Origin of the sequence: Amycolatopsis sp. NPDC049159 (genome assembly GCF_040648295.1) — a bacterium.
GTDB lineage: Bacteria > Actinomycetota > Actinomycetes > Mycobacteriales > Pseudonocardiaceae > Amycolatopsis > Amycolatopsis pretoriensis_A.
This window is the reverse complement of the sequence record NZ_JBEZDL010000012.1, coordinates 132,134-243,221: the sequence shown is the minus strand read 5'-3', so window position 1 is coordinate 243,221 and position 111,088 is coordinate 132,134. Positions and strand designations below refer to the sequence as shown.

Here is a 111,088-nt window from a genome sequence, read left to right as displayed (position 1 = left end):
GAGCTCAAGGGTGACGCCGTCACGGCCCAGCCGGCGCGTGGTGCGCAGCCGGGTGCGGGTCTGCGCCCACGGCAGCCGGTGCGTGCCACCCAGCGTGCGGGCCACCAAGCCCTCGGCATCGGCCGCCAGCCGCGGCCGGACGAGCGTGGCGTGGGTCGCGAACGCGCCGACGGCCACGGCCGCCAGCACGAACAGCACCAGCCCACCGCGGTCGCCCGACAGCGCGTCGACAACCACGCCGGCCAGCAGCAGTGCCGTGACCGCCCAAGCCGATACCACAACGGCCTGCCGGGGCGCCCATGAGGTGGGGTAGTTATCCACAGGGGTTATCCACACTGGGGATGAGTCACACCGGTGTAATTCGGCGTCAAGCCGCCGTTCGGAGTAATAATCAACGCCAGCGCATGGTCATCAGCAGACCCGCGATCATCAGCGCGAAACCGCCGGCGAAGTTCCAGTTGCCCAGATCGGCCATCCAGGAAATCTTGTCACCGGCGATGTAGTTCACCAGCAGCCACACCAGGCCCACGAGCATCAGCCCGAACATGGGGATCTTCCAGGCGAGGCCGGTCGGGCCGACGGCCCGCACCTTCACCGGCGTGCGCCGGTCGGCAGGCGGGGTGTAAGCGGTCTTCTTGCGGACCTTGGACTTGGGCATCGTGTGTTCCTCGCGGTGCTCTTCGGGCTCGTCTGGTGGCGATGTCCCGCTGAGGGTGCGCAACCAGCGCCACGTGCACACGTTAACGTAAACGACCGCAGGAAAGCAGCGGCCGGAGTGGTCGGATTTTCCCGCACCGTGACAACGGCGTCACCCAGGGTTCGGCGCGGCTTGAGAGGAGCTTGCGTGGAGATGCGCGAAGGACCGGATGACGACCGGCGCAGACACCCAGGACAGCGGCCGGTGCCGCCGCGTCGTCCGGCCACGCCCCCTCGCGGCCAGGTGCCGCCCCGGCCGCCCCAGCGCGGGCCGCAGGGGCAGCAGCCGCCCCGGCGTTCGTCCGCCCCGGCGCCCCGCCGGTACGCGAGCCCGCCGCCGGCGGGTGCGAACGAGGAGACCATCGTCTTCGCCCCGGTCGGGAAGGGCGGCGCCGCGACCAAGGAGAAGCCCGCCCCGGCCCCGCTGGGCAAGGGCGGCGTCGCGATCCGGACGGCCGGCGAAGTCCTCATCACGCTGGGCCTGGTCGTGCTGCTGTTCATGGTCTACGAGCTGTACGTGACCGACCTGTTCTCGGCGGGCAAGCAGTCCGAGGCGAGCGACCAGCTCGACGGCGAGTGGGCGCACGACCGGACGCTGCACCCCGAGCTGATCGACGGCAAGGCGTTCGCCCGGATCCACATCCCGACGTTCGGCGTCGACTACAACTTCACCATCCAGGAAGGCACCGACGAGACCGCGCTCGAGGTCGGCCCGGGCCACTACAAGGGCACGTCGCTGCCCGGCGAGCCCGGCAACTTCGCCGTGGCCGGCCACCGCGTCGGCAAAGGTGCCCCGTTCAACGACCTGGACAACCTCTCGTCTTGTGACCAGATCGTGATCGAGACCTCGACCGACTTCTACATCTACAAGGTCCTGCCCTATGACGACGAGATCGAGAACTGGGCGGGCACCAAGGGCGCCGACCCGAAGTGCAAGGGCGTCTCGACGCTGCGCGACCCCAACGCCGAAGACGGCGGGGCGTACAGCGAGACGTTCGGCCGCAAGGTCGTGCTGCCCAGCCAGGGCACCGCGGTGAACCCGGTCCCGTACAAGGACGCCGAGACGCTCCCGAAGGCCCAGCAGGCGGCGCTGCTCACGCTCACGACGTGCCACCCGCAGTTCTCCGCCCGCGAGCGGCTCATCATCACGTCGGTGCTGACCCAGCAGGTGCCGAAGAACCAGGTCAAGGACTACGGCGACCTGCTTTCGAAGATCGGGGAGGCCTGATGTACGCCTGGCTCTGGCGGAAGTTCCCCGGCCCCTTCGCGGTCAAGCTGACGATCGCGGTGGTCCTCGTGCTCGGCGTGGTCGCGCTGCTGATGTTCGTGATCTTCCCGTGGCTGGAGCCGCGGCTGTGGTTCAACGAGGTCGCGGTCAACTGAAGACGCGGCGGAAGGACCGGGACGACCTCGTGCTGAGCCTGTACCAGCGCGAAGGGCACGGGCCGCCGCCCGGCGTCGAACACCACCTCGCCGAGATGCCGGACGGGCCGTTGAGCGAGGCGCAGATCGCCGGCGCCGAGCGGTTCGCGGTGCTGGCCGCCGAGGCCGTGCGCGCGGGCCGGCCGACGTTCGCGCGCTGCCACGCCGGGCTCAACCGGTCGGGACTGGTCGTCGCGCAGGCGCTGCACAACGAGCTGTTCGTGCAGCACCTCGAGAGCGGGCGGCCGACCGCGCGCCTGCTGGTCGGGCTCGGCCCTTGAGGTTCGGGGTCTTCCTGGTCAGCGGCCGGTTCCCCGGGCAACGCGACTCCGACGTCCTGCGCCGGTCCGTCCGCGCGGCCGAGCTGGCCGAAGAAGCCGGCTTCGACGACGTCTGGTTCGCCGAGCACCACTTCGTTCCCTACGGCGTCTGCCCGTCCGCCATCACGCTGGCCGCGCACGTGCTCGGGCGGACGTCGCGGATCGGCGTCGGGACCGCGGTGAGCGTCCTGTCGACGACGCACCCGGTGGCGCTGGCCGAGCAGTGGGCCCTGCTCGACGCCGTCTCCGGCGGCCGGCTGCGGCTCGGCGTGGGGCGCGGTGGCCCCTGGCAGGACCTCGAAGTCTTCGGCACCGGGCTGGACCGCTACGAGACCGGCTTCGAGGAGACCCTCGACGTCTTCCTCCGCGCCACCACCGGCCGGGCGCACGCCGGGGGCCGGCACTTCGCGTTCCGGGAGGTGCCCGTCGTGCCGTCGCCGGAGCGGCGGCCGGACGTCGTCGTGGCCTGCGGCGGGCCGAAGTCGGACGCCGTGCGCCAGGCCGCGGACCGGAACCTGCCGCTGCTGCTCGGGCTGCACGCCGACGACGAGGAGAAGGCGGCCACCGTCGCGGCCTACGGGAAGCCGGCGGACCACGTCTCGACCGTGCTCTGCCAGGTCGGCGACGAAGCCGTCGTCCGCGAAGCGCTCCCCGCGTGGCTGAAGGACGGTTTGGGGGCGCACGTCACGGTCGACGGGCGGCCGGGGCCGTCGCGGGACCCGCGGGAGTACACCGAACGGCTCTGCGCGATCCACCCCGTGGGGACCGCGGACCACTGCGTGCGGACCCTGGGAACGAGCCTCCGGCGCACCGGCGTCTCCCACGTGCTGATGCTCGTGGAAGCGTCGGGTACGCCGGAGGGGACCTACGCGAACATCACGCGGATCGGCACCGAGGTGCTGCCCGCGCTGCGGGCTAGCAGTCCCGCAGTTCCGGGCTCTGGTTGAGCAGCTGGCCGCGCGGCGAGACGAACGCGCGGTAGCGGTCACCGTCCACTTCGGTCTTCTTGAACACGGCGACCCGGTGGCAGTTCTGGAACGCGAGCTTGACGCCGAAGTGCCGCTCGAGGCCGCCGCGGATCGCGTCCGAGGCCAGCGCCCGCAGCAGCTGCCCGCGGGCGACCTCGCTCGGCGGGGGAGTCTCGTTGTCGGCGAAGCCGTCCGCGGCGCCCTCGGCGTCGGCGATGACGCCGGTGATGACTTCCCAGGCGTACGGCAGGGATTCCTTGACGCAGGTGACGAACTCGGCGTCGGTGACCTCCCCGCGCTCGGCCTTCTCCAGCAGCGCGGGTGACACGTCCAGGGACATCGAACCTCCAGTTTGAGCAGGGCCACCCTCTTGGCTACCGGCCGGGTGGCCTGGCCACAAGAGAAAACGATGATCATCACCAATATGGCGGAAGGCCTGGTCACTCCCAGCGGAAGAGCTTCGCCGCCAGCGCGGTCCCGGCCACCGCGAAGGCGGCGAGCACGACCAGTTGCAGCGGCTGCACCCCGGTGCCGACCCAGGCGTCCTGCAGCGGCTGCGAACCCGGCGGCACGTAGTCGCCGATCCGGCGGACGACCTCCGGCAGCAGCGGCCGCGGCAGGTACACGCCGCCGAAGAACATCGTCGGCAGGAACGCGACCATCGCGACGCCGTTCGCGGCCTTCGAAGTGCGGGCGACCGCGGCCGCGACCAGGCCCAGCGCGAACATCGAGACGACGCCGAGCAGCAGCGTCAGCGCGAACGAGAGCGGGTGCTTCGGCAGCGGGACGTCGTAGACGGCGTTGCCCAGCCCCAGCACCAGCGCGATGCCCGCGAGCGCGACCACGACGTGGATGAGCAGCTGCGCGCCCAGCAGGTTCGCCGGGTGCACCGGCGTCGTGGCCAGCCGGCGCAGCACCCCTTGCTCGCGGTAGGCGGTGACCGCGGCGGGGATCGACTGCAGCGCGAGCATCGCGAGGCTCACGACGATCAGTGACGGCACCCACGCGTCGATGAACCGGAACCCGCCGGTCTTTTCGCTGGGTTCGGTCATGCCGGGGATGGCGCCGATCGCGAGCAGCAGGATCGACGGCAGCAGGACGCCCGCGACCGCCATGAACGGCGAGCGGAGGAAGAGCTTCGTTTCGGTGGTGGTGATCTTGGCGAAGGTGTTCACAGCGCACTCCTGGTCAGCGAGACGAAAGCGTCGTCCAAAGTGGACGCGTTGACGGATTGGCGGAGCTCGGCCGGGGTGCCCGTGGCGACCACGCGCCCGGCGTCGAAGATCGCGACGCGGTCGCAGAGGCGCTCGGCTTCGTCCATGAAGTGGGTGACGAGCAGGACCGTGACGCCGGTGTCGCGCACGCCCTCGACCAGCTGCCAGGTTTCGCGGCGGGCGTGCGGGTCGAGCCCGGTGGTGAGCTCGTCGAGGATCGCCAGCTCGGGGCGGCCGACGAGGGCCAGCGCGATCGACACGCGCTGCTTCTGGCCGCCGGAGAGCTTTCCGAACGCGCTGCGGGCGTGGTCGCGCAGGTCGAGCTGGTCGAGCAGGACGTCGATGTCCGCCGGGTCCGGGTAGAAGGAGGCGAACAGCTCCAGCGCCTCGCGCACCCGCAGCTTCGCGGGCAGCTGGCTTTCCTGCAGCTGGACGCCGACGCGGCGGGTCAGCGCCGCGCGGTCGGTCGCCGGGTCGAGGCCGAGCACGGAGAGCGTGCCGCCGTCGGCCCGACGCAGGCCCTGGAGGCATTCGACGGTGGTGGTCTTCCCGGCGCCGTTCGTGCCGAGGATGCCGAAGATTTCGCCGCGCTCGACGGTGAACGAAACGCCGTCGACCGCGACCCGGGTGCCGTAGCGCTTGCGGAGTTCGGTGACTTCGATGAGGGGCATGCCGACAAAGCTACGAATCGGCCTGCCTGCGCGGAATGACGCTGAAACCCCAGCTCAGGTAGCGTTTTGCTGAAGCGGGGGTGGGGCTGGGCCCACCCCGTTCGTGGGGCTTCGCGGATCGCGGCCGCGATGGCGGTCCGGCGAAGATTCCGGGGGAAGGAGGTGCCGGGATGACGTACCCGCGTGCCCTCGGCCGGGCGCTGGCGCTGGCCGCGCGTTCGCTGCTGAGCTGGTTCGACGTGCTGGTCGAGCTGATCGCGTTCGCGCTGCTCTGCGCCGGGCTGGTGTTCTTCCTCGGCCCCGCGGTCGAATGGGCCCGCGGCCGCTCGACGACGGCCCGGGCGCTGGCCGGGCGCTGGTGCGGCGTCGAGGTCGAAGCGCCGTACCAGCCCGAGCCGCCGGAGCCCGTGCGCGAGCGCGACGGCTGGTACCGCGACGGGAACACGCTCTACAAGCGGGCGTTCTGGATCCGCTGGCAGCACCGGCTCACCTGGGCGCTGGAGGACCCGGCGGCCGAGCGCGAGTTCGCGTGGCAGCTGGTGAACCCGCTGGTCACGCTGTTCCTCCCGGTCGCCGTGCTGGTCGGCGGGCCGTCGGTGCTGCGCGGCTACGGCCGGTGGACGCGCTGGTGGCTCGGCCCGCGGCCGGTGGTCGAACGCCGCGGGAACCGGCTGCAGCGGCACCTGGAATCGCTGGGGCACCAGATCGGCATCCTCGTGCTTTCCCTGGTGCAGTTCGTCTTTTCGGCGTGGCAGCTGGTCGTCATCGCCGTTGCCACGCCGGTGGCGGCCCCCGTCGTGCTGTGGAGCCGGACCATCACCGACACGCTGCGCCGCGAAACCGGGAACTGGACCGGGGTGCGGATCGCCCGCCCGTACCTGCCGCCGCCCGGCCTGCCGGTGCCGCGACCGGACGGGCTCTACCAGGTCGGCAAGCAGCTCTACGACGAGCCGTTCTGGCCGGTGCAGCACGCCCGCAGGCGGTGGATCCTGCGCGACCGGGCCACCTGGCGCGACCTCGCCGGCGGCGGCCTGATCCCGCTCGTCTCGCTGGCGCTGACCCTGCCGACGGTCGCGTTGCTCGGCTGGGGGCTCGTCGGCCTGGTGACGCTGTGGGGGTGGCGGCCGTTCGTGAGCTCCCCGGTCCGCTGGCTGGTCCTGCCCGAGGTGTCGACGCACCTGGGTGCGCTCGCGCAGACCCCGCTGGCGCTGGCGATGATCGTCGCCGGCCTGGTCCCGACCACCTGGCTCGCCCGCCAGCAGGCCCGCTTCGTCAAGGTGTGGCTCGGGCCGACCGAGTCGTCCCGGCTCGCCCGGCGCGTCGAACGGCTCAAGCAGACGCGCACCGACGTCACGGTCGCGCAGGCGGCGGAGCTGCGCCGGATCGAGCGCGACCTGCACGACGGCATCCAGTCCCGGCTGGTCGCGATGGGCATGAAGCTCGGCGCGGTCGAGGCGCTGGTGGACGCCGACCCGGCCGCGGCGAAACGGCTCGCGGCCGAGCTGCGCGCGTCGTCGTCGGAGGCGCTCACCGAGCTGCGGGTGCTGATCCGCGGCATCCACCCGCCGGTGCTCTCCGAACGCGGGCTGCTGGACGCCATCCGCGCGCTGGCACTGGACAGCCCGCTGAAGGTGCCGGTCACCGGCTCGCTGCCGGACCGGCTCGAGGAGCCGGCGGAGGCGTGCGCGTACTTCACCGTGTCGGAGCTGCTCGGCAACGCGGCGAAGCACGGCGCGAAACGGGCGTCGATCGAGGTTTCCTTCGACGAGGACCTGCTGACGCTGGTGGTGACCGACGAAGGCCCGGGCGGCGCGAACCCGGCCCGCGGGTCGGGACTCCGCGGAATCGAACGCAGGCTGGGCGCCTTCGACGGTAGGTTGACGCTGACCAGCCCGATCGGCGGGCCGACCAGGGCGACCGTGGAGCTCCCGTGTCAGATCTACCCAGAACCGTCGTCGCCGAGGACCAGTACCTCCTCCGAGACGGTCTGACGCACCTCCTGGCGGCGCACGGCTTCGACGTCGTCGCGGCGGTCGGCAGCGGTCCCGAACTGGCGGACGCGCTGCGGGAACACCGGCCCGAGGTGTCCATTGTGGACGTCCGGATGCCGCCGACGAACACCGACGAAGGCCTCCAGGTCGCGCTGGCCGCCCGCCGCGAGGTCCCGGGACTGCCGATCCTCGTGCTGTCCCAGCACGTCGAGCAGCTGTACGCACGCGAACTGCTGGCCGACGGCACGGGCGCGATCGGCTACCTGTTGAAGGACCGAGTGTTCAACGCTGACCAGTTCATCGACGCGGTCCGCCGGGTCGCCGCCGGCGGCACGGTGATGGATCCCGAGGTGATCGCGAAACTGGTGGCGGGCAACGCCACCGACCCGCTGGCCGCGTTGACGGCCCGCGAACGCGAGGTGCTCGGCCTGATGGCCGAAGGCTGCTCGAACGCGGCGATCGCGGCGAAGCTGCACTTCAGCGAAGGGGCGGTCGGCAAGCACACGGCGAACATCTTCGCGAAGCTCGAGATCACGGCTTCGGACGACACGAACCGCCGCGTGCTGGCCGTTCTCGCCTACCTCGGCGCGGACGCCTAGCCGCGCGAAACCCGCGTCATCTCCTCGCGCTCGACGACCTTGATCCGCTCCCGGCCCGCCGCCGAACCGAGCGACTTCTCGTGCGCGTCCAAGCGGCCCCAGCCGTCCCACGTCGTGAACGGGATCCCGCGCGCGGCCAGGAAGTCCAGGATCGCGTCGGGCGAGGAGAACTTCGGCGCCGTCAACGTGTCCGCGTCCGCCAGCAGGCTCGCGACGGTCTCCGCCGCGTCGCCCTTCGTGTGGCCGATCAGGCCGACCGGGCCGCGCTTGATCCAGCCCGTCACGTACACGCCGGGGAGCTGGTTTTCGTCCAGGTCCAGCACACGGCCGGCCTGGTTCGGGACGACACCCGCCGAGTGGTCGAACGGGATCTCCGGCAGGTGCGAGGACAGGTAGCCGACCGCGCGGTAGACCGCCTGGACGTCCCAGTCGTGGAATTCGCCGGTGCCGCGGACGTTCCCGTCGCCGGTGAGCTCGGTGCGTTCGGTGCGCAGCCCGGTGACGCGGCCGGCGGTGCCGACGATCTCCGCGGGGGAGTGGAAGAAGTGCAGGTGCAGCCGCCGCGGCCGGGTACCGGGCTCGCGGATCGCCCACTCCTGCAACGTCTTCACGACCATGTCGATCTGCTTCGACGCCCGCAGCGCCGCGATGCTGCCCTCGTCGAACTCGATGTCCTCGGGGTACACGATGACCTCGACGTTCGGCGAGTGGTCGAGCTCGCGCAGCTCCAGCGGCGTGAACTTCGCCTGCGCCGGCCCGCGGCGGCCGAACACGTGCACGTCGGTCACCGGGCTGGCCTTGAGGCCCTGGTAGACGTTCTCCGGGATGTCCGTGGTCAGCAGCTCGTCCGCCGTCTTCGCCAGGACGCGCGCGACGTCGAGAGCGACGTTGCCGACGCCGAGGACCGCGACCGAAGACGCCGTCAGCGGCCAGGTCCGCGGCACGTCCGGGTGCCCGTCGTACCAGGACACGAAGTCGGCGGCGCCGTAGCTGCCGTCGAGGTCGGCGCCCGGGATGTCGAGCGCGCGGTCGGCCGACGCACCGGTCGAGAAGATCACCGCGTCGTAGAACTCGCGCAGCTCGTCGAGCTTGATGTCGGTGCCGTAGTCGATGTTGCCCAGCAGCCGGACGTTCGGCTTCGACAGCACCTTCTCCAGCGCGGTCACGATGCCCTTGATGCGCGGGTGGTCGGGGGCGACGCCGTAGCGGATCAGCCCGAACGGCGCCGGCATGCGCTCGAACAGGTCGATCTGCACATCGGCGTCGGACTTGTCGAGGATGTCGGCGGCGTAGATCCCGGCGGGACCGGCGCCCACCACGGCTACGCGAAGAGTTCGGCTCACACGTTCCACCGTAAGTTAGGGTCACCTAACTTGGAATGTGATCTCGCGTACGGTCCACCTGGTGGGAGGGGCCGGGTTGCGCAGTGTCGTGGGCAAGTCATGCCTCACCGGGTCGAAATGGCTTGGCATGCTGTTGTCCGACGTTTCCGGCGTGGGTTGTTCGTGGCGTCGCAGTGATGATTCCGGGCGCCGACCCACGACCCGGCGCGGTTCGAACATCGTTCGCTGGTACCACGGCATCACCCTCACCCGCGGGGCCGACGCCTGGACGCCGATCGCCTCCGGCGACTGCCTGTCCTTCGCGGAAAAGGGTGCGGGCGTCGGCGAGTCCGCCGGGAACGGCAGCGACGACCCGGCCCGCTTTTGGTCGAACGGAAATTGCACCGGGATCACCGGCCGTGGGGAGCCGGTAAGCTCGGCGCCATGCGCGTCCTCGTCGTCGACAACTACGACAGCTTCGTCTACAACCTGGTCCAGTACCTGGCCCAGCTCGGCGCCGACTGCACGGTCTGGCGCAACGACGTCGTGGACCTCGACCGCGTGCCCGAGTTCGACGCCGTGCTGGTCTCGCCCGGCCCCGGGACGCCCGAACGCGCTGGTCAGAGCATGGACGTCGTCCGCAAGTGCGCCGAGACGCGCACGCCGATGCTCGGTGTCTGCCTCGGGCACCAGGCGCTCGGCGTCGTCTACGGCGCCACCGTCGACCGCGCGCCCGAGCTGCTCCACGGCAAGACGAGCCAGGTGCGCCACACCGGCGCCGGCATCCTCAAGGACCTGCCGGCGGAGTTCACGGCCACCCGGTACCACTCGCTGACCGTGCTGCCCGAGACGATCGCGGAAGACGTCTTCGAGGTCACCGGGCGCACCGAGTCCGGCATCGTGATGGGCATGCGCCACCGCGAGCTGCCGCTGGAAGGCGTGCAGTTCCACCCGGAGTCCGTGCTCACCGAGGGCGGCCACCGGATGCTGGCGAACTGGCTGGCCACGGCCGGGCACCCCGTCGACCCGGTCCGGGTGGACGAACTCGAGCGCGCGACCCAGGCGCTCCAGAAGGCCGCTGTTGCGTGATCCGGCTCGAGGGGGTCGGCAAGCGGTACGGGCGAGGTGACTTCGTTCTCCGCGACGTCGACCTGAGCGTCGAGCCCGGGCACGTCGTCGGCGTCCTCGGCAGCAACGGCTCCGGGAAGTCGACGCTGCTGCGGATCATGGCCGGTGTCTCGCACCCGACCACCGGCTCCCTCACCGGCACCCCGCGGATCGGCTACCTGCCGGACCGCTTCCCGGCCGGTCAGCGGATGGGCGCGCGGGCGTACCTGCGGCATATGGCCCGCATCCACGGGCTCACCGACCTCTCGATGATCGACCCGCTGCTCGAGCGGCTCGCGCTGGTCGGCGGCCCGGCCGCGCCGCTGCGCACGCTGTCCAAGGGCAACGCGCAGAAGGTCGGGCTCGCCCAGGCCGTCATGGTGCGCCCCGACCTGCTGGTCCTCGACGAGCCGTGGTCCGGGCTCGACGTCGGCACGCACGCGATCCTCGGCGAGCTCGTCGCCGAGACGCGGGCGCGCGGGGCGAGCGTCGTGTTCACCGACCACCGCCCGCAGGTCGTGCACGACCACGCCGACGTCGTCCACCTCATCGACGAAGGCAGGCTCACGGCGGAAAGCACCGAGCCGACCACCCGGATCGTCCTGCGCGGCGGCGGTACCGGCTGGGCTGGCGAGCCCGGCGTCCGGCACGCCGTCGTCGAAGGCGCGCAGGTGGTGCTCACCGTCGAGGTCGCCGCGGTGGACGCGGTGCTGCTGCGGGCGTTGAAGGACGGCTGGTCGGTGCGGGAGGTGGCGCCGTGCTCGCCATGACCCGCTACTACTTCGTGCTGCTCGGCCATTCTCAGCGGTACCTGCCCGCGCTCCTGGCCTACCTCGCGCTCTGCGTGATCCTCTACGCCGACCCGAATTCGCCGCCGCTGCCGCTGTTCGGCGTGAGCGCCGGCGGCTTGCTGGTCGTCTCGTGCTGGCTGACGATCGCCCTGCTCGACATCGAAGACCCGGTCCAGCGCCTGGTGACCCTCAGCCACGCCCGCCAGTGGCGGCGGATGATCACCGGCGCGGTGCTCGCGGTGCTGGCGTGTTCGCTCGTCCTCACGGTGATCACCGAGGTGTGGTCGGCGCTCAAGTCGTTCAAGGTCCAGCCGTCCGCGCTGGGCATCGGGCTGCTCGCCCACCTCGCGTGCGCGCTGCTGGGCATCGCGATCGCCCTCCCGTGCTCGCGGTTGCTCGTGGACCGGATCGGCTGGACGGTGCTCGCCGCCGTCATCACGCTGGTCGTCGTGCTGCTGGCGAAGATCCCGCTGGTCCACCCGCTGCTGCACGCCCTGACCGACGAAGAACCGGTGGCCGGCCCGCTGGCGCTCGCGCTCGGGACGTCGGTGGTCCTGCTGGCCGCCAGCTTCTCCGGCGTCTCGGCTCTCGTTCGCCGCCGCTCGTGATGGCAACTTGCAGAATTCAATTTCCGCACCGGGCTTCCTGTGGGAGCCCGCGGCCGACTAAGGTTCGGGGCCTCTCCGGTTCTGGGTGAAGGGAGCACGGGTGACGGCTGGGATCGTCGCGATCACCGTGCCGGATTCCGGCGGCGAGCTCCCGGAGCTCGCCGCCTGGCTGCGCGGGGAAGACGAACTCCGGGGCCGCGTCCAGCTCTTCGACGCCGTCGTGGTCGGCGTGACGAGCAACTCCGCCGGCGTCTTCTGCAGCTCGCTCTTCGCGTGGCTGCACCGCTGCCGCGAATCCCGCGTCTCCCTGAAGGTGAAGCGCTCCGGCGCGGCCGAGGAACTCGAACTCGACTGCGGCCCTTCGAGCGACGCCGAACAGGTGCTCGGCGCCGTCCGGGGATTCCTCGACAAAGCCTGACGAACGAAAAGGCCCGCACGGCGAACCGTGCGGGCCTTTTCGCTGTCCTCCGCTAACGCGAGCTGGTCGGCGGGGTGAACGTGAAGCTCGGGATCCCGCTGCCTTCCGACACGTTCACCGTGATGTTCGCGTCCTTGCTGATCTGCGTGCCCGGCTGCTGGCTCTGGCCGGTGATCGTGCCTTCCGGCGCGTTGCTGTTCCGGTCGGCCTTCTCGTTCAGCTTCCCGGTCCAGCCCATGCTCCGCAGCTTTTCCTCCGCCTGGTCGGTGGTCATCCCGACCAGCGTCGGCATCTGGATCTGGTCGGTGTTCTCCGGGCCGGTCGACACAGTCAGCGTGATCGTCGCCCCCACGGCCAGCGAACCGCCGTTCGGGTTCTGCGTGATGACGCTGTCCTTCGGGACCGTGTCCGAAGCCTGCTCGAGCTTCTTGGTCTTGAAGCCGAGCGCGCGCAGCGCCGAGTCGGCCTGCGAGTACGGCTTGCCGGTGAAGTCCTGGACCGACTTGAGTTCCTTGGACTTCGCGACCGTGATCTGCACGCTGGTGCCCTCGTCGACCTCAGACGACGCCGTCGGTGTCTGGTTCTGCACCAGGCCGGCCTGGTTCGGGTCGTCGACCTCGACTTCCTGGACGTCCGGGTTCAGCGTCAGCTTCGCGTCCGTCAGCGCCTTTTCGGCCTGGTCGCGCGTCTTGCCCTTGAGGTCCGGCACGCTGGCCTTGCCCGGGGCGACCCCGACGTAGAGGGTGATCTTCGCGTCCGTGCTGACCGGGGTCCCGACGTTCGGGTCGATCTTGACGACGTTGTTGATGTCGTCCTGCGTGCACGTCGGGCTGCCGTCGGTCGGCTGCACGCCGCAGGTGACGTTCTTCGTGTCGAACGTCTTGAAGCCCTTGCCGATCAACGTTTCCTTGGCCTGCGGCACCCGCTGGTGCAGCACGTCCGGGATCGCCACCGTCGTGGATTCGTTGCTCTTGAACGAACCCGACAGCCACATGATCAGCAGCACCGCGCCGAGCACGAACACCGCGGCGAGCGCGGCCAGGATCGTCCGGCGGCGGCGCTTGGCCTTCGGGTCCTCGTCGTCCGGTTCGCTGTACTCCTCGTAGCGCTGCGGCTGGCGCCGGTCGGAGTTCATCACCTGGGTGCGCTCGTCCTCGGACATCACCATCGGCGCCGCCGGGCGCTGGCCCGAGAGCGTGCGCACCAGGTCCGAGCGCATCTCCGCCGCCGACTGGTAGCGGTTCGCCGGGCCCTTGGCCAGTGCCTTAAGCACGACGGCGTCGAGCTCGGGCGCCACCGCCGGGTTCACCGACGACGGCGGGCTCGGGTCTTCACGGACGTGCTGGTAGGCGACCGCGACCGGGGAATCACCGGTGAACGGCGGCTCGCCGGTGATGAGTTCGTAGAGCACGCAACCGGCGGCGTAGACGTCGGACCGGGCGTCGACGGACTCGCCGCGCGCCTGCTCCGGTGACAGGTACTGCGCCGTGCCGATCACCGCGGCGGTCTGGGTCATGGCGGACTGGCCGTCGTGCATCGCGCGCGCGATGCCGAAGTCCATCACCTTGACCGCGCCGTTCTTCGTGATCATCACGTTGGCCGGCTTGACGTCGCGGTGCACGATGCCGTGCCGGTGGGAGAAGTCCAGCGCCGCGCAGACGTCGGCCATGACCTCCATGGCCCGCTTCTGCGACATCGGGCCTTCGGTCTTGACGATGTCGCGCAGCGTCCGGCCTTCGACGTACTCCATGACGATGTACGGCAGCGGCCCGAACTCGGCGTTGGCCTCACCCGTGTCGTAGACCGCGACGATCGCCGGGTGGTTCAGCGCGGCGGCGTTCTGCGCTTCACGGCGGAAGCGCTCCAGGAACTGCGGGTCCCTGGCGAGATCGGCACGGAGGATCTTGATCGCGACTTCCCGGCCCAGGCGCACGTCGTGGCCGTGATGGACCTCGGACATGCCTCCGTAGCCGAGCGTTTCGCCCAGCTCGTACCGGTTGGAGAGCAGTCTGGGTGTGCTCATCTCTGGGTGCCGTTCCATTCCGTCCAAGGTGTGGTCATGATGCCTTGCTGGCCATCGTCGGTCGTGCCGGGAGACTCCGCCGGTAGGACACTCGTAGCGGGCGGCTCTTCCGTGGGCGGCTGTCTGCCCGGGACCACCTGGCTCGTCGTCTGGCCGGTGTGCGGCGGCGAGCCGGAGCTGCCGATCATCTTCGCGATCAGCACGATCCCCGCCACCAGGACAACGAGCAGGATCGCCGCGAGGAGCGCCCACCAGCCCCATTGGGACTTCTTCTTCGGGACCGGCATCATGACCGGCCGCACCGCGGGGCGGGACGGCGGGCCGATGACGACCATCGGGTTCACCGCGGGCGACGGCGGACCGACCGGCATGTGCTGCTGCTGCGGCGGGACCGGCTGCTGCGGAACCTGCTGCGGCGGCGGCGGTTGCTGCTGCGGCTGCTGCCCGGTCGCGTAGGCGGCGTTGACCAGACCGGACGGGGCCGGCAGCGGCAGCCCCGCGCGGACCGCGGCGACGGCGGCCGCGAACTCGCCGCCGTTGTTGTAGCGCTGCCGCGGGTCCTTGACCAGCGTCGCCTCGATCACCGCGCGCGCCGCGGGCGGCACGTCGGGTGGCAGTGGCGGCGCGATGTCGCGGATGTGCATCATCGCGACCGTGACGGCGTTCTCGGAAAGGAACGGCCGGTGCCCGGCGAGGCATTCGTACCCGCACACCGCGAGCGAGTAGACGTCGGACGCCGGCTCGGCCGGGGATCCGAGCGCCTGCTCCGGCGCGATGTAGTGCGCGGTGCCCATGACCATGCCGGACCGGGTGACCGGAGCCGCGTCCGCGGCCTTCGCCACCCCGAAGTCGGTGATCTTCACCTGGCCCGCCGACGTCACCAGGATGTTGCCCGGCTTGACGTCGCGGTGGACCAGGCCCTGTTCGTGCGCGGCCTGCAGCGCGTTGCCCGCCTGCTCGAGCATGTCGAGCGTGAACTCCGCCGACAGCCGCCCGTGCTTGGCCAGCAGGCCGGCCAGCGGGTCGCCGTCGACGAGCTCCATCACCAGGTACGCGATCGACAGGTCGCCGTCGAACAGGGTCTCGCCGTAGTCGTGCACCGCGGCGATGCCGGGGTGGTTGAGCGACGCCGTCATCCGCGCTTCGGTCCGGAAGCGGTGGAGGAACTCGGCGTCACCGGAGAGTTCGGCCTTGAGGATCTTGACAGCCACGGTCCGGTCCAGGCGGGTGTCGCTGGCCTGCCAGACCTCGCCCATCCCGCCGACGGCGATCCGGCTCGTCAGCTTGTACCTCTCGGCCAGCAGCTGGCCCGAGGACAGCATCCGCTATCCACCCCCGAGCTTGGCGTTGATCGCCGCGCGGCCGATTTCCGCCGCGACGGTACCGCCGGTGGCCGCGAGCCCGCGGTTGCCGCCGTCTTCGACGATGACGGCGACCGCGATCTGCGGGTCGTTCGCCGGGGCGAAACCGGTGTACCAGGCGTGCGGTGCGGTGTTCTTGGAGTCCGTGCCGTGTTCGGCGGTGCCGGTCTTCGACGCGATCTGGATGTCCGGGCGCTTGCCGCCGCCCTTGGTGAAGCCCTCGGAAGCGATCATCATGTCCTTGAGGATCGCGGCGTTCGACGACGAAAGTGCCGCCGTGCCGGTGAGCTCGGTGGGGCTGTAGTCCTCGATGGTCGACAGGTCCGGCGCCAGCACCGACTGCACGAGCTGCGGCTTCATCGCCATCCCGCCGTTGGCCACGGTGGCCGCGAGCAGGCAGTCCTGCAGTGGCGTGAGCCGGACGTCGCGCTGGCCGATGCCGCTCTGGTAGAGCGCGCCCTGCGAGTCGAGCGGGCCGACCGTCGACGGCGCGACCTTCATCGGCACGGTCAGGTCGGTCTGCCCGATGCCGAAGTTCGCCGCCGTCTTCTTCATCTTGTCCGCGCCGAGCTGGCCGGCGAACTGCGCGAACGGCACGTTGCAGGAGTGCGCGAGCGCGTCCTTGAACGTGGTGCCCGGGCACGCGGCGCCGGCGTAGTTCTCCAGCGTCACGCTGGTGCCCGGGAGCTTCGTGTTCGGCGCCGGGTCGACCGGGGTGTCCGGGCCCTTGCCGTCTTCGAGCACGGCCGCCGCGGTGACCAGCTTGAACGTCGAACCCGGCGGGTAGGTCTCGGAGATCGCCCGGTTCAGCATGGGCTTCTTCGGGTCCTTGTTGTTCGCGTTCCAGGCGTCGGTCTGCGCCTTCGACGTGTGCGAAGCCAGCTTGTTCGGGTCGTACGACGGCGTCGAGACCATCGCCAGGATCCGGCCGGTCTTGGGCTCCAGCGCGACGACGGAACCGGTGTAGCCCTTCTGCGTCATCAGGTCGTACGCGGCCTTCTGCACGGCCGGGTCGATGGTCAGCCGGACGTTGCCGCCGCTGGGGTCGCGGCCGGTGACCATGTCCGAGAGCCGCCGCACGAACAGCCGCGGGTCGGAGCCGTTCAGGACGTCGTCCTCGGAGCGCTCGAGGCCGCCGGCGCCGTAGTTGATCGAGTAGTAGCCGGTGACCGGCGCGTACATCGGGCCGTCGGCGTAGGTCCGGATGTACTTGTACTTGTCGTTGGACGGGTCGACGCTGGCCAGCACCTCGCCGTTGGCCTGCGACACGATCTTGCCGCGCTGGCGGGCGAACTCGTCGTAGAGCACGCGCGCGTTGCGCGAGTCGGTGCGGTAGTCGTCGGCCTTCACCACCTGGATGTAGGTGGCGTTGGCCAGCAGCAGGACGACCATGACGAGCATCGCCATGCCGACCTTGCGGAGCGGGGTGTTCATGCCTGCGCGCCCCCGTCCGCCGGCGGGCGCTGCACGAGCACGGTGTGCGCTTCCGCGATCGGCGCCTGGGGCTGCTGCTGCGGCTTCGGGCGGGCGGCCGGCTTGCGGGCGGCGTCGGAGATCCGGAGCAGCAGCGCGACCAGGATGTAGTTCGCGAGCAGCGACGAGCCGCCCTTGGACAGGAAGGGCGCGGTGATACCGGTCTCCGGGATGAGTTTCGTGACCCCGCCGACGACGACGAAGATCTGCATGACCATGGTGAACGCGAGCCCGCCGCCGAGCAGCTTGCCGAACGTGTCGCGCACCGCGAGCGCGCTGCGCATGCCGCGCATCGCGACCAGCAAGTACAGCATCAGGACGGCGGCCAGCCCGATGAAGCCGAGCTCTTCGCCGATCGACGCGGTGATGAAGTCGGTGTTGGCCTCGGGCACCATGTCCGGCCGGCCGGCGCCGAGCCCGGTGCCGCCGACGCCGCCGGTGCCGAGCCCGAACAGGCCTTGGGCGAGCTGGTAACCGCCGCCCGCCTCGTCGTAGGTGGCCAGCGGGTCCAGCCAGTTCGCGACGCGCTGCTGCACGTGCCCGAAGAGGTTGTAGGCGATGACGCAGCCGACCGCGAAGAAGCTCAGGCCGAGGACGACCCAGATGGCCCGCTCGGTCGCGACGTACAGCATCACCAGGATGACGCTGAAGAACAGCAGCGAGGTGCCGAGGTCCTTCTCGAACACCAGGATGCCGATGCAGACGAACGCGGCGATGAGGATCGGGCCGAGGTCGCGGGCACGCGGCAGCTCGACGCCGACGAGCCGCTTTCCCGCCACCATGAACAGGTCCCGCTTCGACACCAGGAACGAAGCGAAGAAGACCATCAGCAGGATCTTCGCGAACTCGCCCGGCTGGATCGAGAAGAACGGCAGCTTCAGCCACACCTTGGCGCCGTTGACCTCGGAGAGGCTCGACGGCAGCAGCGCGGGCAGCGCCAGCGCGACGATCCCGACCAGGCCCGCGGTGTAGCCGTAGCGGGTCAGGGTGCGGTGGTCGTTGACCACGACCAGCACGGCGACGAAGAACACCAGCGAGATCACCGTGAACAGGACCTGCGCGGTGACGGCGGGCGTGTAGTCCTTGCCGTTCTGCAGGGCCCGCTCGGCCAGCGCCAGGTCGATCCGGTGGATCATCACCAGGCCGATGCCGTTGAGCAGCGCGACGCAGGGGAGCAGCACCGGATCCGCGTACGGCGCCCACTTGCGGACGGCGAGGTGCGCGGCGGCGAAGATGCCGAGGTAGGCCAGCCCGAGCCAGAGGATCGAGGCGGTGAGCTCCTGCTCCTGGTTCGCCTCGACGAGCACCAGCGCGATCGTGACGATGAACGCCGCGAAGCCCAGCAGGACGAGCTCGGTGTTGCGCCGGGTCGGGACCTCGCGCGGCGGGTTCGTCTGGAACTGCGCGGCGAGCGGTTCGGCGGAACGCGCGACGGGCTGGCCCATCAGTTACCGCCTCCCGTCGTCGGTGCCGTCGAACTCGGCGTCGAGCAGTCCCTCCCCGCTGGCTGGTTCGCCGACGATGGAGCGGTGGAACCGGCCGGTGCCGTCGGAGTCGTCGTCGGCGAGACCGGGTTGGTCGGCGTCGGCGAGGTCTGACCGCCCGTCGGCGCGCAGTTGTTCAGGCGCTTGTGCAGCTGCAGGAAGTCGTCGATGTACTTCCGGGCGTCGTCGAGGCTGTCCTTCTTGACGCCGTTCTGCACCGCCAACCGCGCGTCCTCCTGGAGCTGGTCGACGCGCAGCTTGTCCGTGCACACCTGGTTGGGCGGGCAGGAGCCCTGCTCGTAGGTGTGCAGGTCGATGCCGAGGATGCTGCCGGGGACGCCGCGGTAGATCACGACTTCCTCGTCCGCACCTTCGCCGACATAGTACTGACTCAGCACGAAGTACCGGGTGGCGATGGCGGCCGCGGCGAGCACCACCAGGACCACCAGTGCGCCGGCGAGCCAGCGGAACCGCTTCCGGCGCTTGGCTTTCGGGTCTTCGGTCGGCTGCGGGAGCTCCGGGCGCTGCTGCGGCGGCGGCTGGGTCAGCGCCCTGGCCCGCGCCGCGGGCGAATCGCCCTGGTGCAGCTCGTCGCTGCCGTCCCCGGCGGCGCCGCCCACGATGGGCGCGTCCTCGCCGAAGTCGACGTCGACCACGTCGGCGATGATCACGGTCACGTTGTCCGTGCCGCCGCCCTTGAGCGCCAGCTCGATCATCCGGTCCGCGCACTGCTGCGGGTCCGGGATCTGCACGGCTTCGGTGAGCGTCTCGTCGCTGACCATGCCGGACAGGCCGTCCGAGCAGATCAGGTACCGGTCGCCGGCGCGGGCTTCGCGCACGGTCAGGCTCGGTTCCACCTCGTGCCCGGTGAGCGCCTTGAGCAGCAGCGACCGCTGCGGGTGCACCGCCGCCTCTTCCGGCGTGATGCGGCCCTGTTCGAGGAGTTCGTTGACGAAGCTGTCGTCGCGCGTGATCTGCGCGAACTGACCGCCACGGAGCAGGTACGCCCGCGAGTCGCCGACGTGCACCAGGCCCAGGCGCGTGCCCGCGAAGAGCACCGCGGTGAGCGTCGTGCCCATGCCGTCGAGATCGGGGTCCTGCGAGACGAGTTCGGCGATGGCGGCGTTGCCGTTGGCCACCGCCTCCCGGAGCTGGGCGAGGAGGTCGTCGCGCGGTTCGTCGTCGTCGAGGGGAGCGAGGGAGGCGATGACGACCTTGCTGGCCACTTCACCCGCCGCGTGGCCACCCATCCCGTCGGCGAGCGCGAGCAGGCGAGGGCCGGCGTACACGGAGTCCTGGTTGCTCGAACGCACCAGGCCCCGGTCGCTGCGGGCTGCGTAGCGGAGGACGAGAGTCATGGGCGAAGCTCGATCACCGTCTTGCCGATCCGGATGGGGACTCCGAGCGGGACCCGGAGGGGTGCAGTGACCTTAGCCCGGTCGAGATACGTCCCGTTCGTCGAGCCCAGATCTTCCACGTACCAGTCCTCACCGCGCTGGGCGATCCGCGCGTGCCGGGTCGACGCGTAGTCGTCGTCGAGCACCAACGTGGAGTCGTCGGCCCGGCCGATCAGGATCGGCCGGCCGTCCAGCGCGATGCGCGTCCCCGCCAGTGCGCCGTGGGTGACCAGCAGCTGCTGCGGGGACTTGCTGTTGCGCGGCTTCTTCTCCTTCTTGCGCCCGAAGGTCGGAACCTGGACGCGCATGCCCGATGCCGCGTAGAGGTCCGAGCGGACGACTCTGAGCGCGGCGAACACGAAGAGCCAGAGCAGCACGAGGAAGCCCACCCTGGTGAGTTGTACGACCAGCTCTGGCACTTGGTGTGTCCGCTCCCGACTCGTCCGTGCAGCCGCGGCGCGGGTACGCCGCGGTCCCCCCGCACGTCAATTCTGCGGGAACAGTATTCCGTGCCCCGAGTCAGCCCTGTGTACGGAACACGAGGGACGAATGGCCCACCCGGATGACGTCGCCGTCGGCGAGCTGCCAGGTCTGGACCGGAGTCCCGTTCACGGTCGTGCCGTTGGTCGAACCGATGTCGGCGAGCGTCGCGCTCTGGCCGTCCCAGGTGATCTCCAGGTGCCGGCGGGAGACACCGGTGTCCGGGAGGCGGAAGTCCGCGTCCTGGCCGCGGCCCACGACGTTCCCGCCCTGCTTCAGCGAGTACGTGCGGTTCGAGCCGTCGTCCAGCTGCAGGCTCGCCGCGAGCTGACGGCCCGCCGCGGGCGGGGCGTAGCCGCCCTGCTGCTGCGCGTACGGGTCGGCGGCCGGCTGGCCGTACGCCTGCTGCTGGCCGTACTGGTCGTATCCGGCCTGCTGCTGGCCGCCGTACTGGTCGTACCCGCCCTGCTGCTGGCCGCCGTACTGGTCGTAGCCACCCTGCTGGGGCTGGGCGTAGCCGCCCTGGTCGTAACCGCCCTGCTGGGGCTGGGCGTAGCCGCCCTGGTCGTAGCCCGGCTGCTGCTGGCCGCCGTACTGGTCGTAGCCACCCTGCTGGGGCTGGGCGTAGCCGCCCTGGTCGTAACCGGCCTGCTGCTGCTGGCCGTACTGGTCGTAACCACCACCCGGCTGCTGCTGGCCGTACTGGTCGTAGCCGCCCTGCTGCTGGCCATAACCCTGGTCGTACCCGGGCTGCTGGCCACCCTGCTGTCCGTAGCCGTACTGGCCCTGCTGGCCGTACGGGTCACCCTGGTCGTATTGGCCGTAGCCGGGGGGCTGGCTCATTGCTGGGTCTCCTGCGTTGCTGGGTCGTGCCGACCGCGGTGAACCGGCGGCCGCGGGGCGGGCGTCGGGATCGACGGACGAACGGGTCTTGAACTGTCCAGTATGCAGCGCCTCGTTGCGCTCGAGTGATACGACGACGTCACCATAGGTGTCCAGGCCCTCGGCGGCGAGGTGTTCCGCCACCGCCTCGGCCAGCACCTGGGTGACCCGCTGCTCGTCACCGGCCATGCGCTCGTGGTCAGCCGTCCCCAAGGACACGATGTAGTGATTCGGGGCGAGCTGCCGACCGCCTGCCAGCTCACGAACGTTCTCCTCACTCTCCCGCTCCAGGGCGATCGCCACTTCCTGCGTGACGACGTTGCCACCGAACATGCGCGCGAAAGTGTTCCCCACCAGGTTCTCGAGTCGCCTGTCGAATCTCTCGGCGCGGCCCACCGGGGAAAACCTCCTTCACGCTCGTGCTTCCGCATCGATCCTATCCGGGTGAGCGAGCCTCTACACGGCCCCCGGTGAAACCCGTTCAAACCACCTGCTAGTCTTCTCCTCGCTGTCAGAGAAGCACTCGGGCGAGTGGCGGAATGGCAGACGCGCACGGTTCAGGTCCGTGTGTCCGAAAGGACGTGAGGGTTCAACTCCCTCCTCGCCCACGCTGTTCAAGGGGCCGGTCGCTTGCGCGACCGGCCCCTTTCCCGTTGGCCCGATCTCTCCCGGGGGGCCGAGCCCCCCGGACCCCCCACGGTGCGGCACGCGCGGCTTCCGGCGTGGTCGGTGGGGAATGTCACGGGTTTTGTGGCTTGTTCGCCCTGGGCGAAGTTACGCCGTGTGGGTGGCTATCCAGTCCGCTATCACGTCCGCTCGGCTCGTCGTTTCGATGCCCGCGTGGGGGCAGCCCGGGCCCGTTGCCTCCAAGGCGACCAGTTTGCCGCCCGTGAAGTACGGGGCTCCCGAGTCGTACGTGCACGCGCTCGTCGTGATCTCCGGGGCCGCGCCGCGGACACCCAGCGTGGCCGGGTCCACCTTCGCCACCGCCACCGTGCCCTGCTGCATGCGGATCGCCGGCTTGGGGTCGGTGCCCGTCAGGCTGCCCCAGCCGGCCAGGGTCAGCTGCTGGCCGACCTTCGGGACCGCGCGGCTCACCGCCAGCGGGGGCACCGTCGTCACCGGGGTGTCCAGGCGGATCAGCGCGACGTCGTTCTCCTTCGCCTGGAGGACCTCGGTCGCCTTGCGGGCCACGCCCGATTCGACCGCTTCGTCGACCAGGCCCAGCGTCACCGTCGTCGGGTACGGGACCTTGCCCGCGACGCGGTTGCGGTTGGCGTCGTGGAAGCAGTGCCCGGTCGTCAGCACCCAGGCCGGTGCGATCAGCGCGCCGGTGCAATAACTGCTGTACGTGGAGCCGTCCGGGCGCGGGATCTTCGTCATCGAAAGCTTCGCGACGTTCCCGAACTGCCCCGGTGGGACGTCGGTGCCGTGGGCGACGGCCCAGGCCGTCGGTGCGGTGGTGATGGTCAGGACAGCAGCGGCGAGCAGGGCGCGCAGGCGCATTCTTCCCCTTCGTCGAGTCGACATCGACGTTCGACGTTAGGGCCGCCGCGGCCCGCGGGGAATTCCCTGGCCGGGCGTCACCCGATGTCGTACCCGGGTGACGCCCGGACGGTGGTCAGCCGAGGTGCGAAGCGATCCAGTCCGCTACGACGTCCACCCGGGAGGTCGTCTCGAGCTGGTTGTGGGGGCAGTCCGGGCCGGTCGACTCGACGGACACCAGCTGCCCGCCGGTGCCGCCCGCGACGAAGTACGGCGCGCCCGAGTCGTACACGCACGCGCTCGTGGTCGTCGTCGGGGCGACGCCCTGCACGCCGAGCGTCGAGGTGGCCACCTGGCCGACCTTCACCGTGCCCTGCTGCAGCTTCGTCGACGGCGCCGGGTTGGTGGCGGTGAGGCTGCCCCAGCCGGCGAGCGTGAGCAGCTGCCCGACCGACGGCGTGACGCGGTTGACCGTCAGCGGCGTGATGCCGGTGACGTCCGCGTCGAGGGTCGCGATCGCGATGTCGTTGGCGCTCGCCTGGTACACGGTGACGACGTTGCGGGTCACGCCCGGCGTGCTCTGGTTGACCGTGCCCAGCAGCACCGACGTCGGGTACGGCACCGGGCCGGAGACGCGGTTGCGGTTGGCGTCGTGGAAGCAGTGCCCGGCGGTGATGATCCACTTCGCCGCGATCAGCGCGCCGGAGCACGCGCTGTTGTACTTCGTCCCGTCGGGCTTCGGGATGTTCGTCATGGTCAGCTTCGCGGCGAACTTGAACGTCCCCGCGGGGACGTCGGAACCGTTCGCCACGGCCGAAGCCGGCCCCGCCGTGGCGAGGCCGGCGGCCAGCGTCAAAAGGACAGCAGAGAACACAGCGCGTACGCGCATCGGTGGATCCCCCTTGTCACGCACCGGCGGTCGAAGGCCGGTGATCACTTTCGAGGGTAGTGACGCCGAGGCGCGGGAAAAGACGCCGTTCAGCCCAAGTGCGAAGCGATCCAGTCCGCCACGACGTCGACGCGCGCGGTGGTTTCGGCCTGGTCGTGCGGGCAGTCCGGTCCGTCGCTTTCGATGGAAACCAGGCGGCCGCCGTTCTTGCCCGCCGGGACGAAGTACGGCGCACCGGAGTCGTAGGTGCAGGCGCTCGTCGTCGACGTCGGGGCGAAACCCTTCACGCCGACGTACTGCGGGTCGACCGTGGCCACCTTCATCAGGCCCTGCTGGAGCTTCGTGCCCGGCGTCGGGTCGACGGCGGTGAGGCTGCCCCAGCCCGCCAGCACGACCTTCTGGTCCACCACCGGCGTCCTGCGGTTGATCGTCAGCGGCTCGATGCCGGACACGGCCTTGTCGAGCTCCGCGATCGCGATGTCGTTGCTCGGCGACTGGTACACCGTCACGACGTTGCGGGTGACGCCCGCCTTGTCCACGGTGGTGGTACCCAGCAGCACGGACGTCGGGTACGGCACCGGGCCGGAGACCGGGTTGCGGGCCGCGTCGTGGAAGCAGTGGCCGGCGGTGATGATCCACTTCTTGGCGATCAGGGAACCCGAGCAGGCGCTGTTGTACTTGCTGCCGTCGGGCTTCGGGATGTCGGTCATGGTGAGCTTCGCGGCGAACTTGAACGTCCCCTGCGGGACGTCGGCGCCGTTGGCCACGGCCGAAGCCGGTGCCGCGGTCACGACCGCCGCGGCGAGCGCGAAGAAGGTTGCGGAAAGGAGTGCGCGAGCGCGCATCGGATCCCCCTGTGCGGGTCGGCGGTGGCGAGCTCTTCCCGCCACCGCCGGACAACCTAGTTCACACCGACCAGGTCGACGACGAAGATCAAGGTCTCGCCGGGCTTGATGACGCCGCCCGCGCCGCGGTCGCCGTAGGCCAGGTGCGGCGGGATGACGAGCTTGCGCCGTCCGCCGATCTTCATGCCCGCGACACCCTGGTCCCAGCCGGCGATGACCTGGCCGGCGCCCAGGCCGAAGCGCAGCGGCTCGCCGCGGTCCCACGAGGCGTCGAACTGCGCGCCCGTGGCGTGCGAAACACCGACGTAGTGCACGGTGACGGTGGTGCCGGCCGTGGCTTCGGCGCCGTCACCGACGGTGATGTCGGTGATCTCGAGGTCGGCCGGCGCAGGGCCGTCCGGGCGGTCGATTTGGGGCTTTTCCAAGGTCATGGGCCTCACCGTACCCACGCGTGAGGGGCTGCGCCGATCGGCCTACGCCCAAGGAGGGAAAAACGCGAAAACTCTTCACACTTGTCCTACTGCTCGGTAGCGTGCGCTTCGTCACTCTTCTGAGCTGAGGGGAGCCCGGTATGCGACGAGGCATCCGAGCCTTGACCTTCACGGCGCTGGGGGCCCTCGTGGCCGGGCTGACCCAAGTCGCCGTCACCGCGCCGGCCGCGCAGGCGGCCGCGTCGCCCGACGACTACTGCGGCGGGCAGTGCAGCGACATCCTGCCGCCCGGCGAACAGGGCAGCGCCACCCTCGCGGAAATCCTGGCGCACAAGGTGCTCGGTACCCGTCCGGCGCACTCGGCCGACCAGCTCGGGAAGTACTCCTCCCTGGCCAACGGCTACCAGACGCTGACCACCGGCGCGATCAACCAGTACTTCAACGACTCGTCGTTCGGCGTCGCCGCCGACCAGGTCGCGAGCACGACCAAGCCGCGCTCCGACGTGACGATCGTGCGGGACAAGGCCCTCGGCGTCCCGCACATCACCGGCACCACCCGGTCCGGCACCGAGTTCGGCGCCGGGTACGCCGCCGCGCAGGACCGGCTGTGGCTGATGGACGTCCTGCGCCACGCCGCGCGCGGGCAGGTCACCCCGTTCGCCGGCGGCGCGGAGGCCAACCGCGAGCTGGAGCAGCAGTTCTTCTCGAACGCGCCGTACACCGAAGCCGAGCTGCAGCAGCAGATCGACCGCGTGGCGAGCAACGGCCCGCGCGGCGCGCAGGGCCTCGCCGACGCGCAGGCTTACGTCGACGGCATCAACAAGTACATCAGCGACTCCTACAGCGGCCGGTACTTCCCGGGCGAGTACGTGCTCACCGGGCACGTCGACGCGATCACCAACGCCGGGTCGATCGACCCGTTCAAGCTGACCGACCTGGTCGCGCTCGCCTCGCTGGTCGGCGCCGAGTTCGGCGCGGGCGGCGGCGGCGAGGTGCAGAACGCCATCGCGAAGCTCGCGATGCAGGAGAAGTACGGCGTCGTCCAGGGCGAGAAGGTGTGGCAGAGCCTCCGTTCAGAGGACGACCCCGAAGCCGTCAAGACACTGCACGACGGCCAGACCTTCCCGTACGGCAAGACGCCGGCCAACGCGGCCGGCCGGGCGATGCCGGACAAGGGTTCGGTGACCGGGCAGCAGCTCGTGTTCGACAAGACCGGCTCGGCCTCGACCGCGACACCGTCCACTGTGGACGTCGCCGCGCCCGCCGACCAGGAGCCCGCCCGCGGCATGTTCGAAGGCGGCGTGCTGCCGGGCAACATGCTCAGCGAGAAGCACGGCATGTCCAACGCGCTGCTCGTCTCCGGCGCGAAGACCGCCAGCGGTCACCCGGTCGCCGTGTTCGGCCCGCAGACCGGCTACTTCGCCCCGCAGCTGCTGCTGTTGCAGGAACTGCAGGGCCCGGGCATCAGCTCGCGCGGCGCGGCCTTCGCCGGCCTGAGCATGTACACGCTCCTCGGGCGCGGGCAGGACTACTCGTGGAGCGCGACGACGTCGGCGCAGGACATCATCGACACCTACGCGCTGACGCTGTGCGACCCGAGCGGCAAGGCGCCGACGAAGGACTCGAACTACTACACCTGGCAAGGCCAGTGCATCCCGATGGAGACCGTCGAGGTCAAGAACGCCTGGAAGCCGACGGTGGCCGACGGGACCGCGGCGGGTTCGTACACCTTGCGCAGCTACCGGACGAAGTACGGGCCGGTGCAGAGCCGGGCGACCGTCGGCGGCAAGCCGGTGGCCTACGCGGCGCTGCGCTCGTCGTACTTCCACGAGGTCGACTCGCTGATCGGCTTCCAGGAGCTGAACGACCCGGGCTTCGTCAAGTCCGCGGCGGACTTCCAGAAGGCCGCGGCCGACATCAACTACACGTTCAACTGGTTCTACGCCGACTCGAAGGACATCGCGTACTTCAACTCGGGGAGCAACCCGTCGCGGCAGTCCAATGTGGACCCGAACATGCCGGTGTGGGGCGACCAGGGCCACGACTGGAACGGCTGGAACCCGGCGGGCAACGTCGCGACCTACACGCCGGCGTCGCAGCACCCGCAGTCGGTCAACCAGGACTACTACGTCAGCTGGAACAACGCGCAGGCCAACGGCTACGCGGCCGCCGGCGCGGACAAGTCCGCCGTGCACCGCGTCGACCTGCTCGACACGCGCGTGAAGACGATGATCCTCACCGGCACCAAGGTCACCCGGGTCAACCTGACCCAGGCGATGGAGGACGCCGCGCTGGCCGACCTGCGCGCCGAGCGCGTCCTGCCGCTGCTGCTGCAGGTGCTCGACAAGACGCCGACCACCGGGGCGGCCGCGGACGCCGAGGCGAAGCTCAAAGCGTGGCTGGTCAACGGCCACAAGCGCACGGAGACTTCGCCGGGCAGCAAGGCGTACGCGGACGCCGACGCGATCCGCATCTTCGACGCCTGGTGGCCGCTGCTCGTCCAGGCCGAGTTCAAGCCGGGCATGGGCGACGACGCCTACAACGCGATGACCGGCGTGATCGGCATCAACGAAAGCCCGTCCGGCTGGCAGAACGGCAACGGGCAGCACACCGGCCAGCCGCACAAGGGCTCGTCGTTCCAGGTCGGCTGGTGGGGCTACGTCAGCAAGGACATCCGGCAGATGCTCGGCCAGCCGGTGGCCGGCCCGCTCGGCCAGACGTTCTGCGGCGGCGGCAACGTCACGACGTGCCGCCAGGCGCTGGTCGACTCGCTGACCACCGCCGCCGGCCAGGCCGCGAACACCGTCTACCCCGGTGACGCGTCCTGCTCGGCCGGTGACCAGTGGTGCGCCGACACGATCGTCCACAACCCGCTGGGCGGCATCACGCAGGACAAGATCAGCTGGCAGAACCGCCCGACGTTCCAGCAGGTCGTCGAGTACACCGCGCACCGCGGCGACAACATCGCCAACCTCGCGCCGGGGAAGACGGTCAGCGCCACCAGCGCCGAGACCGGCCTCTACAACTCGCCGGCGTCGAACGCGATCGACGGCAACGCCTCGACCCGCTGGGCCAGCGACTGGAGCGACGACCAGGCGATCACCGTCGACCTCGGGTCGGTCCAGCCGGTCAGCCGGGTGCTGCTGAGCTGGGAGAAGGCGTACGGGAAGAGCTACCGGATCCAGCTCTCCCCGGACGCGGTGAACTGGACGGACGCGGCTTCGGTGACCGACGGCGACGGCGGGCAGGACAACGTCTCGTTCGCCGCGACCCAGGCCCGGTTCGTCAAGCTGCAGGGCGTCCAGCGCGGCACGAAGTACGGCTACTCGCTCTACGAGTTCGAGGTGTACGCCCACTGAGACCAGGCCGGGCCGCTCGCGGACGCGCGGGCGGCCCGGCCTCCCCACCCGGGCGCCGGGTTACCGTGATCGCATGGACGACTGGACGCCCCGCACCAAGGCCATCGCGGCCGGCCGCCCGCACGGCCCCGGCGAACCGCTGAACACCCCGCTCGTCGCCACCAGCACGTACCAGGCCGGTGGCGATTTCGTGTACGCGCGCGGGGACGGCACGCCGACCTGGCTGGCCCTCGAAGAAGCCGTCGGGGCGCTGGAAGGCGGGTACGCGACGGCGTTCGCGTCCGGCGTCGCCACCCTCTCCGCCGTACTGGACCTGCTGCCGGTCGGGTCGCGGGTCGTCGTGCCGACGTTCAGCTACGCCGTGACGCGCGGGGTGCTGACCCACGCGCAGAAGCTCGGCAAGCTCGCCGTCACCGAGCTCGAGCCGACCGACACCGACGCCTGGGTCGCCGAGGCCGCGACCGCCGACCTGGTCTGGCTCGAGTCGCCGACCAACCCCACCCTCGACGTGATGGCGATCGAGACCATCGCCGCCGCCGCGCGCGGGCGGGTCGTCGTCGACAACACCTTCGCGACGCCGTTGCTGCAGCGGCCGCTCGAACTCGGCGCCGACGTCGTCGTGCACAGCGCGACCAAGGCCATCGGCGGGCACAGCGACCTGCTGCTCGGCATCACCGTGGCCAAGGACCCGGCGGTCGCCGAGGAGCTGAAGGGCGCGCGGACCCGCGTCGGGTCGACGCCGGGCGCGCTGGAGGCGTGGCTCGCCCTGCGCGGCCTGCGGACCATGCCGGTCCGGCTGGCGGAGCAGTCCCGCACCGCCGCGCTGCTGGCCGGGCGCCTCGCCGGGCACCCCGCCGTCCGGCGCGTGCGGTACCCGGGCTTCGGGATGATGGTCGCGTTCGACCTGGCCGACGCCGAGACGGCCGACGCCTTCTGCGCGGGCGTCCGGCTGATCCGGTCGGCGACCAGCCTCGGCGGCGTCGAAAGCCTGGTCGAACGGCGGGCCTGGCTCGCCGGCGAGGAACGCGTGCCGCCCGGGCTCATCAGGTTCAGCGTCGGTTTGGAGGACCCCGAGGACCTTTGGCGGGATCTGCGGTTCGCCCTCCCGGAGTAACGCGGACGGGTGATGCCTCGATAGTCCGGCATCGCAGTCCTCGCCGTTGGGAGTCCGTCGTGGGTAGAACGCTGAGCCGGGTCGCGGGCATCGTGTCCGCGGGTGCGCTGATCACCGCCGCCACCGCACCGGCCGCACTGGCCCAGACGGACACCACGGCACCGGAAACGACCACGACGACGTCGTCCGAAACGACGACCACCACCGCGCCGAGCACGACCGAGACCACCACGACGACGGCACCGTCCACGTCGGAGACGACCGGGACCACCACGACGCCGTCGGTGACCGGCCCGGTGAAGACCGACGCCCCCGACACGACCACCACGACGGCGACGAGCGAGCCGCCCAAGGACGACTACCAGGACAACGTCGGGCACGGGTTCGTCGGCCTCGGCGGCGAAGGCGTCCTGGTCATCGCCTGCGCGGCCGGGCGCCCGGGCGACGTCGCGACCCAGTACCTGAGCGTCACCGGCGGCCCGGACCAGGACGAGGCCGACGGCCGCTACTGGAACTACTCCGTGCGCGTGGTCGACGCCCCGGCCGGCACCACGACCGCGAAGTTCAGCTGGACCTGCGCCGGCGTCGAGGGCAACGGCGTGGTCGAGTTCGAGCAGGAGCAGCCGCCGGGCACCAGCACTTCGTCGTCGAGCACCGTGCCGTCCAGCACCGCCCCGGTCACCACGGCGACGTCCGCCACGACGACGTCGGCCGCGCCGGGCAACAGCGCCCCGAAGGCCCAGGTCAAGGTCGCGCCCAAGGGCGGGGTCGAGACGGGCTTCGGCGGCACGGCCTGGTGAGCGCCCGGCGGGCGGGTGCCGCACTCGCCCTCGTGCTGGCGCTCGCCGCCTGCAGCACCCCGGAGCAGCCGAAAGCCGCCGCCCCGGTGCCCCCTTCGGCGCCGGTGACGGTGCCGTTCAAGGGACTCCGGCCGACGTCGGTGAAGATCCCCAAGATCGGCGCGGAGTCCAGCCTGCTCGCGGTGGCGGTCAAGCCCGACGGCGCGATCTCCGTCCCGTCGGTGCACACGCCGATGCAGGCGGCCTGGTACAAGCTCTCGCCGGTGCCCGGGGACGTCGGCCCGGCGATCGTGCTCGGCCACGTCGACGGCGACAAGAAGCCCGGAATCTTCTTCAAGCTCAAGGACCTCGTGCCGGGCGACGAAGTGGACGTCGACCGCAGCGACGGCAAGAAGCTGAAGTTCGTCGTCGACCGCGTCACGCAGGTCCCGAAGGACACGTTCCCCCGCGAAGCCGTGTACGGCAACAGCGACAAGCCCGAGCTGCGGCTGATCACGTGCGGTGGCGCGTTCGACCACGCCGAACACTCCTACCGGGACAACATCGTCGTCTACGCGAACCTAGCCGACGCCTGAACCCGGGTACGGGAACTCCGGCTTCAGCGTGGTTCCCGGGCAGACCCAGCGCCGCATGCCGGCGTCGCACACCGCGTAACCCCAGTTGATCAGGTGGTCCTGCGTCTGCTCCGGCATCCTGGTGAGCCGCGTCTTCGTCACGGCCAGCGCGCGAGTCTGCTCGACCGGCGCCGGCAGCGCGTCGGGCAGGTCGAAGTGCGAGATGTCGCTGTAGGTCGCCCAGTACGTCCCGGCGAACCGCTTGTCCTGGTAGGACTTCAGCAGTGAGCCGGTGCGCAGCTCGCGGACCTGGTTGTCCATCACGGTCAGCACGCGGAACATCTGCATCGGCCAGTTGTGGCTCGGCTTTTCCTCGTGCTTCATCTTCTTGCCCGCGTCGCTGACCAGCACGGTCTCGCGCTGGTTCTCGATCGGGTCGAGGCCGAGGTTGTCGTACACCCCGGCGTCGCTGAGCACGATCTTGCGGTCCGGCTGGTGCGGGTCCGGGATCACGACCGGCGAAAGCAGCGGCGGGAACGCCGACGACGCGGCCACCGCCGTCGCGAGCGGGATCTGCCCGTGCGGCCCGGCTTGGCGGAAGAACCACCACAGCGAGCCGTCCTGCAGGCTGGTCGCGGTGAAGACGAAGTTCGGGCCGGCCGGGTCGAGGTCCGCGAGGCGGCAGTCGCCGAAGAGGTGCTTCGCGTACCGGCTTGCGAGCTCTTCGCCCGCGCTGCGCCACGGCATGAGCATGGCCTTCAGCGTCACGGGGACGTCGAGGTTCGTGCGGGCCAGTTTCCGCAGCGGCTGCACGACTTCCTTGCCGAAGTTCTCCGCGACGCCGTCTTCGCCGAAGTACAGCTTGTGCCACGCGTGCGCCAGCACCCCGGCCGCGATCGACCCGCCGGAAACGCTGGAAACGGTGGTCAGCTTCGGCAGCCAGCCGAGTTCGTTGAGGCGCCAGAGCGCGCCGGCGTGGAAGAGCATCGCCCGGTAACCACCCCCGGAAAGCGCGAGCCCGACACCGTCCCGTTTCGCCGCGTCCACCCGGCCGAGTCTAGGACCGCAGCAACGGCGCCAGCAGCGGGCGTTGCGGAGCGGGCACGTATTCGGCGTAGTTGTCGTACAACGCCTGCTTGGCCAGGTGCGCCGCACCGGCGCCGTCGGCGGACCGGATCGCGTCGAGCACCTCGGCGTGGTGCGCGAGCCAGGTGCGCATCAGCGACGTCCGGTCGCTGGCGTGCTCGAGCTTGTCCTCGATCAGTTCCAGCACGACCCCGCGGACGACTTCTTCGCTGACCACCAGCAGGGGGTTGCGCGAGATCCGCGCGATGACCTCGTGGAAAGCGACGTCCGCGCGGCTGAACTCCGCATACCCGCGCGAGACGCCTTCGCGCATGGACTCCAGCGCCGTGTCGAGGCCGGCCAGGTCGTCTTCCGTGCGCAGCTCGGCCGCGAGCAGGTGGGCCGAGCCGTCGAGGATCATCCGGAACTGCAGGAGTTCCGCGAGCCCGACGTGGTTCGCCCGCGCGAGCCGGTGCATCGAGCGGTGCAACGCGGCGGGGGACGCGGCCAGCACCTCCGGGCCGCGCGGGTCACCGGGCCGCGAGCGGATCATTTCGGCGGCCTGCAGCACGCGCAGGGCCTCCCGGATCGTCGAGCGGCCGACGCCGAACTGCGTCATCAGCTCGCGCTCGCTCGGCAGCCGTTCGCCCGGTTTGAGCTCGCCGCTGATCACGGCCTGCTCGATCTGCTCGACGACCCGCTCGTACGCGCGGACCGGAGCCACCGGTTCGAACCGCATCCTTGACCTCGTCGTCCCCGCAATGTCAGGCTACTGGTCAGACCAGTGTACTGACCTGGAGGCCGAATGAAAGCCCGACTTCACGTGCTGGCAGCGGCGCTGCTGCTCGTGGTGTCCGGCTGCTCGGCCGGCTCGTCGGCGAGCGTTTCCGCCGGTCCGGACACGCTTTCCGTCGGCTTCACGGCGGAGCCGGCGAACTTCGACTTCACGCGCACGGACGGCGCCGCTATCCCGCAGGCGCTGCTCTACAACGTCTACGAAGGCCTGGTGAAGCTCGACTCACAGGGCCGGGTGGTGCCGTTGCTCGCGAAGTCGTGGACGATCAGCCCGGACCGCAAGACCTACGACTTCCAGCTGCAGCCCGGCGTCAAGTTCAGCAACGGCGCGCCCTTCACCGCCGAAGACGTCAAGTTCTCGCTGCTGCGCGTGAAGACCGACTGGACGATCTCGATCAAGTCCACGATGGACGTCGTCGACCACGTCGACGTCGTGGCGCCGGACCACGCGCGGGTCGTGCTCTCGAAGCCGTCCAACGGCTGGCTGTTCAGCCTCACCAGCCGGCTCGGCGCGATGTTCAGCCCGACCGGCGTCGCCGATCTGGCGACCAAGCCGGTCGGCACCGGGCCGTACGTCGTGGCGGCGCGCAAGCGCGGCGACTCCGTGGTGCTGAAGGCGAACCCCGCGTACTGGGGCCGGAAACCGGCGTACTCGACCGTCGTCCTCAAGTACATCAAGGACCCGACCGCGCTGAACAACGCGTTGTCCAGCAACGGCATCGACGTCATCTCGGCGATCACCGCGCCCGATTCGATCCCGCAGTTCCAGGCCGACGACCGGTTCCAGGTCGTCCAGGGCACCTCGAACTCCGAGGTCACGCTGGCCATGAACGGCGCGCGGCCGCCGCTGAACGACGTCCGCGTGCGCCAGGCCCTGACGTACGCGATCGACCGGAAGGCGCTGCTCGACACGGCGTGGGCCGGGCGCGGCACGCTGATCGGCAGCATGGTCCCGCCGACCGATCCCTGGTACGAGGACCTGTCGAAGGTCTACCCGTTCGATCCCGGGCGCGCGAAGGCGATGCTGACCGAAGCCGGTGCGACGAACCTGAACCTGCGCCTGCGGATCCCGAACCTGCCCTACGCGGTGTCGGCCGCGCAGGTCGTCCAGTCGCAGCTCGCCGACGTCGGCGTCCGGACCACGATCGAGCCGCTCGACTTCCCGGCGGTGTGGCTGAAGCAGGTGTTCACCGACCACGACTACGACCTGTCGATCATCCAGCACGTCGAAGCCCGCGACATCACGACGTTCGGGAAACCGAAGTACTACTGGGGTTACGACAGCAAGCGCGTCCGGCAGCTGCTCGCCGAGGCCGACAGCGGGACGCCGGAGCAGCAGGTCGCGGACATGAAGCAGGTGGCGCGGCAGCTGAACACCGACGCCGCCGCGGACTGGCTGTTCCTGTTCCCCAACGTCATCGTGGCGAAGGCCAAGGTCGGCGGGTTCGTCCGGAACCAGGTGAGCGAGTCGTTCGACCTCACCGGACTGGCCCCGCGATGACCGCCAAGGTGCTGCGCCGGGTGGCGATCTTCGTGGTCAGCGTGCTGGTCGCGTCGATCGTGGTGTTCCTGTTCATGGCCGTGCTGCCGGGCGATCCGGCGCAGGTCGCGCTCGGCGTCAACGCGACGCCGGAGCTGCTCGCCAAGACCCGCGCGGAGTTCGGCATCGACCGGCCGCTGGTCACGCAGTACTTCGACTGGATCTCCCGTGTGCTGCGCGGCGACTTCGGCCGCTCGTACGTCACGCGCGACTCCATCGGCCCGCAGCTGCTCGACCGCCTCGGCGTCACGCTCTGGCTGGTCGGCGCGGGCATGCTGGTGGCGCTGGTGATCGCGGTCCCCGCGGGCACGTTCGCCGCGGTGAAGCACCGGAAAGCGTCCGGTGCGGGCGTTTCCGGGCTGTCGCAGATCGGCGTCGCGATCCCCGCGTTCCTCGCCGGGATCATCCTCGTGCAGATCTTCGCCGTGCAGCTGCGCTGGCTGCCGTCGGGCGGCTGGACACCGCCCAACCAGAACGCGGGCGAGTTCGTCCGCGGGCTGATCCTCCCCGCGTTGTCGCTCGGTCTGGTGCAGGGCGCGGTGCTCACGCGCTATGTGCGCTCGGCCGTGCTCGACACGCTCGGCCAGGACTACCTGCGCACCGCGCGGTCCAAGGGCTTGCGGCCGGGGCAAGCGCTGGTGCGGCACGGCTTGCGCAACGCCTCCGTGCCCGTGGTGACCGTGCTCGGCCTGCAGCTGGCGACGCTGCTGATCGGTGCGGTCGTCGTCGAGCGCGTGTTCGTCCTGCCCGGCCTGGGTTCGATGCTGCTCGACGCCGTCGCCTCCCGCGATCTGCTGACCGTGCAGGGGATCGTGCTCGTGCTGGTGGTCGGCGTGCTGCTGGTCAACTTCGTCGTCGACCTCCTCTACACCGTGCTCGATCCGCGATTGCGGGGTTCGTGATGCGCAATCTCGTCCTCGGCGGGGTGCTCGTCGGCCTGGTCGTGCTGGCCGCGCTGCTGTCGTTCGTGTGGACGCCGTTCGACCCGGTGAAGGTGGACGCGGCGAGCCGGCTGCTCGACGCGAGCGCGGCCCACTGGTTCGGCACCGACAAGTTCGGGCGCGACCTGCTGAGCCAGCTCATGGTCGGCGCCCGCACCACGCTGTACGTCGGTGTCGTCGCCGTCGGCATCGCCGCGGTGATCGGCACGCCGCTGGGCATCCTCGCCGGGATGTCCCCGCGGTGGCTCGGCGAGTTCGTCATGCGGGTCAACGACCTCGTGCTCGCGTTCCCCGCGCTGCTGCTGGCGATCATGTTCGGCGCGGTGTTCGGGGCGGACACGCTGACCGCGATGGTCGCGATCGGCATCGCCACGATCCCGTCGTTCGCGCGGATCGCGCGCTCCGGAACGCTGCAGGTGATGAGCACCGAGTTCGTGCTCGCCGCGCGGGCCGGCGGCCGGTCGCGGCTCACCATCGCCGTGCGGCACGTGCTGCCGAACATCTCCGGCCTGCTGATCGTGCAGGCGTCGGTGTCGTTCGCGATCGCCGTGCTCGCCGAAGCGGCGTTGTCGTTCCTGGGCTTCGGCACGCGGCCGCCGACGCCGTCGTGGGGCCGGATGCTGCAGGAGTCTCAGGAACTGCTGACCGTGCACCCGCGGCTGGCGCTGGTCCCTGGCATCGCGATCGCCGTCGCCGTGCTCGGGTTCAACCTCCTCGGCGACGGCCTGCGCGACCGCCTGGACCCCCGATTGGCGGCGCGGGTATGACGCTTTCGGTGCGGGGCCTCGGCGTCGGCGACCTCGTTCGCGACGTCTCCTTCGAGATCGGCGCGGGTGAGCGCGTCGGGCTGATCGGCGAGTCCGGCTCGGGGAAGTCGTTGACGGCGTTGTCGATCATGGGCCTGCTGCCCGAAGAGCTGCGCGCGTCGGGCTCGGTCCGGCTGGGCGATCGCGAGCTGCTCGGAATGTCCGAAAAGGACCTCTCCCGGCTGCGCGGCGACGAGCTGGCCATGGTGTTCCAGGAGCCGATGACGGCGTTGAACCCGGCCATGCGCGTCGGCCGCCAGGTCACCGAGCCCGGGCGGATCCACGGCCGCCGCCGGTCCGCGGACGAACTCCTCGATGCGGTCGGGCTGGCGGGCACCGCTCGCGCGTACCCGCACCAGCTGTCCGGCGGGCAGCGGCAGCGGGTCGTGCTGGCGATGGCGCTGGCCAACGAGCCGTCGCTGCTGATCTGCGACGAGCCGACGACCGCGCTCGACGTCACCGTGCAGGCCCAGATCCTCTCGCTCATCAAAGCCGCACTTTCACGTGAAAGTGCGCTCCTCTTCATCAGCCACGACCTCGCGGTGGTGGCGTCGGTGTGCGAGCGCGTGCTCGTGATGCTGGACGGCGAGATCGTCGAAGCGGGCTCCACGCGCGAAGTGCTGACCTCGCCTTCGCATGCCTACACGCGGAAGCTCCTGGATGCTTCGGACCTGGAGGGCCGCCGATGAGCATCATCGAAGTCCGTGACCTCGAACGCCGGTACGCGCGGCGGGACGTCCACGCGCTGCGCGGCGTCAGCTTCGACGTCGAGGCCGGACAGCGCTTCGGCATCGTCGGGGAGTCCGGCTCCGGCAAGTCCACGCTGGTCCGGCTGCTGGCCGCGCTCGACAAGCCGACGGCCGGCACCGTCACGTTCCAAGGCCGCCGGATCGACGACCTGCCCGAACGCCAACTCGGCTTCCTGCGGTCGGAACTGCAGATCGTCTTCCAGGACCCGATGGGTTCGCTCGACCCCCGCATGCGCGTGCGGGACATCATTTCCGAACCGCTGGGCCGCCGCGAACCCGACCGCGTCGCCGAGCTGCTCGCCGCCGTCGGCCTGCCCGTCGACGCCGCCCAGCGCTACCCGCACCAGTTCTCCGGCGGCCAGCGGCAGCGCATCTCCATCGCCCGCGCGCTCGCGCCCCACCCGAGCGTCCTGATCGCCGACGAGCCGGTCAGCGCGCTCGACGTCTCCGTGCGCGGCCAGATCCTCGATCTCCTGGCCCAGCTGGTGGAGCAGTTCGCGCTGACGCTGATCTTCGTCTCGCACGACCTCGGCGTCGTCCGGCACGTCTGCGACCGCGTGGCCGTGATGCGCCGCGGCGAGATCGTCGAACTCGGCGACGTCGGCCAGGTCTACGAGGCGCCGCGGCACGAGTACACGCGGGAACTGCTGGCCGCCGCGCCGAACCTGCGCGCCGAGCTGGCCCGGCTGAGCGGAGGCGACGATGGCTGAGTACCCCGGCGGCCTGCCGGTCGGAGCGGGCTGGATGTCCACTGTGGACGTTGAAGAAATCGTTTTCCCCTACGACGGGAGCGTCGTCGGCACCGCGCCGGTCGGCACGCCCGAGCTGGCCCGGCAGGCAGTCGACGAAGCTGTCGCCGTCGCGCGCGAAGTGGCTTCGCTGCCTTCACGGGTCCGGCGTTCGCTGCTCAACGACGTCGCTTCGGCGGTGCGGGAGCGACGTGCGGAGTTCGAAGACCTGCTCGTGCTGGAGACCGGGAAGCCGCTGGTCGACTGCCGCGTCGAGGTCGCGCGCACGATCGTCACGTGGGAAGCCGCCGCCGAAGAGGTGTCGCGGCTGCACGGCGAGACCGTGCCGCTGGACTTGTTGCCCGCCGGCGACGGACTGGTCGGGTTCTGGAAGCGCAAGCCGATCGGCGTCGTCGTCGGCATCGCGGGCTTCAACTACCCGCTGCTGCTGGCGTCGCACAAGATCGCCCCGGCGATCGCCGCGGGCTGCCCGGTGATCGTCAAGCCCGCGCCCCAGACGCCGTTGGCCACCCTGTGGCTGGTGCACCTGGTCCGGACGCTCGCGCCGCTTCCCGCCATGGTCCAGCTGGTCACCGGCGACGCCGGGGTGGGTGCCGCGCTGACGACCGACCGCCGGATCGGCGCGGTCTCGTTCACCGGCTCGGCCGCGGTCGGCCACCGCATCGCCCGCGACGCGGCCCCGACGAAAACGCTGCTGGAGCTGGGTTCGAACGCGGCGCTCGTCGTCGCGGCGGACGCGGACCTCGAAGCCGCGGTGAACGCCGTGCTGCGCGGCGGGTTCTACGCGTCCGGCCAGGCCTGCATCTCGGTGCAGCGCGTGCTCGTCGTCGCGCCGGTCGCCGAGGAGTTCACCGAACGGCTGCTGGCGCGGCTCGGCGAAGTCGTCGTCGGCGATCCGCGGGACGAGCGGACGCGGGTGTCCGCGCTGATCGACCCCGCGTCCACCGACCGCGTCGCCGCCTGGATCGAAAAGGCCGGCGGCCGCCGGTTCGGCGGGGGTGTCGACGGCACAGTGCTGCGGCCGGCGGTCCTGCTCGACGTCCCGGACGGCGTCGAAGCCTGGGACGAGGAGATCTTCGGCCCGGTCGTCTGCGTGCGCACGGTGTCCGATGTGGACGAAGCCTTCGCCGCGGTCAACGCGTCCCGCTACGGCCTCCACGCAAGCGTCTACAGCAAGTCCTTGAACACGGCGTTCCGCGCGCTCGACGAGCTGGAGGTCGGCGGCGTCGTCGTCAACGAGGTGCCCGGGTTCCGCTCGGACACCATGCCCTACGGCGGGGTGAAGGACTCCGGCATCGGCCGCGAAGGGCCGCGGTTCGCCGTCGAAGAGCTGACCGTGACGAGGATGGCGGTGCTGCGCCCGTGAACTACTCGACGTTGTTCCGCTTGGACGGCCGCCGCGCGCTCGTGCTCGGCGCCGGTGGCATCGGCCGCGAAGCCGCTCGCGCGCTGGCCGCGCACGGCGCCGACGTGGTGTGCGCGGACCGCGACCTCCAAGCCGCGCGCGAGGCGGGCGTCGGCGAGGCGTACGAAATCGACCTGCTCGCGCCCCGTGCCGTGGACAAGGCGGCGAGCGAGCTCGGCCCGCTCGACGTCGTCGTGCTGACCGCCGCGACGAACGTCCGCAAGCGGCTGCTGGACTACACGCGCGAGGAGTTCGACCGCGTCATCGCGCTGAACCTCGGTGTGTCGTTCGAGGTCGTGCGCGTCTTCGGTGCCGACATGGTCGCGCGCGGGCGGGGCAGCATCATCGGCTTCTCGTCGATCCGCGGCACGACCGTCGAGCCCGGCCAAGGTCCGTACGCGGCCACGAAAGCCGGGCTGGTCCAGCTGTTCCGGACGGCGGCGGCGGAGTTCGGCCCGGCCGGCGTGCGGGTCAACGCCATCGCGCCCGGCGTCGTCGAGACGCCGTTGACCGCGCAGATCAAGGCGAACCCCGAGTGGTACGACGCGTACGCGGCGAAGGGCGCGTTGGGGCGCTGGGCGCGGCCGGACGAGCTCGCCGGCGCGGTCGTGTACCTCGCTTCGGACGCTTCGTCGTTCGTCACCGGCTCCGTGCTCGCGGTGGACGGCGGCTGGACCGCCGTCGACGGCCGCTTCGAACCGCCTGCCTCGTAAGGAGCGCGCATGACCGAGTTGCCCGACCTGACCGCCGTCGAGCTCGTCGCGCACTACCGCGCGAAGACGCTCTCGCCGGTCGAGGTGACCGAGGCGGTGTTGCACCGCATCGAGGCGCGAGAGCCGGAGCTGCACGCGTTGTACGCGTACGACCCTTCAGGCGCTCTCGACGACGCGAAGGCGTCCGAAGCGCGCTGGGCGGCCGACGAGCCGCTCGGCCCGATCGACGGCGTCCCGCTGACGCTCAAGGAAAACATCGCGACCCGCGGCACGCCGGTCCCGCTCGGCACCGCGGCGACCGCGCTGACCCCGGCCGCCGAGGACGCCCCGGCGGCGGCGCGCGTCCGCGAGTCCGGCGGCGTTCTGCTGGCCAAGACGACCATGCCGGACTACGGGATGCTGACGTCCGGGCTCTCGAGCTTCCACGAAACGGCCCGGAACCCGTGGCTGACCTCGGCGTCGCCCGGTGGTTCGAGCGCGGGGGCCGGCGCGGCGGCCGCGGCCGGCTACGGACCCCTGCACGTCGGCACCGACATCGGCGGCTCGATCCGGCTACCGGCGGGCTGGTGCGGCCTGACCGGCCTGAAGCCGAGCTTCGGCCGCGTCCCGGTCGACCCGCCGTTCCTCGGCCGGGTGGCGGGCCCGATGACGCGGACGGTCGCCGACACGGCGTTGCTGATGAGCGTCCTGTCGGCGCCCGACGAGCGTGACCACCTGAGCCTGCCGCCGGCGGATCTGCCGTGGACTTCCCCCGCGGGTTCCCTGGCCGGTCTGCGCGTCGGCCTGCACCTCGACCCCGGCGTCGGCCTCCCGGTGGATCCGGCGACGCTCGACGCCGTCACCGCGGCGGCCCGCGCCTTCGAAGCCGCGGGCGCGATCGTCGAGCCGGTCGGTCCCTTCCTGACCCGCGAAATGCTCGACGGCCTGGACGTCTTCTGGCGCACGCGCGCCTGGTCCGACATGCAGGGGCTGCCGGCGGAGCGGCGCGCGAAGGTCCTCCCGTACATCGCGGACTGGGCCACGGGCGGCGCGGAGCTGTCCGGAGTGGCCGTCTACCGCGGTTTCGCCCAGATCGACGTGATCAGCGTGGCGGCGTTGCGCGCGACCTCCGCTTACGACGTCGTTCTCTCGCCGACGTGCCCGGTCGCGGCCCCGCCGGCGGAGTGGGCGTCGCCCACGAACGACCCGGCGCGGCCGTTCGAGCACATCGCGTTCACCGTCCCGTACAACATGTCCGGCCAGCCGGCGGTGTCGGTGAACTGCGGCTACACCGACGACGGCCGCCCGATCGGCCTGCAGCTCAGCGGCCGCCGCTTCGACGACATCGGCGTCCTGCGCGCGGCCGCGGCGTACGAAGGCCTTCGCGGCCCGCAGCGCGCCTGGCCGATCGGGTAGGGAAGAAGTTCCGGTCCCGCGGCGAAGTGGTGGTGAAGCTGTCGCCGACGGGAAGGAACCCCATGACAGAGGCAGCCCCGGTGACCGGCGCCGACCAGTTCACCGAGGTGCACGACCGCCACTTCGCCGGGATCTACCGCTACGTCGCCGGCCGCCTCGGCGCCCAGGCCGCGGAGGACGTCGCCGCGGAGACGTTCCTCGTCGCCTACGACCGCCGGTCGACGTTCGACCCGGCCCGCGGTGACCTGCGGGCCTGGCTGTTCGGCATCGCGACGAACCTCGTTTCGCGCCACCGCCGCAAGGAAGCCCGCCACTACCGCGCCCTCACCCGGATCGAGCTGCCGCGACCGGTCGAGGGCCACGAAAACCGCGTCGTCCTGAGCGGTCAGCTGGCGAAAGCGCTGGCGCGGCTGACCGCGGGCGAACGCGACGTCCTGCTGCTCGTGGCCCTCGCCGACCTCGGTTACGCCGAAGTCGGCGAAGCGCTCGGCATCTCTCCCGGCACGGTCGGCTCCCGGCTGACGCGTGCCCGCAAGAAGCTCGCCCCTGTTCTCGCCCCGGAGGCCTCCGATGGATGACCTGCAGACGCTGCGGGCCGCACTGCTGCCCGCCGAACCCACCCCGGACGTCGTCGACCGCAGCCGCCACCGGCTGCGGAACCGGATGCTCGCCGCGCCCCGGCCCCGGCGCGTCCGCCCGCTCGTCATCGGCGTCGGCGTGGTCGCCGCCGCGGCCGCCGTCGTGGTCGCGACCCTGCCCGCCACCCCGCCCCCGGCACCGGTACCTCCGCAGGCGGTGGTCCCGGTCAGCACCGGCCAGGCGATCCTGCTGGCCGCCGCCGAGCGCGCCCAGACCGGCGGCCGCACCTACTGGCACGTGACGACGAAGGTGGGCGGCGAAGCCTGGGAGTACTGGACCAAGGCCGACGGGCACGAGTGGTACCGCGGCGCGAAGACCCACGGCAAGGCCGTTCTCCAGCCGCAGGTGCGGCCGTTCCGGATGTTCGGCGCCGAGCTCACGCTCGGGCAGATCCAAGCCCTGCCCACCGAACCGGCGGCCCTGCGGGCCTGGCTCACGGACTCGATCAAACGCAGCGGCAGCTACCCCGGCGGCCTGGACCTGACGGTGCTCCAGGCCCTGATTTCGCTGGTCACGGCGGTGCCCGCACCCCCGGCGGTCCAGGCGGCGGCGTTCCGCGCGATCGCCGCGTACCCCGGAGTCAGCGCGGCCCCGGACGGCCGCACGGTCCAGCTCCCGGGCGGCGGCCACCTCACCATCGACCCGTCGACCGGCGCCGTGACCGGCGCGTCGATGTACCTGGACGCCAAGGGCGCCCCGGTCAAGAGCGTGGACGGCGACGGCTACACGGTCAGTGGCGAGTGGACGGACGACCTGCCGAAGTGACCCCGGTGGCCGGGGCCGTCAGCTCTTGACGGCCCCGGCCAGCGCCAGCACCCGCCGCGCGTTGTCGACGTGCAGGTTCTCGATCATCGCGGTCGGTCAATTCGTCCTCAGCTCGTCGAGCCGGTTCAGCCACGCGCCGAAGCGTGGGCAACGACGACTCAACTGCTCGACTCCGAGAAGTTCGATCGCAAGCGGTCCATCGATCTTCTTCGTGTACGTCGGGCAATACTTTTCGAGTCTCTTCGAGGGCGAGGTCGAAGGGCCGTCGTTGACCAGTTCTGGCCCACCAGCGCGTTCGCAGTCGCGTTCCAGCGTGTCCGCCAAATCGTCTTCGCCGCGAAGGGCGGCCAGCTCGGCACCTGCTGCGAAGACCCAGGACTCGAGTTCGTGAAGGACGAGATTCGGTACGAACCTCTGGTCGCCGACAGCCCGGAAGAGCTGGTTCTCCACGTGTTCGACTCGTTCTTGCGGACTCCCCGACGGCCGAGTGGTCATCCCAGGGGCTTCTTCGGCGAACGCGTAGTAGTCGAACAAGGTGGTCAAGACGTGCAGGCTGGTCTGCCCGAGCAGCTCCTTGATGTCCCGGTGGATCTTGGTCCAGGAAGTAGCGCCACCGCGGTACGTCCGTGAAGTGGTCTGTGTCCGCACGACGGAAGTCGTCACCGTCCAGCCCTGCTGGAAGAGGTGAGGTCCCAGTACCTCCTGGACGACGATGAACTCGGTTTGGCCTTCCACCAGGAGATGGAGGCGCTTGCGCTCAGTCATCGAGAAAGCTGCCTGCCGAGCCGGGTTGTCCGCCGAGAATGTTCTTCTCCCACAGCTCACCTAGGGAGTAGTCGGCGAGCCAGCTCCTCAACTGCTCCTCGGTACGCCTCCGGAACACTGAACCGCTTTCTCCTGTTTCGACCACGATGAGGTCGTCGACGGTGAATTGGTTCATCAGTGTCACCGACTGAGTGGCGATGATGACCTGGCTGCGCTTCGACGCTTGTTTCAGCATGTCCGAGAGGATCGATATCGCGAACGGGTGCAAGCCGAGTTCGGGCTCGTCGAGCACCACCAGCCCTGGCAGCTCAGGCTGGAAGAGCAGGGTGGCCAGGCAGATGAAGCGCAAGGTTCCGTCGGACATCTGCTCCGCGGAGAAGACTCGGTCAAAATCACGATGAATCCAGCGCAGTCTTATGGTGTCGGTGCCGAGCTCGTCTTCCAGCAGGAAATCCTGGAGAAAGGGAGCGACGAGCCGAACAGCTCCTCTGATGCGCCGGTAGGCCGCCTTATCAAGGCCCCGCTTGCTGTTCTTCAGACGGAACAGTACTGCGGCGAGGTTCTCGGCGTCCTCACGTAGTGCGATGTTGTCCGCAGTGGGAACTTGTCGTTTGACCGGTGCGTCGCGGCTTGTGTCATCGAAGTGGTAGACCCGGCACTCCCGGAGCAAGGCGATGATGTGCTCGGCCACCTGGGCAGTGGGTCCTTTTCGGGCTTCGCCCAATTTCGTCTCACGATGACCGTCGCCGAGAACCGTTCTGAACGGGTCTTCCGGGGAGGGACGGTAGACCTCTTCCTGGTCGAAGACGAGGCTGTCATTGGCTGCGGCGGTCAGTCGGGCACCATAGTGGTTCAGCCCCGACACGACGTGGATGTTTATCCGCGCGAGGCCCCCGTTACCGGCGTTGATCATCGACGACGCGCCGCCGTGAAAAACGGCGTAGCGCTCTAGCTGGCTGTCGGCGAGCCGGCCCAGCAGTCCAAGGGCTTGAATGAAGTTGCTCTTTCCGGCGCCGTTGGCGCCGACGAGAACGTTCATCGCACCCAGTCGAACGCGAGCTGAAAGGATCGAGGTGAGCCCCTCGATCTGCAACTCGTCCATACGCTGATCAGCCACGTGGCAACCTTACGACCATGCGCTACCCTGCCACCGCCTCGGCCAGCGCCAGCACCCGCCGCGCGTTGTCGACGTGCAGGTTCTCGATCATCCGACCGTCCACAGTGACCACGCCGCGGCCCGCGGCGCGCGCCTCCTCGAAGGCGTCGATGATCCGCCGCGAGCGGTCGATCTCCGCCTCCGAAGGGGCGAAGATCCGGTTGCACGGCTCGACCTGCGCCGGGTGGATCAGCGTCTTCCCGTCGAACCCGTACTGCCGGCCCTGCTCGCACTCCGCTTCGAAACCGGGAAGGTCCTTCACGTCGTTGTAGACGCCGTCGAGGATCACCTTGCCGGTCGCGCGCGCGGCCAGCAGGCACAGCGAAAGCCCGCCCAGCAGCGGGCCGCGGCCCGGGACGAACTCCGCGTGCAGTTCCTTGGCCAGGTCGTTCGTGCCCAGCACCAGCACGGTCAGCCGCTCGGACGCCGCCGCGATCTCCTCCGCGTGCAGCACCGCGACCGGCGTCTCGAGCATCGCCCAGATCTTCGTGCGGTCCGGGGCGCCGCCGAGTTCCAGCGCGCGCTCGATGTTGTGCACCTCGGCCGCCGAGTTCACCTTCGGCACGACCACCGCGGCCGGGCCGGCGGACGCGGCCGCGCGCAGGTCGGCGTCGTGCCACTCGGTGTCCAGGCCGTTGACCCGGATCGTCACTTCGCGGTCGCCGTAGGAACCGACCGCCGCGCAGACCCGCTCGCGTGCGGCTTCCTTGGCGTCGGGGGAGACGGCGTCCTCGAGGTCGAGGATCAGCGCGTCGGCCGGGATCGTCTTGGCCTTCTCCAGCGCTCTTTCGTTCGCGCCGGGCATGTAGAGGACGGAGCGGCGGGGCGTGGTCATCCGAGGGTCTCCTTGGTGGCGGCGTCGTAGGCGGCCGCGAGTTCGGGGTCGTCCGCCGCGAGGGCGTCGGCCAGTTCGGCGACCACGCGGCACTGCTTCACCGACGCGTCGTCCTGCATCTTCCCGTCGATCATCACCGCGCCCGTGCCGTCGCCCATCTCCGCGATGACGCGCCGCGCCCAGGCCACATCGGACGGCGAAGGCGAGAACACCTTCTTCGCGATGTCGATCTGCACCGGGTGCAGGCTCCACGCGCCGACGCAGCCGAGCAGGAACGCGTTGCGGAACTGGTCCTCGCACGCGACGACGTCGCGGATGTCCCCGAACGGCCCGTAGTACGGCAGGATCCCGTGCATCGCGCAGGCGTCCACCATCCGCGCGACCGTGTAGTGCCACAGGTCCTGCTGGTACGTCGTGCGGCCTTCGGTCATGTCGTCGCCGGTCGGGTCGGTGCGCACCAGGTAGCCCGGGTGGCCGCCGCCGACGCGGGTCGTCTTCATCCGGCGGCTCGCGGCCAGGTCGGCCGGGCCGAGCGAGATGCCCTGCATGCGGGGGCTCGCGCCGGCGATCTCCTCCACATTGGCCACGCCGCTCGCCGTTTCGAGGATCGCGTGCACCAGCAACGGCTTCGTCAGGCCGGCCCGCGCTTCGAGCTGGGCCAGCAGCCGGTCGACGTAGTGGATGTCCTGCGCGCCCTCGACCTTCGGCACCATGATCACGTCGAGCTTGTCGCCGATCTCGGTGACGAGCGTCACCAGGTCGTCGAGCACCCACGGCGAGTCCAGGCTGTTCACCCGGGTCCACAGCTGCGTCCTGCCGAAGTCGTTCGCCTTGGCGATCGAGACGAGCCCGGCGCGCGCGGCTTCTTTGCGGTCCGCGCGGACCGCGTCCTCGAGGTTGCCGAGCAGGACGTCGACCTTCTTCGCGATGTCCGGCACCTTCGCGGCCATCTTCTCGTTGCCGGGGTCGAAGAAGTGGATCATCCGGGACGGCGTCACCGGGATCTCCCGCACGGGAGCGGGCGCGCCCAGGGCGAGCGGGGCGAAGAAGTCCTTCGGGGAGCGCATCGGTCCTCCACGGCGACGACTAAGTGACTGATCGGTAACTTTAGTCCGGGGCGCGTCCGGCCGCTGCGGCGCAAGTCACCGTCGGGGAAGCGACGCCGGGCAACCGCAGCTCAGCGGCCCGCGTCCACTGTGGATTGCACCGAACGGGCTAGTCGGCGATCCTGCCCCCGGTAGTCGGCCGCGGGCGGACGGTAATGCCACTCACCTCGCGATCACTCGGTTGGCCGCACCGTTCGACCGAAGTCGGATGACCGCCTACCGACCGGTCATCGATCGCTGAGCGCCGCCGATCGCAGCCACGCGCCTTACCCGGCGACGCCGCGCCGCCGCGCTGTTAGACAAGTGAGGTGCCGGTTTTCACCGGTCACGAAGCGGTGCAGGTAAGAAGGAGGCGGACTCGTGGCGGCTACACCTCAGAACACCGAGCGCTCGACGGTCGCCGGTGGCGCGAAGCGCAGCCGGTCGATGCCGAGCCGCGTGGTGCCGCCGATCGAGCTCCCCGCGAGCGTCGACGAGCTCGCCACCGCCGCCGCGGCCCAGCTGGGCTGGAACGGCATCGTCCTGCCCGAGACCACGATCCTGGGCCGCAAGGTCTGCGTGGTCGCCAAGCTTCGCACCGACGTGCACGCCGAGCGCATCGCGATGGGTGCCGGCCCGGTGGCCGATCGCGCCACCGTCGACACCTGGACCTGGCCGGAGCTGGCCGGAACCGCCCCCGCCCCGGCCGCCGAGATCGTCGGCGTCCTGGCCGTCGCGCGCCACTGGCGCACCGCGATGGCCTCCGCGGTTCCGTTCGCCCGCTACGGCGAGGCCGCGATGGTGCTCCCCTCGCCGGCCATCCTCACCGAGGACTACGTCGGCAACTGCCTGCCGCGCGCCCGCGCGTACGGCCTCGCCGTCGTGACCGCCGACCCGAACGCGGTCGTCGACCTCGACCTCGAGGGCCGCACCGAGCGCGTGCTGCTGGCCGAGGACCCGGTCTCGCGGCTGGTGAACGAGCTGGTCTACGACCACCTGCTCCGGACCGCAGAGGCGCCCGCTTCGCACTAGGGTCGGCTCCATGCGAGTCGTCATTGCAGGTGGACACGGTCAGATCGCGCTGCGGCTGGAGCGGCTGCTCGCCGCGCGCGGGGACGAAGCGGTCGGCATCATCCGGAACCCCGCCCACGCGGCGGACCTCGAGGCCGCCGGCGCCCGAGGCGTGGTGCTGGATCTCGAGAACTCCGATGTGGACGCCGTCGCCGAAGTGCTGAAAGGTGCCGACGCCGCGGTGTTCGCCGCCGGTGCCGGCCCGGGCAGCGGTACCGCCCGCAAGGACACTGTGGACAGGGGCGCCGCGGCGCTGTTCGCCGAAGCGGCCGAGCGGGCCGGGGTCCGACGGCACGTCCAGGTCGGCTCGATCGGCGCCGACAACCCGGACAACCCCGACGTCACCGAGGAGTTCCGGCACTACCTGCGCGCCAAGCGCGCGGCGGAAGACGATCTCAAGGCCCGCGACCTCGACTGGACGATCCTCCGGCCGGGCGCGCTCACCGACGACCCGGGCACCGGCCTGGTGCTGCTGGCCGAGCAGACGGGCCGCGGCCCGATCCCGCGTGACGACGTCGCCGCGGTGCTCGTGGCCCTGCTCGACACGCCCGCGTCCGTCCGCCGCACCCTGACGCTGATCTCGGGCGAGGACGCCATCGGCGAAGCGGTCTCCGCGCTGTGATCTCTGAAGCGTCGAGAGAGATCGCCGTCTTCAGCGGCAGTGCGCACCCCGAGCTGGCCGAAGAGATCTGTGCGCACCTGGGCGTGCCGTTGCGACCGGCGGAGGTCCGGCGGTTCGCGAACGACTGCCTCGAGGTGCAGCTGCAGGCCAACTGCCGCGAACGGGACGTCTTCATCATCCAGCCGCTGGTCAAGCCGGTGCAGGAGCACCTGGTCGAGCTGCTGCTGATGCTCGACGCGGCGCGTGGTGCGTCGGCGTCGCGGATCACCGCCGTGATGCCGCACTACTCGTACGCGCGCTCGGACAAGAAGGACGCACCGCGCATCTCCATCGGCGGCCGCCTGGTCGCCGACCTGCTGGTGACCGCGGGCGCGAGCCGCGTGCTCGCGATGACCCTGCACTCGCCGCAGGTGCACGGCTTCTTCAGCGTCCCGGTCGACCACCTGCACGCGCTGCAGGAGCTGGCGAAGCACTTCCGGCAGTACGACCTCTCGCGCACCACCGTCGTCTCGCCCGACCTGGGGAACGCGAAGGAGGCGTCGCACTTCGCGCGGCTCCTCGGCGTCCAGGTCGCGGCCGGCGCGAAGGAGCGCTTCCCGGACGACCGCGTCCAGATCAGCTCGGTCATCGGCGAGATCACCGGCCGCGACGTCATCGTGCTCGACGACGAGATCGCCAAGGGCAGCACGGTGATCGAGCTGCTGGACAAGCTGGCCGAGCTGGAGCCGCGGTCGATCCGGGTGGCGTGCACGCACGGGCTGTTCGCGGCGAAGGCCATCGAGCGCATCGGCGGCCGGCCGGAGGTGCTGGAGATCGTCTGCACCAACACGGTTCCGGTGCCCGAGGAGGAGCGCACCGAGAAGCTGAAGATCCTGTCGATCGCCCCGGCCATGGCCGAGGCGATCCGCCGGATCCACAACGGCGAATCGGTGTCGGCGCTCTTCTAGACCTTGCCCAGCACCCGGTCCAGGTAGGTGTTGGTGAACACGCCGTTCGGGTCGGTTTCCTTGCGCACGCGCAGGAAGTCGTCGAAGTGCGGGTAACGCGAGCGGAGGACGCCGGCGTCGAGGTCGTGCATCTTGCCCCAGTGCGGGCGCCCGCCGACCGCGCCGGCGATCTTCTCGAACGCGCTGAAGTACTCGCGGTACGGCATGCCGGCGAACTGGTGGATCGCGATGTAGGCGGAGTCGCGGCCCTGCGCGGTCGACAGCCAGATGTCGTCGGCCGCGGCGACCCGCACCTCGACCGGGAACATTACCGGGTCCTTCAGCTTCGGCACCACTGCCCGTAGTTCAGCGAGCACGTCCAGCACTGATTCACGTGGAACAGCGTATTCCGTTTCGGTGAACCGGACGTTGCGCGCGGTGACGAAGACGCGGTGCGAAGTGTCGCTGTACTCGCGCGCGGAAAGCATGTTCGACGCGAAGTTGTTCAGCGGGCGCACGAGCCGCGGCATCAGCCGTCCGGTCCGGCAGAGTCCGCCGAAAGCGACGTTCTCCATGATCTGGTAGTCGACGAACTCGCGGACCTTGCTCAGCGGTTCGGCCGTCTCACAGCGGTTGTTGCGCTTGACCAGCGCGTTCTTGCCGTAGGGGAACCAGTAGAACTCGAAGTGCTCGTTGTCCTCGGCGAAGTCGTGGAAGCCCTCGAGCACCTGCTCCAGCGGCTCCGGCCGCTCCTGTGCGCGCAGGTAGAAGGACTTTTCACAGCGCAGGGTCACGGTGGTGATCACGCCGAGCGCGCCGAGGCCGACGCGGGCGGCGGCGAAGAGGTCGGGCTTTTCGCCGGCCGAGCAGGTGACGACCGAGCCGTCCGCGAGGACGAGTTCGAGCGCGGCGATCTGGGTGGCGATCCCGCCGAGCTTGGCGCCGGTGCCGTGGGTGCCGGTGGAGATCGCGCCGGCGATGGTCTGCGCGTCGATGTCGCCGAGGTTGGTCATGGCCAGCCCGAGCGTGTCGAGGGCGGCGTTGAGCTGCTTGATCGTGGTGCCGGAGCGGACGGTGACGTGCCCGGTCTCGACGTCGACGCGCTCGATCCCGGTCCAGTGCCGCAGGTCGAGGGCATCGGAGTCGGCGACGGCGATCGCGGTGAAGGAGTGCCCGCTGCCCCAGGGCCGCACGGTCCGGCCCGCCGCGGCGACACTTTCGACGGCCGCGGCGATCTCGGCCGCGCTGCGCGGCTGGTGAACGTGCCGCGGCGAGGCGGACGCCGTGCCCGCCCAGTTGGTCCACCGGGTCATCCGCGCGCCCTCCATCGGTCGAGTGCTCGAAACAGTAAGTGAATAGTATTCGCGTTTCAAGCCTTCGTGTCGTACTTTAGACCTCGTGACCAGTGCGACGGTGTACGACTTGGCGACCAAGGACCTCGACCCGCCCTTGGCCGTGGTCGACTTGGCGGCGTTCGACGCGAACGCCGACGACCTCCGTCGCCGCGCGGCGGGCAAGCCGATCCGCGTGGTCAGCAAGTCGGTCCGCTGCCGGGCGCTGCTGGAGCGCGTGCTCGCGATGCCGGGCTTCGAAGGCCTGATGTGCTACTCGCTCGCCGAAGCCGTCTGGCACGTCGAGCAGGGCACGACCGAGGACATCGTCGTCGCCTACCCGACGGCCGACCACGAAGCCCTCCGCCGCCTGGCCGCGTCGGATTCCGCGCGCGCGGCGATCGCGATCATGGTCGACTCGCCGGAACACCTGGACCTGGTGGACGCGGCCCTCGGCCACGGCCACCAGGAAATCCGCGTCTGCCTGGAGCTGGACGCGTCCTGGCGCCCGCTGCCGGGCGTCCACGTCGGCACGCGCCGCTCGCCGGTGTTCACCCCGAAGCAGGCTGCGACGCTGGCCCGCCAGATCCTCGCCCGCCCGGGTTTCCGCCTGGTGGGCGTGATGGCGTACGAAGGCCAGATCGCCGGCCTCGGCGACGCGGCGGGCGGCCGGGCGAACCGGCTGGTGATCGGCTGGATGCAACGTCGTTCGGCGGCCGAGCTGAACCGCCGACGCGGCGAAGCGGTCCGCGCGGTCCAGGCGGTGACGTCGCTGGAGTTCGTGAACGGCGGCGGCACGGGAAGCATCGAGTCCACGGGCGCGGACGCGGTGGTCACGGAGATCGCGGCGGGCTCGGGCCTGATCGGCCCGACGCTGTTCGACGGCTACTCCCGCTTCAGCCCCCGCCCGGCAGCGTTGTTCGCACTGCCGGTGGTCCGCCGCCCGACTCGCTCCATCGCGACCCTGTTTTCGGGCGGCTACATCGCTTCCGGCCCGACGGGCGCTTCGCGCGTCCCGCAGCCGTACTTGCCGACGGGCTTGAAGCTGCTGGGCTTCGAAGGCGCGGGCGAGGTCCAGACCCCGGTGACGGGCCGAGCCGCCCGAAGCTTGAAGCTGGGCGACCGGGTGTGGCTGCGGCACGCGAAGGCGGGCGAGCTGGCGGAGCGGTTCACGCACTACCACTTGGTCCTGGGCGACCGGGTCGAGCGCACGGTCCCGACGTACCGAGGCGAGCACCAGAACTTCGGCTGACGGCGGCCCGTGTGTCCCGCGTCCGTGCGGCAGAACGCTCCGCCTCGCCGCGCGGCCACGGTTTGTCCCAGCTCCCGGACGGGCGAATCCCCGCTCACCCCGGCACGGCAAGAAAGTCATGAACGACTCGTTCACCTCGTCCGACGACAGGAAAGAGTCGTTCACAACGTCGGCGTCAGCGGAATGCGGGCCGGCCTGGTCCGCAGAACCGCCGTCCACGCCGGCAACCCCTCGCCGCCAACCCCCGCGCGCGGCCCGCCCTTCCCCGGGGGAACCCCCGCTTCCAGTCTATCGGCGCCCACCGACAAGCCGGCCCGAAACCACCTGGTTGTCCACAGCTGTGCATGCCTGTGGACAACTTCTGTGGACAACTACGACCGTTCCCCGAACCGGGCCGCCAGGTACCCCTTCACCACGTACTTCGCTTCAGCGACGATCTTCTCGTCCCCGCGCGGGTCCTTGCGGAACGCCAGCTTCAGCAACGCATCCGCCACCTCGTTGGCGATGCCGATCGCGAACCGCAGGTCCTCCACCGGCCGATCGACCTGCGTGGACACCAGGTCCGTCAGGGAGTCCACGATCACCGCGTTGTTGTCGCGCGTTTCGTCGAGCAGCTGGCGGTCGATGATGTCGCCGAAGTGGACCTTCGAAAAGCCCGGGACCGACCGGTGCATCTCGAGGTAGATGTCGAGGATCGAGTCCACGACGTCCCACCAGTGCTCCGGCCCGAGCTGCTTCAGGCGCTCGTTCACCGCGCCCACGAACCTCTCCAGGTTGCGGGCGGTAAGCGCTTGCACCACGGCGCGCTTGTCCGGGAAGAACTGGTACAGCGACCCCACGGCCACCCCGGCGCGCTTGGCGATCAGGGTGGTCGTCAGCGCGTCGTAACCGAGCTCGTCGATCAACGCCGCGCTCGCGTCGAGCATCTGCTCGACGCGTTTGGCGCTGCGTTGCTGAACCGGCTGGCGGCGCAAGGGGGTGGCTTCTGCCGGCACCTTCGCGGCCTGGATGTCGGACACGGCGCTCCTCCTCGTCTGATCTGGGACTTTATCGTGCCGACGGGCTTCCCCACGGACGAGTGAAGACCTAGTATATGAGAACTTTTCATGTTCACCCGAAGGGGTGTCTGACGAAGGGGTCAGCAGCCGGTGCAGAACCCGAACTTCCCGCCCGACTTCCTCTGGGGTGTTTCGACCTCGGCGTTCCAGATCGAGGGCGCCACCAGCGAAGGTGGGCGCGGACCGTCCATCTGGGACACGTTCACCGCGGCCGAGGGCAAGATCGCCCGCGATGAGACCGCCAACGTAGCCGCCGACCACTACCACCGCTACCCCGAAGACATCGCGCTCATGGCGGAGCTCGGGGTCGGTGCCTACCGGATGTCCGTCGCGTGGCCCCGCATCCAGCCCGACGGCAAGGGCGCGCCCAACCCCGAAGGCCTCGGCTTCTACGACAAGCTCCTCGACGCCGTCTGCGAGGCGGGGATCGCCCCCGCCGTCACGCTTTACCACTGGGACACCCCGCAGGCGATCGAAGACGACGGCGGCTGGCTCTCCCGCGATACCGCTGGGCGCTTCGCCGAGTACGCCCACATCCTCGGAGAACGCTTCGCCGACCGGGTGAAGCTGTGGATTCCGCTCAACGAGCCCATGGTCATGTCGATCTACGGCTACGCGATCGGCGAGTACGCGCCCGGCAAGACGCTCCTGCTCGACGCCGTCCCGACCGCGCACCACCAGCTCCTCGCCCACGGCCTCGCCGTCCAGGCGCTGCGCGCGGCCGGGGCGACGACCATCGGCACCGCCAACAACCACTCTCCGATCTGGCCCGGCGAAGACAGCGACGACCGCGACCGGGCCGCCGCCGAGTGGCTCGACGCGCTGATCAACCGGCTCTACGCCGACCCCGTACTGCTCGGCAGCTACCCCGAACAGCTCCACCCGCACCTCCCCGCCGGGTTCGCCGACGACCTGCCGGCGATCGCGCAGCCGCTCGACTTCTACGGCGTCAACTACTACGAGCCGCAAGGCGTCGCGAAGCCCAGTCCGGGCAACCCGCTGCCGTTCGACCTCCGCCCGATCGAGGGCTACCCGATGACGACGAACGACTCGCCGATCGTTCCGCACGCCCTGCGCGAGCTGCTGCTCGACTTCCACGCCCGCTACCGCGACAAACTGCCGCCGATCCACATCACCGAGAACGGGTGCAGTTTCGCCGACGAAGTCGCCGAGGACGGCGGGGTGCACGACCCCGAACGGATCGACTTCCTGCACAGCCACCTGGTCGCGGTGCGCGAGGCGATGGACGCCGGCGTCGACGTCCGCGGCTACTTCTGCTGGTCCCTGATGGACAATTTCGAGTGGTCCAAGGGCTACGCGCCGCGCTTCGGCCTGGTGCACGTCGATTACGAGACCCTGCGGCGGACGCCGAAGGACTCCTTCCACTGGTACCGGAAGCTGGTGCGGGATGAGTGAAACGACCCAGGCGCTGCCCGAAGCGCTCGCCGAACCCACCGTGCGGGTGCGGCCCGGCTGGATGAGCCTGCTGTTCTTCGCGAACATCGCGCTCTGGCTGGGGATTTACGCGCCGATCCAGGTGCTGCTGCCGCAGCAGGCCGAACTGCTCGACCAGGTGAACAAGGAGTTCGTGCTCGGCCTGGTGATGGGCGTCGGCGCGATCGTGGCGCTGGTCGTCAACCCGGCGGTCGGGCTGCTGTCGGACCGGACGTGCTCGCGGTTCGGCCGCCGCCACCCGTGGACGGTGATCGGGGCCGCGGTCGCGGCCGTCGGGCTGCTGGTGCTGGCGTTCGCGCCCGACGTCGCCCTGCTGATCACCGGCTGGTGCCTGGTGCAGGCCGGCCTCAACGGCATGCTCGCCACCCTGATGTCGGCCATCGCCGACCGCGTCCCGGTCGGCCAGCGCGCGCAGGTCGGCGGGCTCGTCGGCATCGCGCAGATGCTCGGCACCGTGCTGGGCGCGGTCGTGGTCGTCGTCATGCTCGGCATCGCCGGGCTGCCGTTGGCCTACGCGGCCTGCGCGGGGATCGTGCTGGTGGGCGCCGCGTTCTTCGTGCTCCGGACGCCGGACGCGCGGCTGCCTATCGAGTACCGGCCCTCGTCCGACACCCGCGAGGTCCTCCGCAACCTCTGGGTCTCGCCTCGGCGGCACCCGGACTTCGCGTGGGCGTGGTCGTGCCACTTCATGATCAACCTCGGTAACGCGTTCGGGACGCTCTACCTGCTGTTCTTCCTCAAGGACGCGGTGCACTACCCCGACCCGGACACCGGGCTGCTCATCATGATGGGGCTGTACGGCGTCGCGCTCGTCATCGGCGCCGTGCTCGCCGGCCACTTCTCCGACAGGTCCGGACGGCGCAAGCCGTACGTCCTGGCGGCTTCCGGCGTGATGGCGCTGGCCGCTCTGCTCCTCGTCGTGTGGCAGAGCTGGCCGGTCGCGCTCGCCGCGTCCCCGCTGCTCGGCGTCGGGTTCGGCGCGTACATGGCGGTCGCCTTGGCGATGCTGACGCAGGTGCTGCCGACGGCGCAGGACCGCGCGAAGGACCTGGGCGTCATCAACATCGCGAACTCGCTGCCGCAGGTGGTGGCCCCGCTGCTGACACCGCTGGTGCTGGCCTACCTGGGTGGCTACTCCGGCCTGTTCGCGGCTTCGGCCGTCGCGACGCTGCTGGCCGCGGTGCTCGTGCTGCGCGTGAAGGCGGTCCGCTGAACGCCGTACAACGAAGTGGAACCGCGGGCCGGTGCCGGTCGGGGGAGGGGAGTGCAACGGCACCGGCCCGCGGAATTCGGGGACCGCTCGAGGAGCGGATCGCCGCGGTGTGACCCATGGTCCACACCGGGGGCTTGATGATCAATCTAGCGGGGGATTACGGCCCCGGCTAGGGCTAACGCGTATTTTTTTCGATTAATCGCGGAGCGGTCTGAGGTGATGGCCGAGGGCTGGTTCGCGCTGCTCGGGGGTGCGGGCGAAACAGCCCTCGGCCGGGGCGAGTGCCGACGCGGAGCCGATGGGGCGATCGGCCGGTCGCGCTCGCCGGTTCGTGGGGGCCGCCGGAGCGCACTTTCCCTATGAAAGTGCCGCTTCTTCACATGGGTTTCACGTGGCGACGGCCCGGGTGGGTCAGGCGGTGACCGCTCGGCGCGGGTTCACCAACGCGTGGCGACCGGTGGTCTCCGCCGCGGTGGGGGCCGGGACCGGGCTCATGCGGCGGCTCTGCAGGCGGCTGTCCGGCGAGGACTGCTGCTGCGGGGCGAGGCCGCCGGCTACCAGGTGTTCGTGCGCGACCTGCCAGACCGAGCACGGCGCCTTGCAGCGGTGCCACCGGGTCGAGCAGGTCGGGCAGTCGCCGCGCTCGTCGGGCTCGTGCATCTTCAGCATCGCGCGCCACGCTTCGGTCAAGCGGGGGAGTTCGCTGCGCGCCACCGAGACGAGCGACTGGGCGTCGGCGCGGTTCGCCAGGTCAGTCAGCATGTCGAGGCGCTCCCAGACCGCATTGCGGAGGACCTGCCCGAGTACCTGATCCATGTCAGCTCACCGTTACCTTTCCGCCATCTTGGCGGCTTCGTTGAGCGCGGCGCGCAGCTGTCCGAGCTGGCCGGACGTCAACCGCGCGGTCTCGCCGGGGGGCGAGACCAGTACCACCTGGTTGTCCTCTACGAAGACCGTCACGGCGCGCTCGCGCTCGATCAGGTCTCCGCACTGCACCCGCCAGACGAGCTGGCCGCCCTCGTAGTGGCGGACGCTCGCGGTGCGGGGGTCCACCGCGGCGGCCGGGGTGACGGGGCGGACGGCGGAGACGGGAGAGACCGTCGCGATCGCCGGCCGCACGGCGCGGGTGGCCGTGCCGGCATGTCCTCCTGCGAACGAGTCCACGAACTCCACGCCCTTCTCCGCTCTGTCGAAAGTCTTCGAAGATGCCTTCTGCAACATCTTCTTGTCACCACGCTGCGGTTTTCGTAGCTCTCCGTGATCGCTGCCGGTGTCCGGGCGGTGACGGAGATCTGACAACTACAGTGAGGTGCAACCGGCTGCGATAGAAGGTCGAAATGGCGTCATAGCGGTGACCGGACTCGGTTCCACGGTAAGCGGTCAACGGACTTCGCCCGGGCCGATCAGGGCGCCAGTCCGGCAGTTCACACGGTTCACCAGGTTTGCCTACGCTGTTTCACAGACGCCCGACCGGACAGTGGAGGGGGCGCGATGGACGCCAGTAACGGTGGCAGTGCCGAAGCCCGGCAGAGCCACGCGGTTCCCGCTGACGCGTGGGAGCAGCCCGAGATGAGAGCTGCTCTCGCGTCGCGAGAGATCAGCGGCGTCTACCGCCTCTTGCGCAAGCACGGTGTCTTGCAGCGCCAGATCGCCGCGATGACCGGACAGTCCCAGTCCGAGGTGTCGGAGATCCTCAAGGGTCGCCAGGTCATGGCTTACGACGTCCTCACGAGGATCGCCGACGGCCTGGGCGTCCCCCGGGGGTACATGGGCCTCGCCTACGACGAGGTCACGGCGACACGCGTCGTCGGCTCCGCCGACGGCCAGCAGGCTGAGGAGGACGAGTCCGTGAAGCGACGGAGGTTCCTCGCGCACGCCGCCCAGGTCACGATGGGTGCGGCGGTGTTCGGTCCGGAATCGGGCACCTGGTCGGCGGGTCCGGCGCGCACGCCGGCACCCGGCCGGATCGGCATGACCGACGTGCGCCAGGTGGAGGCCGCGACGCGCGCGCTCCGGGCGCTGGACTACCAGTACGGCGGCGGGTTCTGCCGCGACGCCGTCGTGGCGCAGCTGTCCTGGGGACAGCAGATGCTCGAGTCCCACGGCACCGACCTGGTGAAGAACCGGCTCTACGTGGCCCTCGCCGACCTGCACTCGCTGGCCGGCTGGACGTCGTTCGACACCGGCCTCATGGACTCCGCCCGCGGCCACTTCGCGAACGCGCTGGACCTGGCCAAGCAGGGCGAGAACCACCCGCTGGTGGCCAACGTCCTCTACCGGATGGGCCGCGTCTACCTGCACCAGGACGCCCCGAACGACGCGCTGAAGCTGTTCCAGCTGGGCCAGATCGCGGCTCAGGAAAGCGGTTCCGAGCTGGCGGTCTCCGTGCTGTGCGCGAACGAGGCCTGGGCCTACGCGATGATGGGCAACGAAGAGCAGGCGGTGAAGCTGCTCGGCCGGAGCAAGGACGAGTTCGAGCGCGCCAACCTGGCCGAGGCCGAGTCCTGGGTGAAGTTCTTCACCGAGACTGACGTCTACGCCATGGTCGGCACCGTCCACACGGTCCTCGCGCAGAAGAACGCCGAGCACACCAAGTACGCGATCCCGGCGCTGAGCCGGGCGGTCGACTCCTACGACGACGAGATGGCCCGGTCCAAGACGTTCATGCTGAGCGCGCTGGCCACCAACCACCTGCTCGACGGCGACCTCGACCACGGGGCCAAGGTCGGCGGCAAGGCCATCGACTGCGCCGAGGGCATCAAGTCCGAGCGGGTCAAGGACCGGATGCGGCCGCTCCAGGAAGAGGCGGAGCGCCGCCGCAACAACGCCGACGCGCGTGACCTCGCCGATCGCCTCCACGCTTTCTACGCCGCATAACGCCGGCGGCGGCGGGGACACCGAGGCCGTCTTGGCCGGCCGGTTCACAGCCGGGAAGCTGCGCGGCGTGCTGGCGGAGACGTGCGCGCTGCTGGGCGTCGACCCGGCGGGCGCGCGGCTGCTCCGGTTCACCAACAACGCGGTGTACGCGCTGGTCACGGCCCCGCTCGTGATCCGGATCGTCGGTTCGACGCAGCTGCGGCACCGCGTCGGGACGGTCGTCCGCGTCGCCCGGCACTTCGAACGCCACGGCGTCCCCGCGATCCGGCTCCTCGACGGCGTCGACCAGCCCCTGGAGGTCGGCGAGCACCTCGTGACCGTGTGGCACCAGGTGCCGAGCATCGGCCGCCCGGCGACGGCGACCGACCTGGCCCGGCTGCTGCGCCGGGTGCACGCGCTGCCCGCGCCCGACGGCCTCGCCGAGTGGGCGCCGTTCGCCGCGGTGCGGGCCCGGGTGTCCGACGCCGAAGAGCTCGGCGACGCCGACCGCGAGTTCCTGCTGGAGCGCTGCGCCGAGCTCGAAGACCGGCTGTCCGGGCTGGAGTTCCCGCTGCCCAGGGGCCTGGTCCACGGCGACGCGTACCCCGGCAACGTCATCCCCGGCCCGGACGGCCCGGTGCTCTGCGACTTCGATTCGTCGTGCGTCGGCCCGCCGGAGTGGGACCTGACGCCGCTGGCCGTCGGCCGCGAGCGGTTCGGTGACCCGCCGGTGCACTACCGCGGGTTCGCCGCGGCGTACGGCTTCGACGTGACGTCCTGGTCCGGGTTCGCGGTGCTCCGCGGCATCCGCGAGCTGAAGCTGACGACCAGCGTGCTGCCCATCCTGCGCAGCCGGCCGCAGGTGCGGCCCGAGCTGTTCCGCCGGTTGGCCGACCTCCGCAGCGGCCGGACGGACGTGCGGTGGACGCGTTACCGCTGAGCGAAGACTGTCACATGATGTGACCGGCACCACAACTTGCACGTGCATTCGCCGACTGCAAATGACCGTTCGTCGCTTCGGAAATGCGGCCCGCTCAGGGTAGAAAGTTCGGTCCGACAGGTCGCCCCCAATGGTCTACCCGTCATCCCAATGCGCAAGTTGCAGCTACTCGCCGTGACTCCGCACCGGCCTCACCAGCGGGGAAGGGCTTTCAGGACGCGACGACCGGCGCCCGCGTGAGCACGACGGCGAACCCGAAGGCCAGTCCCATCACGGTCAGCTCCAGCGTCGCCCACGCGGCGAGCGCGGTCCGCTGGTGCCGGACGATCTGCGGCATCAGCCGCCAGCGGACGTGCGCGCCCAGCAGCGCGATGACGCCGGTGCACGCCGTCTTCAGGATGAGCAGCTGCCCGTACGGCGTCGTGAAGATCGCCGCCCAGAACCCGATGGTCGGGTTGAGCGAGATCTCGACCAGGCCGTTGAACAGGCCGGTCGCCGCGGAGAGGACCAGGCAGAGCGTCGCGAGCTTCGAGAACCGCGGCAGCGCGTGCGCCAGCAGCGTCCGGTTCGCCACCAGGAGCACGGCCATCGCGCCGAGGCCGCCGGTCCAGGCGACGGCGCTCATGACGTGCAGCTCCATCGAGATCATCGTGTAGTCGTGGTAGTTCCAGTTCGACGCGTGCCCGGTGACCGGCAGCGGCAGCAGCGCGAACAGGCCGAGCCCGACGCGCACCTCCGCGGGCACCTTCTCGCCGAACCGCAGCGCCAGCGCGCCGATCCCGGCGTGGGCGAGCGCGAGCACCGCGACGATGACGAGCGCCTTCCCGGCGCCGACGGCGGCGATGTACTGCCCGATGTCCGACGGCGAGAGCGACGACGAACCCGGCTTGTACTCCGCGGTCTGCAGGATCAGCGCGACGACCGCGGTGGTGGCCCAGACCAGCGCCGCCGCGACCCCGGCCGGGCGGGCCAGCCGCAGGATCGGCTCGGTGAGCTTCGGCCGGTCGTAGCCAACGAGCACCGACAGCAGGGCGAGCCCGATGGTCGTGACCGCGGCCAGGTCGAGCAGGACCCGCACGACCGGGATGCCGGCCGAGACCACCGCGCCGGGCTGCACCACGCCGGGGACCGGCGCGGTGGCGGTGAGCGCGACGCCGATGAGGGCGCCCAGCAGTCCCGCCGTGACGACGCACAGCAGCGTCACATAGCGGACGTTCGTGGTGGTCTCGGCCTGCGTCATCAGTTCTTCTCTTCGACTTTGCCGCCCGAGCGGAGCGCCACGGTCAGCCCGATGGCCAGCAGCACGACGGCACCGGCGATCCAGACCCAGATCGGCACCCCGGTGGACGAGGACTGCTGCGGGGACGCCGACGACGTGCTGCCCGGCGAGCGGGCCGCGTCGACGGTCGCCGGCGTGCCGGTGCCCGCCGCGGTCAGGGTGAAGGTGAGCTCACCGGTCACCGGGTGGCCGTCCGCGGAGAGCACCCGGTAGCCGACGGTGTACTTCCCCGCCGGGCCGAGCGGCCGCAGCGGCGCGCTGATGACGTTGTTCACCACACTGATCGGTCCCTCGGCCCACTGGCCGCCGCCGGGTCCGGTCACCGCGATCTGGTTGACGTCCGCGCCCTGCACGTACTGGTCGAACGTCAGGCTGATCTTCTGCGGGCCGGCGGCGACGGACGAGCCGTTCGCCGGGTCCGAGGAGATCAGCACGTTGTGCGCGAGCGCCGGGGTGGCCGTGCCGAGCACGGCCACCACCGTCAGCGCCAGCGCGACGAGCGCCTTCCGCATTTAGCTGTTGCCTCCCGACTTGGCCGTGGCCTTGCGCGCCCGGATGGTCGCACCGGCCCCGACGCCGAGGCCGACGGCACCGACGAGCAGGCCGGCACCGCCGAGCCAGCGGGCCGTGCTGTCCGACGTCGCGGCGGCCTGGGTCTGGTCGCCGGTCGTCGCCGCCGTGTTCGCCATGGTGCCGTGCGCGTCGCCCTCTTCGGCCTTCGCGGCCAGCTTGACGGCCGGGGCCGGGTGCTCCGGCTCCTCGCCGCCCGCCGGGGTCGGCTGGTTCCAGTCGACGACCTTGCCGTCGCTGTAGGACTGGTGCGCCGGGAACTCGACCTGGTCCACGTTGGTGGGCAGCGGGCCGAAGCTGACGGAGAACTCCTGGTAGTCGGTGGCCTTCAGCTCGTTGCCGGGCTGGGCGGTCCACGTCACCGCGGTGACGGCCTCGGTGATCTGCGTGCCGTTGTCCTTGGTGATCGGCGCCGGCAGCTTCGACTTGGTGACCTCGGCGGTCCAGCCGGGCAGCGGCTTCGTCCGCACCGAGCCGATGCCGTAGTCCGCCTTGAAGTCGACGACGACCTTCGTGGTGGTGACGGGCGCCTTCTCCTCGCTCGGCACGCGGAACACGATCGCCGCGTAGCCGCCCTTCGTGGGCTGCGGGCCGTAGACGTTGGCGGTGACGTGCGCGGAGGCGATGCCGGCGCCGAGGAAACCGGCGACACCGACGGTGGCGGCGAGGAAACCGGCGCGCTTGAAGACGTGCTGGGACATGGGTTCACTCCTGATGAACTCAACAAAGGGCAGCGGACTCGGGGGTCCGCTGTGTCGGGGACGAGCTGGGTTTCAGGAGTGACTCGGTGGGCCGCGCCGCCCGTGGATCCGGCGCAGGTCGACGCCGACGAGGTGGTCCGGACCGCCCACGCGGGCGGGGACGAGCGCGGGAGCCGCGGCCGGGACCGGCAGCGGGGTGAGCAGCCGCGGCAGGATCGCGCGCAGCACGGCCAGCACCGTGAGCAGCGTCGCGTCCGCGCGGGCGAGCAGGAGCGCGGTGAGCAGGGTCGCGACCGCGTGCGCGGCGATCATGCCGGCCCCGGTCCGGTCCGGCACCGCGTACATGTCGTGGTGCCCGGCGAGCGTGGTCAGCAGCAAGTGCATCACCAGCTGGGCGGACCCGAGCAGGGTGATCGTGGCGAGCGGGCCGCGGGCCTTGCGGGTGAGCGCGGTGGCGGTCCAGCCGAACAGGCCGGTGAGCAGCAGGAGCATCGCCGGGTCGGGCAGGCCGCCGTCGGCGAGCCGGTGCGCGGTGACGGACAGCACCGCCGCGCTCACGGCGAGCAACGCACCCCGGGTAGCGCCGAGCACGGCGGGACGCCGTGCCGGAACGCTCATGAGCAGCAGCCTAAGGGACCTGCCCCGGGGTGAGCGTGTGATCCCGTGAAGTGAGCACACACCGAGTTCACGTCCCACGCCACGCCGTGGTTCAGGCCATTTCTTGCCGATCTGCCCCGGTTGGGCCACGGTGGGCGGAACCGGTGACCGATGACTGGGGTTTGGACCGGCTGTGCGCTGGGTACTGAGCCGTCGGTCAGCAACTAGCCCGTTCGGGTGAAGGCCGGCGTGAAGGGCGGGAGAGCGGACACGGATGAACCTCTTCGACTACATCTCCGACCGGGCGAGCAAGCTCTGGCTGGAGGCCTACCTGCACACGAGCATGGTCGTGCAGTGCACGATCCTCGCCGCGGTCCTCGGCGTGCTGATCGGGATCGCGGTCTACCGCAGCCCGATCGGTTCGGCGGTGGCCACGGCGCTGGCGAGCACGATCTTGACGGTCCCGTCGTTCGCCCTCCTGGGCCTGCTGATCCCGATTTCCGGGCTCGGTCCGACGACGGCCGTGATCGCGCTGGTGCTCTACGGCCTCCTGCCGATCGTCCGGAACACCATCGTCGGGCTCGACGGTGTCGACCCGGCCATCACCGACGCCGCGCGCGGGATCGGGATGAGCCGCTTCGGCGTGCTCACCCGGGTCGAGCTGCGGCTGGCGTGGCCGGCGATCCTCACGGGCATGCGGGTGGCGACGCAGATGCTGATGGGCATCGCGGTGATCGCCGCCTACGCGAAGGGCCCCGGCTTCGGCGCCGAGGTCTTCTCCGGGCTCACGAACGCGGGGAGCACCAACTCCCTGAACCAAGCCGTCACGGGCACGGTCGGCGTGGTCATCCTCGCCCTGCTGCTCGACGGCGTCTACGTCCTGATCAAGCGCTTCACCATTTCTAGGGGTGTCCGTGGCTGAGAACGAGGAAGTCTCCGGCGTCGAGATCGAGCTGGAGCACGTGACGAAGCGGTACCCCGGCACCCGCGAAGCGGCGGTCGACGACTTCTCGATGGTCGTGCCCGCGGGCAAGATCGTGGTCTTCGTCGGCCCGTCCGGCTGCGGCAAGACGACGACGATGCGGATGATCAACCGGCTCGTCCAGCCGACGTCGGGCAAGATCACCATCGGCGGCGAGGACGCGCTCGGCCTCGACGTCGACACCCTGCGCCGCCGGATCGGCTACGCGATCCAGCAGGCCGGCCTGTTCCCGCACTTCACCGTCTCGCAGAACATCGGCGTGGTGCCCGGCCTGCTCGGCTGGGACAAGAAGAAGGTCAACGACCGGGTCGAAGAGATGATGGACCTGGTCGGGCTCGACCCGGCCGACTTCCGCGACCGCTTCCCGCGCCAGCTCTCCGGCGGGCAGCAGCAGCGCGTCGGCGTCGCGCGGGCGCTCGCCGCGGACCCGCCGGTGCTGCTGATGGACGAGCCGTTCGGCGCGGTCGACCCGATCACCCGCGGCAACCTGCAGGACGAGCTGCTGCGGCTGCAGAGCGAGCTGAAGAAGACGATCGTGTTCGTCACGCACGACTTCGACGAGGCCGTGAAGCTTGGCGACAAGATCGCGGTGCTCGGCAACCAGTCGTCGATCATGCAGTACGACACCCCCGAGGCGATCCTGGCCAACCCGGCGAACGACACGGTCGCCGGCTTCGTCGGCGCGGGCGCCTCGCTGAAGCAGCTGACGCTGCTGCGGGTCCGGGACGTCGAGCTGGCGCAGGACGCGCTGACGGCCGGCGTCGACGAAGACCCGAGCGAGCTCCGCAAGAAGCTCGAAGACCAGCGCAAGCACTTCGCGCTGGTCCTGGACGGGCGCCGCCGCCCGACGCGCTGGGTGCACGTCCGCGACCTGACCGCGGGCGCGTCGCTGGCCAACGCCGGCAAGCCGCTGCGCGACATCGTGAGCCTGCAGTCGACGCTGCAGGACGCGCTGGAGGCGATGCTCGCCGAAGGCGGTTCGGTGCCGGTGACCGGCGCGCGCGGCGAGTACGCGGGCACCATCCAGCTGGACACCGTGATCGCGACCATCCAGCAGCTGCGGGACGAGCACACGAACGGTGAAGAGGTGTCCGCATGACGGCTGCCGTCGACACCGGTTTCAGCACCGAGTCCGGTTCGAAACGCGCGGAACGCGTCCGGCTGTTCGCCCAGCCCGTCGCGGTGCTGGTGATCGTCGCCGTCACGCTGGTCTCGGTGTTCTCCAGCGGGCTGACGGCGACCGAGAAGGAGACGCTCAACGCGTCTTCGCTGTTCACGGCGTTGTGGGACCACCTGCTGATGACGATCGTGGTGACCGCGATCGTCGTGCTGGTCGCGGTGCCGCTCGGCGTGATCGTGACGCGGCCGTGGGCCCGCTTCCTCGCGCCGGTCTTCCTGGCCATCGCGAACATCGGGCAGGCCGCGCCCGCGCTCGGCGTGCTGGTGCTGTGGTTCATCGTCACCGGCGCGGTCGGCGGGCTGTGGGTGGCGGCGCTGCCGCTGGCCTTCTACTCGCTGCTGCCGGTGCTGCGGAACACGATGGTCGGCATCCAGCAGGTCGACCCGGCGCTGATCGACGCCGGGCGCGGCATCGGGATGTCGGCGACCGCGGTGCTGTGGCGGGTCGAACTGCCGCTGGCCGTCCCGCTGATCCTGGCGGGCCTGCGCACCGCGCTCGTCCTGGCGGTCGGCACGGCGACGTTCGGCATGTTCGTCAACGCCGGCGGGTTCGGGCTCCTGATCGACACCGGCTACAAGCTGAACCTGACGTCGGTGCTGGTCACCGGTTCGGTGCTCGCCGTCGCGCTGGCGCTGCTGGTGGACTGGCTGGGCGCGGTCGCCGAACAGTTCTTCGGACCGAAGGGGCTGCGATGAAACTCCGGCGATGGAAAGCGCTCTTCGGCGTGGCGGTGCTGGGTGCGACGCTCTCGGCGTGCGGGCTGACGGTCAACCAGGCGGTGCCCTACGACATCCAGCCGGGCACGATCCAGCCGATCCCGTCGCTGCAGGGGCTGAAGGTGACGGTGGGGTCCAAGGACTTCACCGAGAACATCATCCTGGCGTACATGTCGGAGATGGCGCTGTCGGCGGCGGGCGCGGAGGTCGTCGACCTGTCGGACATCAAGGGGTCCAACTCGTCGCGGCAGGCGCTGCTGTCCGGGCAGACCGACGTGACCTGGGAGTACACCGGCACCGGCTGGATCAACTACCAGGGCAACGAGCTCCCGGTACCCGGCGGCGAGAAGGCCCAGTACGACGCGACGGCCAAGGCGGACGAAGAGAAGTTCGGCGTCACGTGGCTGAACTATTCGCCGCTCAACGACCAGTACGCGTTCGCCGTCACCGAGGAGTACGGCGCGAAGAACAACCTGAAGACGACGTCGGACCTGGCGGCGTTCCTCAAGCAGAACCCGGATCAGAACCGGTTCTGCCTGGAGACCGAGTTCACCAGCCGCCAGGACGGCTTCCCGGCCGCGGTGAAGGCCTACGGCTTCCAGAACTCGAAGATCGAGAACTTCGGCATCGGCACGATCTACTCGGCGGTCGCGAGCGGCACCTGCCCGGTCGGCGAGGTGTTCACCACCGACGGCCGCATCTCGGGGCTGAACCTGCGGGTGCTCGAAGACGACAAGAAGGCGTTCCCGCAGTACAACGCGGTCCCGACGCTGCGCACGGAGTGGCTGAAGCAGCACCCGGACGTCCGCGGCCCGCTGGAGAAGGTCGGCGCGGCCCTGACCAACGAGCAGATGGTCGAGCTGTGCAAGCAGGTCGACGTCGACGGCCAGGACGCGGGCAAGGTCGCCCACGACTGGATGGTCAAGAAGGGCTTCGTGAAGTAGCACCGTAGCTTTCACGGGAAAGCTACGCACCGGGGCCGCACTTTCACGTGAAAGTGCGGCCCCGGTGTTCGTGTCAGAGCCCGAGGCGGTGCAGCAGCTGGCCTTCCAGCCGCTCCAGCTCGCCGGCCACCGCGCGGTGCACGGACTTGCGCCGCGCCGCCGGCATCCGCTCCGCGGCGCGGACCGAGGCCGACAGCTGCTCCAGCGTGCTCAGCGCGTCCTTCGCGAACTCCTGGTCCGCGTCCGAAGCCTTCCCGGACTTCTGCAGATCCCGGCAGCCCTCGGCGATGCCGGCGATGCGGGCGTGCAGGGCCGCGCCGCGGCCGGTGTACTCGCCCAGCTTGTCGACCGAGACGCCGAGCTTGCGTGCCTGGTAGCGGTCGTACAGCTCCCGGGCGGAGCCCGCCGCGCGCAGCGCGAACGGCGCGACCACCGGGATCACGACCGGGCCGAGCACCTTCGCCACCGCGACCGCGTTCTTCGCCTTCTTGGGGGTGAACCTGGCTTCACCCTCGACCTTGGCTTTGCGCGCCATGGCACCTCCCTGCGACGTGTCGAGGTCGAACTTACTGGGCTTGCCCGTGGCGGGCATGTCGGCTCGGCGGTGGGAAACTAGAGTGATCTCCATGCAGGGTGAGGTGGTACTCGACGCGGGCGCGGTCAGCCGCTGCCGCCGGCGTGTGCACCTCGAGCACGACCCGGCGATGCGCGAGGTACCGCTTTCCCCGCCGGACCCGACGGCGCAGCAGCGGATCGACGACGCGAGCGCGCACCGCGAGGACATCGTCAGCAGGCTGATGGCCGCCAACCCCGGTCACTGGGTGAAGATCGACCGCGACCTGCCCGCCCACGAGCGCGTCGAGCGCACCGAGCAGGCCTTCGCCGCCGAAGCCTCCTACATCTGGGGCGCGCTGCTGCCGGTCGACCCGGCCGGGCACCGCCGCGGCGGCATCGACCTGCTCGTGCGCACCGGCCGCGGGTACGTCCCCGTGCTCGTCGTGCGCCACCGCATCACCGACCGCGGCGCCGGCGCGGTCGTCACCGAGCTGACCGACCTCGACCCCGCGCACCGCAAGGCCGACGAAGCCCGCAAGGTCCGCTCGCAGCCGCGCGACCAGCTCCGGCTGGTGCACATCCGCCGCATGCTGCAGACGCTCGGGCAGGCCGACGAGAGCCTCACCACCGGCGGCGTGATCGGCCTCGACGCCGACGTCGTCGTCTGGCACGACCTCACCGCGGGCACCTGGCCTGGCGGCCGCAGCGCGCTGACCGAGTACCAGGTCCGGTTCGCCGACCGGCTCGCCATCGCCACCGCGGCCGCGAACGGCGAGGAGCCGCTGGCCGAGCCGTCGCGCGTGCTGGAGTGCCGCCGCTGCCCGTGGTGGCCGACGTGCGAGGTGGTGCTCACCGAGACCCGGGACGTCAGCCTCGTCGTCCGCGGCGAGGACGCGGTCGAGCTGCGCCGCGCCGGTGTGTCCACTGTGGACAAACTGGCCGCGCTCGACCCGGCGGGCGAGCCGCCGGCGGTGAACTGGACGGGCGTCGCCTTCCCGGACGCGGTCGTGCTCGCGCGCGCCTGGCTGGCCGACCTGACGCTGGTGCGCCGCGTCGAGGCGGTCGGCGTGCCGCGCGGCGACGTCGAGGTCGACGTCGACATGGAGAGCTTCGGCGACGCCGGCGCGTACCTCTGGGGCTGCCTGCTGACCGGGGCCGACATCGGCGTGCCGCAGGGCTACCGCGCCTTCGCGACGTGGGACCCGCTGCCGACCGACGACGAAGCCCGCTCGTTCGCCGAGTTCTGGGCGTGGCTGACCGACGTCCGCGAGCGCACCGAAGCGGCCGGGCTGACCTTTCGCGCCTACTGCTACAACGCGCTCGCCGAGAACCGCTGGCTCTTCGGGTCCGTCGAGCGCTTCGGCGACCACCCCGGGATCCCGGCGAAGAAGACCATTCAGTCCTTTGTGGATTCCGAGGAGTGGGTCGACCTCTTCCGCAGCGTCACCGACCAGTTCCTGTGCTCCCACGGCAAGGGGCTCAAGGTGATCGCGCCGGTGGCCGGGTTCTCGTGGCGCGACCCCGAGGCGGGCGGCGAGGCGTCGATGCGCTGGTACCGCGACGCCGTGGGCATGGACGGCGAGAAGCCGGACGACGAGCAGCGCGAGCGGCTGCTGCGCTACAACGAGGACGACGTCCTCGCGACGCGGGCGCTGCGCGAGTGGATCAGCGAGCGGGCCCAGGCCGAAGTCCCGTACATGTTCGACCTCTGAGTGGTTCACTCACCAAGACACTTGCCCGCTGACGCGTCCGCGTGGATACTCGTCTACGAGTACTCGTAGACGAGGAGTCGGGATGAAGCGGCGGAAGGTCGGCAACCTGCTCGGGCTGGCCGTGCTGTCCGTGCTGCTCGACGGGCCCAAGCACCCGTACGAGATGGCCGTCGTGCTCAAGCACCGCGGCAAGGACAGCGACCTGCCGATCAAGTGGGGCTCGCTCTACACCGTCGTCGCGAACCTGGACAAGCACGGCTTCCTCGAGGCCGTCGAGAGCGTGAAGGACGGCGGACGGCCCGAGCGGACCGTCTACCGGATCACCCCGGCCGGGCGCGAGGAGTTCGAGGACTGGGTGCGCGAGCTCGTCGGCACCGTCGACCGGGAACCGCCGCGGTTCAAGGCCGGGCTGTCGATGCTGGGCGTGCTCGGCCCGGACCAGACCGCGGCGCTGCTGCGGCAGCGGGCACAGGCCCTCGAGGAACGCGCCGAGGCGCAGCGCACGTCCCTGGCGCAGCTGGGCGCCCTGATGCCGCGGCTGTTCCTGGTGGAAGTCGAGTACGACCTGGCGATGGTGGAAGCCGAAGCACGCTGGGTGCGCGGCTTCCTCGACGAACTGACCAGCGGCGCCGTGCCCGGCACGGACGCGTGGCGGCGCTGGTACGAGACCGGCGAACTCCCCGGCGACTTCGGGGAGTTCGTGGAAGAGAGATAGCACGGACCCCGGGAGGTGCTGGCACACCGCCCGGGGTCCTCGACCCCGAACCGAGCACGCCCGGCCCCGAGGTGGCACCAAGAGGATAACCGGGCGGCTCTTCGGTTCGGCTTCACCGAAGGGGATGACATGGAAACGACCCGCAAGCACAAAGTGCCCGAGATGGAGGGCTTCCAGGCCCGCTGGTACGCCAAGAACCGCGGCACGGAAGCCCAGCTCAGGCAGTACCGGAAGCAGGCAGCCGAGGTCACGTCCGGGCTGCCGGAAGGTGCCGAGGTCCTGGAGGTGGCGCCCGGGCCGGGCTTCTTCGCCATCGAAGTGGCGAAGCGCGGCTTCCGCGTCACCGGGCTCGACATCAGCCACACGATGGTCGAGATCGCCCGGGAAAACGGCGCGGGCCTGGAGATCGACTTCCGCCAGGGCGACATCACGCACGCGCCGTTCGACGCGGGGTCGTTCGACTTCGTGGTCTGCCAGGCCGCGTTCAAGAACTTCCGGCAGCCGGTGGCGGCGTTGAACGAGATGCACCGGGTGCTGCGCCCGGGCGGGCACGCGGTGATCCAGGACCTCAACCACGAGGCCACCGGCGCGGACATCGGCCGCGAGGTCGCGTCGATGAACGTCGGCGTGGTCAACGGCTTCACCGTCCGACAGACGCTCGGGTGGCTGCGGCGCCGGGCGTTCACCCGGGAGCAGTTCGAGGCGCTGGCCGCGGAGAGCGCTTTCGGCGGCTGCTCGGTCACCGCGGACGGCATCGGCCTGGAGGTCCGCCTCACCCGCTGACGGCCAAGACGGAACTTTCCCTAGGAAAGTTCCGCTTCGGGCCACCTGGAGGCGGCACTTTCCCTAGGAAAGTGCCGCCCTCGGGGTCAGCGGGGGGCCATGCGCAGTGAGCCGTCCATGCGGACGACCTCGCCGTTCAGGTAGTCGTGGTCGATCAGCGAGAGCGCGAGCTGCGCGTACTCGTCCGGCCGCGCGAGGCGCTTCGGGAACGGGATGCCGGACGCGAGCGCCGCGCGGAACTCGTCGCTGACCGTGGCCAGCATCGGGGTGTCGACGATGCCCGGCGCGATGGTCAGCACGCGGATGCCGTGCGAGGCCAGGTCGCGCGCGGCCGGCAGGGTCATCCCCACGACACCGCCCTTGGACGACGAGTAGGCGACCTGCCCGATCTGGCCGTCGAACGCGGCGATGGACGCGGTGTTGATGATGACGCCGCGGGCGTCGTCCGCGAGCGGCTCGGTCTTCGCGATGGCTTCGGAAGCGACCGTCAGGACGTTGAACGTCCCGATCAGGTTGATCTGGATGACCTTCGCGTACAGCGCGAGGTCGTGGCGGCCCTTCTTGGACAGGATCCGCGCGGACGGCCCGATGCCGGCGCAGTTCACCACGGTCCGCAGCGGCACGCCGGCCCCCGAAGCCGTCGCGACGGCCGCCTCGACCTGCTCGACGTCGGTGACGTCGGCCTCGACGTAGGTGATGCCGTCGACCTGCTCGGCCTTCTCGATCGACTGCGCCAGGTCGAGCGCGAACACCTTCGCGCCCTTGGCCGCGAGGGCCTTCGCCGTGGCTCCGCCGAGGCCCGACGCACCACCCGTGACGAGCGCCGCGGTGTCCGTGATCTGCATCTGTGCCGTTCCCTTCGCTGCTCCGGTTCGCGGACCCAGGTTAACGCTCGTTCGCATCGACGTGGTTCGTGTCTTCGCTCACCGCTCTCGGGGCCGACTGTTTCCGTTAGCGTCGTGGTCAACTCCGGCTGTCACCTTCAGCACCATGACGCCAGCTCGGATCGTGGTGGTAGGTACCGGTTACGTCGGCTTGACCACGGGGGCGTGCCTGGCCGGCCTGGGGCATTACGTCACCTGCGTTGACGTCGATCGCGCGAAGGTGTCCCGGCTGAGCGCGGGCCGCGTCGACATCCTCGAACCCGGGCTCACCGACCTGGTCACCCGCGGCATCGCCGCCGGGCGGCTCCAGTTCGTCGTCGGCGCGCGGGAAGCGGTCCGCACCGCGGAGGCGGTGTTCCTCTGCGTGCCGACGCCGATGGGGGCCGGCGGCTCCGCGGACCTGCGCGCGGTCGAGGCGGTGACCACCGAGATCGGCGACGTCCTGCCCGCCGGGTGCGCGCTGGTCACCAAGTCGACCGTCCCGGTCGGCACGTCGGAGCGGATCCAGGCGATGCTCGGCCGCGCCGACGTCCCGGTGGTGTCGAACCCCGAGTTCCTCCGCGAGGGCACCGCGGTCGCGGACTTCCTCGGCCCGGACCGGATCGTCGTCGGGTCCGCCGACCTCGCGGCCGCCCGCTGGGTCGGCGAGCTGTACGCCGACCTGGACGCGCCGCTCGTCGTCGCCGACGCGGCGAGCGCGGAGCTCGTGAAGTACGCCGCGAACTGCTACCTCGCGCTGAAGCTGTCCTACGTCAACTCGATCGCCGAGCTGTGCGAACGCCTGGGCGCGGACATCACGCTGGTCACCGAGGGCATGGGCTACGACCGGCGGATCGGCCGCACGTTCCTCAAGCCGGGCCCGGGCTGGGGTGGCTCGTGCCTGCCGAAGGACACCAGCGCGCTGGTCAAGGTGGCCGAGTCGGTGAACTACGACTTCAAGATGCTGACCTCGGCCATCGACGAGAACATCGCCCAGCGCGACCGGATCGTCGCGAAGATCGCCGGCGCGGTCGGCGGCACGCTGGCCGGCGCCCGGATCGGCGTGCTCGGCCTGGCGTTCAAGGCGGGGACCAACGACCTGCGCGACTCGCCCGCGCTCGCCGTGGCGTCGGTGCTGGGCGCGCTCGGCGCGGAGCTGATCGCCTACGACCCGGCGATCGACGGCGGGATCGACGGGGTGACCGTCGTCGACGACGCCTACCAGGTCGCGAAGGACGCGGACGTCGTCGTCGTGCTGACCGAGTGGGCCGAGTTCAAGCACCTCGACTGGGCCGCGATGGCCGAGCTCATGGACGGCATCGACGTCGTCGACACGCGCAACCTGCTCGACCCGCGGGTGCTCGTGGCCGCCGGGCTGGCCTGGCAGGGCGTCGGGCGGCCGCGGGCCGCCGCGCGAATCAAGGTTTCCTGACTTCCCGCTCTTGGCTAGGGTGATCGACACGGCATCGCGTGTCGGTCACCGGCTGGGTGAGGCATGGAGGTGGCGGGAGTGCCCGTGGAGGCATTTCACCGTGTCAGTTTCCGTTGAGTTGAACCATTTGATCGTCCCGTCCCGGAACAACCGGGAATCCGCCGAATTCCTGGCGAACCTGCTCGGCCTCGAAGTCGGGGAGGAATGGGGTCCGTTCGTCCCGGTCGAGACCCGCAACGGGGTCCGCCTGGACTTCGCGAGCATCCCCGAAGAAGATCTTCGCCTGCAGCACTACTGCTTCCTGATCCCGGAGGACGACTTCGACGCCGTCTTCGCGCGGCTCGTCGAGACCGGCGTGACCTACCACGCCGACCCGATGGGGAAGCAGGTCGGCGAAATCAACCACAACCACGGCGGCCGTGGCGTGTACTTCCTCGATCCCGGCGGCAACGGGATGGAGATCATCACGCAGCCGTACGAGCCGGAGCGGAAGTGTCCGTCGGCTTGGTAATTCGTTAGCGTTGCGTACTATCGGGAGCATGTTCACGACGCGGCCGGAGCTGGCCGGCACCTTCGGGATGGTGGCATCGACGCACTGGCTGGCTTCGGCCACCGGGATGGCGGTGCTGGAAGACGGCGGCAACGCGTTCGACGCGGCGGTCGCGGCCGGGTTCGTCCTGCAGGTCGCCGAGCCGCACCTGTGCGGCCCGGCGGGCCAGGTGCCCGGCCTCTTCGTGACAGCGGACGACCCGACCCCGCGGGCGCTGGCCGGCCAAGGCCCGTCGCCCGCGGGGGCCACGCCCGAGCATTTCGCTTCGCTCGGACTGGACCTGATCCCGGGCAGCGGCCTGCTCCCGGCGACCGTCCCGGGCGCCTGGGACGGCTGGCTCCTGCTCCTTCGCGACTACGGCACGAAGCCGCTTCGCGCGGTGCTGTCGTACGCGATCGGCTACGCCCGCAACGGCGTCCCGCTGGTTTCGCGGGTCACCGACACGATCGGCGCGGTGTCCCGCCTGTTCACCGAGCACTGGCCGACGTCGGCGGAGCTGTGGCTGCCGGACGGCAAGCCGGCCGCGGGCCTGCACCGGAACCCGGCACTGGCGGACACCTGGGAGCGGCTGCTGCGGGAAGCGGAAGCCGTCTCGGGCCGCGAAGCGCAGATCGACGCGGGACGCCGTGCCTGGTCACAGGGTTTCGTCGCCGAAGCGATCGACGCGTTCAGCCGCCGAGCCTTCCGCGACGACTCCGGCCGCGACCACGCGGGCCTGCTGACCGGCGACGACCTGGCTTCGTGGTCGGCGACGTACGAGGATCCGGCGTTCGTGGACATCGGCGACCGTCGCCTGGTCAAGATGGGCGGCTGGACACAGGGTCCGGCGCTGCTCCAGCAAGCGCTGCTGCTGCACGGCTTCCGCGACGAGCTGTCCTTTGTGGACGGAGTCGCGTCGGAGCGCACGGTCCACCTGGCGACCGAAGCGGCGAAGCTGGCCTTCGCCGACCGCGAGGCGTGGTACGGCGACACGGACGTCCCCCTCGACGTGCTGCTTTCGGCGTCGTACACCGATGCCCGGCGCGCGTTGATCACCGACACGGCGTCCGCCTCGCTTCGCCCGGGAGACGCTCGCGGCCCGGCCCGGCTCCCGGCGATCCTCGACTCGCTGCGGGGTGTGCAGTCCGAAGGCGGCGCGACGGGCGAGCCGACGGTCGGTCCCCAGGGCCGGACCCGCGGCGACACGGTCCACCTCGACGTCGTCGACGCGGCCGGCAACCTGGTCTCGCTGACCCCCTCGGGCGGCTGGCTGCAGTCGAGCCCGGCGATCCCGTCACTGGGCTTCTGCCTGGACTCCCGCGGCCAGATGTTCTGGCTGGAACAGGGCTTGCCGAACTCGCTGGCCCCGCGCAAACGCCCCCGCATCACGCTTTCGCCGTCCCTGGCCCTCCGCGACGGCGTCCCGACCCTGGCCTTCGGCACCCCGGGCGGCGACCAGCAGGACCAGTGGCAGCTGTGCTTCTGGCTGGCCCACGTCTACGGCGGCCTGAACCTCCAGGAGTCGATCGACGCACCGGCCTGGCACACGACGGCCTTCCCGAGCTCGTTCTACCCCCGCTCCTGGAACCCCCGCGAGCTGGTGGTGGAGTCCCGCCTGGGCACGTCCACTTTGGACGGATTGCGCGACCGCGGCCACGAGGTGCTGGACGCGGGAGCCTGGGCCCTCGGCCGCCTCTCGGCGGTCTCCCGCACCGACGGCCTTCTCCGCGCGGCGGCCAACGCCCGCGGCATGCAGGGCTACGCCGCAGGCCGGTAGGTGGTCGCAGTCGCTCAAAGGGTGAGCGAGCCCCAGCCCCCGCCTTCCGCGAGCAGCGTGCGGACTCCAACGGCGTGGTGTCGCCCTGCCACAGCTCGCAGATCCAGCTCGCGGCCAGGTGCATCGGCCGCACGGACCCGGCCACTTCGGTCCCGCCGGCCGTCGCGATGATCTTGTGCGCGGCGAGGTCGCTCACTTCCCGGGCTTCTCCCACAGCCAGAACTCGATGCCCTGGTTGTCGGTGCAGTCCGCCGTCGTCCCGTACGGGTGGTTCTCCACCTCGCCCGCCTGACCGCCGCTCTCGCGCACCCGCGTGAGAGCCGCCGCGAGGTCGTCCACCGCGTACATCAGCTTCCACCCCACCTGCCGGTCGCCGGCCCACAACCCGCCCTCGAGGCCCGGCCCCGAGAAGCCCCAAGCGTCCGAGACCGAGCCCGGCGTGAACTGCCAGCCCAGCACCGCGCCGTAGAACGACTTCGCGGGCTCGGCTTCCGGCACCTGGAACGTGAAGTACATGGCCGAGCCCGGCGCGGGCGAAGCCGAAGCAACCGCCTGCGAGACCAGCCAGCGCTGGCCGAACGGGTCGCGGAACGAGCCACCCCGCCCGTACGGCGAGTCGCTCACCGCGCGGATCAGCGTCGCCCCGCGCTCCAGCGCCCGCGCCACCGACACGTCCGGGTCCGGCACCTCGACCCGCACCGACGCGCCCCCCTCCCGCGGCGCGACGTGCCCGATCTCGGGGTACTCCTCGGCCAGCATCAGCACCGCGTCGCCGATGGCCAGCTCGGCGTGGCCGATGCGGCCGTCGTCCATCAGGATCGGCTCGCCGCGGCGGACCGCGCCGAACACCTCGACGTAGAAGTCGAGGGCGGCGCGCGCGTCGGAAACGGCCAGGTACGGCGTGAGTGAGCGCAGTGCGGCGGTGGTGGCCGGCGCTTCGGAAGTGGTGGTCACATCGGCTCCGTTCAAGATCGAGCGACGCAGGTTGTCGCGCAGCTCGGCGGCGAAGTCCGGGTCGGGTTCGACCCGTGCGGAGGGACGGCGGAGCGCGTCGAACGGCTCAGGCATCGCGACCCTCCTTCTCTTCGTAGGCACGCCGGAACGCGGCGCGGGCGCGCACGAGCAACGCCTCGGTGGCGTGCACGCTCCGGCCCAGGTGGCCGGCGACCTCGGGCACCCCGAGGCCGTCGACGTACCGGAGGGTCAGCGCGGCCCGGTGGTGCGGGCCGAGCGAGTCGAGCACCTGTCTCGCGCGCAGGGCGTCGAGCTGCTCGTCCCACGGGTCTTCGACGGCCGGCTCGCTGTCGTGCACGAGCCGCAAGCCGCGTTCCTCGCGTTCCCGGCGCCGCCAGTGGTCGGCGAGCTTGTGCCGGGCGACGCCGATCAGCCACCCGGTGCTCACTGGCGGTGCGTACTCCTTGCGACAGGCGGCGACCGCCCCGAGGAACGTCTCGGACGTCAGTTCCTCGGCGAGCGTGCGGTCGCCGCAGCGGGACAGCAGGTACCCGTAGACCTCCGGCAGCGCGGTCTCGTAGAGGCCGAGCAGCGCGAAGGCCGGGTCCGGTCGTACCCGAGGTTCCGTCACACCCCCATAGTCGTCCGGCGGGCCGCTTTTCCGACGGGTGAATCCGGGATTTCTACGCGCGCGGGTCCGGCAGCCGGCGCCCGGTGATCGCGACGATCGCCGCCAGCACCGCGATCAGGCCGATGACCAGCGCGAACGCGTCACGGCTGCCCAGCGAGCCGGCGAGGGCCGCGTACAAACTGCCCAGCGTCGCCACCCCCAGCGCCAGCGACGTCTGCTGGTTCGTCGTCATCACGCCGCTGCCCACGCCGGCCAGGTCGGTCGGCACGTGCGACAGGACGATCCGGAACAACGTCGTCATGGCGAGGGCGTTGCCGACCCCGATCGCCACCATCGACGGCGCCAGGTCGAGCACGGTCAGGTGCGGCCACTGCGCCAGCGTCGTGCACAGCAGCGTCACCATGCCGACCGCCGTGATCGCGCCGCCGATCGGGACGACCCGCGGCCCGTAGCGGGCCACCAGCCGGCTGCTCAGCATCGACACCGTGAAGTACGCGACCGCCAGCGGCGTCAGCGCGAGACCCGCGCCCAGCGGGCCGAAGTGCAGGCCCTCCTGCAGCGTCATCGCGTAGACGAACATGAACGAGCCGAACGCGCCGAAGAACGGGATCGCCACCATCAGCCCGCGCCGGACGCTCGGCAGGCGCAGCACCGACGGCGGGAGCAGCGGGGTGCCGCCGGTGCGCTCCAGGCGTCGTTCCACGTGGACCAGCGCCGCGGCCGAGAACGGGAACAGGGCCAGCAGCACGATCGTCCACACCGGCCAGCCCAGCGCCCGGCCTTCCATCAGCGGGACCAGCAACGACAGCAGCGTCGCGGCCAGCAGCAGCGTGCCGGCCCGGTCGACGCCCAGCGGGTTGTGCGCGCGGCTCTCCGGCAGGCGGCGGGCCAGCACCAGCACCAGCAGGCCGATGGGCACGTTCACCAGGAAGATCGGCCGCCAGCCGGTGCCGAACAGGTCCGCGGCCACCAGGCCGCCGCCGAGCAGCTGGCCGACGACCGTCGAGAGACCGCCGGTGGCGCCGTACAGACCCAGCGCGCGCGAACGCTCTTCGCCGGACGTCGTCGCCTGGATGATCGAGAGCACCTGCGGCAGCAGCAACGCCGACGCCGCCCCCTGCGCGGCGCGGGCGATCACCAGCGTGGTCGCCGTCGGGGCGATCCCGCAGGCCAGGGACGTCAGGGTGAACAGCCAGAGGCCCCAGAAGAACAGCCGCCGCCTGCCGAACGAGTCGCCGAGGCGCCCGCCGACCACCAGCAGCACCGCGTAGGCGATGCCGTAGGCGGCGACCACCAGTTCCAGGGTCGCGGTGGACGCGTGCAGGTCGGCATCGATCGTCGGCAGCGCGACGTTGACGATGAAGAAGTCGATGATCGGCAGTGCCGCCCCCAGCAGCACCGTGACCAGGCCGGCGGGGGTCAACCCAGGCCGGGCGGGAGCGCCGGTGGTACTCGGCGCGAGTTCAGTCGTGGTCATGGGTACTACGATCGGCCCCGATTTAAACTGGTACCAGTTGTTGTTTATCCGGGTACCACCACTACCTGGTACCAGTTTCGAAGGCGTGTCATCCTGGCACCATGACCACCGCCGTCGAATCCGAACTGCGCCGCCAGGAGCTGGCGAGGTTCCTGCGCAGCCGGCGCGAGCGCATCACGCCCGAACAGGTCGGCCTCCCGCTTCTGGGCCGCCGCCGGACGCCGGGGCTGCGCCGCGAAGAGGTCGCGCAGCTCGCCGGCGTCGGGGTCACCTGGTACACGTGGCTGGAGCAGGGCCGCGACATCAACGCGTCCGAGCAGGTGCTGCAGGCGATCGCCCGCACGCTGCGGCTCGACCCGCACGAGCACACCCACCTCTTCCGCCTGGCCGGCGCGCCCGAGCCCGAAGGCGAGAAGGACTGCCAGGTCATCACGCCCGCCATGGAGCTGATGCTCGAAAAGCTCGAGCCGTACCCGGTCGCCGTCCGCAACGCGCGCTGCGACCTGCTCGCCTACAACCGCGGCTACACCTGGCTGATGGGCGACGTCGACGCGATCCCGTTCGCCGACCGCAACACCCTGGTGCAGTGCCTGCTCAACCCCGAGTGGCGGGCCCGGATGCTGGACTGGGAGACGAACATCCCGCGCGTGATCGCCTCCTTCCGCGCGGCGATGGCCGACCACGTCGCCGAGCCCGCGTGGAAGCAGCTGGTCAAGCGGCTCAAGGCGGAGTCGCCGCTGTTCGCCGAGCTCTGGCCGCACCACGACGTCAACTCGGAGCCGATCCGCACGAAGCGGTACCTGCACCCGGACGTCGGGCTGCTGCGGTTCAACTTCACCTACCTCCACTACGGCCGTCGCTCGGAGATCACGGTGTCGACCTACACCCCGGCCGACGAGGAGACCGCGGCCAAGCTGCCGCTCATGCTCGGCTGACTACGGCGTACGGCGTACGCCGGGAGCCGCTCCGGGACGGACGCGCCGCGGCCGCGCGACCGGTAGCTTTCGCGGCATGAGATGGCAGCCGTGGGTGGGGCGCGTGGTGCGCACCGTCGTCGTCACCGGGTTCGTGCTCGGGGCGACCAGCGGTGCGTCGCGCTGGCAGCCCGGCTCGCCGCCGATGACCCCGCTCGCGGCCGCGTGGCTCGCCGCCACCGGGCTGACGCTGCTGCTCGTCCACCGCTTCCCGCTGACGATCTTCCTGGTCACCACGGCGTCGGCGTTCGGCTACTACGCCTCCGGGCTGCCCGGCGGGCCGGTCATCCTCGTCCCGACCGTCGCGCTCTTCCTGCTCACCCGGCAGCGCGGGCCGCTGACCGCCGGGATCACCGGGTCCGCCGCGCTGACCGTGCTCTACCTGGTCCACATCGTGACGTCGGGGTCGTTCGCGCCGGCGTTCGGCGCCGGGTTCCTCGTCGTCTGGCTGGTCGCGGTGATCGGCGTCGGCACCGCCGTGCGGTACCAGTTCGACGCGCTCGCCGCCCGCCGCGCGCAGGCCGACGAGCACCGTCACCGGCTCGCCGAGCAGGAGCGGCTGCGCATCGCCCGCGAGGTCCACGACGTCGTCGCGCACAGCCTCGCCATGATCAACGTCCAGGCGGGCGTCGCCGCGCACGTCGCCGACCGGCGCCCCGAGCAGGCGAAGGAGGCGCTGCTGAACATCAAGGCCGCCAGCGCGTCCGCGCTCAAGGACCTGCGGGCCACCCTGGCCGTGCTGCGCTCCGGCGAGGACAAGGCCCCCGCTCCGAGCCTCGCCCAGGCCGGCGAACTGCTCGAACACGCCCGCGACGCCGGGCTGGCGGTCGAGGTCCACGGCGAGCCCGGCGACCTCCCGGCGCCGGTGGACGCGGCCGCGTACCGGATCCTCCAGGAGTCGCTGACCAACGTCGTCCGGCACGCCGACCGGCCGGAACGCGTGGCCGTCCGGTTCGAACGGCAGCCGGGGACCTTCACGCTGGGGGTGCGCGACGACGGCCGCGGTACCGCCCGGCCGACGCCGGGCCACGGCCTGCGGGGGATGAGCGAACGCGCCGCCGCGCTCGGTGGCCGGTGCACCGCCGGGCCGGTCGACGGCGGTTTCGAAGTGTGCGTCGAGCTGCCGATCGAGGGGGAAGCATGATCCGCGTCCTGCTGGCCGACGACCAGGTCCTGGTCCGCGCCGGGTTCCGCGTGCTGCTGGAGACCGAGGACGGCTTCGAGGTGTGCGGCGAGGCGGGCGACGGCGATCAGGCGGTGGCCGGTGCGCTCGAGCACAAGCCGGACATCGTCGTGATGGACGTCCGGATGCCCGGCGTCGACGGCCTCGAAGCGACCCGCCGGATCACCGCGAACCCCGAGCTCGCCGGGACGAAGGTGCTGGTCCTGACCACGTTCGACGTCGACGAGTACGTCTACGAAGCCCTGCGCGCGGGCGCGAGCGGGTTCCTGCTGAAGGACACCGAGCCGGTCGAGCTGCTGCGCGCGCTTCGGGTCGTCGTGAGCGGGGAGGCGCTGCTGGCGCCGACCGTCACGCGCCGGCTGATCCAGGAGTTCGTCGGGCGCCCCGAGAACCGGCGCATCGACACCAGCGCCGTCCGCGAGATCACCGACCGCGAACGCGAGGTCCTCGCGCTCGTCGCGGGTGGCATGTCGAACGACGAAATCGCCGCCCACCTGGTGATCTCGACGGCCACGGCGCGCACCCACGTCAGCCGCATCATGACGAAGATCGGCGCGCGCGACCGGGCCCAGCTGGTGGTGCTGGCCTACGAATCCGGGCTGGTCAGCCCGCGTCGCCCCGCCTGACCGCCCGCACGGTCCGCACCAGGAACACCACGGCGAGGACCGCGACCAAGCAGATCCAGATCATGCGGCGCCTCCTCTCCCGGCCGACTCTCTGCTCAAGAGGCGTCCGGGAGGGGGACGGCGTTCACCGACACGGCCGAACTCACCCGTTCGGGTCAGTTGTTGGTGCGCTCCGTCGGCGGCGCCTTCTGGACCTGCGCGGTCAGCAGCGTCTTGAACGAGCTGAGCGTCGCGTCCTTGGACGGGCCGAACGAGTCGATGATGATCACGCGGTTGTAGAGCACGTAGACCGCGCGGTAGACCTGCTGGTTCGTGTCCGCCGCCGAGTACACCTGGACGCCGTGCAGCGACAGGTTGCGGTTGACGGTCAGGCCGCCTTCCTGCTCCGCGTTGCCGTACTCGGCCGCCACCGCGGAGGCGGCCTGCGCGTTCGGCAGCTCCAGCGCGAACAGGCCCAGCGTGACGTCGCCGTCCTTGGTCGTCTTGAGCAGGCCTTCGGTCATGCCGCTCTGCTTGAGCTTCTCGATGACCGTCGTCGGCAGGTACTTGGCCGACTGCAGCTTGTCGAGGTCGAACTCGCCACCGCCGGCGCGGGTCGTGCCCGCCGGGGTGACCAGGGAGGCGGAGTTGTCGGCCGGCTCCGGCTTGGCCGCGGGCGGCTCCGGGAGCGGCTTCACGGTCGGCGCGGGCGGCGGCTGCTGCAGGCTCGAGCTCTGCGCGACCGGCGGGTTCTGGCCGCCGCCGTCCTTGATGAACAGCGCCCAGACGCCGAAGCCGAGCCCGGCCACCACGAGCACCGCGACCACGGCGAACGCGATCTTCTTGCCCTTGCCGGACGACGGCTGGGTCTGGAAGCTCTCCGGGCCCTGGCTGATCCAGTCGGCGTTGGTGGACGGCGCCAGCGGCGGGAACTCCGAACCGCCCCACGGCGGGCTGACGTCCTGCTGCTGCGCGCCCCACGGGTTCTGCTGCTGCATCGGCTGGGCGAACCCGCCGGCGGGGGAGGGCTGGCCGTACTGCGGGGGCGGCTGCTGCTGCGGGAACCCGCCCGACGGCGAGTGCGGGTGCTGCTGTTGCTGCCACTGCGGGACGACCTGGGTCCGCTCGCCACCGCCGGCGTCGGCCGCGGAGACGACCTGCGTCGCTTCGGCGGAGTTCTCCTGCGACTGCGGCTGGGGCGGGGACACCGGCGGGATGATCTGGGTCTCGGCGGCGTTGCCGGCCGGTTGCGCCTGCGCGGGCTGGACGGGCTGCGCGGAGGCCGCCGACTGGCTCTCGCCGGTCGACACGGCCATGGACAGGACCCGGTCCCGCCGCGCCCGGTATTCGTCGGCCGTCAGGTTGCCCGCCGCGAGCTCCTCGTCAAGCCTGCGCAGCTCTTCCTGCCAGGTCACCCCGGTACCCCCTTGGGTATGTCGCCTGCGAGTGCGAACTGAGGGTTCGCACGGAGTCATTGTGCACGGGTGTGCTCACCTGTTCGTCGCCCACCACCCCGTCGTTACCTCGGCGTGGCGGAGGTCAGCGCGGGTGCGCCGCGAGCACCTGCCCGAGCAGGTCGATCGTCTGGTCGCGCAGCAGCGCCGACGACCCGCCGATGACGCTCCGCTCGACCAGTTCGAAGGTCACGATGTCGCGGTCGGTGAACAGGCCCGCCATCTCCTGCGCCGTGCTCTGCGCCACCGTCTCGGCGTGCACGATGGTGACGTCCTGGCAGGTCGCGGCCAGGAACGGGCTGGCGAACTGGGTGAACGAGTCGGCGACCACCGCCGTGTTCGGAGCTATCGAACCCTTCGGCTTGGCGCCGTCCGGCTGGCTCAGGTGCAGCGGGGTCTTGAAGTCGCTGGCGATGTAGCGGGTCCGGTCGGCGCCGCCGTCGGTGGACAGGCTGTACGTCGTCAGCGAGCGCTGTTCGTTCTTGCCGAGCACCCGGGCCAGGTCGGCGGGCCACGGCCGGACGCCGGTCGGCGCCGCCTGCCAGTTCGCCGTGCTGCCGGGCTGGAGGGCCGAGCCCAGCGCGTACGTCATCACCAGGCCGCCGTCGAACGACCAGTGCGTGTCGTTGCGGTCGTACAGCGAGTGCCCGACGCGCTTTTCGGCGTCGGCGAGCGCCGGCCGCAGGTCGATCGCGCCGGCCTCGCGCGGCACGCGGTTCCAGAACTCGGCGGTCCGCGCCTGCGCGCACGGCTTGCCGACGTAGGTGTCGGGCAGGTGCGACGGCTCTTCGCTGTACTTGTCCGGCGCGATGACCAGCTCGAACTTCCGCCCCGACCGCTCGACGACGCCGCGCAGCTTCCGCAGGGCCGCGACGACGTGGTCGGTGTCCATCACCGGGCGGCACCGCGCGTTGACGTCCTCGCCGAGGTAGAGCCAGCCGTCCTTGCCCGGGAGCACGGTCGGGTAGACGTACCCCGGGACGTCGCCGGTGTTCGGCTGCCCCTGGTCGACGCCGACGGTGCCGCCGTCGTGGCTGGTGCCCTGGCCGGACCCGGGCGGGTCCCCGAAGACGCCGGTGCCGATCGCGTCGGCGGCCTGCACCCCGGCCTGCCGCAGCGGCAGGTGGTCGGTCGCCCAGCCGGACAGGCCGGTGAAGAACCCGAAGCCGTCGGACAGGCTCGGGAAGTCGCGCAGCGGCCGGTTCTCGAACGCGGACGGCCGCACGCCGACCGCGGACAGGAACAGCGGCGTGACGAAGAAGAAGGCCGCGCAGGCCAGTGCGGTGCGCTGGCGCTTGCTGTGCCGGGGCCGGTAGAGGTTGTGCTCCTTGGGGAGGAACGACTCCGGGGTCCTCGGCAGCGCCGGCTGGGTGGGCAACTGCGACGGAGGACGGGACGACACGGCCGTATCCTAGCGCCGGGCCGGTACCGGGCGGTTCCGGAATCGGTGATCTCGGAGGGACGTGCGATGAACGGTGGCCGAGGGCCGGGCTACGAGGCGCGGCTGGCCAGGGAACGTGAGACCTTCGCCGGCCAGGAGGAGATCCACGGCAACCTGCCGCCGTCGGCGCACCGGTGGTCCAACCGGCACGTGCGCCCGAAGCTCGAAGCGCTCGGCGTACCGGGCCTCGACGAGCTGATCGTCGGGCAGATCGCCGAGCGCGCGCGGCAGCTCTCGCGGGACGCGGTCGTGCTGTCGCTGGGCAGCGGCAACGGCGACCAGGAGCTCGGCTGGCTGCGCGGCCTCGCCGCCGAAGGCCTGGACAACGTCCGGCTGCGGCTGCTGGAGCTGAACCCCGAGATGCAGGCGCGGGCCGAGGCCTCGGCCCGCGAGCAGGGCGTGGCCGACCGCGTCGAGCTGATCACCGCCGACTTCAACACCTGGCGCGCCGACGCCGAGCACGACGTCGTCGTCGGGTTCCAGGCGCTGCACCACGTGCTGGACCTCGAACACCTCTACGGCCAGATCAAGCACAGCCTCACCGCGGACGGCGTCCTCGTCGTGCACGACATGATCGGCCGCAACGGGCACCGCCGGTGGCCCGAGGCGCACGAGGTCGTCGACCGGATCTGGGCGACGCTGCCGCCGGAGCTGCGGCACAACTCGCTGACCGGGCGGATCGACGAGCGGTTCGAGGACGTCGACTGCGCCGCCGACGGTTTCGAAGGCATCCGCGCCCAGGACGTCCTGCCGGTGCTGCTCGACCACCTGCACCCGAGCCTGTTCCTGCCCTACGGCAACGTGATCGACCCGTTCGTCGACCGCATCTACGGCCACAACTTCGCCATGGACAACGCCGCGCACGTCGCCCTGATCGACGAGATCGGCGTGCTCGACGACAGCCTGCTCGACCTCGGGCTCGTCACCGGCACGCGGCTGACCGCGCTGTTCCACCCGACGCCGCAGCCGTTGCGCGTGCACGGCAACCGGACGCCGGAGCGGTCGGTGCGCGACACCCGCGTGGTCGACCCGGCGGGCCGCGTCTCGTTCCGGCCCGGCGGCACCAACGGCGAACGGCTGGTGACCGGCGCGGGCGTCGTGACCGGGCGGATGAACGGCGTCGCCCACGACGACTGGGCGGCGCCGTCGATCGAGTTCCCGGTGCTGACCACGGCCGGGGTCGAGGCGCTCGAGCTCAAGACGTACCTCCCGGACGACGCCACCGAGCACGGCAGCGTCACGGTGTCCGTGGACGGCGTCCCGGTCGCCAAGGCCGACGTCGGCGCGGGGCTGACCGAGCAGGTGCTGCCGGTCCGGCTCGACGCCCACCGGCAGGTGCGGCTCTCGCTCGACGCGGACTGGTCGATCACGGCCGGGCTGGGCTCGGACCGCCGCACACTGGCGTACGTCCTGGTCGGACTGAGCCTCCGCTAATCTGCCCGCCATGGGCAAGGGGACGAGCGGTGAGCGCCTGATCGAGTGGACCGGCGAGCGGTGCGTGCCGTGGACCGAAGACCTCCAGGTGATCTACGAGCACTACCACCGCTACGCGTTCGCGGGCCGCTTCACCGCCGGCAAGCGCGTCCTCGACCTGGCCAGCGGCGAGGGCTACGGCGCCGCGCTGGTCGCCACGTCCGCCGCCGAGGTCGTCGGGCTCGAGATCGACCCGCGGACCGTCGAGCACGCCCGCGCCCGCTACCCGCACGTCCGGTTCGAGGTCGGCTCGATCACCGACCCGGCCGCGCTCGAGGGCGAGGTCTTCGACGTCATCACCTGCTTCGAGGCGATCGAGCACGTCGACGAGCAGGACCGGCTGATGGCGCTGGTCCGCAACCGGCTCGCGCCGGGCGGGGTGTTCCTCTGCAGCACCCCGGACATCGAGGTCTACACGCACGACCACGGCAACGAAAACCCCTACCACGTGCACGAGCTGACCGAATCGGCGTTCCGCTCGCTGCTGGCCGGCAGCTTCGCGCACGTCGCCGTGCTGCGGCAGAACGTCGCCGTCGGCTCGCTGATCCACGACAACGGCGCGGGCACCGGCGCCGAGGTCCTCACCGTGCGGCCCGACGACGCCGACGGCTGGGTCATCGAATCCGGCGCGCCCCACACCTACTTCGTCTCCGTCGCGTCGGACGAGCCGCTCGACGTGCCCTCGACGTCCGCGATGATCGACCCGAAGCTGACGCTCGTCGCCCGCGCCGCCGCCGAGGCGGGCCGCCTGCGCGACGGGCTGGGCCGCGCGGAAGCCGAGCGCGACCGGGCGACGGCGTCGGTCACGCGGCTCACCGGCGAACTCGCCCAGGTCACCGCGGCCGAACAGCGGGCCGCGTCGGAGCGGGACGAAGCACTCCGGCAGGCCGAGCGTGCCCGTGAGGACCGCAAGCGCGCGGCCGACGAGCTGAACCGCCTGCAGCGCAAGGCCGGCTACGACCGCGAACGCCTGGAGTGGCTGGCCGGCAACAACACCGGCCTCAGCGAGACCATCGGCAGGCTCGCCGCCGAGAACGAGAAGCTGCGCGCCGAGACGTCCGCGCTCGTCCAGCGCGTGATCGGGAAGTACCGCGGCTCGATCGAGAAGTACGCGCCCCGCGGCACCCGCCGCCGCGACTTCTACGAGACGGCGCTCGGGCGCCCGGCCGGCGTGCTGCCCGGCGAGCCCGCCGGCGTCCCGGGTCCGGTCGCGGTGACCACCAGCGACCAGCCGATCGTCAGCGTCGTCATCCCGGTGTACGGCAACTGGACCTACACCCGCGGCTGCCTCGACTCGATCCAGCGGCACCTGCCCGCGACGCCGTTCGAGGTGATCGTCGTCGACGACAAGTCGCCGGACGACTCCGCCGACCGCGTGGCCGGCTGCGCCGGGGTCCGGCTGATCCGTGCCCCGAAGAACCTGGGCTTCGTCGGCGCCTGCAACCTGGGCGCGGAGAACGCGCGCGGCGAGTTCGTCTTCTTCCTCAACAACGACACCGAGGTCCGGCCCGGCTGGCTGGACGAGCTGGTCGCCGTCGTCGAGACGCGGCCGGACGTCGGGCTCGTCGGGTCCAAGCTGGTCTACCCGGACGGCCGCCTCCAGGAGTGCGGCGGCATCATCTGGGCCGACGGCACCGGCTGGAACTACGGCAGGCTGCAGAACCCGGACGCGCCCTGGTACCAGGCCCTGCGCGACGTCGACTACTGCTCCGGCGCGGCCCTGCTCGTCCGCCGTGAGCTGTTCGAGCGCATCGGCGGTTTCGACCAGCGCTTCGCCCCCGCGTACTACGAGGACACCGATCTCGCCTTCGCCGTGCGGGCGGCCGGGTACCGGACGATGGTCCAGCCCGCGTCGGTCGTCGTGCACCACGAGGGCATCACCAACGGCACCGACGTCTCCTCCGGTGTGAAGCGCCACCAGGAGCTCAACCGCGGCGTCTTCGTCGACAAGTGGAGCGTCCAGCTGCGCGACCACTTCCCCGAGGCGAGCCCGCGGGCGGTCTGGGCCGGGCGGCAGCGCACGGCGGACGGCCACCGCGGCGGCACCGTGCTGGTCGCCGACCACCAGGTGCCGATGCCGGACAAGGACTCCGGCTCGGTGCGGATGTTCCGCATCCTCGAACTGCTCGTCGGCCTCGGGCAGCGCGTCGTCTTCATGCCGCTCAACAACGCGCTCCCGGAGCCGTACGCCGAGGCGCTGTACCGCGCGGGCGTGACGGTGGTGACCGGCCTCGGCGAGCAGCTGGAGTTCCTGCGCGACGCCGGCGCCGACCTGAGCCTGGCCGTGCTGTCCCGGCCGCACGTCGCCTGGCAGCTGCTGGAGCAGGTCCGCGAGCACGCGCCCGACTGCGTCATCGCCTACGACACGGTCGACCTGCACTTCGTCCGCCTCAACCGGCAGGCCGACCTGGCCGCGCAACTCGGCGAAACCCGCGAAGAGCTCACGCTGCGGCGGCGCGCCGAAGTGCTGCGGGAGTCGGAACTCGGGCTCACCCGCGCCACCGACGTCACCTTCGTCGTGTCCGATGTGGAGCGCGCGCTGCTGCGGGAGCTGGTGCCGTCGGCGCGCGTCGAGGTGCTGTCCAACGTGCACCACGCCGACGGCTCGGTCGCGGTTCCCGAAGGCCGCTCCGGCGTGCTGTTCGTCGGCAGCTTCGACCACCTGCCCAACCGGGACGCGGCGCGCTGGCTGGCGGAGGAGATCATGCCGCTCGTGCGCCGCCGCCGTCCGGACGCGGTCGCGCAGATCGTCGGCAGCAACCCGCCGAAGGAGATGTTCGAGCTCGAGCGCGACGGCGTTGTCGTCCGCGGCTGGGTCCCGAACCTCGACAGCGCGTACGGCGAGGCCAGGGTCGTCGTCGCGCCGCTGCGCTTCGGCGCGGGCGTGAAGGGGAAGCTGGGCGAGAGCCTCGGCTACGGCGTCCCCGTGGTCGCCACCCCGCTGGCCGCCGAGGGCATGCACCTGACGCACGGCCAGGACGTCCTCGTCGGCGCTTCGGCCCAGGAGCTCGCCGACGAGATCGTCACGCTGCTCGAGGACGACAAGCTGTGGCAGCGGCTGTCCGAAGAGGGCAAGACGGTGGTGGACCGCCTGTTCGGCGCCGACGTCGCCCGCCGCACGCTCACCGGGGTGCTCGAGCGGCGCGGCTGATCAGCTGGGCGGCAGCGCTTTCTTGAACACGGCGACGGCGTTGTCGAGGCTGGTCTTCAGCTCGTTCTTGTCCTTGTCGAACGGCTGCGACGCCCAGAGCACGATGGCGACCTTGCCCGAGGTGTACCAGGTGCCGTCCAGCCGCTGGTCGTCGTTGCGGCCGGTGACCGACGCCGGGTCGGCGCCGATCGGGGCGAACCCGCCGGCCGCGGCGGCGTCGCGCAGGTAGTCGACGATCGCCTTCGCACCCTCGGCGTTCTCGGCGGGGATCGCGTAGCCGAGGAACCCGGTGTCCCCGGCCGACGAAGCGCGGTAGACGAGCTGCGTGACGCCGTGCTGCGAGAAGACCTGCGCGGCTTCCTTGGGGTACAGCTTCAGGTCGAGCCCGCGGGCCAGCGACATCGTCGAGCTCTCCGGGTGCTGCAACCCGGGCAGCGGCGGCACCTGGTCCTCCAGCTGCGGCTGGGTCGCGGCGGCGGGCGGCTGCGTGACGGAGGGCGTGAACGACGAGAGGGCGCTGGGCGCCGGGTCCTCGTTGCCGAGCCACATCGTCGCCCCGACGACCATGCCGAGCACGACCAGCACGCCGAGCGCGATGAACGGCCAGGTCGGCCGGCCCGGCGATCCGCCTTCGGTGTCCCACCGGTGCTTGCCCGACGGGCCGTCCGGTTCGAGCTGCGGCGGCCGCGGCTCGCCGCCCGGCGGCGTGATCGGCGGGAACCGGCTGCCCGGCCCCTGCTCGGCCGGCCCGTCGACGCGCAGGTAGCGGGTCGGCGTGATGTCGGCCGGGCTCGGCGCGGTCGTCATGTGGTCGGGGATGGCGGGCACGTGGCTCGTCGAGACCGTCTTCGGCAGGCCGGTCCGCTGCCACGGCGGGGGCGGCAGCGGCACCGCGGGCCGGGGCGACTCAATGCGCTGCACGGGCGCGACGGGGTGGACCGGCGTGGGGTGGCTCGCGGGGTTCGCGCTTCGCCAGGTTTCACCCGGACGGCGTAGCGGCGACGGCACCGGTGACGGCACGGTCGAACCGGAGGCCTGCGCGAGCAGCTCATCCCGCTGTTTGCGGTGGTCAGCGGGCTCGATGCGACCCTCGGCAAGCTCCGCGTCGAGACGGCGAAGCTCTTCCTGCCAGCTCATCCAAGGACCCCCATCCACCGTTCGGGGCATCAGTCTGGCACGCGCTGCCGACCTGCGAGGTTGCGGTTTGAGGTTGATCGGCAACGTAGCGCAAGTCGGCCGGTTTCGGGAGTTCCCTCCCGGGTCACCCGTCGAGCGGCCGAAAACTGTCGTACATATGTTCTAAAATTGGCGTTGTCCAGGGGAGATGCCGCCCGCGTCCGCGGGTGGCGTGATGGAGGAAGGCAGGGCCATGGCCTACATCACCCTGTCCACGTTCGTGGGCTACAGCGCGAGTTCCGGTCCGTCGCGGTCGTCGTTCGTCCGGCGGCAGCGGAGGCAGTACGAAGACCCGGCGCGAGCGGCGTTCAACTACTACCGGCGGGCGGCCAACGCGGTGCGCTCCGGCCGGGCGGCGAACCAGGACGAAGTCGCCTTGCGCGCCCTCGTCAACGCCGCCGACGACCGGACGAAGCCGCACTACGCGGCAATCGCCGACGGCTGGCTGCGCTACCTCGGCCGCAGGTCGCCGGGGCTGGTCGAGGTCGGCCGCGGCCGCTGCCGGATCGGCGAGCTGGAGATCGGCGTCAGCCCGCAGATGGGGCTCCGCAAGAGCGACGGCCGCCGGTACGCCACCTGGCTCTACTTCAAGGAGGAGCCGTTGGCGAAGTCCTCGGCGCAGCTCGCGCTGTGGGTGCTGGAGCAGGCGATGCCCGACCTCCTGCCCGGCGGCGAGGCGCTGGTGATCGACGTCCGCCGCGCGAAGGAGTACCAGCTCTCGACGCGTGACCGCGAGCGGCTGAAGCCGTGGGCGCGCAGCGAAGCCTCGGCGTTCCTCACCCTCTGGGACGCCGCCTGAGCCAGGGGAGGCGCCGGGCCGGCTCGGCGCCTCCCCTTGGCAATCCGGCTAAAAGCAGGCGGACACGGGCCGCAGCCGATCCGCACGAGGCGACGGTCTCCGTCGTGACTGCCGCCGGATCGGCAACCAAAGGCCGCTAGCATCGCCCCCGAGCTTTCAGGGGGGCGACGATGAGAGTGGTCGCGGGGCGGTACGCGATCTCGGCCGAGCTCGGCCGCGGCGGGATGGGCGTGGTCTGGCGCGCCGAAGACCAGGTGCTCGGGCGCCCGGTCGCGCTGAAGGAACTGGCCACCCCGCCGGGCACCAACCTCGAACGCGTCATGCGCGAAGCCAGGACCGCGGGCCGGCTCAGCGACCCCGGCGTCGTCACGGTGTACGACGTCGTCAGCGAGCAGGGCGCCACGTTCATCGTCATGGAACTCGTCGCCGCGCCCACCCTCGCGGACGTCGTGGGCCGCGAAGGCGCGCTGGCGAACGACCGCGTCGCCGCGCTCGGCCTGCAGGTGCTCGGCGCGCTCGAAAGCGCGCACCGGGCCGGGATCGTGCACCGGGACGTCAAGCCCAGCAACATCATGGTGCTGCCCGGCGACCGCGTGAAGCTCGCCGACTTCGGCATCGCGCGGGCCATGGACGACCCGGGGCTGACGCAGACCGGCGGCGTCATGGGCTCACCCGGCTACATGGCGCCCGAGCTGTTCGCCGGCGCCGGCCCGTCGCCCGCGGCGGACCTCTGGTCGCTCGGCGCGACGCTGTTCCACGCCGCCGAAGGCCGCGCGCCCTTCCAGCGCACCACCACGGCCGCGACCCTGCACGCGATCATGTACGACCAGCCGGTGCTGGAGCGCTGCCGCGGGCCGCTCGCCGACGCCGTCCGCGGCCTGCTCACGCAGTCCACTTCGGACCGGCTGACCGCGTCCGGGGTGCGGGAGCTGCTGGAAACCGCGCGCACGGCGATCACCGGCTCGCCGACGCAGGCGGTCGACCCGGCGTCGCTGCCGACGATCGTCTTCGAGCCGGTGACGGCGAAGGTGGCCGCGCCGTCACCGACCACAGTGGACTGGGACCGGCCGCCCGAGAAGCGGCTCCCGCTGGTGCTGGCCGGGGTCGCGGCGGCGGTGGTCGTCGCGCTCGGCGCGATTTTCCTGCTCAAGCCGTCGGCGCCGCCCCCGGTGGCGGCTGCGGGCGCGACCTCGGAGCAGCCGCCGGCGCCGTCGAAGACCGCGTCGCCCAGCCACAAGAAGCCCCCGGCCCCGAGCGCGTCCGCTTCGACCTCGCCGACGACGAGCACCGCGGCGAAGCCCGACCCGGCGAAGGTGCCGCTGATCCGCTTCCACCAGAAGGACGGCGGCCACTTCAGCGGCACGAAGAAGGTCGGCCCGCCGGGCGGCTTCACCAAGGAAGGCATCTTCGGTTCGCTCGTCGCGACGGCCGAGCCGGGGACGCGGAAGTTGTTCGCGTGCAAGGTGAAGGACCAGAAGGACTGGTTCACCTCGCCCGACCAGAGCGGGAAGTGCGAGGGCCAGCAGGCGCTCGGCCTGCTGGGGAACATCTACGCCGACCCGCCGTCCGGCGCGAGCGCGCGGGCGCTGTACCGCTGCAACGCGGGCGCGAGCCACTTCGACTCCCTCGACGCCGGCTGCGAGGGCAAGAAGAAGGAGTTCCTGATGGGCTACCTCGTCCTCTGAAGCAGCACCTCGGCGACGAGCTCGGGCCGCGTGACGAACGGGTGGTGCGCCACCGGCAGCTCGACGACGTCGGTCGCCCGCGCGGCGTGCTCCCGCTGCTTCTCCGGCGGCGTCGCGAGATCGTCCCCGCACACGACGTAGGTCGACGGCTTCACACGCCACGCGGCTTCGGTCGTCCGCTGGCCGAACACGACCTCGTTCTGGGCGGCGAGCCTCGCCGCGGCCGCCGCGTAGGTGACGTCGTCGAAGTCCTGGGCGAAGAGCGGCCGCACGAGCTCTGCCCGGACGCTCGCGGTGCCGTCACCGTGGCTGACGTGCCGCGGCTCGCCGCCGCCGAAGTCCGCGAGCGCCTGACCGACGTCCGGCAGGAACGACGTCACGTAGACCAGCCGGCGGACCGCGGGGTAGTGGCCGGCCTGTGTGATCACCATCCCGCCGTAGGAATGCCCGACCAGAAGCGCGGGTTCGTCGGAGGCGTCGAGCAGCGCGCGGACGGCCGCGGCGTCGTCGTGGAGGTCACCGCGCGGCTCGGTTTCGCAGCTCGGCAACACCGCCGCTGAGCTGCGCAAACCCCGCCGCGCGAGGAGGTCCGCCGTCGGCTGCCACCACCAGGCGCCGTCCCGGACGAAGGCACCGTGGACGAAGACGATCCGCATGGTGACAACCTGACAGACTCCACCCGGTCGAGTGACACGGTTCGCGGCGAGCGGACGGGGACTGGACAAACCGAGGGTCGAACACGAAGCTTTCGCGTGTTCTTCTGTGCCTGGCCAGACTCGAGGTCCTAAAAGTGAATGCTGCCTGGGAAGCCGTCTCCCGCGTCGTGGACGAGCCCGCCTGGTACTGGGTGTACGACAAGCTGGGGTTCTGGCCGAGCACCTACGCCCACGCGTGGCCGGGCTTCCGCGAGCCGGCGCCGTCGCGCACCTGGGACCTCTCGCCCGGCGACCTGGACCGCGCCTCCGCCGAGTTCCGCCTCGGCCCGTACGCGGTCGAGGAGCACCAGGTGGCCGCCATCGCGCTGGCCGCGTTCCGCGAGGTCTGCGGCCCGGACGACTGGCTGTGGGCGCTGCACTGGCAGCACCAGACCTACCGCGTCCGCCCGCACCTGATGACCGAAGGCGCCCGCTGGCCGGTGCCGGCGTTCCCGCGCGCGGACTACCACCTGTTCCTGGCCTCCGACTTCTCGTTCGGCACGCTCGGCCACCCGTGGGAGCGCACGCTGTGCGTCTTCGGTGAGAAGCTGGTGCCGGCGTTCGAGCGCCACGGCGAAGGCGTGCTGACCAACGTCCTGCGCCGCGACGGGAAGCCGTCCGCGCTGGCCCGCTGAGCCCGGCGTTGATCTCTTGCTACCGTTCTGCTGGTGTTCGAGTACCACGGCTGGCTGACGATCCAGGCGACCGCGAGCGGCGACGACGACGCGGCGCTCCTGGAGCGCCTGGTCGACCGCGTCCACCGGGCGGTCCGCGACGCCGGTGACTTCGACCTGGTCGACCTCCGCTGGAGCGCGGGCATGCCGATGCTCCACTTCGCCGGCTTCGACAAGCACGGCGGCCGCCTCGGCCCGGAGCTCCTGGACCTGTTCACGCGGGTGGGCGAGCTGGCCGCGGGTTCGTACGGCCTGCTGTACACGTGGGACGACCAGGACACCGAGCACGACAACGAGTTCCGCGTCTACCGCATGGCCCGTGGCCAGGTCACCGAGCGCGAAGACCCCCACCTGACCCCGGTCGCCCCCACGGTCCTCGACGTCTACGAGCTGTAGCCACATCGCAACCGCGGCTGAGTAGTACTGCTCAAGACACCCGCGACCGCCGGACGAGACCGTGGTCACATGACCAAAACCGGAACGACGTCCCCCACCACGACGGCCTTCTACATCCAGGCGGCCCTCTCCTTCGCCCTGGCAATGGCGGCGATCACCGGCGGCATCGCGTACCTCCCGGTGAACGGCTGGGTCCGCGGCTTCCTCGCGCTCGGCATGCTCTACCTGGTGACCTCGACGTTCACGCTCGCCAAGTGCGTCCGCGACAGACAGGACGAGACCTCGGTGGTCTCCCGCGTCGACCAGGCCCGCCTCGACAAGCTCCTCGCCGAGCACGACCCGTACAAGACCACCGCGGTGTGACCGGGGACGGCCGACCGCGATGACGATCGCCGGGGATCACCCGAAAGACTGAAGGCCGCCTCCCGGGCGAACCGGGAAACGGCCTTCAGTTTTGAGCGGATGACGGGATTCGAACCCGCGACCCTCACCTTGGCAAGGTGATGCGCTACCAGCTGCGCTACATCCGCACTGCCTTGCTGATGTGAAGACTCTATACCCTGCCCCTACTGGGCCGAACGCCGGGTCCCCCGGTGCCCTGACCCGGTGCTTCGGCGTCACAGCTGGCGTACAAGGGGTGACGACGGCTGATTCCCTCCGTATGGTGTCCCCATTCGACCGAACGGGGAGACCTTCGGGGAGGAGGTGCCGGGCCGGATGACCGAGCTGGGCACGGTGCCGCCACCAGCGGCCTCGGAATCCGACGAGCAGGCACTGCTGCAACGGCTCCGCAACGGCGAAGACGCCGCGTTCGGGGAGCTGTTCGAGCTGCACGCCGCCGCCGTCCGCCGGCTCGCGCAGAGCCTGGCCGCCGACCGGTCCGAGGCCGAGGACATCACCGCGGAGACCTTCTTCCGCGTGCTGCAGGCCCTTCGCCGCGGGGCCGGCCCTCGCGACTACGTCCGCGCCTACCTGCTCACCGTCGCCCGCCGCGTCTCGTGGGAGTGGCACGGTGCCCGCCGGGACGTCCCGGTGTCCGACGACGAACTGACCTTCCGCGCCGGGGCGGGTGCCGACACGCACGCCCGCACCGCGGAGCACACGCTGATCACCACCGCGTTCACCAGCCTGCCGGAGCGCTGGCGGACCGTGCTGTGGCAGACCGAGGTCGAGGGCGAGCAGCCCGCCATGGTCGCGCCCCACTTCGGGTTGAGCGCGAACGCCACCGCGGCGCTGGCCCGCCGGGCGCGCCAGGGGCTGCGCGCGGCGTACCTGCAGGCACACCTTTCGGTGAACCGCGGGCCGGACTCGTGCCGCTCGGTCGTCGAGAAGCTCGGCGGGTTCACCGCGGGCAGCGTCACCGGCGCCGAGGCCGAGCGCATCAAGGCGCACCTGCACGGCTGCGCGTCGTGCCGCGCCACCCAGGACGAGCTCCGCGACGTCTGTTCGTCGCTGCGCGCGCACGCCGGCGTGCTGGTGCTGCTGGTGCCCGCCGCCGCGTCCGTCGGCGGCAGCGGCGTGCTGGCCGGGCTCGGCACGACGATCAAGGGCGTCCTGGTCGGGTCGAAGGTCAAGATCGGGCTCGCGCTGGCGTCGACCGCCGCCGTGGGCGCGGTCGGGGTGGCCGCCGGGCCGGTGGTCTTCGGGTCGGCGTCGGTCCAGGACGTCGGACTGACCGGCGGGGCGCCCGAGCTCGTCGTGGTGCCGCCGACCGAGACGCACCACCAGCCGCCACCGCAGCAGCCCGACGCCCAGATCGGCATCGGCGTGCTCAACGGCCGCGGTACCGGCATCGCCCTCCCGGTCCGGCCGCGGGCCGGCGCCGGGCAGCTCGGCGCGAACGAGGTGCCGTACGTGCCCGCCGGCGACGTCCCGGCCGGGGAGGTCGGCGGCGGCGACGGACTCACGCCTCGCGAAGACCTCACGTCGTCGACCTTGAGCGCGCCCGACCACCCGGCGACGTCGCCGCGGCTCGACACGACGACGACCCCGGACCTGACGATGACCACCGAGTCGAGCGACTCGCCGGAGAGCGCCGAGGTGCCCGAGCTGTCGCCGACGGGCCGCCCCGAAGCCTCCACGCCGCCGTCCGACGGCACGAAGCCGAAGGACGACGAGAGCGGCACGACCGAGCCGACGACGACGGTGACGCCGACGTCCGGAAAACCGTGCCCGAGCAGCACGTCGGAAGTCACTGGTTCGAGCGAACCTTCGGAATCGACCGCGACCGGCTCCGAACAGCGGTGATCCACTTCGCCGGGTGGGATGTCCGATTCCTCCCTCGCGCGGTCGCGGCCGGGCACGGTACCGTTGTGCTGCTCACCCTGCGGGCGGCCCTGGAGGCAACTGAATGAACCGGCTGGTGCGCGGCGAAGACGGCCGCGACTGGGTGGTCCGTGCCCAGATGGAATGGCGTGCGCCGGCGACGGCCGACGACTTCGAGCACGACGTCGCGGGCAGCTACGGCCCGGGCATCGCGATGATCGTGGTGACCGCGCTCTTGGCCGTCATCCTCGTCGTGTGGACGCCGGACCAGGTCAACATCCCCGCGTGGGTGCTGCTGGCGCTGCTGCTCGTCATCCTGTTCTTCCCCCTGCGGTGGATCCTGCGCCGCCCCTGGACGGTCGTCGCGGAGACCGAGGGCGACGTGACCGGCGACCGGCCGTCCGAGCGCTGGGTCGGCACCATCCGCGGCATGTTCACCGTGCAGGGCGAGGTCAAGAAGATTTCCAAGACCATCCAGCGGCACTCGCTGCCGGACTTCGACGGGCCGCTGCACCCGGTCGAATAGCCGGTACCGGAATTCGGCCGAAGGGGTGAAACTGGGGACATGCCCGAGCTACCCGAGGTCGAAGCGCTGGCCCACCACCTGCGTGAGAACGCGGTCGGCCAGACGATCTTCCGCATCGATGTCGCATCGCTGAGCGTGCTGAAGACGGCGACCCCGCCGTGGACCGACATGCACGGCCGCGAGATCACCGGCGCGACCCGGCACGGCAAGCACCTCGACGTCGTCGCGGGTGACCTGCACCTGGTCGTTCACCTGGCGCGCGCGGGCTGGCTGCGCTGGTCCGACGGCCTCGCCGCGGCGCCGCTGAAGCCGGGCAAGGGCCCGATCTCGCTGCGCGTGCACCTCGAGTCCGCGACCGGGCCGGGCTTCGACCTCACCGAAGCGGGCACGAAGAAGGGCCTCGCCGTGTGGATCGTCAAGGACCCCCAGGAGATCGCGAGCGTGGCGCGCCTCGGCCCGGACGCCCTCTCCCTGGACGCGACCCAGCTGCGTGAACTGTTCGCCGGCAAGAACACCCGCTTGAAGTGGGCGCTCACCGACCAGTCGCTCATCGCCGGGATCGGCAACGCCTACTCCGACGAGATCATGCACCGCGCGAAGCTCTCGCCGTACGCGACGATCGGCAAGCTCGACGACGGCGCGCTGGAAACCCTCGCCGAGGCGATCGTCGAAATCGAGTCCGACGCCGTCAAGCGCTCGGTCGGCCAGAAGGCCGCGCGCCTGAAGGGCGAGAAGCGCTCGGGCCTGCGGGTCCACGCACGAACCGGCCTGCCGTGCCCGGTCTGCGGCGACACGATCCGCGAGATCTCGTTCGCCGACAAGTCGTTCCAGTACTGCCCGACCTGCCAGACGGGCGGCAAGCCGCTCGCCGACCGCCGGATGTCGCGGCTCCTGAAGTAGCAGATTCGCCCGTTCGGCCGCACGTGCTGCGCCGGGCGTCTCCGACGGCGGGTCCGCTTCCGGCGAAACCCACGCCTTCCTGCGGCTTTCGCCGGAAGGGGTGGAACAGGCGACGCCTCCCGCGTGTTGCGGACAGTGACCACGCGGGCCCGGTTCCGACTCTCGGTAGGGTCCCTTCAACCCTCGGTCATCACAGTTGGACAGAAAGTGGGAACAGGCCTTGCACCCGGTTGGTCGAGCGCAGAGCATGGACGCCGTGTCCGGGTTTCCGCTTGCGCAGATCATCCCGTGGGGTGTCGCGGTCCTGCTCCTCGTCCTGGTGATCGTGCTGCTCGTGAAACAGCGCAAGCCGGCCAGCTTGAAGGAAGAGGCCATGCTGGAGGCCGTCCACCGGATGTCGAAGGCCGCGCCGAACCTGCGGTCCGGGCTGGATGAGGACGCCGCCGACAAGATCACCACGCAGCTGCTGCAGATGCTCGACTGCGTCGCCGTCGGCATCACCGACAGCGAAGGCACGCTGCTGTCCTGGGACGGCGAGGCGAACGAGCACTACGTCGACCTCGTCGAGGCCATCGGCGCGGCCATCCGCAAGCACCGCCGCGAGGTCGTCGCGCACGACCGGATGCCCTGTAACCACCGCGGCACCTGCCGGATGAAGACCGCTGTCATCGTGCCGCTGCTCGTCGAGGGCGAGACCGAGGCGGCGCTGATCGTCGTCGGCCGCACCCGCGGGCGCCTGGTGCAGATGGCCGACGCGGTCGCGCAGTTCGTCTGCACGCAGTTCGAGCTGTCCCGGCTCGACGAGTCGAAGCAGCAGCTCCAGCAGGCCGAGATCAAGGCGCTGCGCGCGCAGATCTCGCCGCACTTCGTCTACAACGCGCTGAACACGATCTCCGCGTTGATCCGCACGGACCCCGAAGAGGCGCGAGAGCTGCTTCAGGACTTCGCCGACTTCACGCGCTACTCGTTCCGCTCGTCGGGCATGTTCACCTCGCTCGCCGAGGAACTGCGCAACATCGACCGCTACCTGACCATCGAGAACGCCCGCTTCGGCGGCCGGCTCGAGGTGCGGATGAAGATCGCGCCCGAGGTGCTCAGCGTCGTCGTGCCGTTCCTGATCATCCAGCCGCTGGTGGAGAACGCGGTCAAGCACGGGCTGGCCAGCAAGCCCAGCGGCGGCTGCGTCACGGTGATCGCGCAGGACCACGGCACCGAGGCGCTGATCAGCGTCGAGGACGACGGCATCGGCATGGACCCGCGGCGGCTCAACGACGTCAAGAACGCGCACAGCACCGGCGCGCACGTCGGGCTCGGCAACATCAGCCAGCGCATGCAGCAGGTCTTCGGCAACGACTACGCGGTGATGGTCGAGACCGCGCCGGGCGCCGGCATGAAGGTGACGCTGCGGGTGCCCAAGTTCGTCCCGGGCGTCCGCCCGAACATGCCGGACTACAGCTCCGACAACGACACCGCGCCGGCCGACGTCCCCACGCAGAGCGGCCCGGCCCAGCTCAACGGCGCCGACGTGAGCGGAGTCAACGGCACGCGCTCGGGCATCCTCCCCATGGGCTGAGTCCCGGCTAGCCTGGCTTCATGAGCGTTACGGAGAAGCTGGCTTCGCGGATCCCGGTGCTCGCCGACCGCGTGGAGCGCAAAGACGTCGTGGCCGTGGTGAAGCTGCACGGCGTGATCACGCCGTCGCCGTCCCCGCTGGCCAGGGGCGCGATCAACCTGAGCGCCGTCGAATCGGCCCTGACCAGGGCTTTCGGCCACGAGCGGCTGAAGGCGGTCGCCCTGCTGGTGAACTCCCCGGGCGGCGCGCCGACGCAGTCCGGGCTGGTCGCCGAGCGCATCCGCCAGCTGGCCGACGAGAAGAAGGTCCCCGTCCTGGCGTTCTGCGAGGACGTGGCGGCATCCGGTGGCTATTGGCTGGCGTGCGCGGCCGACGAGATCTACGCCCACCGCACCTCCATGGTCGGTTCGATCGGCGTGATCAGCGGCGGCTTCGGCTTCACGGGGCTTCTGGAGCGCTTCGGAATCGAGCGCCGCCTGCACACGGCGGGCGCGAACAAGTCCCGCCTCGACCCGTTCTCGCCGGAGAAGCCGGAAGACGTCGAGTGGCTCAAGAAGATGCACACCCAGCTCCACGACCTGTTCGTCAGCTGGGTCAAGGAACGCCGCGGCGACCGCCTGACGACCACGGAGGACCTCTTCACCGGCGACGTCTGGCTCGGCGCGAAGGCGGCTGAGCTGGGCCTGATCGACGGCCTCGGCAGCCTCCGCCAGATCATCACGGAGCGCTTCCCGGACGCGGAGATCTCGGTGGCCGAGCCGAAGCGCCCCCTCCTGGCCCGCCTCGGCATCGGCGCCCCAGCAGCGGCTTCAGCGGTCTTGGACGCGGTGACGCAGAAGGCAGCGTGGTCCCGCTTCGGCCTCTGACGAGTGACTTGCGCAGACTTCTGAAAAAGTGTGGCCGCGGCCCGTGCGCTGCGCAATGTGCTGGCTCACCTCCCGCGGGATGTGGCGGCGGCGCTGCTCGACGAGTTCCCCTGGGGTGGACGTTCTGCCGGCCGCGGAGCAGGCGCAGTTCGTCCACGACTTCGCGCGTGCGTTCCAGCGCCATCCACGCTGATCCGGCACTCGCCGGCAAGCTCAGCGGTCCGATCGACGAAGACTTCGGTCCGGTACCGGACCCCACGGACGCCTGAACGATGCCCGCAAAGCGTGGCGACCGCTTCGCGACTTCCGTGTCCGGTTTGAGCACTTCCGGGCAGACTTTGTGACCTACATCACCCTTCCCTTGTAACGCCCCTGGCTCCGAGGCAAGACGTCAGGTCTCCTAATCGACGGGCTTTGTTGCGATCGGCAACAAATCCGGACGACGAGGAGGTCGTACCCGATGCCCCACTCCCGAAGATTCGCACTCGCCGCCGTGCTCGGCGCAGCGCTCATCGCGGTTCCCCTGACCATGCCCGCCGCGGCGTCGATCCCGCCGCCCGAATCGGGCTGGACCACCGTCTTCGCCGACGACTTCACGGGCAGCTCCGGCTCGCTCCCCTCGAGCTCGAACTGGATCGTCGACACCGGCCACAGCTACCCCGGCGGCCCCGGCAACTGGGGCACCGGCGAGATCCAGAACTACACCTCGAGCACCGGCAACCTCTCGCAGGACGGCGCCGGCAACCTCCGCATCACGCCGTTGCGCGACGGGGCGGGCAACTGGACGTCGGCGCGGATCGAAACCCAGCGGACGAACTTCAAGCCGCCGGCCGGCGGGGTCATGCGGATCGAAAGCCGGATCCAGATGCCGAACGTCACCGGCGCCGCTGCCCTCGGGTACTGGCCCGCCTTCTGGGCGCTCGGCGGCCCGTACCGCGGGAACTGGTGGAACTGGCCCGCCGTCGGCGAGTTCGACATCATGGAAAACGTCAACGGGATCAACTCCGTCTGGGGCGTCCTGCACTGCGGCGTCAACCCCGGCGGCCCGTGCAACGAGACCACCGGCATCGTCGCCAACCGCGCCTGCCCCGGCAGCAGCTGCCAGTCGGCCTTCCACACCTACCGCTTCGAATGGGACGCGAGCACCAGCCCGCAGGTGTTCCGCTGGTTCGTCGACGGCCAGCAGTTCCACTCCGTGAGCCAGAACCAGGTCGACGCCACGACCTGGGCGAACATGACCACCCACCAGGGTTACTTCGTGCTGCTGAACGTCGCCATCGGCGGCGCGTTCCCCAACAACAACTCCGGCACCACGACGCCGGGGCCGGGGATCGTGCCGGGGCACCCGATGGTCGTCGACTACGTCACCGTCAGCACGCGCGGCGGGACGGGCGGCGGCACCACGACCCCGCCGACCACGACGACACCACCGGGGAACGGCGGCAGCGCGTACAGCACCATCCAGGCCGAGTCGTACAGCCAGCAGAACGGCCTCGCGAAGCAGACGACCAGCGACACCGGCGGCGGCCAGAACATCGGGCCGGCCGGCAACGGCGACTGGGCGCTCTACCCGAACGTCGACTTCGGCAGCTCCGCCGCGACGAACTTCCAGGCGCGGGTGGCGTCCGGCGCCGCGAACGGCGTCAGCGGATTGGTCGAAGTCCGGCTGGACAGCTTGTCCAACGCCCCCATCGGCAGCTTCGCTGTGGGCAACACGGGCGGCTGGCAGAGCTGGCGGACGGTACCCGCGAACATCAGCGCGGTCACCGGCGTGCACAACGTGTACGTGACGTTCACGAGCGGCCAGCCCGCCGACTTCGTGAACCTCAACTGGTTCACGTTCGTGCACTGAGACAGGAAGGACCCGCGGGCGGCGGTGCCGTCCGCGGGTCGGCCTCTCACTTCAGGCAGACGGGGGCTGGACATTGCACTCGGCAATGGGCAGGATGCGTTTCACTGTGAGTGCTCACGATGACACCCGGAAACTCGTGGTCCTGGCTGTGGACGACGAGCCGAACGGTCTTGACGAACTCGTCCACTGCCTGCGCAACAGCCCGCACGTGGCGAAGGTGTTCCCGGCGATCGACGCCTCCGAGGCGCTTCGGTTGCTGTCCACCGACGACCCGCGGTTGCGCGAGCGCAAGGACCGCGGCCTGCCGATCGTCGACGCCGTCTTCGCGGACATCGACATGCCCGGGCTGTCCGGGATGGAGATGTCCCGCGTCTTCGCCGCGCTCCGGCCGTCGCCCGCGCTGGTCTTCGTCACCGGGCACGCCGAAGAAGCGGTCAACGCCTTCGACCTCGGTGCGCTCGACTACGTCCTGAAGCCGTACCAGCAGGACCGCCTCGACCGCGCGATCACGCGTGTGATCGACAAGCTGGCCGCCGCTGCCGCGCCCCCGCCGGGCGCGCTGGGTGGCGAGCCGGTGAAGAACGACGACGAGGTGATCCCGGTCGAACTGGCCGGCACCACCAAGCTCATCCCGCGCTCTTCGGTCCGCTGGGTCGAGGCGCAGGGCGACTACGCGCGGCTGTTCACCACCGAAGGCAGCCACCTGGTCCGGATCCCGCTGGCGCAGCTCGAGGAACGCTGGGAAAAGGCCGGTTTCGTCCGGATCCACCGGTCGTTCCTGGTCGCGTTGCCGCTGATCACCGAACTGCGGATGGGCCAGGGCGGCTACCAGGTCGTGATCGGCAACGAGGAGAAGGTGCTGCCGGTGAGCCGACGGCACACCCGTGCGCTGAAGGACCGGCTGGTCGGTTCGGGCCGGAACGGCTGACCTGGGCCCGGTCATGACCGACGACTTCTACGAGCGCCGCGCGAACGGCGTGCGCGAACCGGATCCGACGCTCGGCAGGCGGGTCCGCCAGCGGCCGCTGCCGCAGCCGACCGACCGGGCCGTCGTCGAATCGCTGCCGCCCGCGCCGGAACCGGAGAAGCAGCCGAAGCCGGAGCACCACGCGAAACCCAAGCGCGAGCGGGTGATCCTGGCCGACCCGCGTCGCGCCGGCGGCACCCTGCGCGCCCGCGTCGAGCTGGAAGAGCAGACCAGCTGGGGGAAGCTGCTCGTCCGCGACCACCTGGTGAAGGTGCAGCTGCGGACGGCGGTGCTCCTGGCGCTGCTGGTCGTCGTCGTGTTCGGTTCCCTGCCGGTGCTGTTCTACCTGGTTCCCGGGTTCTCCCGGTCGAGCCTGGGCGGTATCCCGGTGGCCTGGCTGATCCTCGGCGTGCTGCCGTTCCCGTTCTTGTTCGGCGTCGGGATCTGGTACAACCGGCTGGCCGAACGCAACGAACGCGCGTTCGTGGACATGATCGAGAATTAGTTCCGCGCCGAGTCGTGCGAGGATTCCCCCGTGCAGCTGAACCCGTGGGCCTTGACCGGCATCGTGCTGGTCGCCGTGGTGACGTTCTTCATCGGTCACCGCTCCGCGCGTTCCGCCACGAGCACGCACGATTTCCTGGTCGCCCGCCGCACCGTGCGCTCCCGCCGCAACGCCGCCGCGATCTCCGGGGAATACCTTTCGGCGGCGTCGTTCCTCGGTATCGCCGGAATCGTGCTCAAGGACGGCGCCGACGCGCTGTGGTTCCCGATCGGCTTCACCGCGGGCTACCTCGCCCTGATGCTGTTCGTCGCGGCGCCGCTGCGGCGCTCCGGCGCGTACACGCTGCCCGACTTCGTCGAAATGCGCCTCGGCTCGAAGGGCCTGCGCCGGTTCTCGACGGCGTTCGTCGTGTTCATCGGGATCCTCTACATGGTCCCGCAGCTGCAGGGCGCCGGCCTGACGCTGGCGACGATCCTCCCGGTGCCGGTCTGGACGGGCGCGATCGCGGTGATGGTCGTGGTGGCGGTCAACGTCATCGCCGGCGGCATGCGCGCGATCACCGTCGTCCAGGCCTTCCAGTACTGGCTCAAGCTGTTCGCCATCGCGGTGCCCGCGTTCGTGCTGTGCATGGTCTTCTTCGCCGGCGGCGGCCCGGACGGCTTCCGCCCGCTCGGCGCGGCCGCGCCGCCGGTGTTCACCGGCGACACCACGGTGGACGTGCAGACCGACGTCACGCTGCACGTCACCTCGGACACCTTCCTGTACGCCTACGGCCGCACCGACAACGGCCCGGCCGCCGGGCCGACGCGCTGGACCCCGCTGGCCCCGCACACCGTTTCCGAGGGCACGACGCTGAAGTTCCTGGCCGGCACGCCGGTGCCGGTGGTCAGCGACTCGGTCGCGGACAACTCGAACTGGCTGCACCCGGGCTCGGGCAGCCTCACCGACCTGCTCCAGACGTACTCGCTGATGTTCGCGACGTTCCTCGGCACGATGGGCCTGCCGCACGTGCTGGTCCGCTTCTACACCAACCCCGACGGCAAGGCCGCGCGCCGCACCACCGTGCACGTCCTGCTGCTGCTGGGCCTGTTCTACCTGTTCCCGACGCTGCTGGGCGCGCTGTCCCGGATGTACGTCCCGGAGCTGCTGGTCACCGGCAAGACGGACGCGGCGATCCTGCGGCTGCCTTCGGCGATCCTGCCGGGCATCGGCGGGCAGATCCTCGGCGCGGTCACCGCGGCCGGCGCGTTCGCCGCGTTCCTCTCCAGCACGTCCGGGCTGCTGGTGAGCGTCGCCGGGGTGGTGTCGACCGACCTGCTGCCCGGCCGGGTGCGCGACTTCCGCGTGGCGACCGGGCTGGTCGCGCTGTTCCCGATCGCGCTGGCGGTCGCGCTGCGGCCGGAGGACATCTCGCTGTCGATCGGACTGACGTTCGCGCTCGCCGCGTCGACGTTCAGCCCCCTGCTGGTGCTGGGCATCTGGTGGCGCAAGCTGTCCTGGCCCGGTGCGCTGGCCGGGATGTTCGTCGGCGGCGGCCTGGTGCTGGCCGCGCTGATCGTCAACGTCGTGAGCGGCTACAGCGGCGACTGGGCGCCCTGGTTCGTCAACCAGCCGGCGCTGATCACGGTGCCGGCCGCGTTCGTCACGACGTACTTCGTCAGCCGTGCGACCGGGTACGGCCGCCCGGAGCACGTCCACGACATCATGCTGCGGCTGCACGCGCCCGACCCGCTCGGCTTCATGCGGGACAGGGCGGTCGCGCGATTCGGACAAGCCGAAGAAAAGACGCGAATCGCCGGCCGAGGCCGGCACCGCAAGTAATGCGCTGACAGTCAGTAAGAAATTGATACCCGATCGAGGGATTACGAACTACACGATCGACCCATACGTTCCGTTGGTTTCTACCAGCAAGAAATATGGGAAGGTGGAGATCCACCGTGGGCAACACCGAACAAGACGTCGGTGGCGCTGAGCCGCAGACCGACTGGGAGCAGATCCAGGGAAGTCCCGAATTCACGGACCTGCGCCGCCGGTTGCGGGTGTTCGTGTTCCCGATGACCGCGCTGTTCCTGGTCTGGTACCTGCTGTACGTGCTCCTCGCGGACTACGCGCACGGTTTCATGGGCACCAAGCTCTTCGGGAACATCACCGTCGGCCTGGTCTTCGGCCTGTTGCAGTTCGTCTCGACGTTCGTCATCACGGGCTTGTACGTGCGCTACGCCAACCGGAAGCTCGACCCGGTCGCCGACTCGATCCGCGCCGAAATCGAAGGGGAACCGCGCCGATGAACCTCGCGGCGGGCGTGGAGGGCAGCAACTCCACCCTCAACATCATCATCTTCCTGGTCTTCGTCGCGATCACACTGGTGATCGTGTTCCGGGCCAGCCGGAACACGAAGACGGCGTCGGACTACTACGCCGCCGGGCGCGCGTTCACCGGCCCGCAGAACGGCATCGCGATATCCGGCGACTACCTTTCGGCGGCGTCGTTCCTCGGCATCGCGGGCGCCATCGCGATCAACGGGTACGACGGCTTCCTGTATTCGATCGGCTTCCTGGTCGCGTGGCTCGTCGCACTGCTGCTGGTCGCGGAACTGCTGCGCAACACCGGCAAGTTCACGATGGGCGACGTGCTCGCGTTCCGCATGAAGCAGACGCCGGTGCGCGCGGCGGCCGCCGTTTCGACGCTCGCGGTTTCGTTCTTCTACCTGCTGGCGCAGATGGCCGGGGCCGGTGGTCTGGTCAACCTGCTGCTCGGCATTTCCGGTGAGGCGGGGCAGGACGTCGTGATCGCCGTCGTCGGCGTGATCATGATCCTGTACGTGCTGATCGGCGGGATGAAGGGCACCACCTGGGTGCAGATCATCAAGGCCGCGCTGCTGATCGTCGGCGCGTTCGCGATGACGCTGTGGGTGCTCGGCAAGTACGGCTTCAACCTGTCCGACCTGTTCCAGGCCGCCGTCGACAAGGGCGGCAAGGGCGGCGCGGCGCTGCTCGACCCGGGCAAGCAGTACGGCAAGACCGGCACGACCAAGCTCGACTTCCTGTCGCTGGGCATCGCGCTGGTGCTCGGCACGGCGGGTCTGCCGCACGTCCTGATGCGCTTCTACACCGTGCCGACCGCGAAGGACGCGCGCCGCTCGGTGGTCTGGGCGATCGTGCTGATCGGCGTGTTCTACCTGTTCACGCTGGTGCTCGGCTACGGCGCGGGTGCGCTCGTCGGGCCGGAAAAGATCGCGAAGGCACCCGGTACGACGAACTCGGCGGCGCCGCTGCTCGCTCTGGAACTGGGCGGCCCGGTGCTGCTCGGGTTCATCTCCGCGGTCGCGTTCGCGACGATCCTCGCGGTGGTCGCGGGCCTGACGATCACGGCGTCGGCGTCGTTCGCGCACGACGTCTACGCCAACGTGATCAAGAAGGGCCAGGTCTCCACCGGCGGCGAGGTGAAGGTCGCCCGGCTCACCGCGCTGGTGATCGGCGCGCTGGCCATCGCCGGCGGCATCCTGGCGAAGAGCCAGAACGTGGCGTTCCTGGTGGCGCTCGCCTTCGCGGTGGCGGCGTCGGCGAACCTGCCGACGATCCTGTACTCGCTGTTCTGGAAGCGGTTCAACACCCAGGGCGCGCTCTGGTCGATCTACGGCGGCCTGCTGGTCACGATCGTGCTGATCGTCTTCTCGCCGGCGGTGTCGGGCAAGCCGGTGGACGCCAAGACGGGCAAGAGCGCGTCGATGATCCAGGGCGTCGACTTCCACTGGTTCCCGCTCGACAACCCGGGCCTGGTCTCGATCCCGGCCGCGTTCCTGCTCGGCTGGCTGGGCACGGTGCTGTCGAAGGAGCGGAACCCGAAGAAGTACGCCGAGATGGAGGTGCGCGCGCTGACCGGCGCGGGTGCCGAAAAAGCCGTCAGGCATTGACGCCTTGCGGGGGCGTGACCTCACGCGCGGGCAACGCCCCCGCATGGCAGCATGGAGATCGTGGTGAGCCCTGCTGAACTGCCGACCGCCGAGGTCCGCGACCTGCCCAAGGACGGCCTCGTGCTGCTCGACGTCCGCGAAGACGACGAGTGGGCCGCGGGACACGCGCCCGGCGCCGTGCACATCCCGATGGGGGAGCTGCCCGCCCGCGTCGGCGAGCTGACCGACCTGCCCGACGACCAGCCGATTCACGTGATCTGCCGCAGCGGTGGCCGGTCCGCCCGCGCGACCGCGTGGCTCAACCAGAGCGGCTGGGACGCGGTGAACGTCGCCGGCGGCATGGGCGCGTGGCAGCGCGAAGGCCGGCCGATGGTCGGCGAGCACCCCGGCATCGAACCCGAAGTGATCTAGCCTTGCACCCGGGTCCGCCGCCTCCACCGGGGTACTGGCCGCGCCAGGCCCCGCCGCCGAACGCCCAGCAGCTGCAGGGCCGGACGCTGGCCGCCCGGTCGGAGCCGTACCCGTACCACCACCGCCCGGCCCACCGGCCGAAGCTGCGCTGGGTGGCCACCCCGCCGCCTGGCGCGTGGCCGCGGCGCCGGGTGGTCGTGCCCGAGCGCTACCTCGGGCCGCCGTCGTACCCGGTCCCGCCCCGCTGGGGCTTCCCGAACCTCGTCTGGCGGCGTCCGACGTCGGTGCCCGGCACGGCGTCCGACGAGATCCGCCCGATCGACCGCGTGCCGGTGCTCAGCCGCAGCCTCATCGCCGTTCTCTTCAGCTTCGCGGCGCTCGCCGTGGTCGCCGCCGGCGCGGAGGTCTGGCGGTACGTGCTGCTCGTGCTGGGCCGCGATTCCGCGCTGTCCCGCTCGGTCGTGGCGTTCTCCGACGGGTTCGTGCTCACCGCGGGCCTGCTGGCCTCGATCCTCGCGCTGCTGCCCGCCGGCCTTTCGCTGTGGTGGCTGCTGGTCGCGCGCCAGGCGGCGGCCGACGTCTCGGGCGACGACCCGCCACGCCCGGTGTGGCAGGTGCTGGTCGGCGTCCTCGTGCCGGTGGTGAACCTGCCGATGGCGCTGTCGGTCGTCGGCGAGCTGGAGCACGCGGTGCTGAGCCGCCCGCGTGACGTCCGCCCGAAGCCGTCCCGCCAGGTCCTGGTGTGGTGGGGCGGCTGGCTGCTGAACTGGGTGCTGCTCGCCGTGTCGATCGTCTGGCGCTTCCGCGACGACGTGCAGTCGATGGCCGACAGCGTCGTGCTGGTCGCGTTCACCGACCTGGCCGCGGCCGCGCTCGCGGTGGTGACCGCGCTGGTGGTCCGCCGGTTCTCGGCCCTGCTGGCGCCGTCGGACGCGCGGGCCGTGCGCTCGATGCGCGTGCTCAAGGTGTCCGGCGCGCCGGAGCCCGAACTGCGCACCGCGCGACCCGCCGGAGCCGCGCGCTAGTACCGGCCGAACGTCGGTTCGAGCTGGTCGAAGGCCTGTTCGGCGGCGGGCCACACCGCATCGGCGATCCCTTTTTCGTCTTCCAGGGTCCGGTCGAAGACCTCCTGGAAGAGCACCCGCAGCACGGTGGCGAGGTGGGCGGCGGCGAGCACCGGCTCGAGCCCCTGCTCGGGGTGGCGCCGGATCAGCAGGTGAGTGAGGGCGGCCTCGCGCTCGCGGTGCATCTCGTGCAGGGCGTTCGTCAGGACCTGGCTCTCTTTGATCATCCGCACGAAGCCGGGGCCCGAGAAGCCGACCAGCGCGTGCTCCGCGCCCAGGGCTTCGAAGTAGAGCTCGCGGGTGTCGTGGAAGACGCTGTCGCGGACCAGGTTCGCCGGCCAGGACGCGAAGTCCGCGCGGATGTCGAAGACCAGGTCTTCCTTGCGCGGGAAGTGGTTCGTGACGGTCATCTTGGCGACCCGCGCGGCGGCGGCGATCTCGGCGATCGTCACGTCCTCGAAGCCCTCGCGGATGAACAGCTTCGTGGCCACGTCCGAGATGGTCTTCCTGGTCTCGTGCTTCTTCTGGGCACGGAGTCCCTCGCTCATGCCCGTCACTCTACTGGGTCGAACCCAAGATTGTGCTTGACCCATTCTGTGGGTCGGACCTAATCTGAGGTTCGACCTAATGAAGTGGGGGTGGGAATGACGACGGCAGTTCGTCCTGACGCGGCGCTGTGGCGGCTGGGCGGGGTCCTGATCATGGGCGCGGTGCTGTCGATCCTGGACGCGACGATCGTGACCGTGGGGATCGACTCGATCGCCCGTGACCTGGGGAGCCCGCTGACGACGGTGCAGTGGGTGGCGAGCGCGTACCTGCTGGCGGCCTCGGTGGCGATCCCGCTGTCGGGCTGGCTGACCGACCGCTTCGGCGGCCGCGCGGTGTGGCTGACCGCCGTCGCGCTGTTCACGGCGGGCACGCTGCTGTGCGGCTTCGCGTGGTCGGCGCCGGCGCTGATCGCGTTCCGGGTGCTCCACGGGCTGGGCGGCGGGCTCATGCAGCCGGTCGGCCAGGCGGTGTTCGCGCAGGCGGCGGGCCCGGCGCTGGGCCGGATGATCGGCGTGATCACCCTGCCGGCGACGGTCGCCCCGGTACTGGGTCCGATGCTCGGCGGCGCGCTGGTGGCGGACTTCGGCTGGCGCTGGATGTTCTTCGGCGTCGTCCCGCTGGGCGTGGCGACGTTCCTGTTCGCCCGCCGCCTCCTCCCGGCCCCGGAGCCCGGCGGCGTCCGCGCACCGCTCGACGTCGTCGGCATCGCGCTGCTCTCGCCGGGGCTCGGCGCACTCGTCTACGGCCTGTCCGAGGGCGTCCTCGTGGCCACGGCGGCGGGCGCGGTCCTGCTGCTCGCGTACGGCGTCCACGCGTCGCGGACGGCGTCGCCGGTGCTGGACCTGACGCTGTTCCGGAACCGGGGGTTCGCGGTGGCGAGCGCGAGCACGTTCCTGCTCGGGGCGTCGCTGTACAGCTCGATGCTGCTCCTCCCGCTGTACTACCAGCAGGTCGAGCAGGCGAGCGCGTTGCGCGCGGGCCTGCTGCTGGCACCCCAGGCCCTGGGCTCGGCGGCGGTGCTGCTCGCCGGCGGCCGTCTCCTGGACCGCTTCGGCCCTCGTCGGATGATGCTGACCGGCATCGGGCTGTCGGTGCTGGGCACGATCGTGTTCACCCAGCTCGGCTCGCACCCGAGCGGTCTCCTCCTGACCCTGTCCCTCTTGGTCCGCGGCGCCGGCCTCGGCGCGGCCACCACCCCCGGCATGACAACGCTGTACGGCTCCCTGGAGCGGTCCCGCATCCCGCGCGCGGCAAGCGCGTTCAACGTGGTCAACCGCATCGGCGGCTCCCTCGGCACGGCCTTGCTGGTCGCGATCCTGCACCGCGAGCTGACCGCGTCGGCATCCCCGACGGCGTTCGGCACGACGTTCACGTGGGCGCTGGCGCTGTCGGCCCTGACCCTGATCCCCGCCGCGTTCTTTCCCCGGAGGAGTCCCCGATGAGCCTGCGTCTCCTGGCCGTCCACGCCCACCCCGACGACGAGTCCAGCAAGGGTGCGGCCACCCTGGCCCGCTACGCCGCCGAAGGCGTCGAGGTCCTGGTATCCACCTGCACCGGCGGCGAGCGCGGCGACATCCTGAACCCGGCCGTCGACACGGAGGAGAACCGCGCGAACCTCCCGGCGATCCGCCGTCGCGAAATGGCGGCGGCCGCGGAGATCCTCGGCGTCCGCCACCGCTTCCTCGGCCTGACCGACTCCGGTCTCCCGGCCGACGGCGAGCCGTTGCCCGAAGGCTGTTTCGCCGCCCTCCCGCTCTCGGCGGCGGCCGCCCCGCTGGTCGCCCTGATCCGCGAGTTCCGCCCCCACGTAGTGATCACGTACGACGAAACGGGCGGCTATCCCCACCCGGACCACATCCGCACCCACGAGGCAACGGTCGAAGCCTTCTCGGCGGCCGCCGACCCCACCCGCTACCCGGGCACGGGCGACCCGTGGCAACCGCAGAAGCTGTACTACCAGGCAACCCTGAGCCGAGCGTGGTTCGTCGCCCTCCACGAAGCCACCCTGGCCGCCGGCCTCGAGTCATCGATGGCCGAGGTCCTCGCCGAGCTCCCGCCCGAAGACAACCTCAAGGTGACCACCCGAATCCGCTGCGCCGACCACTTCGCCACCCGCGACAAGGCCCTCCTGTCCCACACCACCCAGGTGGACCCGGCGCACCCGTTCTTCGCTCACTCGCGCGAGATCGAGCGCGAGGCCTGGCCCTACGAGGACTACCACCTGGCCCACCCGGCCCCAGGCCCCGCGCAGGAGGACGACCTCTTCGCAGGAGTGACCCCATGACCGGCAAGCCCCACGCCCGCACCGCCACGGCCCCCCCCGTCCCGGCGCAGGGCCGCCCGGCTCACTCCGCCTCGACCGGCCCGGCCAGGCGCAGGCGGGCAGTCTTCGCGCCGCCGGCCGCCCAGGCCAGGCGCTCGCGCTGCCGAATGTTGTCCCGCCCGGCTGGCGGCTCAATGTCTGCCGCGTTCGCTCCGCCGACCGCTGCCCGGGCCGCGCCCCGGCACGGGCCGCCCGGCTTCGCGCCGCCGGCCGCCCAGGCCGGGCGCTCGCGCTGCCGAATGCTGGCCCTGTCCGGCTGGCGGCCCGATGTCTGCCGCGTTCGCTCCGCCGGCCGCTGCCCGGGCCGCGTCCCGGCACTGGGCCGGCAGTCTTCGCGCCGCCGATCGCCCAGGCCGGGCGCTCGCGCTGCCGAATGCTGGCCCTGTCCGGCTGGCGGCCCGATGTCTGCCGCGTTCGCTCCGCCGGCCGCTGCCCGGGCC

Annotated in this window: 109 protein-coding genes and 2 tRNA genes (1 of these 111 only partly in view); 68 read left to right on the top strand and 43 right to left on the bottom strand. The window is 70.8% G+C overall.

Annotated elements, in window-relative coordinates; translation table 11 throughout:
• On the bottom strand, window positions 1–279 hold the 5' portion of the coding sequence (locus tag AB0B33_RS23635) for a PH domain-containing protein (RefSeq protein WP_360775331.1). Its footprint begins 99 nt before the window's first position; only the first 279 of its 378 coding nucleotides appear in the window; its start codon is at window positions 277–279; its stop codon lies off the left edge, out of view.
• A 112-nt stretch (window positions 280–391) separates the two neighbouring features.
• Entirely contained in the window at window positions 392–658 is a 267-nt protein-coding gene (gene crgA / locus AB0B33_RS23630; RefSeq protein ID WP_360775328.1) for a cell division protein CrgA, read from the bottom strand.
• A 192-nt stretch (window positions 659–850) separates the two neighbouring features.
• Between crgA and AB0B33_RS23625 the strand changes: the two genes are divergently transcribed.
• The 4 genes from AB0B33_RS23625 to AB0B33_RS23610 are packed head-to-tail and all read left to right on the top strand — an operon-like array spanning window position 851 to window position 3,385.
• Window positions 851–1,924 carry a class E sortase gene (locus AB0B33_RS23625; RefSeq protein ID WP_360775480.1) on the top strand — a complete coding sequence of 358 codons (1,074 nt, stop codon included), beginning with the start codon at window positions 851–853 and terminating at the stop codon, window positions 1,922–1,924.
• Window positions 1,924–2,079 carry a hypothetical protein gene (locus tag AB0B33_RS23620; RefSeq protein ID WP_125309437.1) on the top strand — a complete coding sequence of 52 codons (156 nt, stop codon included), beginning with the start codon at window positions 1,924–1,926 and terminating at the stop codon, window positions 2,077–2,079. Before AB0B33_RS23625 ends, AB0B33_RS23620 begins: the two co-directional genes overlap by 1 nt.
• 29 nt (window positions 2,080–2,108) lie before the next feature.
• Window positions 2,109–2,399 carry a hypothetical protein gene (locus tag AB0B33_RS23615; protein ID WP_360775325.1) on the top strand — a complete coding sequence of 97 codons (291 nt, stop codon included), beginning with the start codon at window positions 2,109–2,111 and terminating at the stop codon, window positions 2,397–2,399.
• A complete protein-coding gene (locus AB0B33_RS23610; protein WP_247016187.1) occupies window positions 2,396–3,385 on the top strand; it encodes an LLM class flavin-dependent oxidoreductase in 990 nt (329 codons plus the stop codon). The genes AB0B33_RS23615 and AB0B33_RS23610 overlap by 4 nt, the downstream gene beginning before the upstream one ends.
• On the opposite strand, the gene AB0B33_RS23605 is transcribed toward AB0B33_RS23610, so the two are convergent.
• The 3 genes from AB0B33_RS23605 to AB0B33_RS23595 form a co-directional block, all read right to left on the bottom strand.
• Window positions 3,354–3,746 carry an SCO5389 family protein gene (locus AB0B33_RS23605; RefSeq protein WP_247016185.1) on the bottom strand — a complete coding sequence of 131 codons (393 nt, stop codon included), beginning with the start codon at window positions 3,744–3,746 and terminating at the stop codon, window positions 3,354–3,356. The genes AB0B33_RS23610 and AB0B33_RS23605 overlap by 32 nt on opposite strands.
• A 100-nt stretch (window positions 3,747–3,846) precedes the next feature.
• Complete coding sequence (locus AB0B33_RS23600; protein WP_247016183.1) at window positions 3,847–4,581, bottom strand: ABC transporter permease; 735 nt, start codon at window positions 4,579–4,581, stop codon at window positions 3,847–3,849.
• On the bottom strand, window positions 4,578–5,291 hold the full coding sequence (locus tag AB0B33_RS23595; RefSeq protein WP_360775320.1) for an ABC transporter ATP-binding protein: 714 nt from the start codon (window positions 5,289–5,291) through the stop codon (window positions 4,578–4,580). Before AB0B33_RS23595 ends, AB0B33_RS23600 begins: the two co-directional genes overlap by 4 nt.
• 170 nt (window positions 5,292–5,461) lie before the next feature.
• Between AB0B33_RS23595 and AB0B33_RS23590 the strand changes: the two genes are divergently transcribed.
• A complete protein-coding gene (locus AB0B33_RS23590; RefSeq protein WP_360775317.1) occupies window positions 5,462–7,282 on the top strand; it encodes a histidine kinase in 1,821 nt (606 codons plus the stop codon).
• A complete protein-coding gene (locus AB0B33_RS23585; RefSeq protein ID WP_360775314.1) occupies window positions 7,222–7,881 on the top strand; it encodes a response regulator transcription factor in 660 nt (219 codons plus the stop codon). The genes AB0B33_RS23590 and AB0B33_RS23585 overlap by 61 nt, the downstream gene beginning before the upstream one ends.
• Here the strand turns inward: AB0B33_RS23585 and AB0B33_RS23580 are convergent.
• On the bottom strand, window positions 7,878–9,197 hold the full coding sequence (locus AB0B33_RS23580) for an FAD-dependent oxidoreductase (protein WP_360775478.1): 1,320 nt from the start codon (window positions 9,195–9,197) through the stop codon (window positions 7,878–7,880). The genes AB0B33_RS23585 and AB0B33_RS23580 overlap by 4 nt on opposite strands.
• Before the next feature lie 450 nt (window positions 9,198–9,647).
• Between AB0B33_RS23580 and AB0B33_RS23575 the strand changes: the two genes are divergently transcribed.
• The 4 genes from AB0B33_RS23575 to AB0B33_RS23560 all read left to right on the top strand — a co-directional run bounded on the left by AB0B33_RS23575 (window position 9,648) and on the right by AB0B33_RS23560 (window position 12,127).
• On the top strand, window positions 9,648–10,292 hold the full coding sequence (locus AB0B33_RS23575; RefSeq protein WP_360775311.1) for an aminodeoxychorismate/anthranilate synthase component II: 645 nt from the start codon (window positions 9,648–9,650) through the stop codon (window positions 10,290–10,292).
• A complete protein-coding gene (locus AB0B33_RS23570; RefSeq protein ID WP_360775308.1) occupies window positions 10,289–11,080 on the top strand; it encodes an ABC transporter ATP-binding protein in 792 nt (263 codons plus the stop codon). Before AB0B33_RS23575 ends, AB0B33_RS23570 begins: the two co-directional genes overlap by 4 nt.
• Complete coding sequence (locus AB0B33_RS23565) at window positions 11,068–11,709, top strand: hypothetical protein (RefSeq protein ID WP_360775305.1); 642 nt, start codon at window positions 11,068–11,070, stop codon at window positions 11,707–11,709. The genes AB0B33_RS23570 and AB0B33_RS23565 overlap by 13 nt, the downstream gene beginning before the upstream one ends.
• A 100-nt stretch (window positions 11,710–11,809) precedes the next feature.
• Window positions 11,810–12,127 carry a hypothetical protein gene (locus tag AB0B33_RS23560; protein WP_360775302.1) on the top strand — a complete coding sequence of 106 codons (318 nt, stop codon included), beginning with the start codon at window positions 11,810–11,812 and terminating at the stop codon, window positions 12,125–12,127.
• Between the two features lie 52 nt (window positions 12,128–12,179).
• Here AB0B33_RS23560 and pknB read toward each other — a convergent pair whose 3' ends face one another.
• The 7 genes from pknB to AB0B33_RS23525 form a co-directional block, all read right to left on the bottom strand.
• Window positions 12,180–14,150, bottom strand: a complete 1,971-nt coding sequence (gene pknB, locus AB0B33_RS23555; RefSeq protein ID WP_247016167.1) for a Stk1 family PASTA domain-containing Ser/Thr kinase — start codon at window positions 14,148–14,150, stop codon at window positions 12,180–12,182.
• Window positions 14,147–15,472, bottom strand: a complete 1,326-nt coding sequence (locus AB0B33_RS23550) for a serine/threonine-protein kinase (RefSeq protein WP_360775299.1) — start codon at window positions 15,470–15,472, stop codon at window positions 14,147–14,149. The genes pknB and AB0B33_RS23550 overlap by 4 nt, the downstream gene beginning before the upstream one ends.
• 3 nt (window positions 15,473–15,475) lie before the next feature.
• Complete coding sequence (locus AB0B33_RS23545) at window positions 15,476–16,945, bottom strand: penicillin-binding protein 2 (protein ID WP_360775296.1); 1,470 nt, start codon at window positions 16,943–16,945, stop codon at window positions 15,476–15,478.
• Complete coding sequence (locus AB0B33_RS23540) at window positions 16,942–18,429, bottom strand: FtsW/RodA/SpoVE family cell cycle protein (RefSeq protein WP_247016160.1); 1,488 nt, start codon at window positions 18,427–18,429, stop codon at window positions 16,942–16,944. The genes AB0B33_RS23545 and AB0B33_RS23540 overlap by 4 nt, the downstream gene beginning before the upstream one ends.
• The gene (locus AB0B33_RS23535) at window positions 18,429–19,826 is read right to left on the bottom strand and encodes a PP2C family serine/threonine-protein phosphatase (RefSeq protein WP_247016158.1); all 1,398 of its coding nucleotides are present in this window, start codon (window positions 19,824–19,826) and stop codon (window positions 18,429–18,431) included. The genes AB0B33_RS23540 and AB0B33_RS23535 overlap by 1 nt, the downstream gene beginning before the upstream one ends.
• The gene (locus tag AB0B33_RS23530; RefSeq protein ID WP_003079002.1) at window positions 19,823–20,284 is read right to left on the bottom strand and encodes an FHA domain-containing protein; all 462 of its coding nucleotides are present in this window, start codon (window positions 20,282–20,284) and stop codon (window positions 19,823–19,825) included. Before AB0B33_RS23530 ends, AB0B33_RS23535 begins: the two co-directional genes overlap by 4 nt.
• A gap of 100 nt (window positions 20,285–20,384) precedes the next feature.
• Window positions 20,385–21,623, bottom strand: a complete 1,239-nt coding sequence (locus AB0B33_RS23525) for a DUF3662 and FHA domain-containing protein (RefSeq protein ID WP_360775292.1) — start codon at window positions 21,621–21,623, stop codon at window positions 20,385–20,387.
• A gap of 129 nt (window positions 21,624–21,752) precedes the next feature.
• On the opposite strand from AB0B33_RS23525, the gene AB0B33_RS23520 reads away from it, so the two are divergent.
• Window positions 21,753–21,835, top strand: a tRNA-Leu gene (locus AB0B33_RS23520).
• A 166-nt stretch (window positions 21,836–22,001) separates the two neighbouring features.
• Here the strand turns inward: AB0B33_RS23520 and AB0B33_RS23515 are convergent.
• The 4 genes from AB0B33_RS23515 to AB0B33_RS23500 all read right to left on the bottom strand — a co-directional run bounded on the left by AB0B33_RS23515 (window position 22,002) and on the right by AB0B33_RS23500 (window position 24,877).
• Window positions 22,002–22,733, bottom strand: a complete 732-nt coding sequence (locus tag AB0B33_RS23515; protein WP_247016154.1) for a trypsin-like serine protease — start codon at window positions 22,731–22,733, stop codon at window positions 22,002–22,004.
• 115 nt (window positions 22,734–22,848) lie between these two features.
• Window positions 22,849–23,601: a trypsin-like serine protease gene (locus tag AB0B33_RS23510; RefSeq protein ID WP_360775288.1), complete on the bottom strand. Its 753-nt coding sequence runs from the start codon at window positions 23,599–23,601 to the stop codon at window positions 22,849–22,851.
• A gap of 89 nt (window positions 23,602–23,690) precedes the next feature.
• On the bottom strand, window positions 23,691–24,446 hold the full coding sequence (locus AB0B33_RS23505; RefSeq protein WP_360775285.1) for a trypsin-like serine protease: 756 nt from the start codon (window positions 24,444–24,446) through the stop codon (window positions 23,691–23,693).
• Window positions 24,447–24,502: 56 nt separating this feature from the next.
• Complete coding sequence (locus AB0B33_RS23500; protein WP_360775282.1) at window positions 24,503–24,877, bottom strand: FKBP-type peptidyl-prolyl cis-trans isomerase; 375 nt, start codon at window positions 24,875–24,877, stop codon at window positions 24,503–24,505.
• 140 nt (window positions 24,878–25,017) lie between these two features.
• On the opposite strand from AB0B33_RS23500, the gene AB0B33_RS23495 reads away from it, so the two are divergent.
• From AB0B33_RS23495 to AB0B33_RS23480, 4 genes are all read left to right on the top strand, one after another.
• Window positions 25,018–28,236 (top strand): penicillin acylase family protein, encoded by a 3,219-nt coding sequence (locus AB0B33_RS23495; RefSeq protein WP_360775280.1) that lies wholly within the window; start codon window positions 25,018–25,020, stop codon window positions 28,234–28,236.
• A gap of 73 nt (window positions 28,237–28,309) precedes the next feature.
• A complete protein-coding gene (locus AB0B33_RS23490) occupies window positions 28,310–29,350 on the top strand; it encodes a PLP-dependent transferase (RefSeq protein WP_360775277.1) in 1,041 nt (346 codons plus the stop codon).
• A 59-nt stretch (window positions 29,351–29,409) separates the two neighbouring features.
• Window positions 29,410–30,150, top strand: coding sequence for a hypothetical protein (locus AB0B33_RS23485; RefSeq protein WP_360775274.1), 741 nt, complete (start codon window positions 29,410–29,412; stop codon window positions 30,148–30,150).
• The gene (locus AB0B33_RS23480; RefSeq protein WP_360775271.1) at window positions 30,147–30,725 is read left to right on the top strand and encodes a class F sortase; all 579 of its coding nucleotides are present in this window, start codon (window positions 30,147–30,149) and stop codon (window positions 30,723–30,725) included. Before AB0B33_RS23485 ends, AB0B33_RS23480 begins: the two co-directional genes overlap by 4 nt.
• On the opposite strand, the gene AB0B33_RS23475 is transcribed toward AB0B33_RS23480, so the two are convergent.
• Window positions 30,711–31,751: a patatin-like phospholipase family protein gene (locus AB0B33_RS23475; protein ID WP_360775269.1), complete on the bottom strand. Its 1,041-nt coding sequence runs from the start codon at window positions 31,749–31,751 to the stop codon at window positions 30,711–30,713. The two genes, AB0B33_RS23480 and AB0B33_RS23475, sit on opposite strands and share 15 nt — an antisense overlap.
• 10 nt (window positions 31,752–31,761) lie before the next feature.
• The gene (locus AB0B33_RS23470) at window positions 31,762–32,508 is read right to left on the bottom strand and encodes a FadR/GntR family transcriptional regulator (protein ID WP_360775266.1); all 747 of its coding nucleotides are present in this window, start codon (window positions 32,506–32,508) and stop codon (window positions 31,762–31,764) included.
• Window positions 32,509–32,574: 66 nt separating this feature from the next.
• Between AB0B33_RS23470 and AB0B33_RS23465 the strand changes: the two genes are divergently transcribed.
• The 10 genes from AB0B33_RS23465 (at window position 32,575) to AB0B33_RS23420 (ending at window position 42,266) form a co-directional block, all read left to right on the top strand.
• Window positions 32,575–34,065 carry an ABC transporter substrate-binding protein gene (locus AB0B33_RS23465; protein WP_360775264.1) on the top strand — a complete coding sequence of 497 codons (1,491 nt, stop codon included), beginning with the start codon at window positions 32,575–32,577 and terminating at the stop codon, window positions 34,063–34,065.
• Entirely contained in the window at window positions 34,062–35,006 is a 945-nt protein-coding gene (locus tag AB0B33_RS23460; protein WP_360775261.1) for an ABC transporter permease, read from the top strand. Before AB0B33_RS23465 ends, AB0B33_RS23460 begins: the two co-directional genes overlap by 4 nt.
• On the top strand, window positions 35,006–35,812 hold the full coding sequence (locus tag AB0B33_RS23455) for an ABC transporter permease (protein WP_360775258.1): 807 nt from the start codon (window positions 35,006–35,008) through the stop codon (window positions 35,810–35,812). Before AB0B33_RS23460 ends, AB0B33_RS23455 begins: the two co-directional genes overlap by 1 nt.
• Window positions 35,809–36,540, top strand: coding sequence for an ABC transporter ATP-binding protein (locus tag AB0B33_RS23450; protein ID WP_360775255.1), 732 nt, complete (start codon window positions 35,809–35,811; stop codon window positions 36,538–36,540). The genes AB0B33_RS23455 and AB0B33_RS23450 overlap by 4 nt, the downstream gene beginning before the upstream one ends.
• The gene (locus AB0B33_RS23445) at window positions 36,537–37,310 is read left to right on the top strand and encodes an ATP-binding cassette domain-containing protein (protein WP_360775252.1); all 774 of its coding nucleotides are present in this window, start codon (window positions 36,537–36,539) and stop codon (window positions 37,308–37,310) included. The genes AB0B33_RS23450 and AB0B33_RS23445 overlap by 4 nt, the downstream gene beginning before the upstream one ends.
• Window positions 37,303–38,715 carry an aldehyde dehydrogenase family protein gene (locus AB0B33_RS23440; RefSeq protein ID WP_360775249.1) on the top strand — a complete coding sequence of 471 codons (1,413 nt, stop codon included), beginning with the start codon at window positions 37,303–37,305 and terminating at the stop codon, window positions 38,713–38,715. Before AB0B33_RS23445 ends, AB0B33_RS23440 begins: the two co-directional genes overlap by 8 nt.
• Window positions 38,712–39,467: an SDR family oxidoreductase gene (locus AB0B33_RS23435; RefSeq protein ID WP_360775246.1), complete on the top strand. Its 756-nt coding sequence runs from the start codon at window positions 38,712–38,714 to the stop codon at window positions 39,465–39,467. Before AB0B33_RS23440 ends, AB0B33_RS23435 begins: the two co-directional genes overlap by 4 nt.
• Before the next feature lie 9 nt (window positions 39,468–39,476).
• Window positions 39,477–40,862 (top strand): amidase, encoded by a 1,386-nt coding sequence (locus tag AB0B33_RS23430; protein ID WP_360775244.1) that lies wholly within the window; start codon window positions 39,477–39,479, stop codon window positions 40,860–40,862.
• 62 nt (window positions 40,863–40,924) lie between these two features.
• Window positions 40,925–41,440: a sigma-70 family RNA polymerase sigma factor gene (locus AB0B33_RS23425; protein WP_360775241.1), complete on the top strand. Its 516-nt coding sequence runs from the start codon at window positions 40,925–40,927 to the stop codon at window positions 41,438–41,440.
• Window positions 41,433–42,266 (top strand): hypothetical protein, encoded by an 834-nt coding sequence (locus tag AB0B33_RS23420; RefSeq protein ID WP_360775238.1) that lies wholly within the window; start codon window positions 41,433–41,435, stop codon window positions 42,264–42,266. The genes AB0B33_RS23425 and AB0B33_RS23420 overlap by 8 nt, the downstream gene beginning before the upstream one ends.
• A 96-nt stretch (window positions 42,267–42,362) precedes the next feature.
• Here the strand turns inward: AB0B33_RS23420 and AB0B33_RS23415 are convergent, their stop codons facing one another.
• Genes AB0B33_RS23415 through AB0B33_RS23400 form a run of 4 tightly spaced genes read right to left on the bottom strand, consistent with a single transcriptional unit; the run spans window position 42,363 to window position 46,089 of the window.
• On the bottom strand, window positions 42,363–43,031 hold the full coding sequence (locus AB0B33_RS23415) for a DUF4276 family protein (protein ID WP_360775236.1): 669 nt from the start codon (window positions 43,029–43,031) through the stop codon (window positions 42,363–42,365).
• Complete coding sequence (locus AB0B33_RS23410; protein ID WP_360775233.1) at window positions 43,024–44,148, bottom strand: AAA family ATPase; 1,125 nt, start codon at window positions 44,146–44,148, stop codon at window positions 43,024–43,026. Before AB0B33_RS23410 ends, AB0B33_RS23415 begins: the two co-directional genes overlap by 8 nt.
• Before the next feature lie 22 nt (window positions 44,149–44,170).
• On the bottom strand, window positions 44,171–45,022 hold the full coding sequence (locus tag AB0B33_RS23405) for a CoA ester lyase (protein WP_360775230.1): 852 nt from the start codon (window positions 45,020–45,022) through the stop codon (window positions 44,171–44,173).
• Window positions 45,019–46,089: a CoA ester lyase gene (locus AB0B33_RS23400; protein ID WP_360775227.1), complete on the bottom strand. Its 1,071-nt coding sequence runs from the start codon at window positions 46,087–46,089 to the stop codon at window positions 45,019–45,021. The genes AB0B33_RS23405 and AB0B33_RS23400 overlap by 4 nt, the downstream gene beginning before the upstream one ends.
• Window positions 46,090–46,488: 399 nt before the next feature.
• Here AB0B33_RS23400 and AB0B33_RS23395 point away from each other — a divergent pair, with 399 nt between their 5' ends.
• The 3 genes from AB0B33_RS23395 to AB0B33_RS23385 are packed head-to-tail and all read left to right on the top strand — an operon-like array spanning window position 46,489 to window position 48,747.
• The gene (locus AB0B33_RS23395; protein ID WP_360775224.1) at window positions 46,489–47,139 is read left to right on the top strand and encodes a hypothetical protein; all 651 of its coding nucleotides are present in this window, start codon (window positions 46,489–46,491) and stop codon (window positions 47,137–47,139) included.
• Window positions 47,140–47,149: 10 nt separating this feature from the next.
• Complete coding sequence (locus tag AB0B33_RS23390) at window positions 47,150–47,800, top strand: NAD(P)H-binding protein (RefSeq protein WP_360775222.1); 651 nt, start codon at window positions 47,150–47,152, stop codon at window positions 47,798–47,800.
• Entirely contained in the window at window positions 47,797–48,747 is a 951-nt protein-coding gene (locus AB0B33_RS23385) for a ribose-phosphate diphosphokinase (protein ID WP_247016106.1), read from the top strand. The genes AB0B33_RS23390 and AB0B33_RS23385 overlap by 4 nt, the downstream gene beginning before the upstream one ends.
• Here AB0B33_RS23385 and AB0B33_RS23380 read toward each other — a convergent pair.
• Window positions 48,744–50,039 carry a D-arabinono-1,4-lactone oxidase gene (locus AB0B33_RS23380; RefSeq protein ID WP_360775219.1) on the bottom strand — a complete coding sequence of 432 codons (1,296 nt, stop codon included), beginning with the start codon at window positions 50,037–50,039 and terminating at the stop codon, window positions 48,744–48,746. The two genes, AB0B33_RS23385 and AB0B33_RS23380, sit on opposite strands and share 4 nt — an antisense overlap.
• Before the next feature lie 85 nt (window positions 50,040–50,124).
• Here AB0B33_RS23380 and AB0B33_RS23375 point away from each other — a divergent pair, with 85 nt between their 5' ends.
• Window positions 50,125–51,309, top strand: coding sequence for an amino acid deaminase/aldolase (locus AB0B33_RS23375; protein ID WP_360775217.1), 1,185 nt, complete (start codon window positions 50,125–50,127; stop codon window positions 51,307–51,309).
• 371 nt (window positions 51,310–51,680) lie between these two features.
• On the opposite strand, the gene AB0B33_RS23370 is transcribed toward AB0B33_RS23375, so the two are convergent.
• A complete protein-coding gene (locus AB0B33_RS23370; RefSeq protein ID WP_247016100.1) occupies window positions 51,681–52,328 on the bottom strand; it encodes a TetR family transcriptional regulator in 648 nt (215 codons plus the stop codon).
• Window positions 52,329–52,457: 129 nt separating this feature from the next.
• Here AB0B33_RS23370 and AB0B33_RS23365 point away from each other — a divergent pair, with 129 nt between their 5' ends.
• Complete coding sequence (locus AB0B33_RS23365) at window positions 52,458–53,783, top strand: GH1 family beta-glucosidase (RefSeq protein WP_360775214.1); 1,326 nt, start codon at window positions 52,458–52,460, stop codon at window positions 53,781–53,783.
• On the top strand, window positions 53,776–55,035 hold the full coding sequence (locus AB0B33_RS23360; RefSeq protein WP_360775211.1) for an MFS transporter: 1,260 nt from the start codon (window positions 53,776–53,778) through the stop codon (window positions 55,033–55,035). Before AB0B33_RS23365 ends, AB0B33_RS23360 begins: the two co-directional genes overlap by 8 nt.
• A 411-nt stretch (window positions 55,036–55,446) precedes the next feature.
• Here the strand turns inward: AB0B33_RS23360 and AB0B33_RS23355 are convergent, their stop codons facing one another.
• Entirely contained in the window at window positions 55,447–55,851 is a 405-nt protein-coding gene (locus tag AB0B33_RS23355; protein WP_247016095.1) for a hypothetical protein, read from the bottom strand.
• A gap of 12 nt (window positions 55,852–55,863) precedes the next feature.
• Window positions 55,864–56,208 carry a hypothetical protein gene (locus AB0B33_RS23350; RefSeq protein ID WP_247016093.1) on the bottom strand — a complete coding sequence of 115 codons (345 nt, stop codon included), beginning with the start codon at window positions 56,206–56,208 and terminating at the stop codon, window positions 55,864–55,866.
• 318 nt (window positions 56,209–56,526) lie between these two features.
• Here AB0B33_RS23350 and AB0B33_RS23345 point away from each other — a divergent pair, with 318 nt between their 5' ends.
• Window positions 56,527–57,912 (top strand): helix-turn-helix transcriptional regulator, encoded by a 1,386-nt coding sequence (locus tag AB0B33_RS23345; protein WP_360775206.1) that lies wholly within the window; start codon window positions 56,527–56,529, stop codon window positions 57,910–57,912.
• A gap of 31 nt (window positions 57,913–57,943) precedes the next feature.
• Window positions 57,944–58,831: an aminoglycoside phosphotransferase family protein gene (locus AB0B33_RS23340; protein ID WP_360775475.1), complete on the top strand. Its 888-nt coding sequence runs from the start codon at window positions 57,944–57,946 to the stop codon at window positions 58,829–58,831.
• Window positions 58,832–59,042: 211 nt separating this feature from the next.
• Here the strand turns inward: AB0B33_RS23340 and AB0B33_RS23335 are convergent, their stop codons facing one another.
• The 4 genes from AB0B33_RS23335 to AB0B33_RS23320 all read right to left on the bottom strand — a co-directional run bounded on the left by AB0B33_RS23335 (window position 59,043) and on the right by AB0B33_RS23320 (window position 61,948).
• Complete coding sequence (locus AB0B33_RS23335; RefSeq protein ID WP_360775203.1) at window positions 59,043–60,071, bottom strand: CopD family protein; 1,029 nt, start codon at window positions 60,069–60,071, stop codon at window positions 59,043–59,045.
• Window positions 60,071–60,622 (bottom strand): copper resistance CopC family protein, encoded by a 552-nt coding sequence (locus AB0B33_RS23330; protein WP_360775200.1) that lies wholly within the window; start codon window positions 60,620–60,622, stop codon window positions 60,071–60,073. The genes AB0B33_RS23335 and AB0B33_RS23330 overlap by 1 nt, the downstream gene beginning before the upstream one ends.
• The gene (locus AB0B33_RS23325; RefSeq protein WP_360775197.1) at window positions 60,623–61,381 is read right to left on the bottom strand and encodes a YcnI family protein; all 759 of its coding nucleotides are present in this window, start codon (window positions 61,379–61,381) and stop codon (window positions 60,623–60,625) included. It abuts the gene before it with no gap.
• Window positions 61,382–61,453: 72 nt separating this feature from the next.
• The gene (locus AB0B33_RS23320) at window positions 61,454–61,948 is read right to left on the bottom strand and encodes a hypothetical protein (RefSeq protein WP_360775472.1); all 495 of its coding nucleotides are present in this window, start codon (window positions 61,946–61,948) and stop codon (window positions 61,454–61,456) included.
• Between the two features lie 304 nt (window positions 61,949–62,252).
• Here AB0B33_RS23320 and AB0B33_RS23315 point away from each other — a divergent pair, with 304 nt between their 5' ends.
• The 4 genes from AB0B33_RS23315 to AB0B33_RS23300 are packed head-to-tail and all read left to right on the top strand — an operon-like array spanning window position 62,253 to window position 65,800.
• Window positions 62,253–62,900 carry an ABC transporter permease gene (locus AB0B33_RS23315; RefSeq protein ID WP_247016080.1) on the top strand — a complete coding sequence of 216 codons (648 nt, stop codon included), beginning with the start codon at window positions 62,253–62,255 and terminating at the stop codon, window positions 62,898–62,900.
• The gene (locus tag AB0B33_RS23310; RefSeq protein WP_360775194.1) at window positions 62,893–64,059 is read left to right on the top strand and encodes an ATP-binding cassette domain-containing protein; all 1,167 of its coding nucleotides are present in this window, start codon (window positions 62,893–62,895) and stop codon (window positions 64,057–64,059) included. The genes AB0B33_RS23315 and AB0B33_RS23310 overlap by 8 nt, the downstream gene beginning before the upstream one ends.
• On the top strand, window positions 64,056–64,835 hold the full coding sequence (locus AB0B33_RS23305) for an ABC transporter permease (protein WP_360775191.1): 780 nt from the start codon (window positions 64,056–64,058) through the stop codon (window positions 64,833–64,835). Before AB0B33_RS23310 ends, AB0B33_RS23305 begins: the two co-directional genes overlap by 4 nt.
• A complete protein-coding gene (locus AB0B33_RS23300) occupies window positions 64,832–65,800 on the top strand; it encodes a glycine betaine ABC transporter substrate-binding protein (protein WP_360775188.1) in 969 nt (322 codons plus the stop codon). The genes AB0B33_RS23305 and AB0B33_RS23300 overlap by 4 nt, the downstream gene beginning before the upstream one ends.
• 73 nt (window positions 65,801–65,873) lie before the next feature.
• On the opposite strand, the gene AB0B33_RS23295 is transcribed toward AB0B33_RS23300, so the two are convergent.
• Window positions 65,874–66,335: a DUF6474 family protein gene (locus tag AB0B33_RS23295; protein ID WP_360775185.1), complete on the bottom strand. Its 462-nt coding sequence runs from the start codon at window positions 66,333–66,335 to the stop codon at window positions 65,874–65,876.
• Window positions 66,336–66,426: 91 nt separating this feature from the next.
• Between AB0B33_RS23295 and AB0B33_RS23290 the strand changes: the two genes are divergently transcribed.
• The 3 genes from AB0B33_RS23290 (at window position 66,427) to AB0B33_RS23280 (ending at window position 69,565) form a co-directional block, all read left to right on the top strand.
• Window positions 66,427–68,067, top strand: a complete 1,641-nt coding sequence (locus AB0B33_RS23290; protein WP_360775182.1) for a TM0106 family RecB-like putative nuclease — start codon at window positions 66,427–66,429, stop codon at window positions 68,065–68,067.
• A gap of 82 nt (window positions 68,068–68,149) precedes the next feature.
• A complete protein-coding gene (locus tag AB0B33_RS23285) occupies window positions 68,150–68,782 on the top strand; it encodes a PadR family transcriptional regulator (protein WP_360775180.1) in 633 nt (210 codons plus the stop codon).
• A 129-nt stretch (window positions 68,783–68,911) separates the two neighbouring features.
• Window positions 68,912–69,565 carry a class I SAM-dependent methyltransferase gene (locus tag AB0B33_RS23280; protein ID WP_360775177.1) on the top strand — a complete coding sequence of 218 codons (654 nt, stop codon included), beginning with the start codon at window positions 68,912–68,914 and terminating at the stop codon, window positions 69,563–69,565.
• A gap of 86 nt (window positions 69,566–69,651) precedes the next feature.
• On the opposite strand, the gene AB0B33_RS23275 is transcribed toward AB0B33_RS23280, so the two are convergent.
• Window positions 69,652–70,410, bottom strand: coding sequence for an SDR family NAD(P)-dependent oxidoreductase (locus AB0B33_RS23275; RefSeq protein WP_247016064.1), 759 nt, complete (start codon window positions 70,408–70,410; stop codon window positions 69,652–69,654).
• A 145-nt stretch (window positions 70,411–70,555) separates the two neighbouring features.
• Between AB0B33_RS23275 and AB0B33_RS23270 the strand changes: the two genes are divergently transcribed.
• The 3 genes from AB0B33_RS23270 to AB0B33_RS23260 all read left to right on the top strand — a co-directional run bounded on the left by AB0B33_RS23270 (window position 70,556) and on the right by AB0B33_RS23260 (window position 74,166).
• Entirely contained in the window at window positions 70,556–71,860 is a 1,305-nt protein-coding gene (locus AB0B33_RS23270; protein ID WP_360775173.1) for a UDP-glucose/GDP-mannose dehydrogenase family protein, read from the top strand.
• Between the two features lie 118 nt (window positions 71,861–71,978).
• Entirely contained in the window at window positions 71,979–72,371 is a 393-nt protein-coding gene (locus AB0B33_RS23265; RefSeq protein WP_360775171.1) for a VOC family protein, read from the top strand.
• Between the two features lie 28 nt (window positions 72,372–72,399).
• Window positions 72,400–74,166, top strand: a complete 1,767-nt coding sequence (locus AB0B33_RS23260) for a gamma-glutamyltransferase (RefSeq protein WP_360775168.1) — start codon at window positions 72,400–72,402, stop codon at window positions 74,164–74,166.
• Window positions 74,167–74,358: 192 nt separating this feature from the next.
• Here the strand turns inward: AB0B33_RS23260 and AB0B33_RS23255 are convergent, their stop codons facing one another.
• Genes AB0B33_RS23255 through AB0B33_RS23245 form a run of 3 tightly spaced genes read right to left on the bottom strand, consistent with a single transcriptional unit; the run spans window position 74,359 to window position 77,228 of the window.
• Complete coding sequence (locus AB0B33_RS23255; RefSeq protein WP_360775165.1) at window positions 74,359–75,234, bottom strand: VOC family protein; 876 nt, start codon at window positions 75,232–75,234, stop codon at window positions 74,359–74,361.
• Window positions 75,227–75,751 (bottom strand): sigma-70 family RNA polymerase sigma factor, encoded by a 525-nt coding sequence (locus AB0B33_RS23250; RefSeq protein WP_247016054.1) that lies wholly within the window; start codon window positions 75,749–75,751, stop codon window positions 75,227–75,229. The genes AB0B33_RS23255 and AB0B33_RS23250 overlap by 8 nt, the downstream gene beginning before the upstream one ends.
• A 52-nt stretch (window positions 75,752–75,803) precedes the next feature.
• Window positions 75,804–77,228, bottom strand: a complete 1,425-nt coding sequence (locus AB0B33_RS23245; protein ID WP_360775162.1) for an MFS transporter — start codon at window positions 77,226–77,228, stop codon at window positions 75,804–75,806.
• A gap of 101 nt (window positions 77,229–77,329) precedes the next feature.
• Here AB0B33_RS23245 and AB0B33_RS23240 point away from each other — a divergent pair, with 101 nt between their 5' ends.
• The 3 genes from AB0B33_RS23240 to AB0B33_RS23230 all read left to right on the top strand — a co-directional run bounded on the left by AB0B33_RS23240 (window position 77,330) and on the right by AB0B33_RS23230 (window position 80,011).
• A complete protein-coding gene (locus tag AB0B33_RS23240) occupies window positions 77,330–78,163 on the top strand; it encodes a helix-turn-helix transcriptional regulator (protein WP_360775160.1) in 834 nt (277 codons plus the stop codon).
• Between the two features lie 76 nt (window positions 78,164–78,239).
• Window positions 78,240–79,346 (top strand): sensor histidine kinase, encoded by a 1,107-nt coding sequence (locus tag AB0B33_RS23235; RefSeq protein ID WP_360775158.1) that lies wholly within the window; start codon window positions 78,240–78,242, stop codon window positions 79,344–79,346.
• Window positions 79,343–80,011: a response regulator transcription factor gene (locus tag AB0B33_RS23230; protein WP_360775155.1), complete on the top strand. Its 669-nt coding sequence runs from the start codon at window positions 79,343–79,345 to the stop codon at window positions 80,009–80,011. Before AB0B33_RS23235 ends, AB0B33_RS23230 begins: the two co-directional genes overlap by 4 nt.
• Before the next feature lie 155 nt (window positions 80,012–80,166).
• Here the strand turns inward: AB0B33_RS23230 and AB0B33_RS23225 are convergent, their stop codons facing one another.
• Both AB0B33_RS23225 and AB0B33_RS23220 read right to left on the bottom strand, forming a co-directional pair.
• On the bottom strand, window positions 80,167–81,405 hold the full coding sequence (locus AB0B33_RS23225; RefSeq protein ID WP_360775152.1) for a DUF1707 domain-containing protein: 1,239 nt from the start codon (window positions 81,403–81,405) through the stop codon (window positions 80,167–80,169).
• 124 nt (window positions 81,406–81,529) lie between these two features.
• Entirely contained in the window at window positions 81,530–82,846 is a 1,317-nt protein-coding gene (locus AB0B33_RS23220) for a hypothetical protein (protein ID WP_360775149.1), read from the bottom strand.
• Between the two features lie 66 nt (window positions 82,847–82,912).
• Between AB0B33_RS23220 and AB0B33_RS23215 the strand changes: the two genes are divergently transcribed.
• Together AB0B33_RS23215 and AB0B33_RS23210 are read left to right on the top strand one after the other, a co-directional pair.
• Window positions 82,913–84,319 carry a class I SAM-dependent methyltransferase gene (locus AB0B33_RS23215; protein ID WP_360775146.1) on the top strand — a complete coding sequence of 469 codons (1,407 nt, stop codon included), beginning with the start codon at window positions 82,913–82,915 and terminating at the stop codon, window positions 84,317–84,319.
• A gap of 10 nt (window positions 84,320–84,329) precedes the next feature.
• Entirely contained in the window at window positions 84,330–87,509 is a 3,180-nt protein-coding gene (locus AB0B33_RS23210; protein ID WP_360775143.1) for a glycosyltransferase, read from the top strand.
• Here AB0B33_RS23210 and AB0B33_RS23205 read toward each other — a convergent pair whose 3' ends face one another.
• Window positions 87,510–88,430: a hypothetical protein gene (locus tag AB0B33_RS23205; protein ID WP_360775142.1), complete on the bottom strand. Its 921-nt coding sequence runs from the start codon at window positions 88,428–88,430 to the stop codon at window positions 87,510–87,512. It lies immediately after the preceding gene.
• 448 nt (window positions 88,431–88,878) lie between these two features.
• On the opposite strand from AB0B33_RS23205, the gene AB0B33_RS23200 reads away from it, so the two are divergent.
• Window positions 88,879–89,484, top strand: coding sequence for a hypothetical protein (locus tag AB0B33_RS23200; RefSeq protein ID WP_360775469.1), 606 nt, complete (start codon window positions 88,879–88,881; stop codon window positions 89,482–89,484).
• Window positions 89,485–89,654: 170 nt separating this feature from the next.
• Window positions 89,655–91,169 (top strand): serine/threonine-protein kinase, encoded by a 1,515-nt coding sequence (locus AB0B33_RS23195; protein WP_360775139.1) that lies wholly within the window; start codon window positions 89,655–89,657, stop codon window positions 91,167–91,169.
• On the opposite strand, the gene AB0B33_RS23190 is transcribed toward AB0B33_RS23195, so the two are convergent.
• A complete protein-coding gene (locus AB0B33_RS23190; RefSeq protein ID WP_360775136.1) occupies window positions 91,154–91,825 on the bottom strand; it encodes an alpha/beta hydrolase in 672 nt (223 codons plus the stop codon). The two genes, AB0B33_RS23195 and AB0B33_RS23190, sit on opposite strands and share 16 nt — an antisense overlap.
• 134 nt (window positions 91,826–91,959) lie before the next feature.
• On the opposite strand from AB0B33_RS23190, the gene AB0B33_RS23185 reads away from it, so the two are divergent.
• From AB0B33_RS23185 to AB0B33_RS23175, 3 genes are all read left to right on the top strand, one after another.
• Window positions 91,960–92,499: a DUF2716 domain-containing protein gene (locus AB0B33_RS23185; protein ID WP_247016030.1), complete on the top strand. Its 540-nt coding sequence runs from the start codon at window positions 91,960–91,962 to the stop codon at window positions 92,497–92,499.
• Between the two features lie 33 nt (window positions 92,500–92,532).
• Window positions 92,533–92,934, top strand: a complete 402-nt coding sequence (locus AB0B33_RS23180) for an immunity 7 family protein (protein WP_360775133.1) — start codon at window positions 92,533–92,535, stop codon at window positions 92,932–92,934.
• 69 nt (window positions 92,935–93,003) lie between these two features.
• On the top strand, window positions 93,004–93,297 hold the full coding sequence (locus AB0B33_RS23175) for a YiaA/YiaB family inner membrane protein (RefSeq protein WP_247016026.1): 294 nt from the start codon (window positions 93,004–93,006) through the stop codon (window positions 93,295–93,297).
• Window positions 93,298–93,391: 94 nt separating this feature from the next.
• On the opposite strand, the gene AB0B33_RS23170 is transcribed toward AB0B33_RS23175, so the two are convergent.
• Window positions 93,392–93,464, bottom strand: a tRNA-Gly gene (locus tag AB0B33_RS23170).
• A gap of 187 nt (window positions 93,465–93,651) precedes the next feature.
• Between AB0B33_RS23170 and AB0B33_RS23165 the strand changes: the two genes are divergently transcribed.
• From AB0B33_RS23165 to AB0B33_RS23105, 13 genes are all read left to right on the top strand, one after another.
• Complete coding sequence (locus tag AB0B33_RS23165) at window positions 93,652–95,181, top strand: sigma-70 family RNA polymerase sigma factor (protein WP_247016024.1); 1,530 nt, start codon at window positions 93,652–93,654, stop codon at window positions 95,179–95,181.
• A 103-nt stretch (window positions 95,182–95,284) separates the two neighbouring features.
• Window positions 95,285–95,725 (top strand): DUF983 domain-containing protein, encoded by a 441-nt coding sequence (locus AB0B33_RS23160; protein WP_086858118.1) that lies wholly within the window; start codon window positions 95,285–95,287, stop codon window positions 95,723–95,725.
• Window positions 95,726–95,764: 39 nt separating this feature from the next.
• Complete coding sequence (locus AB0B33_RS23155; RefSeq protein WP_086858117.1) at window positions 95,765–96,625, top strand: DNA-formamidopyrimidine glycosylase family protein; 861 nt, start codon at window positions 95,765–95,767, stop codon at window positions 96,623–96,625.
• Window positions 96,626–96,872: 247 nt separating this feature from the next.
• Window positions 96,873–98,198, top strand: coding sequence for a histidine kinase (locus tag AB0B33_RS23150; protein WP_360775129.1), 1,326 nt, complete (start codon window positions 96,873–96,875; stop codon window positions 98,196–98,198).
• Between the two features lie 20 nt (window positions 98,199–98,218).
• Window positions 98,219–99,064 carry a S49 family peptidase gene (locus AB0B33_RS23145; RefSeq protein ID WP_360775126.1) on the top strand — a complete coding sequence of 282 codons (846 nt, stop codon included), beginning with the start codon at window positions 98,219–98,221 and terminating at the stop codon, window positions 99,062–99,064.
• 460 nt (window positions 99,065–99,524) lie between these two features.
• Window positions 99,525–100,916, top strand: coding sequence for a carbohydrate-binding protein (locus tag AB0B33_RS23140; protein WP_360775123.1), 1,392 nt, complete (start codon window positions 99,525–99,527; stop codon window positions 100,914–100,916).
• Between the two features lie 94 nt (window positions 100,917–101,010).
• Entirely contained in the window at window positions 101,011–101,844 is an 834-nt protein-coding gene (locus tag AB0B33_RS23135) for a LytTR family DNA-binding domain-containing protein (RefSeq protein WP_033261013.1), read from the top strand.
• Window positions 101,845–101,857: 13 nt separating this feature from the next.
• Complete coding sequence (locus AB0B33_RS23130; RefSeq protein WP_360775120.1) at window positions 101,858–102,388, top strand: hypothetical protein; 531 nt, start codon at window positions 101,858–101,860, stop codon at window positions 102,386–102,388.
• 30 nt (window positions 102,389–102,418) lie between these two features.
• Entirely contained in the window at window positions 102,419–104,209 is a 1,791-nt protein-coding gene (locus AB0B33_RS23125) for a cation acetate symporter (protein WP_360775117.1), read from the top strand.
• A 116-nt stretch (window positions 104,210–104,325) separates the two neighbouring features.
• Window positions 104,326–104,676 (top strand): DUF485 domain-containing protein, encoded by a 351-nt coding sequence (locus tag AB0B33_RS23120; protein ID WP_360775114.1) that lies wholly within the window; start codon window positions 104,326–104,328, stop codon window positions 104,674–104,676.
• Complete coding sequence (locus AB0B33_RS23115) at window positions 104,673–106,301, top strand: cation acetate symporter (protein WP_360775111.1); 1,629 nt, start codon at window positions 104,673–104,675, stop codon at window positions 106,299–106,301. The genes AB0B33_RS23120 and AB0B33_RS23115 overlap by 4 nt, the downstream gene beginning before the upstream one ends.
• Window positions 106,302–106,352: 51 nt before the next feature.
• The gene (locus tag AB0B33_RS23110) at window positions 106,353–106,712 is read left to right on the top strand and encodes a rhodanese-like domain-containing protein (protein WP_360775108.1); all 360 of its coding nucleotides are present in this window, start codon (window positions 106,353–106,355) and stop codon (window positions 106,710–106,712) included.
• A gap of 2 nt (window positions 106,713–106,714) precedes the next feature.
• Entirely contained in the window at window positions 106,715–107,737 is a 1,023-nt protein-coding gene (locus AB0B33_RS23105; protein ID WP_360775107.1) for a DUF4328 domain-containing protein, read from the top strand.
• On the opposite strand, the gene AB0B33_RS23100 is transcribed toward AB0B33_RS23105, so the two are convergent.
• Complete coding sequence (locus AB0B33_RS23100; protein ID WP_360775104.1) at window positions 107,734–108,324, bottom strand: TetR/AcrR family transcriptional regulator; 591 nt, start codon at window positions 108,322–108,324, stop codon at window positions 107,734–107,736. The two genes, AB0B33_RS23105 and AB0B33_RS23100, sit on opposite strands and share 4 nt — an antisense overlap.
• Window positions 108,325–108,420: 96 nt before the next feature.
• Here AB0B33_RS23100 and AB0B33_RS23095 point away from each other — a divergent pair, with 96 nt between their 5' ends.
• Together AB0B33_RS23095 and mca are read left to right on the top strand one after the other, a co-directional pair.
• Complete coding sequence (locus tag AB0B33_RS23095) at window positions 108,421–109,767, top strand: DHA2 family efflux MFS transporter permease subunit (protein ID WP_360775101.1); 1,347 nt, start codon at window positions 108,421–108,423, stop codon at window positions 109,765–109,767.
• On the top strand, window positions 109,764–110,609 hold the full coding sequence (gene mca, locus AB0B33_RS23090) for a mycothiol conjugate amidase Mca (RefSeq protein WP_360775099.1): 846 nt from the start codon (window positions 109,764–109,766) through the stop codon (window positions 110,607–110,609). Before AB0B33_RS23095 ends, mca begins: the two co-directional genes overlap by 4 nt.
• Before the next feature lie 61 nt (window positions 110,610–110,670).
• Here the strand turns inward: mca and AB0B33_RS23085 are convergent.
• Window positions 110,671–111,088: hypothetical protein (locus AB0B33_RS23085; protein ID WP_360775096.1), on the bottom strand; the 418-nt coding region annotated here is incomplete at its 5' end.

Bases quoted from the DNA above. Each gene is read 5' to 3' on its own strand.
- AB0B33_RS23160 (WP_086858118.1), top strand. From the start codon at position 95,285: ATGAACCGGCTGGTGCGCGGCGAAGACGGCCGCGACTGGGTGGTCCGT.
- crgA (WP_360775328.1), bottom strand. From the start codon at position 658: ATGCCCAAGTCCAAGGTCCGCAAGAAGACCGCTTACACCCCGCCTGCC.
- AB0B33_RS23335 (WP_360775203.1), bottom strand. From the start codon at position 60,071: ATGACGCAGGCCGAGACCACCACGAACGTCCGCTATGTGACGCTGCTG.
- AB0B33_RS23540 (WP_247016160.1), bottom strand. From the start codon at position 18,429: ATGGGCCAGCCCGTCGCGCGTTCCGCCGAACCGCTCGCCGCGCAGTTC.
- AB0B33_RS23135 (WP_033261013.1), top strand. From the start codon at position 101,011: ATGCGTTTCACTGTGAGTGCTCACGATGACACCCGGAAACTCGTGGTC.
- AB0B33_RS23290 (WP_360775182.1), top strand. From the start codon at position 66,427: ATGCAGGGTGAGGTGGTACTCGACGCGGGCGCGGTCAGCCGCTGCCGC.
- AB0B33_RS23405 (WP_360775230.1), bottom strand. From the start codon at position 45,022: ATGACCACGCCCCGCCGCTCCGTCCTCTACATGCCCGGCGCGAACGAA.
- AB0B33_RS23155 (WP_086858117.1), top strand. From the start codon at position 95,765: ATGCCCGAGCTACCCGAGGTCGAAGCGCTGGCCCACCACCTGCGTGAG.
- AB0B33_RS23380 (WP_360775219.1), bottom strand. From the start codon at position 50,039: ATGACCCGGTGGACCAACTGGGCGGGCACGGCGTCCGCCTCGCCGCGG.
- AB0B33_RS23305 (WP_360775191.1), top strand. From the start codon at position 64,056: ATGACGGCTGCCGTCGACACCGGTTTCAGCACCGAGTCCGGTTCGAAA.
- AB0B33_RS23210 (WP_360775143.1), top strand. From the start codon at position 84,330: ATGGGCAAGGGGACGAGCGGTGAGCGCCTGATCGAGTGGACCGGCGAG.
- AB0B33_RS23575 (WP_360775311.1), top strand. From the start codon at position 9,648: ATGCGCGTCCTCGTCGTCGACAACTACGACAGCTTCGTCTACAACCTG.
- AB0B33_RS23620 (WP_125309437.1), top strand. From the start codon at position 1,924: ATGTACGCCTGGCTCTGGCGGAAGTTCCCCGGCCCCTTCGCGGTCAAG.
- AB0B33_RS23165 (WP_247016024.1), top strand. From the start codon at position 93,652: ATGACCGAGCTGGGCACGGTGCCGCCACCAGCGGCCTCGGAATCCGAC.
- AB0B33_RS23470 (WP_360775266.1), bottom strand. From the start codon at position 32,508: ATGCGGTTCGAACCGGTGGCTCCGGTCCGCGCGTACGAGCGGGTCGTC.
- AB0B33_RS23490 (WP_360775277.1), top strand. From the start codon at position 28,310: ATGGACGACTGGACGCCCCGCACCAAGGCCATCGCGGCCGGCCGCCCG.
- AB0B33_RS23235 (WP_360775158.1), top strand. From the start codon at position 78,240: ATGAGATGGCAGCCGTGGGTGGGGCGCGTGGTGCGCACCGTCGTCGTC.
- AB0B33_RS23515 (WP_247016154.1), bottom strand. From the start codon at position 22,733: ATGCGCCTGCGCGCCCTGCTCGCCGCTGCTGTCCTGACCATCACCACC.
- AB0B33_RS23510 (WP_360775288.1), bottom strand. From the start codon at position 23,601: ATGCGCGTACGCGCTGTGTTCTCTGCTGTCCTTTTGACGCTGGCCGCC.
- AB0B33_RS23545 (WP_360775296.1), bottom strand. From the start codon at position 16,945: ATGAACACCCCGCTCCGCAAGGTCGGCATGGCGATGCTCGTCATGGTC.
- mca (WP_360775099.1), top strand. From the start codon at position 109,764: ATGAGCCTGCGTCTCCTGGCCGTCCACGCCCACCCCGACGACGAGTCC.
- AB0B33_RS23190 (WP_360775136.1), bottom strand. From the start codon at position 91,825: ATGCGGATCGTCTTCGTCCACGGTGCCTTCGTCCGGGACGGCGCCTGG.
- AB0B33_RS23275 (WP_247016064.1), bottom strand. From the start codon at position 70,410: ATGCAGATCACGGACACCGCGGCGCTCGTCACGGGTGGTGCGTCGGGC.
- AB0B33_RS23280 (WP_360775177.1), top strand. From the start codon at position 68,912: ATGGAAACGACCCGCAAGCACAAAGTGCCCGAGATGGAGGGCTTCCAG.
- AB0B33_RS23400 (WP_360775227.1), bottom strand. From the start codon at position 46,089: ATGCGCTCCCCGAAGGACTTCTTCGCCCCGCTCGCCCTGGGCGCGCCC.
- AB0B33_RS23360 (WP_360775211.1), top strand. From the start codon at position 53,776: ATGAGTGAAACGACCCAGGCGCTGCCCGAAGCGCTCGCCGAACCCACC.
- AB0B33_RS23390 (WP_360775222.1), top strand. From the start codon at position 47,150: ATGCGAGTCGTCATTGCAGGTGGACACGGTCAGATCGCGCTGCGGCTG.
- AB0B33_RS23535 (WP_247016158.1), bottom strand. From the start codon at position 19,826: ATGACTCTCGTCCTCCGCTACGCAGCCCGCAGCGACCGGGGCCTGGTG.
- pknB (WP_247016167.1), bottom strand. From the start codon at position 14,150: ATGAGCACACCCAGACTGCTCTCCAACCGGTACGAGCTGGGCGAAACG.
- AB0B33_RS23440 (WP_360775249.1), top strand. From the start codon at position 37,303: ATGGCTGAGTACCCCGGCGGCCTGCCGGTCGGAGCGGGCTGGATGTCC.
- AB0B33_RS23445 (WP_360775252.1), top strand. From the start codon at position 36,537: ATGAGCATCATCGAAGTCCGTGACCTCGAACGCCGGTACGCGCGGCGG.
- AB0B33_RS23130 (WP_360775120.1), top strand. From the start codon at position 101,858: ATGACCGACGACTTCTACGAGCGCCGCGCGAACGGCGTGCGCGAACCG.
- AB0B33_RS23300 (WP_360775188.1), top strand. From the start codon at position 64,832: ATGAAACTCCGGCGATGGAAAGCGCTCTTCGGCGTGGCGGTGCTGGGT.
- AB0B33_RS23590 (WP_360775317.1), top strand. From the start codon at position 5,462: ATGACGTACCCGCGTGCCCTCGGCCGGGCGCTGGCGCTGGCCGCGCGT.
- AB0B33_RS23195 (WP_360775139.1), top strand. From the start codon at position 89,655: ATGAGAGTGGTCGCGGGGCGGTACGCGATCTCGGCCGAGCTCGGCCGC.
- AB0B33_RS23425 (WP_360775241.1), top strand. From the start codon at position 40,925: ATGACAGAGGCAGCCCCGGTGACCGGCGCCGACCAGTTCACCGAGGTG.
- AB0B33_RS23215 (WP_360775146.1), top strand. From the start codon at position 82,913: ATGAACGGTGGCCGAGGGCCGGGCTACGAGGCGCGGCTGGCCAGGGAA.
- AB0B33_RS23355 (WP_247016095.1), bottom strand. From the start codon at position 55,851: ATGGATCAGGTACTCGGGCAGGTCCTCCGCAATGCGGTCTGGGAGCGC.
- AB0B33_RS23500 (WP_360775282.1), bottom strand. From the start codon at position 24,877: ATGACCTTGGAAAAGCCCCAAATCGACCGCCCGGACGGCCCTGCGCCG.
- AB0B33_RS23140 (WP_360775123.1), top strand. From the start codon at position 99,525: ATGCCCCACTCCCGAAGATTCGCACTCGCCGCCGTGCTCGGCGCAGCG.
- AB0B33_RS23550 (WP_360775299.1), bottom strand. From the start codon at position 15,472: ATGCTGTCCTCGGGCCAGCTGCTGGCCGAGAGGTACAAGCTGACGAGC.
- AB0B33_RS23145 (WP_360775126.1), top strand. From the start codon at position 98,219: ATGAGCGTTACGGAGAAGCTGGCTTCGCGGATCCCGGTGCTCGCCGAC.
- AB0B33_RS23465 (WP_360775264.1), top strand. From the start codon at position 32,575: ATGAAAGCCCGACTTCACGTGCTGGCAGCGGCGCTGCTGCTCGTGGTG.
- AB0B33_RS23495 (WP_360775280.1), top strand. From the start codon at position 25,018: ATGCGACGAGGCATCCGAGCCTTGACCTTCACGGCGCTGGGGGCCCTC.
- AB0B33_RS23200 (WP_360775469.1), top strand. From the start codon at position 88,879: ATGGCCTACATCACCCTGTCCACGTTCGTGGGCTACAGCGCGAGTTCC.
- AB0B33_RS23260 (WP_360775168.1), top strand. From the start codon at position 72,400: ATGTTCACGACGCGGCCGGAGCTGGCCGGCACCTTCGGGATGGTGGCA.
- AB0B33_RS23625 (WP_360775480.1), top strand. From the start codon at position 851: ATGCGCGAAGGACCGGATGACGACCGGCGCAGACACCCAGGACAGCGG.
- AB0B33_RS23430 (WP_360775244.1), top strand. From the start codon at position 39,477: ATGACCGAGTTGCCCGACCTGACCGCCGTCGAGCTCGTCGCGCACTAC.
- AB0B33_RS23605 (WP_247016185.1), bottom strand. From the start codon at position 3,746: ATGTCCCTGGACGTGTCACCCGCGCTGCTGGAGAAGGCCGAGCGCGGG.
- AB0B33_RS23270 (WP_360775173.1), top strand. From the start codon at position 70,556: ATGACGCCAGCTCGGATCGTGGTGGTAGGTACCGGTTACGTCGGCTTG.
- AB0B33_RS23330 (WP_360775200.1), bottom strand. From the start codon at position 60,622: ATGCGGAAGGCGCTCGTCGCGCTGGCGCTGACGGTGGTGGCCGTGCTC.
- AB0B33_RS23175 (WP_247016026.1), top strand. From the start codon at position 93,004: ATGACCAAAACCGGAACGACGTCCCCCACCACGACGGCCTTCTACATC.
- AB0B33_RS23100 (WP_360775104.1), bottom strand. From the start codon at position 108,324: ATGAGCGAGGGACTCCGTGCCCAGAAGAAGCACGAGACCAGGAAGACC.
- AB0B33_RS23345 (WP_360775206.1), top strand. From the start codon at position 56,527: ATGGACGCCAGTAACGGTGGCAGTGCCGAAGCCCGGCAGAGCCACGCG.
- AB0B33_RS23455 (WP_360775258.1), top strand. From the start codon at position 35,006: ATGCGCAATCTCGTCCTCGGCGGGGTGCTCGTCGGCCTGGTCGTGCTG.
- AB0B33_RS23245 (WP_360775162.1), bottom strand. From the start codon at position 77,228: ATGACCACGACTGAACTCGCGCCGAGTACCACCGGCGCTCCCGCCCGG.
- AB0B33_RS23315 (WP_247016080.1), top strand. From the start codon at position 62,253: ATGAACCTCTTCGACTACATCTCCGACCGGGCGAGCAAGCTCTGGCTG.
- AB0B33_RS23595 (WP_360775320.1), bottom strand. From the start codon at position 5,291: ATGCCCCTCATCGAAGTCACCGAACTCCGCAAGCGCTACGGCACCCGG.
- AB0B33_RS23450 (WP_360775255.1), top strand. From the start codon at position 35,809: ATGACGCTTTCGGTGCGGGGCCTCGGCGTCGGCGACCTCGTTCGCGAC.
- AB0B33_RS23415 (WP_360775236.1), bottom strand. From the start codon at position 43,031: ATGACTGAGCGCAAGCGCCTCCATCTCCTGGTGGAAGGCCAAACCGAG.
- AB0B33_RS23110 (WP_360775108.1), top strand. From the start codon at position 106,353: ATGGAGATCGTGGTGAGCCCTGCTGAACTGCCGACCGCCGAGGTCCGC.
- AB0B33_RS23285 (WP_360775180.1), top strand. From the start codon at position 68,150: ATGAAGCGGCGGAAGGTCGGCAACCTGCTCGGGCTGGCCGTGCTGTCC.
- AB0B33_RS23505 (WP_360775285.1), bottom strand. From the start codon at position 24,446: ATGCGCGCTCGCGCACTCCTTTCCGCAACCTTCTTCGCGCTCGCCGCG.
- AB0B33_RS23115 (WP_360775111.1), top strand. From the start codon at position 104,673: ATGAACCTCGCGGCGGGCGTGGAGGGCAGCAACTCCACCCTCAACATC.
- AB0B33_RS23295 (WP_360775185.1), bottom strand. From the start codon at position 66,335: ATGGCGCGCAAAGCCAAGGTCGAGGGTGAAGCCAGGTTCACCCCCAAG.
- AB0B33_RS23460 (WP_360775261.1), top strand. From the start codon at position 34,062: ATGACCGCCAAGGTGCTGCGCCGGGTGGCGATCTTCGTGGTCAGCGTG.
- AB0B33_RS23150 (WP_360775129.1), top strand. From the start codon at position 96,873: ATGGACGCCGTGTCCGGGTTTCCGCTTGCGCAGATCATCCCGTGGGGT.
- AB0B33_RS23230 (WP_360775155.1), top strand. From the start codon at position 79,343: ATGATCCGCGTCCTGCTGGCCGACGACCAGGTCCTGGTCCGCGCCGGG.
- AB0B33_RS23420 (WP_360775238.1), top strand. From the start codon at position 41,433: ATGGATGACCTGCAGACGCTGCGGGCCGCACTGCTGCCCGCCGAACCC.
- AB0B33_RS23325 (WP_360775197.1), bottom strand. From the start codon at position 61,381: ATGTCCCAGCACGTCTTCAAGCGCGCCGGTTTCCTCGCCGCCACCGTC.
- AB0B33_RS23255 (WP_360775165.1), bottom strand. From the start codon at position 75,234: ATGCCTGAGCCGTTCGACGCGCTCCGCCGTCCCTCCGCACGGGTCGAA.
- AB0B33_RS23240 (WP_360775160.1), top strand. From the start codon at position 77,330: ATGACCACCGCCGTCGAATCCGAACTGCGCCGCCAGGAGCTGGCGAGG.
- AB0B33_RS23095 (WP_360775101.1), top strand. From the start codon at position 108,421: ATGACGACGGCAGTTCGTCCTGACGCGGCGCTGTGGCGGCTGGGCGGG.